Consider the following 109,564-nt stretch of genomic DNA (forward strand, 5'->3'; position numbering starts at 1 on the left):
CCCTCCGCGGGCGCATGGTTAGGGGCAGGGAGTGGGCTACCCCCGGCGTCGAAGCGGCCCTTCGGCGGGCTTTGGCAGGTATCGATACCGGCCTGGAAGCAGCGTCACCACGCTTGCAGGCGAGCCTGCGGATCATTGCAGATGAGCTGGCCGGGAAAGTGGAAGCAACAACGCCCCGGCTTCACGAGCGGATCGCGAGGCTGATCCCCGCGGCTGAGCTCCGGCCGCAAGCGATCCCAGCAGGAAGGAAGCCCAGGACGATCTGGTGGCTTGCAGCGGCGATAGTGGCTATTGCCGGGGGCGTCGTCCTGTGGCGGGCAGTGCGCCCGGTTCCCGAACCGGAAGTCGCACCTGAGGGTGAAACGGCCGGGGATCGGCCGCCTCAAGTGCAACCTGACGTATAAGACAACTAGCCCCGCCGCATGCGCAAATCCGCTGTCGGTAGCGTCGGGCCGGTTGGCATCCAGCCAACCTTACTGGCGGGTAAGGCTTATGTTCGACGGATGCAGCGGCTAGCCTTGCGACGGTGGCCCGGGACAACCATCTTGGGCAAGAAACTTGCGGAGGACCGGACTTATGGCAAGGGCAGTGGCGTTTTCCATGACGGCTATGCCCAAAAACGGTGCACAGGGCAGCTTCCGCAACACCGTGTTGAGCCTGAAGACAGATGACCTTCAGGACTGCATCCTGTCCGTGTTTCATATCGGCGACTCGTACGCACTGTTCAGTGGCGAAGCCCTCCCCGCCCCGCACACGACCACCAACGCCGACCTCCGGGAGTACCTGCTCCGCCGGCTCGCCGGAGACGACACCGGCTTGGACCTCGAGGTAAAGATCGCCCGGGTTTCAGAATCCGTCCGCTCCCGGTCGTGACCTCAACCACCGACCGTTGGATCGGGGTGTATGGCTCCTGGGGCAGAAGCTGTGACGCGGTGAAAGTCAGCCAGCAGATGGTGCACGTAATGCCGACACGTGAAAGGGTGCCCAGACGCGGTGCACCCTTTCACTTGTGTTCGGGTCAGTCCTTCTTGAAGGCGTCCTTGACCTTCTCGCCGGCCTGCTTCAAATCACCCTTGGCCTGATCGGCCTGGCCTTCTGCGCGCAGGCTTTCATCGCCGGATGCGGCGCCTGCCGCTTCCTTGCCCTTGCCGCTGGCCTTCTCAGCGGCGTTCTCGATCTTGTCGCCTAGTCCCATGGTGTTTCCTCCTCTGGTTGGCGGCCGTTCGATGCGGCCATACAGACAAGCCAAGCATGCTTAGCATTCCGTTTCAAACCCTGGAGCGTACTGGCGGCAGGAAGATGGATCCCACTGTTGCCCGCATAATCGCTGAAGGAGATCGGCAGGCGCGGGGTGAGCACGCTATCAGCCGCCGAGCTTCCTGACGCCGGATTTTTGGCGTGCGAATGATTTGACTATTTGTATGCCAGGCTGAGCAGCAGGGCCTTGAGCTGGCGGAACTTCGTGGTTGCCATCCACGCTTTGGCCGCGTCGGGGGTTGCGAAGGCGGGCTTCTTCTCATCGTCGAAGACCACGAAGGCAGACGTGACCCCGTTGGGCAGGAGAACCTGGTTGGTTCCGGAATTGTCCTGGGAGGGCAGAAACTCGTGGGCGAGCCTGACGTCCATGAAATAGTGCAGGCTGCCGGCGATGACGTCGTAACCGAACCCGAACTCGGTGGTTTTGCCGGCCTTATCAGTGATCCCGGGCACAGGCGTGTGTTCCAGGACGGTCCGCTTGGCGGGGCCGGCGGCGGCATCGCCGTACATGCCGCTGAGGACGCGGGCCACTTCGGACCCAGAGCTGTCCGCCACGACGGCCACCACGGAACCGGCCTTGTCCTTCTCAGTCAAGTACGGGCCCTGCTCGGTCCTGACTTTCCAGTCGGCTGGGTAAGTGAATGAGATGTGCCCGTCAGGGAAGGTGAAACTTTGCGTTTGCTGGGACGTTTCCGCGCCGGGAGCAGTTGCGGACGGGGTTGTTGCCGGCGCCGGTTCAGCCGTGGATGTTGGAGTAACCACTGTGGTTGTGACGGGCTGCTGCGGACTGCCCTGCTGAGCGGTACAGGCAGTGCTGGAGAGCACCATGCCTGCCAGAGTGGCTGCCGCCAACGAATGGTGCATGCTGCGTGTCTTCAATTTGTCTCCAAAGGAAGTGCGCGGACAGGGCGTACAGAGAATACCGCTCCCGCCTGCTCCTGGACATGCCCCGACCGTTAGCGCAAGGCAGGGGCTGCATGGTTCTTAAACAGAGCGCAGGGCCGGCGGAGAACCGCCGGCCCTGCACTTTTGCAACCACCACATCACCAGTGATCTGCACTCACCCGCACGCCATGCGTGACGGAGTCTTTAGAAGTGGAGCCTCTAGGACCGCAGGAAGAACGTGGCCGCAGCCCGCTCGTTCTTGCCCACCTTCGCCAATACGAGGGCACCGTCCCGGAGCACCAGGTAGGAACCAGGCACGTCGACTGACTCGAAGGAGGCGCCCGCGGCGTCCGAGAGGCCACCCCGCTGAAGGAAGGCCGACGACGATCCCTCCGTGGAGGCGATCGAAACCGCTGACCCCTGCACCCGGAGATAACGGCCCTTGGTCAGGACAGGTTCGATGACCACCGAGTTCTTCTTGGCGTACCCCGGGGCGAGCCGGAACTGGGACGCACCCAGCGCCGGGGAGGAAGCGGCGGTGACGGTGACGCCGTCGTGCGCCAGGAAAGTACCCGAAGCAGAGGCGGGTTCCAAGCGGACCGGCAGTTCGCCGTCGCCTACCGGTACACCGAAGTTCGGTGTGCCGTCCGCGTTCCAGTACAGCCGCTGCACCCGGGCGTGCCGGTTGGGGTCGTACAGCGGATCGCCCACGATGTTGCGGTAAGACCGGGCGTGGTACACGAGCACGTCCTTGCCGGCCTCGTCAACGGTGAAGGAGTTGTGGCCGGGGCCGTACTGCTTCGATCCCTCGTTGGTGGTGAACACCGGAGTGGGTGTCTTGGTCCAGGATGCCGCGTTGAGCAGGTCGGCGCCGGCATCCGCCGTCAGGAGGCCCATGCAGTAGTTGGCGTCCGTGGCGCTCGCGGAGAAGGTGACGAAGATCCGGCCGTTCCGCTTGATCACCGCGGCGCCTTCGTTGACCTTGTAGCCGCGGGTCTCCCAGTCCAGCGTCGGAACGGCAATGCGCACCGGGGTGCTGGAGAGCGTCGACGGCGACGACATGGAGGCAATGTACAGGCTGGAGTTCACGCCGGTGTCGCTCTGCGCCCATAGCAGATACCGAGTCCCGGCGTGCTCGAACGTGGTGGCATCCAGCGAGAACGTGTCGGCGTGCGTGTGCACCCGGACCGGTGCGCCCCAGACGGCGTTGGTCGGGTCCGCCGCGTCCGTGGAAATCACGTAGATCCGCACCCGGAAGACGTCGCTGCTGTCGCCGGCGGCGAAGTAGATGTGCCACTGGCCATCGAAGTGGTGTAGCTCGGGTGCCCAGATGTGGCCGCCCATGGTTCCGGAGGCGGGCCGCGTCCAGACGACCGCTTCCGACGCGCTGCCGAGCCCAGCGATGGTGGGGGAGGAGCGGACGACGATGCGGTTGTACTCGGGCACGGAGCCGGTGAAGTAGTACTTGCCGTCCGTGTGCTTCATGAGCCACGGGTCCGCACGCTGCGGCACCACGGGGTTGATCAGCGGAGCTGAATCGACGGCGGCGGCAGCGGCGGGCGCCGCCAGCAAGGCTCCGCCTCCGGCTCCCGCAACAGCGAAGGCTGCTGCTGCGGCGGTCCCGGAGCCGAGGAAGAGCCGGCGGGAGAACTGGCGGTTGACGGAATCATTCATGCTGAAAAAGTCCTTTCGACGTGCGGGAGTGACGTGCGGGAGTGACGTGCGGAGATGACGCGTGGGAGGGGCGGGAGGGGTCAGGCAGTCAGCCGGCCTTCCGGGCGAAGAGCCGCTGCAGCAGGATGAAGACGAGGAGCAGGCCGCCGATGACGATCTTGGTCCACCAGGAGCTGAGCGTTCCGTCGTAGGCGATGAAGGTCTGCACAATCCCCAGCACCAGAACGCCGACGACGGATCCCAGGACGTAGCCGGTGCCGCCCGTCAGCAGGGTGCCGCCGATGACCACGGCCGCGATAGCGTCGAGCTCCATGCCCTGGGCCGCGAGGCTGTAGCCGGAGAGGCTGTAGAAGGAGAACAGGATCCCCGCGATGGCCGAGCACAGGCCGCTCAGGGCGTAGACCAGGACCTTGGTGGCCTTCACGGGAAGGCCCATCAGCATTGCGGAGTGTTCGTTGCCGCCGATCGCGTAGACCGTCCGGCCGAAGCGGGTGTGGTGCAGGACGAAGAAGGCCGCGGCCACAATGCCCAGCGCCAGGAGGACGCCCGGCGAGACGAAGAGGTCCCCGGGCAGCGGGATCTGCGCCTGCGCCATGCCGGTGAAGAAGCCTTCGGTAACCGGGATCGAGTCGAGGCTGATGACGTAGCAGAGGCCGCGGGCCAGGAACATGCCCGCCAGCGTCACGATGAAGGGCTGGATGTCGAAGTACTGGATGATCAGCCCCATCAGGAGCCCCAGCCCGCCGCCGATGAGCAGCACCAGGACGATGACGGCCCCAGCGTTCCAGCCCTGCTGCAGCAGCGTGGCGCTCACCATCATGGACAGCGCGACGACGGCCCCCACCGACAGGTCGATGCCGCCGGTAAGGATCACGAAGGTCATGCCGACGGCGAGCACAATGAGGAAGGTGTTGTCGATGAACAGGTTCAGGAACACCTGGCCGGAGAGGAAGCTCGGGTACATCCCCGCTCCCACCGCGAACATGGCGATGAACAGGCCCACAGTGGCAAGCGTCGGCGCGTAGCGCGCGCCCCCGCGGAGGCGGCTGCGCGCCGGTGACGGCTTCTTGACGGTCAGGGGCGTAAGCGTGGACAGAGGGGACATTAGATGGCGACCTTTTCCTTTACGGCTTCCTGAGCGGCGGGCTTGGGTGCCGCCTTGAGGCGGGTGAACAGGTTCCGCGCCTTCGGCGCCTGCAGGAGGCATACGGTGATGACCACGAGCGCCTTGAACACCAGAGTCACCTCCGGCGGGATGCCCAGGGTGTAGACGGTGGTGGTCAGCGTCTGGATGATGAAGGCCCCGACGACGGTTCCCACCAGGGTGTACCGCCCGCCTGCCAGCGAGGTGCCGCCAATGACCACGGCCAGGATGGCGTCCATTTCGATGTACAGGCCGGCGTTGTTGGCGTCGGCCGCCGTGACGTTGGAGCTGATCATCAGGCCGGCGATTGCGGCGCAGACGGCGCTGAAGACGTAGACGATCCAGATGATGTTGCGGGCGCGGAGCCCGGCCAGGCGGCTGGCGACGGGGTTGATGCCGACGGCCTCGATCAGGGTTCCCAGTGCGGTGCGCCGGGTAAGGACGGCGGCCAGGGCAAAAACGGCCGCGGTGATCAGGATGGAGATCGGCAGAGTGAACAGGTACCCGGCGCCGATCGACTTGTAGGAGTCGTTCGACACGGAGACGATCTGCCCGCCCGTGATGAGCTGGGCCACGCCGCGGCCCGCCGTCATCAGCACCAGGGTGGCGATGATCGGCTGGACGCCGATGGTGGACACCAGGAAGCCGTTCCACACACCAAGGGCAAGGCCGGCGACGACGGCGATGAGGACCGCCGTCGCGGCCGTCACCGGGGAGCCGGGCTCGGGGGATGCGGCGATGTAAGCACACGAGGCCGCGCCGGCGATCGCCACCACTGCCCCCACTGAAAGGTCGATACCGCGGGTGGCGATGACCAGGGTCATGCCCAGGGCAATGAGGATGGTGGGCGCGCCGTTGCGCATGATGTCGATCAGGCTGCCGTAGAGGTGCCCGTCCTGCATCCGGAGGCTCATGAAGTCGGGCCTGAAGACCTGGTTCAGCAGCAGCAGCGCTGCGAGGGCAATCACCGGCCACGCAAGGCGGTGTTTCGAAAGGGATTTCACTGGGCACCTCCGGCGATGACCGTCATGACGTCTTCCACGGAGACGCCGTCGTTGTTGATTTCGGCGACCATCGCCCTGTCCTTGATAACCGCAACGCGGTCGCTCACGCGCAGCACTTCCTCGAGTTCGGAGGAGATGAAGAGGATGGACATGCCGTCGGCCGCGAGTTTGTTGACGAGCTTCTGGATCTGGGTCTTGGCCCCGATGTCGATGCCGCGGGTGGGCTCGTCGAGGATCAGGAGTTCGGGATGGGTCACCAGCCACCGGGCCAAAAGGACCTTCTGCTGGTTTCCGCCGCTGAGGTTGCGGATGAGTGCGTCGGGGTTGGCCGGCCGGATGTCGAGGGCCTCGATGTATTCGGCCACCAGCTCGTCCTGGACCCTGCGCGGGATGCGGCGCGCCCAGCCCTTGCTGGCCTGCATGGCCAGGACCAGGTTGTCGCGGAGCGTCAGGTCCCCGATGAGGCCTTCCTCTTTACGGTCCTCCGAGCAGAATCCAATGCGCTTGTCGATCGCTGCACGCGGGGAACGGATCTTCTGGCCCGTCCCCTTGACCTTGATGGTGCCTTCGTCGGCCTTGTCGGCGCCGAAAAAGAGCCGGGCAATCTCGGTCCGGCCGGCACCGAGCAGGCCGGCCAGGCCCACCACCTCACCCGGATAGATGGACAGGTCCACATTGGACACCGATCCCTTCCGGCCGAGGCCCCGGGCCTCGACGAACGGCGTGAGGCCGGCGCCGTTGCTGGCACGGGTCCGGGCGGGCGCCTGGTCCAGTTCGGCGAGGGCCTCCAGGTCCTTGCCGATCATCTTGGAGATGAGGCTCATCCGGGACAGGTCCCGGGTCAGGTATTCGCCCACGAGTTTGCCGTTCCGCAGGACGGTCATGCGGTCGGAGATCTCATAGACCTGCTCCAGGAAGTGGGAGACAAACAGGATGGCGACGCCGCGGTCGCGCAGGTCCCTGATGACGCGGAAAAGCTGGCTCACCTCGTCGGCATCAAGGCTCGACGTCGGCTCGTCCAGGATGAGGACCTTGGCGTTGATCTCCACCGAGCGGGCGATGGCGATCAGCTGCTGGACGGCGATGGAATGGGTGGACAGCAGCGATCCGGGATCGATGTGGTCCAGCTGCAGTTCGGCGAGGACCTCCCGGGTCCGGGACCGCACGCCTTTCCAGTCGATGGAACCCCGACGGCGGGGCTCGCGGCCCAGCAGGACGTTTTCCTCAACGGTGAGGTTGGGGCAGAGGTTGACTTCCTGGTAAACGGTGCTGATGCCGGCCGCCTGGGATTCTCCCGGCGTCGAGAACCGCTTCGGTTCGCCGAGTACCGTGACGGTGCCGGAATCAATGGTGTACACGCCCGTCAGGGCCTTGATCAGTGTGGACTTGCCGGCGCCGTTCTCACCCATCAGTGCGTGGACTTCACCCTGGAAGAGGCGGAAGTCGACGCCGTCGAGCGCCTTAACTCCTGGGAACCCAATAGCTATGTCGGTCATCTCGACGACCGGAACGATTTCGTTCATCCTCATGTCTTTTCTGTGCTGGGACTGCCGTGCTGCGGGCTGCCGCGCTGTGTCGGCCGTGCGGCTGGTATGCCGTGCGGCGGCGGGGATCCGCCGCCGCACGGACGAACAGGTGCGCCGCGGCTTAGTAGGGGCGGCTGGCAAGAACCTGCTTGGCCTGCTCCTGCGTGAAGGTGGTCTCCTCGGTGACCACACGCTCAGGCACGCTCTCGCCGGCTATGACCTTCTTGGCCAGATCCATGAGCTGGTCGCCGAGCATGGGGCTGCACTCGACGATGTAGTTGATCTTGCCGGTGCTCAGGGCGGTCATGCCGTCCTTCACGGCGTCGATCGTGATGATCTTGATGTCCTTGCCGGGAACCTTGCCGGCGGCTTCGATCGCCTCAATGGCGCCGAGGCCCTCGTCGTCGTTGTGCGCAAACACGACGTCGATGTCGGCGTTGTTCTTCAGGAAGGCCTCCATGACCTGCTTGCCGCCGCTGCGGGTGAAGTCGCCGCTCTGCGAGGCGACGATCTTCAGCTTCGGGTCAGCCTTGATGGCCTCCGCGAAGCCTTCCTTGCGGTCGTTCGCCGGTGCCGATCCGGTGGTGCCCTGGATTTCCACGATGTTGACGGTGTCCGTGGCAGACGCGGAGTCCTTGACCAGCCAGTCCCCGGCCTTCTTGCCTTCCTCCACGAAGTCAGAACCAAGGAAGGTCTTGTACAGGGTCTTGTCCGAGGAGTCCACGGCGCGGTCAGTCAGGATGACCGGAATTTTCGCGGTCTTGGCTTCCTTCAGCACCGTGTCCCAGCCCGATTCCACCACGGGGGAGAAGGCAATGACATCGACCTTCTGCTGGATGTAGGAGCGGATTGCCTTGATCTGGTTCTCCTGCTTCTGCTGGGCGTCGGAGAACTTCAGGTCCACTCCGGCCTTCTTCGCCGAATCCTGGACCGACTTGGTGTTGGCGGTGCGCCAGCCGCTTTCGGCGCCCACCTGGGCGAAGCCCATGGTGATCTTGTCATCACCGGAGTTGCCGGCAGCACTGCCGGCACCTGCGGTTCCGCCGCACGCAGTGAGGGTAAGCATTGATGCGGCGGCCACCGCAAGCAGGGATTTCTTAAACACAACATCCTCCCGGAAGCGTTAGTTACATGCAGGCGGGAGACTTCGAACACCGCCGTTGCTGCAAGTGAGCTGATGAGCTCTGCGACCCATTGTGAACGCTAACAATCTGGAACGTCAAGTAGCCCGGGTCACAATTTCGAGCACACATGCAAAGCCTGCCGATTTTCGAGAATGCCCTTTACAAGAGCTGAAAGATGTCGAATACTCGACTGCGGCCGGCGATTTGTTAGCGTTCACAAAAACTGCTGTTCATCACAGCCTGTTCAAACCAGTGCCGGCGAACCGTTCAATGGAGAAAGGCCTTCCCTTCCATGCCATCCAAACCATCAAGACCCGCCAGACGGACCTGCACCATGGTGCTTGCCGGGTCCCTGACGGCCGCGCTGCTGTCAATGACGCCGGCCCTCGGCGCGAATGCCGAGTCTGCCCAGAACCGGACCATCAGCATCGACGCCGCCGGCTCCGGGCCTTCGATCGATTCGACCATGTACGGAGCCTTTTACGAGGACATCAACCAGGGCGCCGACGGCGGCATCTACGCGGAACTTGTCCAGAACCGGTCCTTTGAATTCAACTCCGGGGACAACCGCACCTACACCCCGATGACCGCCTGGGAAACCCTGAAGCGGGGCAGCGACGGAACAATCGCCGTCGTCAATGACAACAACCGGCTGAATGAAAACAACCGGAATTACCTGCAGATCAACGCCACCTCCGCCGGCGCGGGAAGCGGCGCCGGAGTGGGGGTGCGCAACAGCGGCTGGAACGCCGGACAGAAGCTCGAGGCGCACAAGAAGTACAACTACTCGGTATGGGCACGCACCTCCAACCCCGCCGGATCCACGCTCGCCGTGACCCTGGAAACCCCGGAAGGCACCCGGCTGGACATCGCCACGGTCAAGGTCAAGGGCGACAGCTGGGCCAAGTACGAGGTGACCTTGTCACCCAAGTCCTCCACGGGCGCCGGCCGGCTCGCCACCCTTGTCCAGGGAACCGGCACCGTCCGCCTCGACATGGTTTCCCTGTTCCCCAAGGACACCTGGAACGGCAGGGAAAACGGCCTCCGCAAGGACCTCGCCGAGAAGATCAATGACCTGCACCCCGGGTTCCTGCGCTTCCCCGGCGGCTGCATCGTCAACACCGGCAGCTACGACACCTACTCGGCGCCCAACTACACGCGGGCCCGCACCTACCAGTGGAAAGACACCATCGGTCCGGTGGAACAGCGCCCGGCCAACCGGAACTTCTGGGGCTACAACCAGACGTACGGCCTGGGCTACATGGAGTACTTCCAGTGGGCCGAGGACATGGGGGCTGCCCCCGTGCCTGTGGTCCCGGTGGGCGTGACCGGCTGCGGCGACACCAACCAGGCCCCGGACCAGGCAACGCTTGACCGCTACATCCAGGACACCCTGGACCTGATCGAGTTTGCCAACGGCGACGCCAGCACCGAGTGGGGCGCCAAGCGCATCGCGTACGGCCACCCCGCACCGTACAAACTGGACCGCATCAGCCTCGGCAACGAGGAGTACAAGCCTGCGTTCAAGCAGTACTTCACCCAGTTCTACAACGCCGTCCGGAAGGCCCACCCCGAGATCAAGATCATCGGAAACACGGGGCCCTCCAGCCAGGGGCCCGAGTTCGAGGACCTCGCCAACTTCAACGCCACAACGGGCGTGGACCTCGTTGACGAGCACTACTACAACACGCCCTCATGGTTCCTGAACAACAACCACCGCTACGACTCCTACGACCGCAACAGCTACAAGGTCTTCCTCGGCGAGTACGCGTCGCAGGGCAACAAGCCGGCGAACGCCCTGGCCGAAGCCTCGTACATGACCGGCCTGGAGCGGAACGCTGACGTGGTCAAGATGGCGTCCTACGCGCCGCTGATCGCGAACGAGGCCAACACGCAGTGGAGCCCGGACATGATGTTCTTCAACGGAACGTCCGTGCGGACCACCCCCAACTACGAGGTCCAGAAGCTGTTCATGAACAACGTGGGCAACCAGGTGGTTCCGAGCACGCAGGACAACCCGGCCTCCACCGTGGTGCCGATTTCCGGCAAGATCGGCCTGTCCACGTGGGCCACCTCCGCCCGGTACGACGACGTCAAGGTCACCGGGGCGGACGGCGCCAACCTGTTCAGCGACGACTTCTCCGGAACGGCGGCTGCATGGACCGGCAACGACACCGGATCCTGGTCCATCCAGGACGGCGCCTATGTCCAGTCCAGCACCACCGCCCAGAACACCATGGTGACCGCCGGAAACGCCGACTGGAGCAACTACACGCTCAGCACCAAGGCAACCAAGCTCGCCGGATCTGAAGGCTTCCTGGTCTCCTTCGGCGTCAAGGACACCGGAAACTACTTCTGGTGGAACCTGGGCGGCTGGAACAACACGAAGTCCGTAGTCGAAAAGGCCGTCAACGGCGGCAAGACGAACGTCATCGAAAAGAACACCGTGATCCAGACCGGGCACGAATACGACATCCGGATCGAGGTCTCCGGGCGCACGGCCAAGCTCTACCTGGACAACGTCCTGTGGGGCACCGTGGACGACACGCAGGCCGATCCCGTCTACTCCGTGGTCACGAAGGACGCCAAGTCTGGCGACACCATCGTGAAGGTGGTCAACACGAAGGCTGAAAAGACGCCGGTGGACATCAAGGTGGCGGGTGCGTCCAGCCTCAGCTCCACGGCCGCGGTGACCACCCTGACCCAGACCGCCGACGGGCAGAACCTGGCTCCGGCGTCGAGCACCTTCAACGGAGCCGGAGCGGCATTCACCTACGAGTTCGAGCCCAGCTCGGTGACCTTCATCCGGCTCGCCGCAGCCGGCAAGTAAGCGGCACACCAAAGCCACGGCTTTGACCGGGAAGGCCCGGCTGGATTGCACAGCCGGGCCTTCCCCATTAATCCGGCCAGTCCGACGTCGTCCCTTCCCGATTGCTTTCTTCCCGCCATTTCAACAGCGTTCCCATTCCAAGCAGCGGCCTTCGGGCCGCCCGAACGAAAGTGTCTCAATGCTCCCTACCCGCTCACGGGCCCGCACGGGCCCGGCATTGATTACCGCCGCAGCGCTGGCGCTCGGCGGGCTCATCGCCGCAGCCCCGGCCCATGCCGCCGTCGACGGCGGCCTGGTCCTTAAATACAACCTGACGGAAACCGCCGGCACTGTGGCGGAGGACAGCTCCGGCAACGGCCGCAACGGCGTGATCAGCGGTGACGCCACCACGCTGGGCAGTGAAGGGCTGCAGCTCGGCGGGACCAACGCCCACGTCCGCCTCCCGAACGACGTCATGCGCGGGCTCGATTCCATCACCGTCTCCACGGACGTGAAGATCGCGGCTGACCAGGGCGCTCCCTACTTCATCTGGGGGATGGGCAACACCACCAGCGGCAGCGGCAACGGCTACCTCTTCACCACCGGCAACGCGTACCGGTCCTCCATCGCCAGCGGCAACTGGTCTACAGAGCAGACCCTCAGCGCCAACCGGGACCTGGCGCGCGGGGCCTGGAAAACCATCACTTACACGCTCAGCGGCGGCACCGCCGTCCTCTACGAGGACGGCACCGAGGTCGCCCGGAAAACCGGCGTCACCATCACCCCGGGAAGCATTGGCGGAGGAACGACGACGGCGAACTACCTCGGGCGGTCCGTCTACAGCGGAGACAAGTACCTCAAGGGCCAGGTCCGCGACTTCCGCATCTACAACCGTGCACTCCGGGCCGACGAGGTGCGGGAGCTCGGATACGTTTCGCCCGAGCAGCGGGTTGCCCTCGACCTGCAGGACCTCTCGCCGGGGGACACCTCCGCGGTGACCGCCAACCTTAAGCTGCCCGCCACCGGGCCGAACGGCTCGGCCTACGCCTGGTCCTCCTCGGATCCGGCCATCGTGTCCGCACAGGGAGCAGTGACCCGGCCGGCCCACGGAACAGGAGATGCGACGGTGACGCTGACCGCCACTGCCACCTCAGGTGGGGCATCGGCGTCGAAATCCTTCACCGTCACGGTCCCGGAAGACATCAGCGACGACCAGAAGGTCGCTGAGGCCGCCACAGCCCTGAACGTGTGGGACGCGGATGCGATCCGCGGGAACATCAGCCTGCCGACGGCGGGGCTGTACGGCACCAAGGTGGCGTGGGAGTCGAGCGATACCGCGGCGATCACGGCCACCGGCGAGGTGACGCGGCCGGGCTACGGCAGCGAGCCGGTGAAGCTTAACCTGCACGCCACAGTGTCCCTCGGCAAGACCAAGGACAGGAAGAAGTTCCGGGTCACGGTGCTGCCGCTGCCCAAGGCCGAGCCCAAGGAGGGCTACGCCTTCGCTTACTTCACCGGCAACGACCTCGCCGGCGAGAACATCTACATGGCCGCCAGCCGCGGCAACGACGCACTCAAGTGGGACGAACTGAACGGCGGCAAGCCGGTCCTCAAGTCGGGCCTCGGCACCAAGGGCCTGCGCGATCCGTTCATCATCCGCTCCCCGGAAGGCGACAAGTTCTACATGATCGCCACGGACCTCTCCATCGGAAGCGGCACCAGCTGGGACTCCTCACAGCGCCAGGGCAGCCAGTCCATCGAGGTGTGGGAGTCGACTGACCTGGTGAACTGGTCCGAACAGCGCCATGTGAAGGTTTCGCCGGATAGCGCAGGGAACACGTGGGCGCCGGAAGCGCACTACGACGAGAAGATCGGCGCCTACGTGGTCTACTGGGCCTCCAAGATTTACGCCGACAACGACCCCAACCACACCGGGGGCACGCACAACAAGATGATGTACTCCACCACCCGGGACTTCAGGACCTTCACCGAGGCCAAGGTGTGGAACGACCCAGGCAACTCGGTGATCGATTCCACGGTCATCAAGGAGGGCGACTCGTACTACCGGTTCACCAAGGACGAGGGCCAGGTCTCCGGCTGCCTGGACATCATGCAGGAAAAGTCGAGCGACCTGCTGGCCGTTGACCTGCCGGCCACGAACCCGCGCAACTGGACGCTGATGGGCAACTGCATCGGCAAGAAGGCCGGAACCGGCGGCGTGGAAGGGCCCACCATCTTCAAGTCGAACACCGAGGAGAAGTACTACCTGTTCGTTGATGAATTCGGCGGCCGCGGCTACATCCCGCTGGAAAGCACCAGCCTCGAAAACCCGAACTGGAAGCTCTCCACCAACTATGAACTGCCCCGGGCACCGCGCCACGGCACGGTCCTGCCGGTCACCAAGGCGGAGCTGGAACGGCTGCACGCGCAGCTGTGATGTATTTCTGGATAGCTGAAACCGAGGGGTTCCGTCCGCACCGGCGGAACCCCTCGGTTTATTTCTTGCCGTACTTCTTGTGGACAGCCTGCTTGCTGACGCCGAGGGCGTTCGCAATCGCCTCCCAGGACAGGCCAGCGAGGCGGGCCCGCCGGACGAGGGCAGCTTCCGCCCGCCCGATTTCACGGTGCAGCTCAGCAACGGCCTGCAGCCCATTCACCGGATTATTGCCGTCCATGGATCCCACCAGGGTTTTCAACCGGTCCACCTCCATGGCGTCAACCATAGTTGACGACACGTGCTGCGTCAATGAAAGTTGACGCCCCTGTGGCCAGGCCTACAATCCTTTGTAGTGATTTTCGCCCGCTCTCACAGGAGTTTCTATGATCCGGAAGGCCGTTGCCGGCGACGCCGCTGCCCTGGCTGACTTGGCCGCGGCCACTTTCCCGCTCGCTTGCCCGCCCGGATCCTCGCCGGAGGACATCCGGCTCCACCTGAAGCGGACGCTCAGTGCGGACAAATTCGCGGAGTACCTCGCCGACAGCAAGATTGCCATCCTGGTGCTTGAGCAGGGCGGCCGGCTTGATGGTTACACCCTGCTGGTCGACCGGCGGTCAACGGACCCCGATGTGCTCCGCGCCCTGGGCACACACCCGTCCGTCGAGCTGAGCAAGTGCTATGTGCACCCGGACCACCACGGACGGGGCGCGGCCTCCACGCTCATGCGGACCTCGCTGGACTGGGCCGCGGACCAGGGGGCGGCAAGCGTCTGGCTGGGGGTCAACAGCCAGAACGCCAAGGCCATCCGCTTCTACGAGAAATCAGGCTTCACCAAGGTGGGGACGAAGTCATTCACTTTGGGCGACTCGGTGGAGATCGACTTCATCCTGGAGTGCCCCCTTCCGGGGAAGGGCTGACGGCTGCGCTCCCGCGAGGCGCCCGCCTCCTCGGAAAGGAGGCGAGTAGCTGCTGCCGCAAAGTCAGCCGGCTGCTCCGGACCACCACGATCACTGCGAGCAATCCGGTCAGCAGGACGACGGCGCCGCCGGCGGCCACCGACCAGCGGGCGCCGAAGGTGCTGCCAAGCCAGCCCATGAGCGGGGCCCCCAAGGCAGTCCCGCCCTGCAGGGTCGCCAGATAAAGGGCAAGCACTCGTCCCCGGAACTGCGGCTCCACTGAGAGCTGGATGCTTGTATTGCAGCTGTTCAGGAAGGTAATCGATGCGAGGCCGACCGGCACCAGAATGGCGGCGTACAGCCAGAACGACGGCGAGACGCTGCCGATCAGGGTAAAGAGGCCCAGCCCCAGCGCTCCGCCGAGCAGGAAACGCAGCCGGGGGCGGGACCTGCGTGCGGCGAGCAGTGCTCCGGCCAGTGTCCCGACAGCCATGATGGAGCCCAGAAGTCCGAATTCACCGGGCCCCATGCCGAATTCCGCCGTGGCCATCAGGGCGTTGGTGATGGGAAAGTTCATGCCGAAGGCCCCCAGGACGCCGACCAGGACGAGGATCAGCACCAGATCCGGACGGCGGCGGACATAGCCCAGCCCCTCGGCCACCTGGTGTTTGCTGCGGGCGGCCGGCGCAGCCGGGACCAGCTCCGATGCGCGGATCCGGGCCAGCGAGATCAGCACTGCGGCGAAACTGGCGGCGTTGAGCAGGAAAACGGGGCCGGTGCCAACCCACGCAATGAGCACGCCTGCGATCGCGGGCCCTGTGAGCCGGGCGGTGTTGAAGGAGGCGGAGTTGAGGGACACTGCGTTGGCGATATGGTCCTGCCCCACGAGTTCGGAGACGAAGGACTGGCGTGCCGGCCCGTCAATGGCGCTGGCCAGCCCAAGGCAGAGAGCGGCCGCATACACCTGCCACAGTTGCGCCGCGCCGGTCACCACCAGGAGCCCCACAACCAGCCCGCACAGGCCCATGGCCGTCTGCGTCCACAGCAGGATCACGCGTTTCCGGTACCGGTCTGCGAGCACTCCTGCGTAGGGGCCAAGCAGCAGCATGGGAAGGAACTGCAGGGCCGTGGTGATGCCGACGGCGGTGCCGGAATGGTCCGTGAGGACGGTCAGGACCAGCCAGTCCTGGGCGACCCTCTGCATCCAGGTGCCGATGTTGGAGACGAGCGCCCCGCCCGCCCACAGCCGGTAGTTGGGGTTCTGCAATGCCCGGAAGGTGGCGCTCACAGGGCGCTCATTTCCTGCATGATGTGCGCCGCGCGGCTCAGTGTCAGCCGGTCCTCCGGGCTCAAACCGGCCACCCGCTTGGCCAGCCAGGCGGTCCGCTGTTCCCGCGCCTCTTCCAGGACGTCCACCCCCGCAGGGGTGATGCCTACCTGAATTTGGCGGCCGTCCTCCGGGTGCGCTGACCGGGACACAAAGCCCTGCTCTGCAAGGGCGTTGACGATCCGGGTCATCGAAGGTGCTTGCACATGCTCCCGCGCCGCCAGCTCCCGGGGCGTGCGCGGGCCGTCACTGTGAAGCTGGGCCAGCACCGTGTACTGGCCCGGCGTGATGATGTCTCCGGTCGCTTCTACCCGAAGCCGGCGGGAGGTCCGCATCACGGCGGTCCGAAGGTCGATTGCCAGGATGTCCGGCCTGATTGATTGTGGGGTTTCTTGGTGTGCCGCTTCGGTCGCAGGCATTGAGGAAGTGCGCCTCCTTTTCGTTGGCGAATTAGTTAGCAACGCTAATTAGCGTCTCTAACCATCATCCGCCGACTGTTCCCGCGAGGCAACCCATACGTAGGCGAATGTGAGCTATTTCGCCTTCGGTGCCGCCGTGCTTGCGCGGATCACGAGTTCGGTGGGCACCAGGGTTACGCCGGGTTCGGTGGTGTTGGTGCGGATCTGCTGCAGGACGTTGTCCACGCACCGGTTGCCGACGTCGGCGAAGTTCTGGTGGACCGTGGTGAGCGGGGGAGCGTAGGAGGAGGCTTCGGGGACGTCGTCGAAGCCGACCAGGCTGATGTCCTCGGGAACTGATTTTCCCTTTTCCCGCAAGGCCCGCAGCAGGCCCAGGGCCATGTGGTCGTTCGCCGCGAACACCGCGGTGCAGCCCGGTTCGTCGGCGAGCCGGAGCCCCGCTGCATAGCCGGAGTCCGCTGACCAGTCGCCGCGGAGCACGGGCGGGACGGCCCTGCCGGCGGCGGTGAGGGTGCTGCGCCAGGCGGCGGCGCGCCGTTCGGCGGCGAAGGATTCTTCGGGCCCGGCGACGTGCCAGACCGTCTCGTGGCCCAAATCCAAAAGGTGCCGGACCGCTTTGTGGGCGCCGTCGGCCTGGTCGGTGTCCACCACGCTGTACTGCTCGCCGGCGTCGGAATCGACGACGACGACCTTCACTCCCGGGGGCAGCGTAACTGTCGCTGCATCCAGGAGGTGGACCTCCATGATGGCGATCACTGCGTCGACGGCGAGTTCGCCCATTCGGGAGAACGCACCCTGGATCCCGGCCTGGGTTGGGGCTGTAACCGGGATCAGTGTGATGGCGAAGTCCTGCCGCGCCGCGTGCAGCGCGATGGCCTCCAGGGTGCGCATGTTCCCGAGCGAAGACAGTGAGAACGTGATCACGCCGATGGTCCGGAAGCTGCCGCGCTTGAGCGCCCGGGCCGCGCTGTTCGGCCGGTATCCGAGCTCGTTCATCGCCGCAATGACCTGGCGCCGCGTGCTTTCGATGACGTCCGGGCTCCCGTTGGACACCCGCGAAACCGTTTGGGAGGAGACGCCGGCGAGCTTGGCGACGTCGGCCATGGACACCTGCGGCTTTCGCCGCAGTGCGGCGCCTGCCGCGCCCCCTGCAGCGGACAGATTGTGGACCGGGGCTTGACCGGGTTCGTGCTCCATGTCACCATCGTACCAATCATGTTTGCGCAAACACTAACAAAAGATCACACCGATGTTTACGCAAACAGAACACCTTCCGTCACCCGCCCGGTGACGCAGCCCTACAGAGGACCTTTCATGACAATGACGTCCCCGCAAGTCGCAGCGCGAGCCGGAGCGGGCGCCCCTGCAGGCCAATCGAGCCGCCGCGCCAGCCGGCGTTCCTGGGCAGGCTGGTGGTTCATCGGCCCGTTCATGGCCGTGTTCGCCCTGGTTTTCCTTGCCCCGATCGCTTACTCCATCTACCTGAGCGTTTTCCGCAACCAGCTCATCGGCGGTACGGCGTTCGTGGGCCTGGACAACTACGCCCGGGCCCTGGGCGACGCTCAATTCTGGTCCGCATTGGGGAGGGTTTCCCTGTTCCTGGCAGTCCAGGTTCCGGTCATGCTGTTCATCGCCCTCGTTGTGGCCCTCGCCCTGGACAGCGGCCGGCTTTACGGAAGGTCGTTCTTCCGGATCTCGATCTTCCTTCCCTATGCTGTGCCGGCGGTCGTCGCCACGCTCATGTGGGGCTTCATGTACGGCACCCGCTTCGGCCTGGTGGGAAACATCAACCAGGCCTTCGGCCTGAACCTGCCCAGCCCGCTCTCCTCTGAACTGGTGCTGGCCTCCATTGGAAACATCGTCACCTGGGAATTCATCGGCTACAACATGCTGATCTTCTACTCCGCCCTGACCGTCATTCCCAAGTCGCTCTATGAGGCCGCCGAGATCGACGGCGCCGGCCAGCTGAGGGTCATCACCGCCATCAAGCTGCCGGCCATCCGCGGCGCCATCGTGGTGGCCAGCATCTTCTCCGTGATCGGCAGCTTCCAGCTCTTCAACGAGCCCAGCATCCTCAAGAGCCTCTCACCCAACACCATCTCGACCTACTTCACACCCAACCTGTACGCCTTCTCCCTGTCGTTCTCCGGGCAGCAGTACAACTACTCCGCCACGGTGGCGATCATCATGGGGCTGATCACCATGGCCATTGCCTATGCCGTCCAGGTCCGCGGCATGCGAAAGGAGCGCTGACCATGAGCGTTCAGACAGCCGCCCGTCCCGGCAGCGCCGGCGCATCATCCCCGGCCAAATTCCGCACCACGCGTCTGCGGCCCGCACGGATAGGACGGCGCTCGCGCCGCAGCCTGGCACTGACTCTGCTGATGGGACTTGTCCTGCTGTACAGCCTGGCCCCGCTGTTCTGGCTGCTGGTCAACGCCACCAAAACCCAGGACGGCCTCCTCAACTCCTTCGGCCTGTGGTTCGACGGCGATTTTGCCCTCTGGGACAACATCGCCCGGACAGCAACTTACGACGGCGGGATCTTCCTGCGCTGGTTCGCCAACACGGTCCTTTACGTCGTCCTCGGCGCCGGCGGTGCCACGTTCCTCGCCGTCCTCGGCGGCTACGCGCTGGCGAAGTTCGACTTCCCCGGCCGGAAGGCGGTGTTCGCCGTCGTGATCGGCGCGGTGGCCATCCCGGGCACGGCCCTCGCCGTTCCCACCTTCCTCATGTTCAGCCAGATGGGCCTCACCAACACTCCGTGGGCCGTGATCATCCCCTCGCTCATCTCGCCCTTCGGCCTGTACCTCATGTGGACCTTCGCCTCCGAGGCCATCCCCACCGAGATCATGGAGTCCGCCCGGATCGACGGCGCCAGCGAGGCACGCACGTTCTTCCAGGTCTGCCTGCCGCTGCTGACCCCGGGCATCGTCACCGTGCTGCTCTTCACCATGGTGGCCACGTGGAACAACTACTTCCTGCCGCTGATCATGCTGAAGAACCCGGACTGGTACCCCCTTACCCTGGGCCTGAATGCCTGGAACGCGCAGGCCGCCACCGCTGGCGGAGAAGCCATCTTCAACCTCGTCATCACAGGATCCCTGCTCACCATCCTGCCGCTGATCGCAGCGTTCCTGCTGCTCCAGCGCTACTGGCAGTCCGGCCTTTCCGCCGGAAGCGTCAAAGAATAACGCCCCGTCCACCCTCATCAACAACGCAGTTAGAAGGAAGACCATGATCAAGACCCTGACCCGCCGCGGCCTGCTGCAGAGCTCCGCCGTCGCCGCCGCGCTCGCACTGGGGCTCACCGCCTGCGGAGGCGGCGGCAACGCGGCGCCGCAGCAAACGGTCAACAGCGACGCCGTCGAGCAAGCCCTCCAGAAGGGCGGCAAGCTGACGGTGTGGGCCTGGGACCAGTCGCTGAAGAAGGTCGCTGAAGGCTTCGAGGCCAAGTACCCCAACGTGGACGTCAACCTGGTCAACGCGGGCACCGGCAACGACCAGTACACCGCCCTGCAGAACGCGATCTCCGCCGGCTCCGGCGTGCCGGACGTCGCGCAGATCGAGTACTACGCACTTCCGCAGTTTGCCCTCAGCAAATCACTGGCAGACCTCGGCCAGTTCGGCGCCGCCGACCTCGACGGCACTTTCACGGCCGGTCCTTGGTCCTCGGTGCAGGCGCAGGGCGGCGTTTACGGCCTTCCCATGGACTCCGGCCCCATGGCCCTGTTCTACAACAAGGAACTGTTCGACAAGCACGGCATCGCAGTGCCCACCACCTGGGACGAATTCCTCGAGGCCGGACGCGCGCTGAAGAAGGCGGACCCCAAGGCCTACATCGCCAACGACACCGGCGACGCCGGCTTCACCACCAGCATGATCTGGCAGGCCGGTGGTAAGCCCTACCAGGTGGACGGCACCAACGTCGGCGTGAACTTCTCCGACGCCGGGTCCACCAAGTTCGCCGAGACCTGGCAAAAGCTCATCGACGAGGACCTCCTGGCACCCATCAGCTCCTGGAGCGACGAGTGGTACAAGGGCCTCGGCAACGGAACCATCGCCACCCTGTCCACCGGTGCCTGGATGCCGGGGAACCTCGTCTCCGGCGTCGCCGACGGGGCCGGCAAATGGCGCGTCGCCCCTCTGCCGCAGTGGGAAAAGGGTGCCACCAGCAGCTCCGAAAACGGCGGCAGTTCCCTGGCCATCCCCGCCGCCAGCAGCCAGGCCGCGCTGGCCTACGGCTTCCTGAAGTACTCCAACGTGGAGGAAGGCGTCCAAACCCGGATCGACGGCGGGGCGTTCCCCGCCACCGCAAAGGACCTCGCGTCCGAGAAGTTCCAGAACACCGAGTTCAAGTACTTTGGCGGCCAGAAGGCCAACCAGATCTTCGCCGAATCAGCGAAGAACGTTCCCGCCGGCTGGTCCTACCTGCCCTTCCAGGTCTACGCCAACAGCATCTTCAACGACACCGCCGGCCAGGCCTACGTCTCCGGCACCAAGCTCAAGGACGGCCTGACCGCCTGGCAGAAGGCCTCGGTCAAGTACGGCACCGAGCAGGGCTTCACGGTCAAGGAATAACAGGCCTCACCTAAACCGCCCCACCTCGGCGGACGCGCCCGCCCGGCGCGTCCGCCGCCATCCCAGCACACAGCCACCAAGCACACGGCCACCCAACTTCGCGGCCGCTTAGCCGCGCCCAAAATAGGAGATCCATGTCCCTCGCCACCAACCACCGCTGGCTGCGCTGGCCGTCCCCGGACACCAAGCGGCTGGCCTTCGGCGCCGACTACAACCCCGAGCAGTGGCCCCGCGAGGTCTGGGCCGAGGACGTGCGCCTCATGCAGGAGGCCGGAGTCAACATCGTCTCCCTCGCCATCTTCTCCTGGGCCCGGCTCCAGCCCGCGCGGGATACCTGGGACTTTTCCTGGCTCGACGACATCATCGACCTGCTCCACGCCAACGGCATCGCCGTGGACCTCGCCACCGCCACCGCCTCCCCGCCGCCGTGGCTCGCAGCCGAACACCCGGAAATCCTGCCGGTCACCCACAACGGCGAAACCCTCTGGCCGGGCGGCCGGCAGCACTGGCGGCCCACATCCCCGGTCTTCCGCGAGCACGCGCTGGCGCTCGTGCGAACCATGGCGGAGCGGTACAGGGACCACCCCGCCGTCTGCGCCTGGCACGTTTCCAACGAACTCGGCTGCCACAATATCTATGACTATTCCGACGACGCCGCGGCCGCCTTCCGCGTCTGGCTTCAAAACCGCTACGGCACCCTTGAGGAGCTGAACACCGCCTGGGGGACCGACTTCTGGTCCCAGCGCTACGCGGACTGGAACCACATCTTCCCGCCGCGCAAGGCAGCGTCCTACCCGAACCCCACGCAGCAGCTGGACTTCAAGCGGTTCTCTTCGGACTCGCTGCGGGACTACCTCCGCGGCGAACGCGACATCCTCAACAGCATCACCCCGGACATCCCCGTCACCACCAACTTCATGGTGATGGGGGAGACGAAGGGAATGGATTACGCGGCCTGGGCCGCCGACGTCGACTTCGTCTCGAATGACCACTACGTGGTCCCGGGTCCGCAGGACCACGACGAGCTCTCCTTCTCCGCGAACCTGACCGGCAACATCGCCGGCGGCAACCCCTGGTTCCTGATGGAGCACTCCACCAGCGCCGTCAACTGGCAGCCCGTGAACACGCCCAAGAAGCCCGGGGCCCTCGCCAGGGACTCGCTCACCCATGTGGCGCACGGGGCAGATGCGGTCTGCTTCTTCCAGTGGCGGCAGTCGCGCGCCGGGGCGGAAAAGTACCACTCCGCGATGGTGTCGCATGCCGGCAGCAACAGCAGGCTCTTCCGCGACGTCACCGTCCTGGGCCGGACGCTTGGCGAACTCTCGGCGATCACGGGCAGCCGCCGTGAGCCCGCAAAGGCCGCAATCCTGTTCGACTGGGACTCCTGGTGGGCCAGCGAGCTGGACTCCCATCCGAGCGACCGGCTCCGCTACCGGCAGGAGGCCCTCGACTGGTACTCCGCGTTCCTGGCCAACGGCATCCGCGCCGACGTCCTCCCGGCGGCGGCCTCGCTTGAGGGGTACCAGCTGGTCATCGCGCCGGTCCTGCACGTGGTGCCGGCGGAGCTGCGTTCGCGCCTGAATAGCTTCGTCGAAGCAGGCGGCCACCTCGTGACCACGTACTTCTCGGGCATCGTGGACCAGAACGACCACGTGTGGCTAGGTGGATACCCCGGCGCCCTCAGCGATCTGCTGGGAATCCGGGTGGAAGAGTTCGGACCGCTGGCCCCCGGGGAAGAGGCCACGCTCGACGACGGGTCAACCGGAACGCTGTGGGCCGACTCGGTGGCCACCACCTCGGGCGACACGAAGGTCCTGCGCCGGTTCACCTCCGGTGACCATGCCGGCGAACCTGCCGTTACCCGGCGCCGCGTGGGCAACGGATCCGCCGGCTACGTGGCGACGCGACTCGGACCCGACGGCCTGGTCCCGGTCCTGCGGGAATTCGCCCACCTGGCCGGCGTCGGGTCTGAACTGCCCGCGGAACTCCGGGGCGCCGTCGAACTCGCCGTCCGCACGGGGGAGGACGGGCGCTTCCTTTTCCTGATCAACCGCATGGACCAGGCCGTCGACATCTCGGCAGTGCCCGGAACCGCCCTCACGGGCGAACGCACCGCCGAACGTACCGCCAAGCTTGCCGCCCGCGGCGTGGCCGTCCTCCACAACCCCCGATAAACCAAAGCGCCAAATAAAGCAGCAGTCCCCAGAGAACAGCAGCATCACCGCACCGAAGGGAATTCAATGACGAACAGATCCAGACGGCCCTGGGCCGTGACCGCCGCCGGCGTCACCGCGGCGGTCTTCTCCGCAGGGCTCGTGGCCGGGCCCGCGCTCGCCGCGCCGGCCCCGGCCAAGGCAGCCGACGAAACCGTGCCTGCCGGCGCCGTGACCGTACGGCCGGACCCGTCCTACCAGGGCGAGGCCTTCGAAGGGTGGGGTACCAGCCTGGTCTGGTTCGCCAACGCCACCGGTGACTACCCGGACGAAGTCCGCAACAAGCTCGCGGACATGGTCTTCGGCGACGACGGGCTGAACCTCAACATCGCGCGGTACAACGTCGGCGGCGGCAACGCCCCCGACGTGAAGGACTACCTCCGTGCCGGCGGCGCGGTGGAAGGCTGGTGGAAGGCGCCCGCCGGTACCACGCGGGAGGACAAGGACTGGTGGGATCCGGCGAACCCGGAGCACTGGAACCTCGATGCCGACCAGACACAGCGTTGGTGGGTTGACCGGATCAAGAACGACGTCACGCACTGGGAAGCCTTCAGCAACTCCCCGCCGTGGTTCCAGACGGTCAGCGGCTACGTTTCGGGCGGCTTCAACTCCTCGCAGGACCAGCTGCGGACCGAGAGCGTTGACGGTTTTTCCTCCTATCTGGTCGGCGTAGTCAAGCAGCTTGAAAAGGCCCACGGCATCAAGATCGACACGATCGATCCCATGAACGAACCGAACACGCCGTATTGGGGAACCAGCCTGAATGCGGCGGGCCAGCCCGTTGGCGGACGGCAGGAGGGCGCCCACATGGGTCCCGAACTGCAGCAGAAGGTGGTCCGGTCGCTGGCCAAGGCCCTCGCCGGCGCGGACACTGGCGCCGTCATCAGCGCCATGGATGAGACCAACCCCTCGACGTTCGCCAACAACTGGAACAGCTATTCCGCGGATGCAAAGGAGAGCGTCGCGCAGCTCAACGTCCACACCTACGGGACCGGGCAGCGGACAGCCGTCCGGGACATCGCCAAGGGCGAGGACAAGCCGCTCTGGATGAGCGAGACCGGCGGCTCATGGATGGACGGCCAGAACTTCACGAGCATGCAGCCGGGCCTTGGCCTGGCCCAGCACATGGTCAACGACCTCCGCGAGCTGGAGCCCGAGGCCTGGGTGTTCTGGCAGCCCGTTGAGGACTACAACAACATGAAGCCGGGCGGCGAGAGCGCCATCGGCTCCAACTGGGGCGAGATCCAGCTGCCCTTCGACTGTGCTGCCGGGGACACCCTCGAAAGCTGCCCGATCTACACGAACACCAAGTACAACACCGCGCGGAACTTCACGCACTACATCAAGCCCGGGGACCGGCTGGTAACAGTGAACGACCTGAACAGCGCGGCCGCGGTCTCGGACTCCGGAGCCACTGTGGTGCACGTCAACGACAGCAAGCAGCAGCGCCCGGTGGCCCTGGACCTTTCCGGATTCGGAGCCGTCCAGGGAAACGCCACCGTGACTCCGGTGACCAGCGACGCGTCCGGTGCGCTCGTGCAGGGTGAGCCGGTCGCCGTCGGAAAGGACCGCACTGCGGTCCTCACGGTGCCGGCCGAGTCCGTCACGACATTCCTGGTCAACGGTGTGCACGGCGTGGCCAAGGACGCCGCCCTCGTGCAGGCGGACCACGTCTACAGCCTCAAGGGCGTGGAAAGCGGCAAGTCCCTCACCCAGGGAATCGGCAGCGCAGCCGTCATCCGTTCCGGAGCCGGCGCCGACCAACAGTGGAACATCCGCCGCCTCAGCGGCGAAAACAGCAGCCGTGCCCGCTACGCCATTGAAACGCCCGACGGCGGGCGGCAGCTCGCCGTCGTCGACGGAACGCCCCAGCTGGTGCCTTCGGAGGCAACGCCGGCCGGCGCCGCGCAGTGGACCATGTCCACCACCGGCGACGGCACGTACACGTTCGTCAACGCCGCCACCGGCCGGCTCCTCGAAGTGGGCGGCCATGCCACCGCGGACGGGTCGCCGGTGACGCTGTGGACCGCCAACTCCGGTGAGAACCAGCGCTGGCGGGTCATCGACGAAACTGTCCAGGGATTCCAGAACGTTACGGCCTTCACGGTGCCCGGGACCACGCCGCAGCTGCCCAACACGGTGGTGCCCGTCTACCGCGACGGCGCCCGCGGCGAGCTGCCGGTGACCTGGACGATGCCGCCGGAGAGCCGGTGGAGCAAGCCGGGCACCGTCGAGGTGCGCGGAACGGCGACGGACGTCCTGGGCACTGCCCATGCGGTGACGGCCAAGGTCACCGTCGACACACTGGTGGCGACTCTTCCTGCGAGGGCCAAGACCTACGTTGGCGGAACGCCGGTGCTTCCTGCCACCGTGACAGCGGTGACTGCCGGCGGCAGCAAGGTGGAGCGGCCGGTGGTCTGGGACGCGGCTCCCGCGTTCACCCAGACCGGCGTGGTCACGGTTGCGGGCATGGCCGACGCCGCCGACGGCCGGACGCTACCGGCCACCGTGCGGGTGCAGGTCACGGCGGGAACGGCCCGCAACGTGGCCGACGACGGTGGTGCCACGTTCAGCGCTTCGTTCACGGAGCCGGGCTACGCCACGGCCGGCCTCGGCAACGGCAACCTGACGGACAAGGCGTGGTCCAACTGGAAATCGGGCACCAAGAACACCACGGATACCCTTACTGTCTCCCTGGCCCAGCTGAAGACGGTGACCGGAGTGAAGGTCCACTTCTACCGCGACGGATCAACCGACAGCTACGCCCAGAGCCTGCAGGTTCAGACCAAGGCGGCCGACGGCACGTGGAAGTACGCGGGTGCGGCGGTACAGGTTCCCGGCGGCAGCCCCGCTCCTGTCGTCACGGTTCCGGTGGCCAACGTGGACACCAAGGACGTGCGCGTGGTGCTCGCTGCCCGCACGAACACCCACATGACGGTCAGTGAAGTCCAGGTTCTGGCCTCGGCTCCGGGCCAGTCCTCCGACGCCGCCGCGGCCGGGATCTCCGTCAACGGCCAGCCGCTCGCCGGCTTCGACCCGGACGTCACTGCCTACCGGGCTGACGCTCAAGGAGGGCGGCAGGAGGTCACGGCCACAGCAGCTGACCCGTACGCGACGGTTACCGTGCAGCCGGCTGACAAGCAGTCCGGCACCGCCGTGGTCACCGTCAAGAGCGAAGACGGAAGCCAGACCCGGACCTACGAGGTGGTGTTGGGCCGGTAGGAAGCTGGGTTCCGCCGCTATTCCGCGGCGGAACCCAGCCCGGTTGTCCCAAATCCCGTGGGGTCCGCCAGGAAGCGGGCGAAGCCGAGTTCCGCCGCACCGATCATCATCAGGTTGGAGCCGAGCGCCGCGGGGTGCACCTTGGCCTGGGTGGCAGGCCCGTCCATCGCCTGGGACAGCAGCAGGTCATCGAGGGTAGCCGGCGCCAGCGCGTAGAGCACCCCCAGGAAGCCGTCGAGGATGATCACCTCCGGGTTGAAGGTGTTGACGGCGTTCCGCAGCGCGATGGCCAGGAAGCCGAGCTGCCGGGAAACCTCCTCGGCGACGGCAGCGCTGCTTGACGCGCCGAGGGCCTGTTCCAGCTGTGGGGTGTCGCCGCCGCTGAGGCCAAGCAGATCGAAGAGCCGTCCCTGGGAGACCTCGGTCTCCAGGCAGCCGGTGGCGCCGCAATGGCACTGTTCGCCGGAGGTGCGGACGAAGGTGTGGCCCAGTTCCCCGGCGTAGCCGGACGCCCCGCGCAGCAGCCTGCCGTTGGAAATGATCCCGCCGCCGATGCCGCTGGCCCCGCCATTGAGGTACACGAGGTTGTCCCGCCCGGCGCCGGCCCCGAAGATCAGCTCCGCTTCGGCGGCGAGCGAGGCGTCGTTGGCAGCTTGGCAGGCATAACCGGTCGCCTCAGTTAGCATCCGGGCCACAGGCTCGTCCCGCCAACCCAGATGCGGCGCGTGGCGCACCGTCCCGTCGTCGGGGTTTACCAGCCCCGGTACCGCCACGCCGATCCCGGTGATCCGGTAGGAGTGCTCCAGCTCCGTGCGCATCCCCTCAATCACGGCAGCGGCGATGTTGACTGCCTCCCGTGCGCTGGGAATCCGTTCGGTGGCGAACCGGATCTTCTTCTGGACAATGCCGCCGAGGTTGACCAGGCCAATGGTGACCGCGTCGATCTCCGGGTAGACGGCGAGCGCCGCGATGGAGGGGCTCGGGCGCACTTCGGGGCTCGGCCGGCCCACCTGGGCTTCGCCAGTGGGCGCCGTTTCATAGACGAGGCCGAGCGCAGCCAGCTGTCCGATCAGGGTTCCGACCGTTGACCTGTTGAGCCCGGTCCTTTTCGTCAGCTGCGCACGGCTGAGGACACGGTGATGGTGGACCAGGGACGTGATTAGGGCCAGGTTGTTCCGCCGGGAGGGGTCCAGCTCGCTGGGCGGGGCGGTCGGGGCGGCCCGTTGGCGAGGGGAAGACATCATCGGAACAATATCAGCTGCCGAAAACCTTGGTGTCGAGGAAGTTGTTGCGGAACTTCCCCTCCGGATCGAGGCGGTCCGCGAGCGCCTTGAAATCTGGGAAGCGGGGGTAGAGCGGCGCGAGCCGGGAAGCATCGCCGTCGAACAGTTTGCCCCAGTGGGGGCGGGCGCCGAACGGCGCCAGCTCGGCCTCGATCACGGGGAGCACGGCCTCGACGGCGGGCTGGTCCTGCCGCCAGGTGAGGTGCAGGCCGATGCTGTCGGTGCCGTAGTTCGGGCTCAGCCAGAGGCTGTCCGCGGCCACGGTACGGATCTCCGAAACCAGCAGCAGCGGAGTCACCAGGTGGGACAGCCGGCGCATGACCTGGATGGCGTCCACGGCGTGCTCGCGGGGGATCAGGTACTCGCTCTGCAGCTCGTCGCCCTTGCTGGGAGTGAATTCCATCCGGAAGTGGGCCAGCCTGTCGGACCAGGGACCGGGCACGCCCAACTGCTGCGTGCAGGTGGTTCCGGGCACTCCGGCGATGGGATGCCTCGGTTCTTTTGCCGGGCTGCCGCCGAAAAAGCCGGTCCGCTGGGATGCTGATTCTCCCTCTGTCCGGGACTTCAGCCACGCCTGGCCGATCCGGTCCCCGCTCCAGTCGGTGAACAGGCTGACGCTGTACGCGGAGGAGGTGACGCCGTCGAGATTCTCCAGCACCTGGTCCCACTCAAGGTCCTCGAACACCGACTGCGAGACCGGGAACGTGGGTTCGACGTCCAGGGTCAGGCTGCTGACGATGCCCAGTGCGCCGAGGCCCACCACCATGCCGTCAAAGTCGGGTTCCCCGCGGCGGGCGGTGAGGATCCCGCCGTCGGCGGTCACCAACTCAAGGCCGGCGACGGCGGTGGCCAGGTTTCCGTTGCGGTCGCCGGAGCCGTGGGTGGCGGTGGCGACGGCCCCGGCCACGGAGATGTGGGGGAGGGACGCCAGGTTGTGCAGGGCATAGCCCTGCCGCTGCAGCTCGGCGGCGAGGGTCCCGTAGCGGGTGCCGCCGCTCACGGTCACTGTCAGGTTGGCGGGGTCCACCTCGATGGCCGGCTCGAGGTGCTCGAGCGAGACCAGGGTGCCGGCGGTGTCGGCGATGCGGTTGAAGGAATGCCGGGAACCGAGCGCACGAAGCTTGGTCGCACCGGCTACCAGGTCCTGGAGCTGCGCCACTGTCGCCGGTTCCCGCACCTCGGCGGCGGCGTACCTGAGGTTGCCGGCCCAGTTGTGCCCCGCGGTGTGCAGCTCAGTTCCTGCTTCGCTAACCATTGTCCGCCCTTCGTTTGGTGTTTCAGAGAACATAACACCCGGCGCCGGGCTGAAGATAGGGGTTTTCGCGCATCGAGACCAGCTGATCGGCCCTGGAGAATGGTTGACAGCCCGGGAAAATCCAATATGTTTGTTTATGGAACATATTCGGGATCTTCCCGCGGGCAGGTCCCTCCAAACCAAACGGGAGCACTCAATGGCGATTCAGCCCACGCGCGACGACAAGTTTTCCTTCGGCCTATGGACCGTGGGTTGGGAGGCGCAGGACCAGTTCGGCTCCGCGACCCGCCCGCCCCTGGACACCGTGGAGGCCATCAACCGGCTCAGCGATCTGGGCGCCTATGGCGTCACCTTCCACGACAACGACCTGTTCCCGTTCGGCTGCTCCGCGGCTGACCGGCAGCAGGAAATCGACCGCCTCACCGGCGCGCTGAAGTCCACCGGCATGGTGGTTCCCATGGTCACCACCAACCTGTTCAGCCACCCCGTCTTCAAGGACGGCGGCTTCACCAGCAACGACCGCGGTGTGCGCCGCTTCGCCCTCCGCAAGGTGCTGGAAAACATCGACCTCGCCGCCGAACTGGGCGCTGAGACGTTCGTGATGTGGGGAGGACGCGAAGGCAGCGAGTACGACGCCGCCAAGGACATCCGCGGTGCCCTCGAACGCTACCGCGAAGCCGTGAACCTGCTGGGCGACTACGTGACGGACAAGGGCTACAACATCCGCTTCGCGATCGAGCCCAAGCCCAACGAGCCGCGTGGCGACATCCTCCTGCCTACGCTGGGCCACGCCCTGGCGTTCATCGAGACCCTCGAGCGCCCGGAGCTTGTGGGCATCAACCCCGAAACCGGCCACGAGCAAATGGCCGGGCTGAACTTCACCCACGGCATCGCCCAGGCGCTGTACCAGGGCAAGCTCTTCCACATCGACCTCAACGGCCAGCGCAGCATCAAGTTCGACCAGGACCTGGTCTTCGGCCACGGGGACCTGCAGAACGCCTTCTCCCTGGTTGACCTGCTGGAAAACGGCGGTCCGCAGGGCGGTCCTGCCTATCACGGCCCGCGCCACTTCGACTACAAGCCCAGCCGGACCGAGGACATCAACGGCGTCTGGGACTCCGCGGCAGCCAACATGCAGACCTACCTGCTGCTCAAGGAGCGCGCCAAGGCCTTCCGCTCCGACCCCGAGGTGCAGGCTGCCCTGGAGGCGTCGCGGGTTTCCGAGATCAACGTCCCCACCCTGAACCCGGGCGAAGGCTACGAGCAGCTCCTCGCCGATCGCTCGTCCTACGAGGATTTCGACGCCGACGCCTACTTCGGCGGCAAGGGCTTCGGTTTCGTGAAGCTCCAGCAGCTCTTCATCGAGCACCTGCTCGGCGCCCGCTGACGCTGTGACGGCTGCTCCCATGTCAACGGCTGTTCCCATGTCATTGGTTGCCGGGGTCGATTCCTCGACCCAAAGCTGCAAGGTGGTGGTGCTGGACGCGGACACCGGCGCCCTGGTCCGCGAAGGCCGTGGCAGCCATCCGGACGGCACTGAGATCCACCCGGACCACTGGTGGCAGGCTCTGTCCGAAGCGCTCGACGACGCCGGGGGACTTGCCGGGGTCAGCGCGCTTTCCGTCGGGGGCCAGCAGCACGGCATGGTGCTGCTGGACCGTGACGGCAACGTGCTGCGGCCGGCGCTGCTCTGGAACGACACCCGCTCGGCAGGAGCGGCCGCAGCCCTCACGGAAGAAGTGGGCGCCGAGGACTATGCCAAGCGGACCGGGCTGGTTCCCGTGGCTTCGTTCACTGTCACCAAGGTCCGCTGGGTCCGCGACCATGAGCCGGACATCGCCGGCCGGGTGGCCGCCGTCGCGCTGCCGCATGACTGGCTGACCTGGCGTCTGCGCGGCTACGGCCCCGTCGGCGCCAGCCCGCTGGGACCCGACCTGGGGCAACTCACCACCGACCGCTCCGACGCCAGCGGCACGGGCTACTGGAACCCCGCTACTGGTGCGTATGACCTGGAGCTGTTCCGTCTCGCCTTCGGGCGGGCTGCTGTTGAAGCCGGGGGCGGTAGTCTCGGTAACGCCGTGATCCTGCCCCGGGTCCTGGCCCCCGGCGCGTCACCCGGCCAGGTCCACGCTGAAATTGCGGGGCTGCCTATAAAACTCGGTGCCGGTGCGGGGGACAACGCCGCCGCGGCACTGGGCCTGGGCGCCCGGGCGGGTGACGTCGTCGTATCCGTGGGCACCAGCGGGACGGTGTTCGCCGTCTCCGATGAGCCCATCGGCGACCCGAGCGGGACGGTGGCGGGCTTCGCGGATGCGAGTGGCCTGTTCCTGCCGATTGCCGTGACGCTCAATGCAGCGCGGGTGCTGACGTCGGTCGCCGGGCTGCTGGGGGTGGACTTCGACGAGCTGTCCAGGCTGGCGCTGGAGGCTGAACCGGGTGCGGGCGGCGTGGTGCTGGTCCCGTATTTCGAGGGGGAGCGGACGCCCAACCTGCCGCACGCCACGGCCAGCTTCTCCGGGCTGACCATCGCCTCGACCACGCGCAGCAATTTCGCGCGGGCCGCCGTCGAAGGGATGCTGTGCGGGCTGGCCGGAGGACTGGATGCCCTCCGCGCCCTGGGCCATCCGGCCGAGCGGCTTCTGCTGATCGGCGGCGCAGTGCAGAATCCTGCGGTCCAGCTGATCGCCGCCCAGGTTTTCGACCTGCCTGTGGTGGTTCCCAGCCCCGGCGAGTACGTGGCCCGCGGAGCTGCCGTGCAGGCGGCCTGGGCACTGACGGGGGAGCGGCCGGCATGGAACGTGGCGCTGGACGGCCACCCCGAGCCGGATTTCCGGCCCACCATCGCGCAACAGTACCGGGCGGAGCAACGCAAAGTGGAGATGGCCGCGGGCTGAGTCTTCCTCCGTTGGGTGAGCTTGTCGAAACCTCTTCCTGTCCTCCCAACTAGGTAGCACGTCAGGGTGTTCTCAAGGCCGGGAACCCCCTGACGTGCTACCGGGTTTCGTTCTCAGGTGTATTCGAAAAAAATTTTTGGATCCCGCCCAAATCTGGTGCCGGATCGGCCCTTAAATTGTCGTACCCCCTTGGCAGACTGTGTTTATGGACGGCTTCGGGAATTCAGCACTGAGAGCAGAGGCTCCGCACGGCGACGTCCTGCATGCTGCCGCGTTCTCCAACGCCAACCTCGCTGATCCCGGTTTTCCCTTCAACGCGTTCTCCGACAACAGGTTTACCGACGACGGGTTTCCGTATGACGATGACCTCGACGCAGCGTATCCGGCGTCCTTCCCTGAGGACCCGCTTCCCGAGGCGCTGTTTGCCGACGTGCTGTTCGCCGACGCCACCTCCTCCAATGCCGTTAGTTCGCGGCCGGGATTGCAGGACCGGATCGCGGCGGCGCTTGAGCTCCTGAAGGCTGACCTTAATGCCGACACTGCCGGGCTGATCGACCAGATCCGCGCCTCCGAAACCGTCAAAAGCATGCTCGCCGGGCAACAGGCGAGGCTGTCCGTCACTTTCAACGCGCGGCTTGGTCAGGAATCCACCGATCGGGTGCCCCGGGCTGCGGAGGACCTTGGCAAGGACCGCGGCAAAGACCGGGGCTTGGGCGCTGCTGAGCAGATCGCATTGGCGCGGGGCGAGTCCCCGTACCGCGGAGGGCGGCTCCTCGGCGTGGCCAAGGCCCTGGTCACCGAGATGCCGCACGCTTTGGGCGCCTTGGACGCCGGCCAGCTGAATGAAGAGCGCGCCATGTATTTCGTGAAGGAAACAGCGTGCCTGACCGTGGAAGACCGGACCGCCGTCGACGAGGAGTTGGCTGCGGATATGGGGACCTTCACCGGGGTCGGGACCCGCGGCGTCATCGCCGCGGTAAAGGCCGCCGCCACCCGACGCGACCCGCGCTCCGTCACCCAGCGCGCCAGCCACGCCGCCACGGAGCGGTCCGTGAGCCTGCGCCCGGCCTCCGATTGCATGACCTATTTCACCGCGCTCCTGCCCGCCCACCAGGGCGTCGCCGTCTACACGGCACTGACAAGGCGCGCCGAAGCCCTCCATTCCGCCGGCGACCCCCGCGCGCTAAATCAGATCAAGGCCGACACCCTGGTCGAGTGGACCACAGGCACACCCGGCGGCATCACCGGCATCGAACTCAACCTCGTCATGACCGACCGCACCCTCCTCCAGAGCGACTCCGAACCCGCCCGCCTCACCGGCTACGGCATCGTCCCCGGAGGGTGGGCCAGGGACCTCATTGCGCAGGGTGAAGAACAAGGAGAAGGGCAGCCCTTGGCTCAGGGCGCGGCGGGCAGCTCAGCCGACAACCACAAGGACCCGGCAAAGGAACTCAAGATGTGGCTCCGCCGGCTCTACACCGCCCCGGAGACGGGTGACTTAGTCGCCATGGACTCCCGACGGCGGCTCTTCCCGGCACCGCTGCGCCGCTTCATCCAAGTCCGGGACGACACCTGCCGCACGCCCTATTGCGACGCTCCGATCCGCCACCACGACCACATCATCCCCTGGCACAATGACGGCCCCACGTCACTGAGTAATGGCGCGGGACTGTGCGAAGCCTGCAACCACACCAAAGAACTCCCCGGCTGGAAAGTGAAACCTCCGCCCGGACCGAGACACACCATCGAAGTCACGACACCCACCGGCCACATCTACCGCTCCACCGCACCGCCACTTCCGGGAACCGGGCCAGCTGGACTCAGTGGGGGAGAAACCAAGCTGCCCGGAGTCAGCCACGCGGAACGGTAGAACCGACCCCGCAACCGGTGAAGCGGCGGCTGATATACCGCCGCCGCGGAACCCGGCCAAGGGAGGAGTTAGCTCCTAGGAGCTGACCTCCGCGACCTGCGCGGCCAAGGTGGTCAGTTTCACCGGCTCCGGACGTGCGGCAGTGCTGGTGATCTGCACTGCGGAACTCGTCCGGGCCGAAGCCAGCATCGACTCCATAACTTCGAGGACGTGGTAGGCCAGTTGGCCGCCGGCGCGCGGTTCGGAGCCCTGCGGCGTTGCGGCGAGGTCGGCGATCCCGAAACCGCGTCCGGAGTCGACGTAGCCAGCAGAGACTGGCAGGGTCTGCCAGTCGTCCGCGCCAAGCGGGAAGACCTGGACATCGCCGTCGAAATGGTTCGGGTCGGGTACCGCCAAGGAGCCGCGTTCACCGTGGATTTCGATGTTGGGCGACTTGGACTTCACGGCGTCGAAGCTCATGAGCAGCGTGGACAGTGCACCGGAAGCGTGCACCAGCACCCCGGTGACATGTGAGTCGACGGCCACCGGCACCGTCTCACCGGCGCGCGGCCCCGATCCAATGGTCCGCTCGTTGCGGGTGTGGCTGGCGGCACCGACCACGGAGACCACCGGGCCCAGCAGCGTGACCAGCGCACTCACGTAGTAAGGACCCATATCCAGCAGGGGTCCGCCGCCGGGCTGATAGTAGAAGTCCGGGTTCGGATGCCAGCGCTCATGGCCGGGCGTCACCATGGTGGCTGTTGCGCTGATCGGCGCGCCGATCAAGCCGTCGTCGATCGCCTTACGGGCGGTCTGAATTCCAGTGCCGAGCACCGTGTCGGGGGCGCAGCCGACGACGACGCCGGCCTCGCGTGCCGCCTCCAGCACCTGCCGCGCCTCGGCGGTGGTCACCGCAAGCGGCTTCTCCCCGTAAACGCTCTTTCCGGCGGCAATGGCCTTCAGGGCAACGTTGGCGTGGGCCGCGGGGATGGTCAGGTTGAGGACGAGGTCGACGTCTTCCGCGGCCAGGAGTTCGTCAACGGAAACCGCGCGGACGCCGTCGTAGTCATCCGCAACAGCCTGGGCACGCGCGGCGTCCAGGTCGGCCACCGCCACGAGTTCGAGCTGGTCCAGCCTGCGGAAATTCGCGAGGTACTGGGCGATGATGGCGCCGCAGCCAATGATTCCTACTCTTGTGCGCTCTCCTGGGTCTAGCGACTTGCCCACAGCAGGCCCCTTTCGATGATGGTGCGGACAATGGTGTCCTGGAGGATGTCGACGTGATGGCCGGGGGTAGTGACGAAGATCCGACCCTTGCCCCACTGGCGGGTCCAGATGGCCGGTGAGGTCACCTCGCGGTGCCAGGGGTCCCACTCGCGGACCTTCTGCGTGGTGGTGGCGAGGACATCGATGTAGTCGTCTGCCAGGACCCAGTACTGTTCGGTGACAAGTTCGAAGTCCGGGATGCCTTCGGTGATGGGGTGCCCGGCGGCGGCCGGGAGCATGTTGACGGTGTACGGCACGTAGTTGTCGGATTGCTCCCCGAGGCGTTCATCAGGGTGCTTGCCGGGGTGGCAGGCGAACTGGCCGCCGATCAGATGCAGGTAGTCCGAATTGTTGCGGTAGGAATCCGCGATCCCGCCGTGCCAGCCGGCCAGGCCGGTGCCGTTTTCGACGGCGGCGCGCAGTCCCTCGAACTCGTCCTTTTCAATCGTGGTCATGGTCATGCACTGCATGATCAGGTCCACTCCAGCCATGTAGCCGGCGTCGGCGTAGACCTTGGGCGATTCCTCGACCCGGACGTCGTAGCCGTTGTTTTTCAAATGCGGAATGAAGAGCTCGGTGGCTTCGAAGGGCTGGTGGCCGTCCCAGCCGCCGCGCACCACCAGGGCGGATTTTCGTTCGGTCATGTCAGGGGTTTCCTTTGGTTTTCAGCGGTTGGCTGGTGTCAACGGGTCGCGAAGGCGGCGTCGAATGCAGCGGCGGGCGGGGCAATGGCTGCGAGGTTCTTGACCAGGGCGAGTGCCTGCGGCGCACCGGTCAGCCGGTCCATCCCGGCGTCTTCCCATTCGATGCTGGTGGGGCCGGCGTATCCGATGGCGTTCAGGGTGCGGAAGATCCTGTTCCACTGCACATCTCCGTGCCCCGCTGTGACGAAGTCCCAACCACGGCGCGGATCGGCCCAGGCGAGGTGCGAGCCGAGCCGCCCGTTGCGCCCGTCCAGCTGGCGCACGGACTCCTTCACATGCACGTGCAGGATGTGCTCAGCGAAGTCCTGCAGGAACATCACCGGGTCCAGGTCCTGCCAGATGAAGTGGGACGGGTCGAAGTTCAGGCCGAAGGCGGCCCGGTGCCCGATGGCTTCCAGGGTGCGCTCGGTGGTCCAGTAGTCGTAGGCGATCTCGGAGGGATGCACCTCAAGGGCGAAGCGGACCCCCACCTCGTCAAAAACGTCGAGGATGGGGTTCCACCGGTCCGCGAAGTCCCGGTACCCGGCGTCGATCATGGCCTCAGAAGCGGGCGGAAACATCGCCACGGCCTTCCAGATGGAGGAGCCGGTAAACCCGGTCACGGTCTTCACGCCAAGCCTGGCCGCGGCCCGGGCGGTGTCCATCATGGACTGCGCCGCCCTGGTGCGGACGCCCTCCGGATCGCCGTCGCCCCAGAGCGCAGGCGTCAGGATGCCCTGGTGGCGCTCGTCGATCGGGTCATCGCAAACAGCCTGTCCGGTGAGGTGGTTGGCGATGGCGAAGACCTTGAGGTTGTTCTTCTCCAGGATGTCCAGCCGTCCCTGGAGATAGGAATCGTCCTCTGCGGCGCGGCGCGGATCAAGGTGATCGCCCCAGCAGGCGATCTCCAGCCCGTTAAAGCCCCATTCTCCGGCGAGCCGGGCCACCTCCTCGAAGGGCAGATCTGCCCACTGGCCGGTGAAGAGTGTTATGGGTCGTGTCATCGGGTTTCTCTGTTCTGCAGTCATGGGTCTCAGACTTTCTGCCATTGGCTGGAGTTGGCCGCGCTGGCCTCCACGGCGGCCAGTACGCGCTGGACCTGCAGGGCATTCGCGAAGGACGGTTCCGGCTGCGTGCCCTGTGCAAGCGCGTGAACGAGGTCCACCACCTGGTGGGTGAAGCCGTGTTCGTACCCGAGGCCGTGTCCGGTGGGCCACCAGTTGCCAACGTAGGGATGCTCAGGTTCGGTGACGAAGATCCGGCGGAAGCCGGCATCGGGCGATTCGGCTGCATCGTAGAAGGAGAGGGCGTTCATGTCCTCGAAGTCGAAGGCGAGGGAGGCCTTGGTGCCGTTCAGTTCCAGCCGCATCGCGTTCTTCCGCCCCAGTGCGTAGCGGGTCGCCTCGAAGACGCCGACGGCGCCCACCGCGGCAGCGCCGCCGGCGAACCTTGCACTGAAGATTGCGGCGTCATCAACGGTGACGGCCCCGCGGGGGGTGTCCTGGCCGACGTCGCCGTGACCGCCCAGGCCCACCAGGTCCCCGGCCAGGGGCCGCTCCGGTACGAACGTTTCCAGGAGCGCGGAGACGCCGGTGATCTTCTGCCCGGCGATCCACTGGGCCGCGTCGATGCTGTGCGCTCCGATGTCCCCCAGGGATCCGGATCCTGACTTGCTCCTGTCCAGCCGCCATGTCATGGGGGCGTTCTCATCGGACAGCCAGTCCTGCAGGTATTGCGCGCGGACATGGCGGATGGCCCCCAGCCGGCCTTCGTCCACCATGCGCTTGGCCAGTGCCAGCGCCGGCGTGCGGCGGTAGCTGAACCCGCACATCGCAAAGACACCCCGCTTCGCTGCCGCCTCTGCTGTAACGGTCATCCGCTCCGCCTCCTCGACGGAGTTAGCCAGCGGTTTTTCGCACAGCACGTGTTTGCCGGCCTCGAGGGCGGCGGCCGCGATCTCGGCGTGGGTGTTGCCGGGCGTACAGATATCGATCAGATCGATGTCGTCGCGTTCGATCAGCCGGCGCCAGTCTGTTTCGGCCGACTCCCAGCCGAGCTTGTCCGCGGCTGCCCTGACGCCGCTGGCATTTCGGCCGGCGACGGCGGTGAGCTGTGGCTGCAGGGGCAGGTCGAAGAACCGGGGCGCTGTTCGCCAGGCGTGTGAGTGGGCGGCGCCCATGAAGGCGTAGCCCACCATGCCGACCCGCAGCGGCTTTGCGGTTGTCATCCAATGTCCTTTCGGTTGTTCGCTGGTTGGGCTTGTCGAAACCGGGCCCCGACAAGCTCGACCAGCAGCGTAGTTATTTGCTGAAACCGGCAGTCAGGCCGCTGATCAGCTGGCGCCGGGCCACGATGTACAGCACCAGCAGTGGCAGCGTGGCCAGCACTACCGAGGCGAGCACCGCGGGGATGTTGACGCTGAATTCGCCCTGGAACGTCCACAGCGAGAGCGGCAGCACCCGTGTGGCGGGGCTCTGGGTGAGGATCAGCGGGAACAGGAAGCCGTTCCAGACGTGCAGGGCGTTGTAGATACCCACGGTGATCACTGCCGGCTTGGTCATCGGCAGGGCCAGCCGCCACAGCATGGCCCAGTCCGAGCAGCCGTCCAGCCGCATCGACTCGAACAGCTCGTTGGGCACGTCCCGCATGAAGTTCGACAGGATGAGGACGGACACCGGAATGGCGAAGGCGATGGACGGCAGGATCAGGGCCAGCAGTGTGTCGTAGAGGTGGGCGCGGGTGATCATCCAGTAGATCGGGATGATGGTGGCGTGGAGCGGAATGGCCAGGCCCAGGAGGAACAGGTTGTTGGTCCAGTTCACGAACCGGCCTTTGCCCCGGACGATCGCGTACGCAGCCATGAACGAGACGAACAGTGCCGGAATGACCGTGCCCAGCGTGACCACGACGCTGTTCAGGAAGTACCGGGCAAAGTCGTTTTCCAGCACCAGCCTGTAGTTGTCCAGTGTTGGTTCGGCAGGCGGAAGCATGGGGTTAGTGGCAAAGAATCCGGCCTGGTTCTTCAGGCTGGTGATCACCACGTAGTAGATGGGCAGGACGATCACCGCGAGCCAGAGCCAGCCGCCGAGGCCGCCGGGCAGGTTTGGCCGACGGCGGCCGGCGCGCCTGGAGTTCTGGCGCGGTGCGCCGTGGGTAAGGACCGGTGCCTCCGGAGCCGCGGGGAGCTGAGTTGTGGAAGCCATCAGGCTCCTTCCAATTGGCTGTCGTTCCGGTTCTTGCCGCCGAGGCGCTGCAGCAGCAGGGCCAGGCCCAGTCCGATGACGATCAGGATCACGCCCAGGGCGCTCGCCGCACCCATGTCGTTGGCCTTGAAACCGGTCAGGTACATGTGCAGCGGCAGCAGTCGGGTGCTGTAGCCCGGGCCTCCGCCGGTGAGAACGAAAATCAGGTCAAAGTAAGCCAGGCTGCCCACCACCATGAGGGTGGAGGAGGTGATGATGGTGTACTTCAGCTGGGGCAGGGTGATGTTCAGGAACTGCCTGACCCGCCCCGCGCCGTCGATCTCCGCGGCCTCATACAGCGAGGTGGGGATCTGCCGCACGCCGCCTTGGTAGATGAGGGTGTGGAACGGGACGAACTGCCACGCGATGACGAAGACCACCACGAACAGGACGAGGTCGGAGTTACCCAGCCAGTCCTGGATCAGGAGGGGCACCTGGAGGCCCGGACCGAGACCGAAGTTCGGGTCCAGCAGCGCTTTGAAGGCAATGGCGACGGCGGCCGAGGAGAGCAGGAGCGGCAGGAAGTACAGGACGGCGAGCGCTGCCCGGTACTTCTGGCCTCCGGCAGTGAAGACACCGAGCAGCAGGCTGATCGGAGCCTGCACGATGAACGAGAAGAACAGGATCTTGGCGGTCACCATCAGGGCGTTGCCGGTGACGGGGTCGGTGAGTACCGTGGTCCAGCTGGCCAGACCCTCAAGCCGGATCTCACGCAGGCCGTCCCAGCTGGTGAAACTGAGGAAAACGACGCCGGCCAGCGGGACGACGGCGAACACCAGGAAGAAGACAAGGGCAGGTGCTGCCAGCCACCCCGACGGGCCCGTGTCGCGGACCCGTCGGCGGTCGGGACTCGTGATGGTCACGCTGTTACTTCCCGATCGTGGCGTTCATCGTGGTGACGAACTGCTCCGGGGTGATCTTCTTGAGGAAGATCTGGTCAAGGTTGGACAGCATCGCATCGCCTTGCGCGGGGCTCAACGCCTGGTCCCAGGAGAGTGTGAAGCTCGGCGCCTTCTTGGCCACGCCGTAGACGAAGGTGAGGAAGTCCTTGTCGGGTGAAGCCTCGAGCTTGCTGTCGATGCCGTTGACTACCGGGACGGCGCCGGAGGCAATGAGGGCGTCGGTGTCGGCGTCAGTGAACATTCCATCCTTGACGTAGTTAAGGGCGGCCTTCTTCTGCTCGTCGGTGGCCTTGGCGGAGATGGACCAGAAGTTGGAGGGATTGCCCACCACGTTGGCGGGGTCGCCCTTGCCGCCTTCGACAGTGGGGAAGGTAGTGAAGCCGAGCTTGCCGCCGGTGACGAAGCTGCCTGCGTCCTTCTTCATGCCCTGGTAGATCCAGCCGCCCTGCAGGACCATGGCCGCCTTGCCTGTGTAGAGCAGAGCCTGGTCCGCGTTGCTGTCCGCGGCAATGGAGGAGAAGCCGTTCACGAAGCCGCCGGCGTCCACCAGCTGCTGGATCTTGGTCAGCGCCTCGGTCACCGCGGGGTCCGACCAGGCGTTGGGCTTGTCTGCGGCGATGTTCGCGAAGACCTCGGGACCGCCGATGCGCTCAACGAGGTACTCCAGCCACATCAGGTCAGGCCACTTGGACTGGCCGCCCAGGGAGAAGGGGGCGACGCCGGCCTCCTTGAATTTCGGCACGAGCGCCATCAGTTCGTCCCAGGTCTTTGGTGGCTGTACGCCGACCTTGTCGAAGACTTCCTTGTTGTAGTACAGAACCACGGGCTGGACATTGTTGTTCGGCAGGGCGTAGGTCTTGCCGTCGATCTCGCCGTTCTTCAGGACGGAAGGAAGGTAGCGCTCCTTCACCTCGGGGTTCTCCTTGACGAAGGATGAGAGGTCCTCCACCTGGCCCGCATCAACGTAGGACTTCAGGACACCGCCGCCCCAGCCGTAGATAAAAGTGGGGCCTTCGCCGGCGCCGACGGCGGTGCGGACCTTGGTCTTGTAGGCATCGTTGGCGAAGAAGTCCAGTTTGATGGACTGGTCGGAGTGTGCGCTGTTCCAAGCCTCGACGGATTTCTGCAGTACAGGCTGGTTTCCACCCGTCAGGCCCCACATGGAGGCAGAACCGTCACCTGCCGCGGTGGATCCCGCAGGGCCACTGGAGCCGCAGGCGACCAGGCTCACCGAGAGGGCGGCTGCTGAGATTGCCATCGCGACTGAGCGCAACTTTCGAGTTGTCATCTAAACATTTCCATTCATCCATCGGGCTCGACGCTGATCGCCCGGCTTTGCGTAGGGGAGCCCGTCTGGAATCAGGCGGCACCGCCCATGAACTGTTTGCTGAGACCTTCACCGCGTTCGAAATATTTCGATAAAACTTGCGGTGTGAGATAAAACATAACGGTGGGGCAGGGGTGCGTCAAGGCTTTTCTTTACCCTCTGGAGCGTGATGGGGCGTTGACCAAACCACGGCAAGCCTGCAGACTGAAGTCTCGAAATCTTTCGAAAAGGGAACGGATGTCCAGGATCGAATCTCAAGGCAAGCTGACGTTGGCGGCCGTGGCGCGGGAGGCGGGTGTCTCCACTCCCACCGTCTCCAAGGTGATCAACGGGAGGGACGACGTCTCAGCAGACACGCGTGCCAAAGTGCTGACCGCGCTGGCGCGGACCGGGTACAAGTCTCCGCTGCAGAACCGCCGGAACGCCTCGGGGCGGCAAATGGTCGAGGTGGTCATCGACAACCTGGAATCCGGCTATGCCGTAGAGGTGCTCAACGGCGTGCTGGAGTCCGCGGCCGTCTCGGACATCGAGGTCCTGCTGAACGTCACCGGCAAGCAGGGCGCATCAACCCTGACCCCGGAGCAGCGCGCCCAGCGGATCGTGGATGAGGGCCGGTGCGGCATGATTGTCGTGACGTCAGCCTTCGGGGACGCCCAGTTGGATGCCTTTCACCGGCGGAAAATCCCGGTGGTGGTCATTGACCCCCTGAATCCGCCTCCGGGCGACGTGGTCAGCGTCGGTGCAAGCAATTGGGCGGGAGGAAAGGCCGCGACCTCCCACTTGCTGGAGCTTGGCCACCGCCGGATTGCCTACCTCGGCGGCCCTGATACAGCCGAATGCAACCAGGCGAGGCTGCACGGCTACATGGCGGCCATGAGGTCCGCCGGTGTGGGCGTCGAGGACGAGTATGTCCTATCGGGGCAGTTCCGGTCGGAACACGGCGCCAAGGGCATGAAGCACCTGCTTGGACTGGACCAGCCTCCCACGGCCATCTTCGCAGGCAGCGACAGCATTGCCCTGGGTGTGCTCGCCGAAGCGCGCCGGCAGGGGATCCGGGTGCCCGAGGACATGAGTCTGGTCGGCTTCGACGGCACATACCAGGCCGAGGAGTCGGTGCCGCCGCTAACGTCGGTTTCCCAGCCGCTGCAGGAGATGGGTGCCACCGCCCTGCGGTTCGTCCTGCGCCAGATGCGCGGCGAGCTGCTGGATTCGCGAAGGGTGGAGCTTGCCACTCAACTGGTGATAAGGGAATCCACCGCGCCGCCGCGGGAAGATGAGCCGCGGAAAAATCGGCCTCGTAAAGATGGGATTATCTCGGGCTAGCTTCCGCCGGGCCGCCTCTTGCGGGTTAGGCTGTGACCAGTGCCTTCAAGCAGCCGGAGGAACTTGCTTCATTCTGCTCCGGGGGGAAGAGACTGATGAGCCGTGTAGGTGAACCCGATGTCCAGCCGGAGCTTCGGTCTGGCGGTGGCTCCGGCTCTGCCGTTGCCGACGAGGTCGACGCATTCTTTGGCAGCCTGGGCGACCGCGGCCGCGTGGTGATGAGTCAGCTGCCCCTCTCCGTCACAGTGCTGCTGGTGGTTGCCGCCGCAGCGGTCTTCCACCCCGAGACCCTCGCCGGCGCACCCTTCCAACTGGCCTTGCTGGCGCATACGGCGCTTTTTGTCCTTAGCGTGGCCGTTCCCTGGGGCCAGCTCCCCGCCGGCGCATACGCCCTGATTCCGGCGCTGGACTGCGTGGCCATCGGCTTCACGCGGGAGGCCGGCGGTCCCAACTTCAACGTCCTGAGCCTCCTGCTGGTCTTTCCGGTGGTCTGGCTGTCCGTCGACCGCAACCGGGCCGGCGTCGTCCTCGCCGTGGTTGGTGCCCTGCTCAGCACCGTGCTGCCGGCTGCGGCCCTAGGCACGCCGGCGACGCAGGGCTCCATGATCCGGACGATTTTCCTGCCCCTTGTCATGGCTGCGATCGCCGTCACGGCCCACGTGGTGGCGGGCACGCTCTATCGCCAGCGCGAGACCCTGGTCAGGAAGGACGAGGTGCTCGCGGACACCGCCGCCGAGACTGTCCGCCGGCAGCAACTCCTGGACGCCGTACTTTCCACGGTCGATGTGGGAGTCTGGGTTGTCGACCAGGACGGACAGGACGTGCTGACAAACAGGGCGCTGCGGACCGACGCGGCGCTGGCCGGCCCGGCGCCCTCAGCCAACTGGCCGCCGCTGTTCGAGGCTGACCGTATCACCGCGGTGCCCCCGGAACGCTTCCCGGCGGCGCGCGCGGCCGGCGGCGAGACGTTCACCGACGAGCTGTACTGGGCGGGCGAGGGTGCGGAGATGCGCGCCTACTCCGTTACGGCCCGCACCATGAGTTCCACCAATGGAAAGCATGCAGGCGCGGTGATCACCTTCGCCGAAGTCACGGCACTGATCCGTGCCCTGTCGGCCAAGGATAACTTCGTCGCCACCGTCTCCCATGAGCTCCGCACCCCGCTGACATCCATCCTCGGCTACCTCGAACTGGTCCTCGACGAGCCCGGCCACGAGGACATCGAGGAGGAACTGCGGATCGTGCAGCGCAACGCCAACCATCTGCTCGGCCTCGTGAACGATCTGATTGCGATTGCCTCCGAACGGATCGAACTGACCCTGCAGGAGGCCGACGTGGCCAGCCTGCTGGCGGGCGTCGTGACATCCTCCCATGCCAAGGCCGCGGACAGCGGTGTGGAACTCGTCCTCGACGTCGAGGAGCCCCTGACCGCCCGCGTCGATCCCGGGCGGATCCGCCAGGTTTTCGGCAATCTGGTGTCCAATGCAATCAAGTTCTCGCCGGACGGGGGAAGGGTCATTGCCCGCGCCCACCGGGCGGACAGCCACGTTGTCTGTTCGATCACGGACACCGGCATTGGCATGGACGGGCAGGAGCAGGAGCAGGCGTTCACCAAGTTCTTCCGGTCCGCTCGCTCCCGCGAAACCGCCATCCCGGGCGCAGGCCTGGGACTGCCGATCAGCAAGACCATCGTCGAGGGCCACGGCGGCTCGATCAGTCTCCGCAGTGCGCCGGGCAAGGGAACCACGGTGACGGTGAGCCTCCCCATCTCCTGAGCATCCGGACCGCCCACGTAAACTGGCAGCATGCGGTTGGTAGCGAGTGACATAGACGGAACGATCCTTGGGCACGACGGAAAAATCAGTGACCGCACCATCCGGGCCTTCCACGCCTGCCGGAGGGCCGGCGTCGAACTCGTCTTTGTCACCGGCCGCCCGCCGCGCTGGCTGCACCCGCTCGAGGAGCAGCTGGGCCACACCGGCACCGTGATCTGTTCGAACGGCGCCGTGGTGTGGGACCTCGAAGCGGACAAGGTTGTCTCGGCGCAGACCATGGCTATCGACGACATCTTCGAAATCCGGCGGATCATCAAGAAGGTGCGCCCCACCGCCCTCTTCGCCGCCGAAACCCTCACCGGCTTCCACCTCGAGCCCGGCTTCATCGAAAACGGCTCAAGCGAACTGCTTTCCGAATTCACCCCTGCCCCGCTGGCCTCGACGCTCACCGCGGCGGACGCCGTCGTCAAGTTCCTGGCCATCGTCCGCGAAGGCACGGCCGACGAGTTCCTCGCGGAGGTGGGCCCCGCCGTCGGAAGCCTCGCGTCGGTGACGCACTCGGCGCCCACCGTCGCCATGCTGGAGCTCGCCGTGCCGGGGATCAACAAGGCCGTTACCCTGGCCGATTACGCCGCCTCGCTGGGGATTGACGCGGCGGACGTCGTGGCGTTCGGCGACATGCCCAACGACATCGAAATGCTCCGCTGGGCAGGCCACGGCTACGCCATGGCCAGCGGGCACCCGGAAGCGATCCGCGCGGCCGGCCAGCAGGCGCCGCATTTTGACGACGACGGCGTGGCCCAGATTCTCGAGGAAAAGCTCGCCGCACTGGGCCTCCAGCTGCCTTAAGGCTGCCGTCGCCCACCTGCCGCCGAACTCCCGGCTGGCGGTCAACTTGCGTTCATGTCCGCACCGTAGGGTGTGGCCTGTTGGGTGAGTGACCGATAGGGGACATCGTGGCCAGGAAAACGACCAAAAATACTGCCGAGGTTCCGTTGCGTCCCGTGGAGCCGGGACCGCACTGGTCGGCCCTGCGTGAGGGGGACCGGGTCAGCGTGCGGCTTGCGCCGGGATTTGAAACCGGCGGCCGTGTTTCGGCCGTCACGCCGGACCGCACCGTGGTGTGGGTGGATCTCGACGGCGGCCGCGGCCGGACACTGCTCCACTGCAGCGACCGCGTGGAGATTCTGCCCGCCTGAGGCTGGTCTAAGCTTCGGGGATGACGGGAACCCTGCCTTACTTCTCCGCTGCCGGGCCTGAACCCGGGTCGGCTTTTGGGCCCGGTTTGAGCCGGCCGGTGGCACTGGCCCACCGCGGATTCTCGCTGGCAGGGCTGGAAAACACGCTGACGGCGTTCCGGGCCGCCGTCGAGCTTGGCTATTCCCATCTGGAGACGGACGTCCACACGACGTCCGACGGCGAGCTGCTCCTCTTCCACGACCGCACCCTGGACCGGGTCACGGACGGCCACGGCAGGATCCATGACCTCACGGCGGACGAAGTGCGGCGCGTGCGGATCGGCGGGACGGAACCCGTGCCAACGTTCGACGAGCTGGTGGCGGCGTTTCCGGACGCGCGCTTCAACCTGGACGTCAAGGACTGGCACTCCGTCCCCAGCATCGTGGCCGCGATCGAGCGCCACCAGATCCACGACCGCGTGCTGATCGCCAGTTTCTCCGACCGCCGGCGCCGCGCGGTCCTGAAACAGCTCAGCCGCAGGACCGCATCGTCGGCCGGGACCTTTGCGAACGCCCTCCTCCTGGTGCTGGGGCCGCTGCTGTCCGTTCGCGCGCTGGTGTCCCCGGTGCGGGCGGTGCTGCGGCGGGCGCTGCACGACGTCGATGCCCTGCAGGTGCCGGTCCGCTACCGGGCTATTCCTGTCGTAACTCCGGGATTCGTGCGCCGGGCGCATGAGTTCGGGCTGTATGTGCACGTCTGGACCATCAACGATCCCGCCGAGATGCACCGGCTGCTTGACCTCGGCGTGGACGGGATCGTCTCCGACCGCGCCGACCTGCTGAAGGAAGCCCTGCAGGCGCGCGGGCAGTGGGGCTAGCCGCGTCCCAGACCCGTGCCCGGGTCCTGGTCCCCCTCGGAAGGATCTGCCCGCAGTTCCTCCGGATCCGGGTCTGGAAGCCCCGCCGGGCCAGGGACGCCGCGCGCTGCTTCGGGCGCGTCCGTGGCGCCTGCCGCGCCTATGCCGCCGGATGTGGCGGTTCCGGCTGACTCGTCGGCTGACTCGTCCGTGCCGGACGCGCCGGTGGCGCCTGCCGTGCCTTGGCCCCCGCTCGCCTCCGTGCCCGGGCCCTGCGGCGTGTAGGTCGTGTGCACACCTGACCGCGGACCGTCGTCGCCATCCCTGGCGTTGGAGCCTTCGCTGATGGAGGAGTGCACTTGGATGTCCTCGTCGGACGCTCCGGGCTCGGGCGCGTGGGCGTCGTCGGTCGGGTCGGACGTCTGCCCCAGGTCCTCCATCGCGTTTTCCGCTGCTTTGCCAATGCTGTCGCCGATTCCCATCAGTTTGCTCCTTCGAAACGTTCCGGCCGGGCCGGACTGTGCGGCATCTGACTGTTCCAGAATTATCAGCATGCTTACAATTAGTCCAGTGTTGCCGGGCCCCGGCAACCTGAGTCCGTAACCGAAGTCCGTCGCCACGCCGGCGCACCTGTTCCAAGGAGGACCGCAGGACCATGAGCACCTACCATCCCGAAAATGACCCGGCCAATCCCGACCGCGACGCCGCCAGGACAGGCGAAGCCGGAACCGACGACGCCACCCGCGGGGACTCGGCCGCCACGCCCAACCCCGATCCGCTGAACGGCAACGTCACGGGCCTTGAGCCGGGCGGGGGAGTGCCGCCCGGCGAGACGCCGCCCGCCGAAGACCAGATGAGCGGCGACCAGGGGCACGACGAATAATCAGGACGACTATCAGAAGGAGTGTGCGATGGCTGACCGGCTGGTTGCCGACGTAATGGTGGAGCGCCTCAAAGCCTGGGGCGTCAACAGGGTCTTCGGCTACAGCGGGGACGGCATTAACGGTTTCATGGGCGCGCTGCGCCGTAGCATGCAGGGCGGCGGAGCCGGCAGCAGTGAAAGCGCCGACAGCAGTAACAGCGGAGCCGGCGTCGAATTCGTGCAGGCCCGGCATGAGGAAACCGCGGCGTTCATGGCCGTCGGGCACGCCAAGTACACGGGCCAGGTGGGCGTGGTGACGTCCACCCAGGGGCCGGGCGCGGTGCACCTCCTCAATGGGCTCTATGACGCCAAACTGGATGGCGTCCCCGTGGTGGCCATCATCGGCCAGCAGGGCCGCAGTGTGCTGGGGTCGGCCTACATGCAGGAAATCGACCTGCTGACGCTCTTCAAGGACGTGGCGGCGCAGTTCGCGCAGATGGTCAGCACCCCGGAGCAGCTTCCCATGGTGCTGGACCGCGCCTTCCGCACAGCCCTCGAAACCCGCACCCCGTGTGTCGTGATTGTCCCGCACGACATCCAGAAGGCCCCGGCCCCCGAGCTCGACCAGGAGCACGGCATCATCGTCACCGCGCCCGAATGGCAGCCTGCGCGGGTGCTGCCCCACGATGACGACCTGGCCAGGGCTGCCGAGGTGCTGGGAGCCGGCAGCAAGGTGGCGTTCCTGGTGGGGCAGGGCGCCAAGAACGCCCAGGCCGAGGTGCTGGCCCTGGCGCAACAGCTTGATGCCGGCATCACCACAAGCCTCCTGGGCAAGCCATACATGGATGAAACGCTGCCGTTTGCGGCGGGCACCATGGGACACCTCGGTTCCACCGCCAGCGCCCACCTGATGGGGAACTGCGACACCCTCCTGATCATCGGCTCCAACGACCCGTGGACCGAGTTCTATCCGAAACCCGGGGCTGCCCGGGCCGTCCAGGTGGACATCGACGGGCGGAAGGTCGGTAACCGCTACCCCGTCGAAGTTGGTCTCGTTGGCGATGCGGCCGAAACCCTTGCCAGGCTGACGGAGCTGCTGAAGGGTGCCGGCGCGCAAAAACAGGGCCGCAAGCAATGGCGGGCGGACGTGGAGGAGCAGGTCCGCAGTTGGCACGCCCTCGCCGAGGAGCGCTCCCGCGTTCCGGCCAAGCCCGTCAACCCGGAGCTCGTGGTCCGCGAACTCAGCGGCCGGCTGCCGCGCAACGCCCAGGTGAGTGTCGACGTCGGGAGTTGCGTTTACTGGTATGCCCGCCAGCTGACCCTTCCGGAGGGAGTGCCGGCGCACCTTTCAGGGACGCTGGCCAGCATGGGCTGCTCGGTTCCGTACGGGATCGCGGCCAAGCTGGCCCGGCCGGACAGGCCCGTCGTGGCCCTGGCCGGCGACGGCGCCATGCAGATGGCAGGCATCGCCGAGCTGGTCACCGTGGCGCACCGCTGGCGGCAGTGGTCCGACCCGCGCTTCGTGGTGTGCGTGTTCAACAACAGGGATCTGGCCGAGGTCACTTGGGAGCAACGGGAAACCGAATCCGAGCCGCGGTTCCCGGACAGCCAGGAAATCCCCGACTTTCCCTATGCCGGATACGCGGAGCTGCTGGGGCTGACCGGCATCCGCGTTGATTCCCCGGAGCAGCTCGCCGATGCCTGGGACCAGGCGCTCGCCGCGGAACGCCCGGTAGTGATCGAGGTCCTGACCGACCCGGATGTGCCCCTCCTGCCGCCGTTCCCGGCGGGCGCCGAAAAGCTGGACGACATGCGCTCGGCGCTCTCCGAGGAAGGCGAAGCCGGGAAGGGTGCGGCGGCACTGCTGGACACCTACGCCGGCCAGGAGGAGTCCCGCAGCTGACCGCATGACGGAATGGGTAAGCGCGTTCCCCGATAGGGGTGGCAGGATAGGGGCATGCGCATCCTCATTGCCCCGGACAAGTTCAAGGGATCACTCACCGCCGTCGAAGCCGCCGCCGCCATCGCTGAGGGCGCACTCCGGGTCTACCCGGACGCCGTTACCACGCAGTGCCCAGTGGCCGACGGCGGCGAGGGAACCCTGGAAGCCGCCGTCGCCGCCGGCTATGAGGAGCGGATCAACGCCGTCGTTGGTCCCATCCTGGCGCCGATCGGCGCCGCCTGGGCCCTCCGAAAGGACGGGTCCGGCGCCACCACCGCAGTTATCGAAACGGCGCAAGCCTCTGGCCTGGCCCACATGGAGCCGACGCCGGAGAACTCCCTGCGGGCACACAGCTACGGCTGCGGGCAGCTCATCGCCGCCGCCCTCGACGCCGGCGCCACCGAAATTGTGCTGGGCGTCGGCGGCTCGGCCATGACCGACGGCGGCAGCGGCGCCTTGCGTGCACTGGGCCTCAAACCACTCGACGCGGCCGGGAACGTGGTGCCGCTGGGCGGCGGCTAACTGGCCGACGCCGTCTCCCTGGATGTCGCCGGGCTCGATCCGCGGCTGTCCGCCGTCAAGTTCAGGATCGCCGTCGATGTCCAGAGCCCGCTCTACGGCACCGCCGGTGCCGCGCACGTCTTCGGCCGCCAGAAGGGCGCCGATGACGACGCCATTGAAAAGCTCGACGCCGGCCTGCGCAACTGGGCATCCCTCCTCCGGGAGGCGACGGGCCGGGACGTCAACGTCCCGGGCGCCGGAGCGGCCGGCGGCTTCCCGGCGTCCTTCCTTGCCTTTACCCAGGCAACGCTGGAAGGCGGCTTCGCGCTGGTGGCTGCGTTGACGGGCTTGGCCGAGAAGCTCGCCGACGCCGACCTGGTGATCACCGGCGAGGGCTCCATGGACTCCCAGTCGCTCACCGGGAAGGCGCCGATCGCCCTCGCGGAGGCCGCCCGGGATCGCGGCATCCCGGTCGTAGCCGTGGCGGGACGCATTCTGGTCACGCCGGAGGAGCTGGCCGGGCACGGCGTGGTGGCCGCGGCGCAACTGCTGGACGTCGCGCCCAGCCCGCAGGACGCCATGTCCGACGCCGGCAAATACCTCGCGTGGGCGACGCGCCAAGTGCTGGAAGGAGCCTAGCCGCCCTCTTTCTTGGCCCTCCGGTGCAGATGCACGGGAACGTAGGCCAGGAGGATCGCCAGCACACCCAACAGCACGCCGCCGGCGATGAGGCCCACTGTGCGGCCTGCCGTAACGTCGAACACCAGCGCGGCGGTGCCCACGCTGAGGGCGGCCACCCCGCCGAGGGCGATCTTGGTGATGTTGTCCGCGCTGGCCACCAGGGTTGCCTTGAGCCGCTTCCGGAACAGCCGGCGGTGGACGCTGACCGGCAGGAGGATGAACGCGGTGGTCAGCGCGGCGAGGGCCACGTTCACGAGGTAGAGCGTGACCTGGAAGTCATCGAGGGTCTCAAAGCGCTGCTGGAACGGCAGGGTCAGCAGGAAGCCGGCAAGGATCTGGACGCCCGTCTGCAGGACTCGCAGTTCCTGGATCAGTTCCATCCAGTTCCGGTCCAGCTGCTCCTCGCGGGTCTCGTTCCGGCCGCTGCCAGCCGGGGCGTCCGGATCGGTCATGAACCCTCCTCTTTCTGGCCTCTGTCCGGCCAACGGCGCGTGCGCCTGCTCCAAACCTAGGCTCAAGTATGCCCTAATTCAACAAATGCTAAGTTTGCTGACTAGTGTTGCGTCAGGTGGTGGACTTGCTCCTCAAACCTGCGTTAGGTTCGAACAACCGGCAGCCCAGACAATGTAAGCAGGTGGAGAATGAGCGACCCAGCCAAGCAGTCCGACCAGCCCGGTGATCCCCGGGGGACATACCACTCAGGGCCCTTTCCCGAGCAGGAGCAGAAGCAGCCGGGCCTGACCGCACCCATGGATCCGCAGCCGGACCATGGCGAGCTGAGTTACGAGGGAAGCGGGGCGCTGGAGGGCAAAGCGGCGCTCATCACGGGCGGCGACTCCGGAATCGGCAAGGCGGTGGCCATCGCCTTCGCACGCGAGGGGGCCGACGTCGCCATTTCCTATCTTCCCGAAGAGGAGGACGACGCGCAGGACACCGCCGAATGGATCCGCAAGACCGGCCGACGGGCACTGCTCCTCGCCGGTGACGGCAGGAACGAGGACTTCAGCACATCGATAGTCGAGGACGCCGTTGCAGAGTTTGGCCGGCTCGACGTGCTGGTGCTGAATGCGGCGTACCAGAAAAACCGCGACAGCCTTGAGTCCCTGCCCACCGAGGAGTTCGACCGCGTCTTCAAGACCAACCTGTACTCCCTGCTGTGGACAGCCCGTGCCGCCGTGCCGCACCTGAAGGCCGGTGCTTCGATCATCACCACGGCCTCCATCCAGGCATTCAATCCGTCTCCCGGGCTCATTGACTACGCCATGACCAAGGCGGCCCAGGTGGCCTTCACCAAGGCCCTCGCCCAGGAACTGGGACCCAAGGGAATCCGGGTCAACGCCGTGGCGCCCGGGCCCATCTGGACCCCGCTCATCCCGGCCACCGAATGGCCGGACAAGCTGCCCAAGTTCGGCCAGGACACTCCCCTGCAGCGCGCGGGACAGCCCGCCGAGCTCGCCCCTGCCTACGTTCTGCTGGCATCCGACGCCGGTTCGTACATGTCCGGGGCGGTGGTTCCCGTCACCGGCGGCAAAGGCCTTTGAGTTTCCAGTAATTCCCAGCCAAGCAATTCCCCACCAAGCAGGAGGAACAGATGAGCCAGGACAACCAGCACGCAGCCCCTGAAGAGGAAGCGGGAGGCTACGGCACGCCCACCGCGGAGCAGGAAGCCGGCGGCCAGCAGTTTGCCCAGCCCCGCGAAGAAGAAGACTTCGACGCCGCGGGCCTGAACCAGAACAGCCCCGAGGGAGAGACCTTCCAGACCGGAACGCCGAACCTCAGCCACTTCGCCGAGGAGGACCAGGACAGCTCGGGCGAACCCGGGGCCGGTCGCTTCGGCGGAACCGACGACCAGCTCCACGCCGAGGGTGAAAGCAACGTGGCAGGCTTTGACCCGGTCCCCGGCGAGTCACCGCTGCCGCGCGATCCGGACGCCTCGCCCGGGGCCGGCGCCGAGGACGGGGACACGGCCGTGCCCTCGGCAGACGCCGAGATCGACGAGGGCAACGCTGACGAATCCGGCGCCGAGCAGTTCTCCTCGGAGCCCGGGCAGGAGGCGGCGGGCATTCCGGACGGCAGCGGCAACGACCTGCCCAAGGAAAAGTCACCCAACGACGACGATGAAACGTTCGACGCCGGATAGCCCGCACCCCGCGCGGGACTCATCTACGCAGGACTCCTGCCGCGGGACTGTTTTCGGAGGCAGCCCGGGAAGCCCTAACGCTTCTTGGGCTGCCTCTTTGCTGCGGCGTTGATTGCTGCCTTGGCGGCTGGCGGCAGGCCCTGCTGCTCGGTCTCGGGCTCGGCGGCGGTGCCGCGGGCCTTCGCGATGGCCTTCATGCCGTGGTAGATCACCAGGGCCGCGGCGGATCCGAGCGCGATGCCCGTGAACTTCAGGTCCCCCACGGCCCAGGTGTAGTCCGCGATGCCGATGATGAGGGAAACTGCGGCCGTGGTCAGGTTGACCGGGTTCGAAAAGTTGACCTTGTTTTGGACCCAGATCTTCACGCCGAGGATACCGATCATGCCGTACAGCATGGTGGCGGCGCCGCCCAGCACGCCCGGCGGGACCGTGGCGATCAGTTCGCCGAACTTCGGCGAAAAGCTCAGCAGGATGGCGAAGACGCCGGCCACCCAGTAGGCGGCAGTGGAGTAGACCTTGGTGGCCGCCATGACGCCGATGTTTTCTGCATACGTCGTTGTGCCGGAGCCGCCGCCGAACCCGGCAAGCACCGTGGCGGCACCGTCGGCCATCAGGGCACGGCCGGAGACGCCGTCCAGGTTCTGGCCGGTCATGGCGGACACCGACTTCACGTGGCCGATGTTCTCGGCCACCAGCACCAGGACCACCGGCACGAACAGGCCCAGTACGCCGATGTGGAACTCGGGCGTCTGGAAGTGGGGGAGTCCTACCCAGGCGGCGGCGTCCATCTTCTCGTAGCTCACCTCGCCGCGGAGCATTGCCACCAGGTAGCCCACCAGCACGCCCACCAGGATGCTGAGGCGGCCGATGATTCCGCGGAACAGGACGCTCACCACGATGATGGTGGCCAGCGTGATCAGTGCGGTCACGGGGGCGGCGTCGAAGTTGTTCTTGGCGGCAGGAGCCAGGTTGAGCCCGATCAGGGCCACGATGGCGCCTGTGACAATCGGCGGCATCAGCCGGTTGATCCAACCGGCGCCGAACTTCTGCACGATCGCGCCGATCACGGCGAGGCCGGCGCCGGCCAGCACCACGCCGCCCAGCGCCCCGGGGATACCGAACTGCTGCTGGGACGCCGTGATGGGCGCGATGAACGCAAAGCTTGAGCCAAGGTAGCTGGGAACGCGGCCCTGGGTGATCACGAGGAACAGGAGTGTGCCGATGCCGGAGAAGAAGAGCGTGGTGGCCGGCGGCATTCCGGTGATGATCGGCACCAGGAAGGTGGCGCCGAACATGGCCACAACGTGCTGCATGCCTACACCGATGGTGATGGGCCACGCGAGCCGTTCGCCGGGAGCCACCACTTCGCCCGGACGTACGGCCTTGCCGTTGCCGTGCAGCTTCCATTTGATTCCGAGCATGCTCATTGGCGGGGCCTTTCGGAGGGGAGTTTGCCCGCTCGCCGGGCTGGATCTTCAGGAGCAAGAATACCCCGCCGGACGCGGGCGCGAGAGGGCTTCCGGCCGTCAGCCGGTGCAGCCAGGATTGGCCGCCGCAGTGTGTGGAACGTCACGCGCTTATTTGGCTGTTCCGGGAAGAGCGCGCTTCTGAATCCGGTTGAACCCAACGAAAGCAAGCAGGACTGCCCGACGCCGCCCGCAGGCGTATGTCGGCCTAGTGAAAGGGGCGCGAATGACAATCGCCCATGAAGAAGCAGTGATCGATTCCGCCGCCGTGGATGCCATCTTCGCCGAAGCCCGCACCGCCAACGCGTTCACCGGCGAGGTTAGCGAGCAGCAGGCCCGCGCCATCTACGAACTGACCAAGTTCGGCCCCACCGCCTTCAACTCCCAGCCGCTGCGCGTCACCTACGTGCGCTCGGAGGAGGCCCGCGCCAAGCTCGTGGCCACCCTGTCTTCGGGCAACCGGGCCAAGACGGCCTCCGCGCCCCTGGTGGCAATCCTCAGCTACGACACGGCCTGGCAGGAGCAGTGGGACAACTTCCTCCCCGGCTACAACGCCCCCAAGGCCATGTACGACGCCGCACCGGACCTGGCCACCTCCACGGGCAATAACAACGCCCACCTGCAGGCCGGTTACTTCATCCTGGCCGTCCGCTCGCTCGGCTTCGCCGCCGGCCCGATGACCGGCGCGGACTTCCCCGCCATCGACGCAGAGTTCTTCCCGGCAGGCGACCAGAAAAGCTTCCTGGTGGTGAACATCGGCCAGCCCGGCCCCGAGGCCTGGGGCGAAGCGAAGCCCAAGTTCGCCTACGAGGACGTGGTCCGCACGGTCTAAAGGCCGGGTTGCGGACAGCCTCCGAACACGGAATGCCTCCGGCAATATGGGGGACATTCCGGAGGCATCCTGGACAGTATTTCTGCAGTCAAAAACTGCAAGGCATGCATCCGGGCCACTTCCAATGGTAGTCCTGTTTGGACTTCTTGAGCATAAGCAAAGCGCCGGATGGTCAACAGCCATCCGGCGCTTTCTTGTTCCTGGGAACCGAGTAATTTCCTAGGAAATGACCCCGTCCACCAGAGCCTTGGCCTCGGCCTGAACCTGCTTGAGGTGGTCGGCGCCCTTGAAGGACTCCGCGTAGATTTTGTAGACGTCCTCGGTGCCGGAGGGGCGGGCCGCGAACCACGCGTTCTCGGTGACCACTTTCAGTCCGCCGATAGACGCGCCGTTGCCCGGCGCCTCGGTCAGTTTGGCCGTGATTGCCTCGCCTGCCAGTTCCGTCGCAGTGACGTCCGACGACGACAGCTTGCCCAGCGCCGCCTTCTGGTCCCGCGTCGCGGCGGCGTCGATCCGTGCATACACCGGCGCACCGAACTGGTCCGTGAGGCCCTTGTAAAGCTGGGATGGCGACTTGCCGGTGACGGCGGTGATCTCCGAAGCCAGCAGCGCCAGCAGGATGCCGTCCTTGTCCGTGGTCCAGACGCTGCCGTCGCGCTTGTTGAAGGAAGCGCCGGCGGATTCTTCGCCGCCGAATGCACCTTCGCCGGAGAGCAGGCCGGGGACGAACCACTTGAAGCCCACGGGCACCTCCACGAGCTTGCGGCCCAGGCCGTCCGCCACGCGGTCGATGATCGAGGAGGACACGAGGGTCTTGCCCACAACGGAGTTCGGGTTCCAGCCGCTGCGGTTGCGGTACAGGTAGTCGATGGCCACCGCGAGGTAGTGGTTGGGGTTCATCAGTCCGCCGTCAGGGGTAACGATGCCGTGCCGGTCGGCGTCGGCGTCATTCCCGGTGGCGACATCGAAGGCGGTAGACCCGTCCGCACCAACAGTCATCCGGTTGATGAGGGAGGCCATGGCCGACGGCGAAGAGCAGTCCATCCGGATCTTCTCGTCCCAGTCCAGGGTCATGAAAGCCCATTGCGGGTCCACCGTGGGGTTGACCACCGTGAGGTTCAGCTGGTGGCGTTCGCCGATCTCACCCCAGTAATCCACGGACGCGCCGCCCATGGGGTCGGCCCCGATCCGGACGCCGGCATTACGGATGGCATCCAAGTCCAGGACAGAGGGCAGATCGTCCACATAGCTGCTCAGGAAATCGAACTTTCCGGTGGTCTCGGCCTCGAGGGCCTGGGCCAGCGGAATCCGCTTCACGCCGCGGAGCCCGTTCTCCAGCAGTTCGTTGGCGCGGTTGGCGATCCAGCCCGTCGCGTCGGTGTCGGCCGGGCCGCCGTGCGGAGGGTTGTACTTGAAGCCGCCGTCGGCCGGCGGGTTGTGGCTGGGAGTGACAACAATGCCGTCAGCCTGCGGTGCTCCGGCCGGGGCGTTGCGGTTGTACGTGAGGATGGCGTGGCTCAGGGCCGGGGTGGGGGTGTAGCCGTGCCGCGCGTCGATGAGGACGTTCACGCCGTTTGCGGCAAGCACCTCAAGGGCGGAGTTCTGCGCCGGTTCGCTCAGCGCGTGGGTGTCCTTGGCCAGGAACAGCGGGCCGGTGATGCCCTGCCCGGCGCGGTACTCCACGATCGCCTGCGTGATCGCCACGATGTGACCCTCGTTGAAGGACGCTTTCAGGCTCGAGCCGCGGTGCCCGGAGGTTCCGAAGGCCACGCGCTGGCCGGGATCCCCCAGGTCAGGCTTGACGTCGTAGTACGCGTCGAGCAGTGCGGTCAGATCGACAAGGTCTTGGGGTTGGGCAACTGTGCCCGCTCGGCTAGCCATGGCACCAGCATGCCAGACGACGGCGAAGGTCAACACGGAGTGTCCGGAATCCGGCCCCTGTGACGCAGAATGTCACGAATTTTCCGCGCTACTTGCATTTCTCCGGAACAAAAAACTGAGTAGTGCGGAAAAAGTACTTATATACCCGCCCCTGAGGGGGCTGTTACGTTCAAACGGCAGGAACCTCCGGAGTCACGTACGACGCCGGGCGTCCGGACCAGCGGAAACGTCCCGGAAGCCTGTGGCTGAATTTCAGCCGTGCCATCCGCGGGAGGGTAATTCCGGCGGTTGGAGCCGGCAATTCGTCCGGCTTTTGGGCCGGGAAAATTTACGGCCGGGTGATTGGGGTCGGTTGAATTGGGCCGGTCATTTGGAACACGAGCGAGCATTGCAGAGGTGAACAATGGGGGCTGGAGATGCAGCATCCGAACGGACGAGGCTCGCCAGCGAACGGATCGCGCGGCTGAAGCGCGACCCCGGCCCTGTTGGTGCCGGTTCTGTGGGTGCGGAGCAAAGCAGCCACCTGGCGGCCGAAAGGCTTGCCGGGCTGGGGTCCCACGGCTGGTTCCTGCTGCACGATGTCCATTGGCCGGGCCGCCCGCTGGCGCGGCTGGAGCATGTCCTGGTGGGGCCAGGCGGCGTGGTGGTTGTCAGCGTCAAGAACTGGTCCGGCCACGTCGACGTCGTGGATGGCGCGCTCCTCCAGAACGGTCATGACCGGTTCCCGGCGGTGGAGACGTCGCTGGCGCAGGCAGCCGCGGTGGCCGCGGTCCTGCCGGCGCCGTGGCGGAGGCTGGTCCGCTCGCTGATCTGCCTGACAGCCCAGCCGGAACTGCGGGGCACCACCGGTTCGGGCATCGAGGTGCGGGGGATCGACTGCATCCCGGAGGCCGTAACCGGCCTGCCGGACGTGCTGGATGCACCTTCGGCCCTGTTGCTCTACGCACAGCTAGGGCAACTCCTCACCCGTCCGCAGGTGCCGGAAGCCGGCACCGTCCGGAACCCCGCCTACCGCCCAGCCACGGGCAGCCCGGGCGCAGGCCGCCCTGGCACCGAGGGAACGGACGACGCGAACACGTCCAGGGCAGCGCTCCGGCGTCCGGCGCACCGGCGTCCGTCCGACAGGCGTCCGGCCCCACCGCACTATCGGTATGCCCGGGATCGCCGGCCGGGTACCGTGCTGCGGATGGTGGGACGGTCACTCGTCGCGGGTCTCGTTTCAGCGGCACTGCTGGCGCCGCCCCTGTGGCTGTTGTGGGAGCTGCTCCCTAAGTAAGGCCAGCCGGTGCCCGGTCAGATGTCCCCGGCATAAATGTCCGGGGACGGCGGTAATGTTCTGTTGAGGACAGAATGAGGGGATTCCCATGACAGAGCAGCGTCCCGGAACCGGCGACGAGCCGAAACCGGACACCCACCAGCAACCGCACCACGGCCAACAGCAGGGTTCGGACATTCCGGCCCCGCCGTTGTACAACCCGCCGCTGTACACCCCGCCCGGCGAGCAGTTTGGCGGGCAGCACGGTGACGCGGGCGCCGGCGGTGCCTACGGCCAGCCGGTGAGCCCCTACAGCCAGCAGTATGGCCAGCAGTACGGGCAACAATATGGCCAGCAATACAATCAGCAGTACTCCAGCCCGTACGGCCAGCCGTCGTACTACGGTGCAGCGCCCCAGCCGAAGAGCCTCAGCATCGCCAGCCTGTGCTGTGGGATCGCCGTCTACCTGGGCTTCGGGGTCTTCATCCTGCCGCAGCTGGCCGCCGTGATCCTGGGCCACATGGCGTTGCGCCGTGAACCGTCAGGCCGCGGCTTCGCCATTGCCGGCCTTGTAATGGGGTATCTCGGCCTCGCCCTGACAGTCCTCGCGATTGTGGGGCTGGCCATCCTGGCGAGCCTCGCGAGCACGTCCAGCACTATCTGAAGCCCAGCGCTATCTGAAGCAAGGCTAGCGTGTCAGTGCTGCCGTCAGCCGTGCCTCGTTGTCCTCGAGCCACTGCCGGCGGCGGCTGATCACTTCGCCAACTCCGTCGTGCCACATGCGTGCCCAGCCTCCTCCGAGGTTCAGGGCGTTATGCTCCATGCGTTCGAGCGAGAGCTCCGCGGCCTCCGCTCCGAACTGCGGAAGCCGCCGTCGTTCTTCCGGTGTCCAGCCGTAGGCGTCAGCGAAGATCCTGAGCCGCCGGAAGGGATCCACCGTTTCCCAGCCGGCCCACGCATCAGCCGGGTCCCGCAGCGGAACCCAGTGCATGGCAGTGTTGTAGGAATCCTTGAAGGCGGTGCTCAGTCCGGCGAGGTCGAAGTCGATGAGTCCTGCGGCGAGGCCCCCGCGGACCACAACGTTCTGCGGGGTTACATCCAGGTGGCAGACCAGCCTGCCCGGGTCCTGCCTGACCGGCCGTGGCGGGAACGGATGCCTGGACGGGGTAAATCCCGCCGACGCCGCGTGCAGCCGGCGGAGCAGGCGGGCCACGGAGCGTAGCAGATCCTCGGACCGCACCCACTGTTCGGGCACGGCACCGGCACATGTGCCCGGAAGGAACGTGAGCACATCACGGCCCGCGCTGTCCTGGCCGAGGAACCTGGGGGAGCCCTCGAAGCCGGCGTCCTCCAGCCAGTCCAGGTAGTCCGCCACGGCGTAGCTTTGCGGCTGGTGCGGGCGGCGCACCGTCCCGCCAACCCGCACCACGCCGTCGGTGACGTCGCCTGCCGGCAGGAGTTCGACGTCGGTCTCCTCGCCGGGGGCAGGGATGTAGATGCGGTTCTCGACAGGGAGGCGCGTTCCAGGATCCACCCGGCAAGCGTACGCCCGGGCGATGGGAGCCCGAGGCTGCACTCAGAACCCCAACTGGGCTGCCACCTGCAGGAGCAGCGACTCCGAGCCGGGCCGGCCGATCAGCTGGATGCCCATCGGCAGTCCTGCTCCCGGGCTGCCCCCGGTCCAGTGGACCGGGATACTGACGGCCGGAAGGCCGCAAACGTTGACCATGGATGACCATGGTGCGAACTCGCACTGCCTGCGGTAGTCGCCGTCGGCGTCGCCCGCCCATTCCGGGGACGGCCAGCGGCCGTCCCCGTGGCCGGACCCGGTGAACCAGCCCACCGGGCGCGGTGTCTGGGCCAGCGCGGGCGTCAGGATCAGGTCCCAGGCTGAGTACTGCGCCAGGGTATCGCGCTCGAATTGCCGGAGGAACGCCAGGCATTCGTTGAGTTTGGCCGCGCTCCGCTGCTGAGCGCGCCGCCGGAATGTGCGCGTCAGCGGCGTCAGCAGGGCCTCGCGGTGCGGGGCGATCCGGGCCGCGCCCACTCCCGCCGTCCAGGCGGTGGTGAACGCATCGGGGTACCGGTTATCGTACCGAATCTCAGCCTCGGCGACGTCGTGCCCGGCCGCGGTGAGCAGCCGGACGCCGGCGTCCAGCGCGTCCAGTGCCTCCGGGTCCGGAGTGAACGGGAAGATTCCGGCCCAGGGGCTGTCCAGGCTGACGCCGATCCGCAGCGAAGCAGGCGCGCGGCCCACGGCATTTAGGTAGCTGGCGCCGTTGGAGGCCAGGACATCCAGCAGCAGTGCGGCGTCGGCCACGGAACGGGCCAGCGGTCCGGCCACCACCAGGCCGGCGCGGTCCCCGCTGCTTTCGCCCGCCGGAACCACGCCCCGGCCGGGCTTCAGGCCCAGCAGGCCGCATGCCGCCGCCGGGATCCGGATCGACCCGCCGCCGTCGGTTCCGGGTGCGAACGGCACCAGTCCCGCCGCCACGGCAGCGGCGCTGCCGCCGGAGGAACCACCCGAGCTCCTGCTCAGGGCATGGGGATTGCGCGACGGCGGTGCGATGCGGTTTTCGCTGTAGGCCGTCAACCCGAATTCGGGAACCTGCGTCTTGCCGAGGGAGATGGCACCGGCGCCCCTGAGGGCTGCGGCGAGGGCGCCGTCCGCCGGTGCCGGACGGCGGTCCAGCGCTGCGCTGCCGTGGGTGGTGACCACGCCGGCAACATCGGTGAGGTCCTTGAAGGCGACCGGCATCCCGTGCAGCGGCGGGAGTGGCTGATCCGGGTGACGCCGGGCGAACAGAGCGTCTGCGGCGGCTGCCTCGGCCATCGCCCTCGGCCCGGTGACGGTGATAAAGGCCCCCATCTTCGGGTTCGATTCCTCGATTCGCGCCAGGAAATGCGCCGTGACTTCGCGGGCGGAGAGCTCGCCGGAACGCAGCGCTGACCTCAGCTGCACTGCCGACAGGCGGTGGATGTCAGCGCTGCGGTGTGGGGCGGACAATGTGCTCCTTTGCGGCGGCTCGCGGGCTTCGGACCAGCGTAACCTGTACCGGCCGAGGGGTACGGGGTGCTGCGCTGGCGATACGCTGGAGCTGAGAGCTTGAGGCCAAGGAGAGGACTCCCATGAGCGACTTCGATACCGTCACCGTGAAGGACGTCCCCGCGGACGCCACCATCCTGGACGTGCGGGAGGATTACGAATGGGCGGCCGGGCACGCTGAGGGCGCCGTGCACATCCCCTTGGACCAGCTGCCCGGCAAGCTGGACGACCTCGACCCGGACGAGGACCTGTACGTCATCTGCCGGACCGGCGGGCGTTCCTTCCGCGCAGCCCAGTGGCTGGTGGGCCAGGGGTATACGGCGGTCAACGTGGCCGGCGGGATGGACCAGTGGTTGGAATCCGGCAAGCCGCTGGTGTCTGACAACGGACTCAAGCCCGTGGTTCTGTAGACCGGGCCGCCGTCGCCTACACAACCCCCGTCCCATACCCGCAAAGGAATACCCATGCCCGCCGCCCGCCGCACCTACACCTTCCTCGGCCCCGAGGGCACGTTCACGGAGGCGGCGCTCCTGCAGGTTCCGGATGCGGCCGAAGCCGTGCGCATCCCGTCCTCGAACGTCAACGCGGCGCTGGACCGGGTGCGGGACGGATCGGCCGATGCTGCGATGGTGCCCATCGAGAACTCGGTGGAGGGCGGCGTCACGGCCACTCTCGACGCCATTGCCACAGGTCAGGAACTGAGGATCATCCGGGAGGTCCTCGTGCCCATCAGTTTCGTGCTGGTGGCTAGGCCCGGCATCGAGCTTTCCCGGATCCGCCGGATCTCCACTCACGGGCATGCATGGGCTCAGTGCCGGCTATGGGTGGACGAACATATTCCCGGCGTCGAATACGTTCCCGGTTCCTCCACGGCCGCTGCTGCAATGGGCCTGCTGGAGGACGACGCGCACTACGACGCCGCCATCTGCGCGCCCATTGTCGCCGCCGAGCAGCCCGGACTGCAGGTGCTGGCCGAGAACATCGGTGACAATCCGGGCGCGGTGACCCGGTTCATCCTGGTCAGCCGTCCGGGCATTCTGCCGGCCCGGACGGGCGCGGACAAGACCACGGTCGTGGTGCCCCTTCCCGAGGACCGGCCGGGCGCGCTGATGGAAATCCTGGACCAGTTCGCCACCCGCGGCGTCAACCTGAGCCGCATCGAGTCCCGGCCCACCGGGCAGTACCTGGGGCATTACTTCTTCAGCATCGACGCCGACGGCCACGTGGGCGATGCGCGGGTGGCCGACGCCTTAGCCGGCCTCCACCGCATCAGCTCGGCCACGCGATTCCTTGGTTCCTACGGCCGCGCCGATGCGCAGGCTCCCGTAGTGCCGGAGCACACGTCGGACGAGGCATTCCAGGCGGCGCATGCATGGGTCAATGGGATCCTCGCCGGCGACTCCGCGGCCACGGAGACTCCGGTGGAAGCTTCGCCGTCAGCGTAGATAAATACCCCGCGGGGCACTTCCCTGCAAATGTTGCTGTGCGTATGCTTGCATGATCAACAAAGGGATGGCCCCAGCGAAAGGAGCGGGTCATGTCGGACAAGAATGACAATGACGGCCAGGGAATGATCGTCAATCCCAAGCCCACAGGTGAGAACCAGGACTGGGACGGGGATGAGGCCGACCGTGCGGACCGCCTGCGCTTCGAAGAGGAGCAGGCCATGATCCGCGAACAGTCCGAGGCCCGGGCAGCCGCTAAGGCCGCTGCCGAGTCCGCCAAGCACGCCGACACCGCGCAGTCAGCCTAGGGCGCCGCCAGCCTGGTGGACAGTCAGCCTAGGCGCTTTCCTAAGCGCGCGCGGCTTCTTCCCTGACCCGCACCAGCAAAGATCCCGGCTCCACCTGGACCGTCACCTTCGTGGCGTCCCCCGACGTGTCGCCGTCGAGCTGGGTGGGCATGGGTTCCGGGCACCTGATGACCACCTTGCCCGAGCGGTACACGCTCATGACGGGCAGATGCCGCTTGTGCTTGAACAGGATCTTGGCGTACATCGCCAGCCAGCCCACGGCGCTGCGGGGGCTCATGACCACCACGTCCAGCATCCCGTCGTCGATCATGGCCTGCGGGATGAAATCGATGCCACCCGGCACCAGGCCGCAGTTGGCAAACAGGACGCTGCGGATCTTCCGGGACTGGTCCGGCTGGTCATCCAGCGAGATGGCCACTTTCTTCCTGCGCCCGGGAAGGTGGCGGACTCCCGCCTCCGTGTAGGCCAGCCATCCGACGGCGCGCTTCAGCCCATCGTTCGTGTCACCCACCACCTCGGCGTCCATGCCGATGCCGGCCATGACGAGGAACGAGTGGCTTGAGGAGTGGCCCGTGAGCGAGTTCTCGATTTCCATCCGCGCCGTGTCGATGAACCGCTGGTGGCCGAAGAGCGCCGTCTGGATATTGCCGTACAGGTCGTAGACGTTCAGATCCACGTTGCGGGCCAGCAGGTTGCCCGTGCCGAGGGGGACCAGGCCCATCGCCACCCCGCTGTGCGCGAGGGCCTCAGCCGCCACCCGCACCGTGCCGTCGCCGCCCCCCACAAGCACGACGTCGGCTCCGTACTCCAGCGCCGCCCGGACCTGCGAGTGGCCCGGGTCCTCCGGCGTCGTTTCGAAGAAGCGGGGCTCCTCCCAGCCGGCAGTCAGACAGGCGCGCTGGATGGTGGCGCGGGCTTCATCGGCCTTGGCCTTGATGGGGTTGAGGATGACGGCGACGCGCTGGCGTTCCAGGCCGTGTTCGTGGGCCTCTTCGCGCACGGCGCTGCGGACATGCAGGGCCTTCAGCTTGCGCACACCCCACCAGCTGGAGACGGCGAAGGCCAGGGCTGCAGCGATCAGGACGTAAAGAAGCAGGTCGCTCATGGTGCTCCAACACTATCCCGCCCGGAGTGTCCCGCGGATTCGATACCCTTGTCTGGTGATCGACGTAAAAGACCTCAGCGAAAATCCGGACAAGTTCCGCGCCAGCCAGCGCGCCCGCGGTGCGGACGAAACCCTGGTGGACGCGATCATCGACGCAGATGCCGCGCGCCGCACAGCGCTGATCAGCTTCGAGAACCTCCGCGCCGAACAGAACGTGTTCGGCAAGAAGGTAGCTCAGGCCAAGGGCGAGGAAAAGCAGGCGCTGCTCGCCGAGGTCCGCGAACTTGCGGGCGCGGTGAAGGCTGCCTCGGCCGAGGCCGACGCAGCGCAGGCCAAGCAGGAAGAACTGCTGCGCACCATCCCCAACCTCATTGAAGGCGGCGTGCCGGCCGGTGGCGAGGATGACTACGTTGTGGTCAAGACTGTGGGCACGCCGCGCGAATTCCCTGACTTCGAGCCCCGCGACCACCTCGAAATCGGCGAGCTGATCGGCGCGATCGACATGGAGCGCGGCGCGAAGGTCTCCGGGGCACGCTTCTACTTCCTCCGCGGCGTGGGTGCCCGGCTGGAAATGGCCTTGCTGCAGATGGCCATGGAACAGGCCATCGAGGCCGGTTTCATCCCCATGATCACCCCCACGCTCGTCCGCCCCGAGACCATGCAGGGCACCGGATTCGACGTAAAGCACGACGCCGAGATCTACCGTCTCGCCGAGGACGACCTTTACTTGGTGGGCACCTCCGAGGTGCCCCTCGCCGGGTACCACGCGGACGAGATCCTGGACCTCTCCGCCGGCCCCATCCGCTTCGCCGGCCAAAGCTCCTGCTACCGCCGCGAGGCCGGCTCGCACGGCAAGGACACCCGCGGGATCATCCGCGTCCACCAGTTCAACAAGGTGGAGATGTTCATCTACACCACGGCGGAAGACGCCGCGGCCGAACATGAGCGCCTGCTGGCCTGGGAAGAGCAGATGCTGGCCAAGTGCGAGCTGCCCTACCGTGTGATCGACACTGCCGCCGGCGACCTCGGCATGTCTGCAGCCCGCAAGTTCGACTGCGAAGCCTGGGTCCCCACCCAGGGCGCGTACCGCGAGCTGACCTCCACGTCCAACTGCACCACATTCCAGGCGCGTCGCCTCAACATCCGCGAGCGTGTGTTCACCGAGGACGGCAGCCCCAAGGGCACCCGTGCTGTGGCCACGCTCAACGGCACGCTGGCAACCACGCGCTGGATCGTGGCCCTCCTGGAGCACCACCAGAACGCCGACGGCTCGGTCAACGTGCCCGCGGCCCTGCAGAAGTACCTCGGCGGCCTCGAGGTTCTCCCCGTTCTTTAGGAACCGGTTCGCCAAGCGGAACTCCGCCTGGCGGCGCTTGAGGGGAGTATTTACCCGCCGTTCACGCGTTGCTGTGCGCTGCGTCCTAGCTGGTGTCAGGGGTGTCTGCTCTACTAGGAAGCATGACTACATTGAGTGAATTCTCAGCCGCCGGCACCGAAGACCGGCGAGAAGCACAACAGAAACTCATGATCGCCCTGGACGTGGACGGCACCCTCGTAGACCACGACGGCCATATGTCCGCTCCGGTCCGCGACGCCGCACAGGCTGTGGTGGCGGCAGGGCACGAGGTACTGATCGCCACCGGACGTTCGCTCAACGCGACGCTGCCCATCATCGAACAGATCGGCCTGGACCGCGGTTACGCCGTATGCTGCAACGGTGGCGTGACTCTGCGCCTGGATCCCGGGTTGCCCAACGGCTACGACATCATCCACAAGGCCACGTTCGATCCCGGCCCGGCGCTCCGTGCCCTCCGCAAGCGCCTGCCGGCAGCGAAGTATGCGCTGGAGGACGAAGACGGGAACTTCCTCTCCACCGAGCGCTTCCAGGACGCGAGCTTCGGTGTCGAGGCCATCGGCGTTGACTTCCAGACCATGCTCGAGGCCACGGCCGTCCGCGTCGTCGTCTTCAGCGCGGAGAACACGCCCGAGGAGTTCAACGAAGCCATCGAACACATCGGCCTTGCCGGCGTGACCTATTCCGTCGGCTGGACTGCGTGGCTGGATATCGCCGCGGCCGGCGTCACCAAGGCCAGCGCACTGGAGAACCTCCGCAGCCGCCTCGGCGTTGATCCGGCCGCCACGGTTGCCATCGGCGACGGCCGCAACGACATCGAGATGCTCACTTGGGCGGCCCGGGGGGTGGCCATGGGACAGGCTCCGGAGGAAGTGGTAGCCGCCGCGGACGAGGTCACCAAGTCGGTATACGACGACGGGGCCGCCCACGTGCTGCGCGGCCTTTTGTAAGGGGCGGCGCTAGTTGTAACAGGCGGCTCTAGCGCACGTCGAGGATCATCGAGAGGAGCCTGGCCGCTGCCGGCCGGGCTGCGTGCTCCTCGTTCCACTGCGACCTCGCCACTGCCTTGCTGACAGCCTGGGAGGTAATGCCGAGCTCGGCGGCCACGGTCTTCTGCTGGCCGCGCACCCCCGGGGTCATCAGGTCAAGCACGCGCCACTCGGCCTCGCTCCTGTCCCGGACGATGTGGCCCAGCAGGCGGAGCACCGACTCGGATTCGGCCGCGACCTCCGTCAGGGGGCCCTCCACAGCCACAGGGATGCGCTCTTTGCTGTTGCGGAGGCGGTCCACCGCACGGCGGGCGTAGATGAGGCCGTGCCCGCTGGCGTCCTTGATCTGGTTCGGCAGTGGCTCGTTTACCGGGCCCGCGCCGATCCCCACGTACCAACTCCCGCAGCGGAGCGCGATCAGGGCGGCATCCACCGCCTGGTGCGGGCAATCGACGATGCCCTGCACCTCGTCCTCCACGGAGCGGTCAAAGTCCAGTCGCGCCGGGATATGCCTTAGGTCCTTGAGGAGATGCGGGACCCGGTCGCCGTCGCGCCGGCTGTCTGTTTGATTGATAGTCAGCGTGAACATGGTGGACATCAGACTACCGGGTGCCCACGCCGAGGCAAGCTGGGAGCTGACGGGACGTTACGGATCTCACGGCGGGCACGAAACATGGGTGGCCGCGGAGGGCGAACGGACACTTCAGCTCCACCACACTGTTAACAACGACGGCGGCCGGTGCCGTTCGTAGGGAACGGTACCGACCGCCGTCGGAAGTTATTCGCTAGTGTGCTGCGGGCACGTAACGCTTGATGGAAGCCTCAAGTTCGGCTTCGGCAGCGGCGCGGTCGGCCCAGCCCTCGGCCTTGACCCACTTGCCGGGCTCCAGGTCCTTGTAGCGGGTGAAGAAGTGCTCGATTTCCTTGATCAGGAATTCGTTGACATCGCTGACTTCCTGGATGTGGTCGAACCGCGGGTCGGCCGGAACGCAGAGGACCTTGGCATCCCCGCCGCCGTCGTCGGTCATGTTGAAGACGCCGATCGGACGGGCTTCGACGATGACGCCCGGGTGCAGATCGAAGTCCTGCAGGAGCACCAGTGCGTCCAGCGGGTCGCCGTCTTCGCCGAGGGTGTTCTCGAAGAAGCCATAGTGGGTGGGGTACTGCATGGAAGTGAAGAGGACACGGTCGAGACGGACTCGGCCGGTCTCGTGGTCGACTTCGTACTTGACGCGCGATCCCTTGGGGATCTCGATGGTCACGTCATGCTTCATGGAATGCTCCTCGGCGATTGCTTGGTGTTCGCGGCACACGCGATGATCAACCAAAAATGGACTGCCGGTGCCGCCGACTACTATTGAGGATATAGCGAAAGGCCCAGGTTTCAGGAACTAATGGGGTAATTTCAGGACTTTGAGGACCAGCAGCATGAGCGGCACCAGGGGCACGGCGAGCGGCCGTGGCAGGCTTTCCACAGTGGTCCGGAGTTGGCCCACCTTCCTGGTCACGGTACTCCTCCTGGTGCTGGCCCTTCCCGCCGGGCTGCTCATTTCGCCCGCGTTGACCGGCCCGGCCGGTTCCACGGCCCAGCCTGCCCAGACCCCCGCCTGGCAGCTGGTCCCGGAACGCCTGTCCGTGCCGCAGGGCATCGATCCGCTCAGCAACGCGGCGCGGGTGCCGGTTCCCGCCGGCGTGGCGGCCCGGCTGGATCCCGTCCTCAAGACCGACGGCGGCGGCTCGTTCACGGCCGTGGTCCAGGACGCCGCCACCGGCAAGGTCCTCTATGACCGGGACGGCGCCGCCAACAGGATCCCGGCCTCCAACATGAAGCTCCTCACCGCCGTGGCCGCTTTGCGGGGGATCGGCCCCGAGGAACGGTTCAGCACCAAGGTGGTCGCCGAACCGGCTGCGGCGGCAACACCGGGTGCTGCTGCCGCCGCAAGGTCCGTGGTGCTGGTGGGCGGCGGCGACGTCCTGCTCGGCGCCGGCGAATCCGCCGAGGACAAAGTCCTGGGCCACGCCGGGCTTGCCACGCTGGCCAAGCAGACAGTGGAGTCACTCCGGAAAAGCGGCTTTAAGGGTCAGGTCCAGGTGCTTGTGGATGATTCCCTTTTCACGGGTCCGGCGCTGAACCCCTCCTGGAACCCGGATGACGTTGCCGCCGGCGAGACAGCCCCGCTGTTCCCGCTGGCCCTGAACTCGGCACGGTTTGATCCTGCAGACACCACGGCACCGCGGCCCCAGGATTCAGCCATCGCTGCGGGGGAGGCGTTCGCCGCCGGCCTCAAAGCGGCCAGTGCGGCCGCGGGCCTCACGGTGGCACCCGCCGTCGTACGTCTTGACGGGAAGCCGACGGCGGACGCCAAAGTCCTCGCCGCGGTGCAGTCCGCGACGGTCAGCCAGCAGGTGGACCTCATGCTCCAGACCTCTGACAACTACCTCGCCGAAACCCTGGGCCGCATGATTGCGGTGGCGGGCGGCCAGCCGGCGACCAACGAGTCGGCCAGGGCCGCCGTGCTGGGGCAGCTCGCCGGCCTGGGCATTCCCACGGATGGGATGGTTGCCGCGGATGTTTCCGGCCTGGCCCTGGCCAACCAGGTGTCCGCCCGCCAGTTCTCGGAAGTGGTGCGCGCCATCACCAACGGCAAGGACACCCGGCTCAGGGCCGCGCTGGCGGGGTTCCCGGTGGCGGGGCTGACGGGCACGCTCGGCGACAGATATATCGACGAGTCCACGGCCGAAGGCGCCGGCCTGGTGCGGGCCAAAACGGGAACCCTTAACACCGTCATCGCCCTGAGCGGGTACGTGGTGGACGCCGACGGCCGGCTCCTGGTGTTCTCCTTCATCGGCAACGGCCTGACGCCGGGAGCCGAGGGCAACAAACCGGCACTGGACACGGCGGCCACGGCGCTGGCAGGCTGCGGCTGCCGCTAGGGCTGCCTCCGGCTTCCGGGTCAGCCCCGTGCCGGTTCGCCGGTCAGCGAACTTAAGGCGCGCTGACGGGCGTGTATGTTCTGATGGACCGTATGGAGTCCACTGCAAGCCAGTCATCCGCCCCTGCCCAGGCCCTCATCAACTGGGACATTGCCGCGTCCGCCGCAGCACGGCTGGCTCCGCCGGGTCCGTCGCTGACTGCCGCCGAGATCGGGGACGCCGTCTCCCAGCTGCGCGAGCTGGCGGATGCCTCCGTTCCGCACGTTCACCAGATCACCGGGCTGGAGGCTGCGCGCGACCTCCGTGACTCATCAGTCCTGGTGGTGGACCGTGCCTCCTGGGCGAAGGCCAACACGCAGAGCTTCGCGGTGATGCTGAAGCCCGCCATCGAAAAGATGCTGGAGAGCCGCCGCGGCACCATCAGCCCAGGAGCCGCCACCGTCAGCGGCGCCATCACCGGCAGCCAACTGGGCGCTGTGCTGGCATTCCTCTCCAGCAAGGTCCTGGGCCAATACGATCCTTTCGCCGCCCTCGCCGAAGGATCACAGGCGCCGTCGGGCGGCCGCCTGCTGCTCGTCGCGCCCAACATCGTCGCCGTCGAGCGGGAGCTCAATGTGAATCCCGCGGACTTCCGGCTCTGGGTGTGCCTGCACGAGCAGACCCACAGGGTGCAGTTCGCCGCGGCACCCTGGCTCCGGCACCACATGCTGAACGAGATCGACAATCTCAGCGGGCACCTGCTGGGCAACATGGACTCCCTGATGGAACGTGCTTCAGCAGCCGCACGCTCGCTCAAGGACCGTGCCGGCTCGGGTGCCACTCCGGGCCGCGGCGCCATCCTTGATCTCCTGCAGGACCCCGAGGAGAAGGCCTCGCTGTCCCACCTCACGGCGGTCATGAGCCTGCTCGAAGGCCACGCCAACGTGGTGATGGACGCCGTGGACGCCAGCATCGTCCCGTCCGTGAAGACCATCCGGCAGCGGTTCAACGCCCGCGGCAAGGACAGGGGCATCGTCGAGAAGTTCATCCGCAGCCTGCTGGGACTCGACGCCAAGATGAAGCAGTACAGCGACGGCGCCAAATTTGTCCGGGCTGTGGTGGACGTGGCCGGGATGGACGGCTTCAACCGGGTCTGGGAGGCTCCAGCGAACCTGCCCACCGAAGAGGAAATCCACAACGCCCGGATTTGGCTCGACAGGATGGGTTTCTAGATTTTCGTGCAGCACGTCCCCAACACTTCAGACGGCCCGGTTCCCAGCGGCCGGCGGCGGCCGGGCCGGCTGGCTCCGGTTCTCGGCACGGCACGGAAAATGCTGCAGGCTGCCTTGGCCGAAGCGGGGTACCCGGAACGGGTCCTGGTTGCCTGCAGCGGGGGCCCCGACTCCCTGGCCCTGGCCGCTGTGGCCGCCTACTTCGCCCGGCGCGGCCACGTGGATGGCCGGCCGGTTGCCGTGGGCGCGGTGGTGGTGGACCACCAGCTGCAGGCCGGTTCCTCCGGCGTTGCCGCGAGAACCGCCGAGACCCTGCGGGAGCTCGGCCTGGATCCGGTGCAGATCCGCACGGTCGATGTCGCCTCGACCGGTTTCGGACCGGAGGCCGCAGCCCGGGATGCCCGCCACGCCGCACTCGACGCGGCGGCGGGGGAGTGGGGAGCCGGCGCCGTCCTGCTGGGGCACACGCTCGACGACCAGGCGGAACAGGTGCTGCTGGGCCTGGCGCGCGGCTCGGGGACACGGTCCCTGGCCGGAATGCGGCCCGCGCGGGGGAAGCTGCTCCGGCCGTTCCTTGGCCTGCGCAGGGCAGACACCCTGGAAATTTGCCGTGCCGAGGAGCTGGACGCTTGGCATGACCCCAGCAACGCCGATCCCGCCTTCGCCCGCTCGCGGACCAGGGTGGAGGTCATGCCGGTGCTGGAGGAAAAACTCGGCCCGGGAGTGGCAGAATCCCTGGCGCGCACGGCTGCCATCCTGCAGCTGGATGCCGACTACCTGGAAGACGTGGCCAACAGCACTTACACCTCGCTCGTTGAGCACGACGGCCCGGACGCCAGCCTCCCGGAGGCTGCCCTGACTGAACTGGCCCCGGCCATCAGGTTCCGGGTGATCGCGAAGGCGGCTGCCGGCGTCGGCGGTCAACAGCCCAGTTATCAGCGCCTTTTGGCGGCGGAAGCACTGCTGCGGCGGAAGGGCTCGGCCGGTCCGGTGGAACTGCCCGGCGGGGTCAGCGTATACCGTCTTTCGCTTGCCGAGCTGCAGGACCGGGAGGGTGCCCAGGGGAATGGCGGGGCCGAAGGCGTTCCCCGCGAGGCCGCCCGCTGTGGGAAGCTTGTATTCCGGCTTCATAAACCGTCCCGCAAATAGTCGCACCCGCATCTACACAGGAGCAATTGGTGGATTCATCCGACGTCCAGGCAGACCTCAAGCACGTTCTCTACACCAAGGAACAGATCCAGCAACGCATCACTGAACTCGCGGCGCAGATCGACAAGGACTACGAAGGCCGTGAAATCCTCATCGTGGGCGTGCTCAAGGGTGCGGTCATGGTCATGGCTGACCTAGCGCGTGCACTGCACAGCCACATCTCCATGGACTGGATGGCAGTCTCCTCCTACGGTTCCGGCACCCAGTCCTCGGGCGTGGTGCGAATCCTCAAGGACCTCGACACGGACCTGATGGGCAAGGACGTGCTCATCGTCGAGGACATCATCGACTCCGGCCTCACCCTGTCCTGGCTGAAGACCAACCTCGAATCCCGCGGCACCGCATCGGTGGAAATCTGCACCGCGTTCCGCAAGCCGACCGCCGCCAAGGTGGAAATCGACGTCAAGTACGTCGGCTACGACATCCCCAACGAGTTCGTGGTGGGCTACGGCCTGGACTACGCCGAGAAGTACCGCAACCTGGACTTCGTGGGCACCCTCGCCCCGCACGTCTACGAGTAAACGCCTCCGCCGAACAGCATTCCTGCACCGCTTCCGCCGGCCGCGCCGCCCTCGAGCCCTGACAACACGGGTTCGACGGCGGCGCTGCCGCTTAAGACATGTGCCGCTTGAACAGGCACGGCGCGAACGGACACTTGAGGCCCTCGGGGAAGGGGCCGCAAGTGTCCGTTCGCGCTCCCGACCAGCCACTACGCCCAGAGGGAACTTTTGTATTACACCGTGCGTGAATTACTCCTGACGGTGTATAGCTAGAAGCGACGCAGCACCACACGCGCGCAGTCCTCGCGCCGTGCAGCACTACCAGGAGGGACGGGGCCAGCCCCCGAACAGATGAAAGCTAAGAGTTTCTTCAAGGGCCCGGGCATTTGGATCATTGTGGTGGTCGGCATGCTCCTGCTGGCCTTTGCAACGTTGGCTCCGGGCGGCTCGACGCGCATCGACACGCAGCCGGGCCTCGAGCTTCTCGCCCAGAGCGGCAAGGTTGAACAGGCCAAGATCTTCGACGGCGAAAACCGCGTCGACCTGGTGCTGAAGGACAACCTCGTCATCGACGGCCAGGACAAGGGCAAGAACGTCCAGTTCTTCTTCGTCAATGACCGCGGCCCGGACGTCGTCAAGGCAGTGACTGCCGCCAACCCCTCCAAGGGCTACACGGACCAGCCGATCGAGAGCAACTGGCTCTCGGGGCTCTTCTCGCTGCTGGTGCCGGTGCTGCTGCTCGGCGTCCTGTTCTGGTTCCTGCTGTCCCGCATGCAGGGCGGCGGCTCCAAGGTGATGCAGTTCGGCAAGTCCAAGGCCAAGATGGTCAGCAAGGACATGCCGCAGGTAACCTTCGCGGACGTCGCCGGCGCTGACGAAGCCGTCGAGGAGCTCCAGGAGATCAAGGAATTCCTTGCAGAGCCGGCAAAGTTCCAGGCCGTAGGCGCCAAGATCCCCAAGGGCGTGCTGCTCTATGGCCCTCCGGGCACCGGCAAGACCCTTCTGGCGCGCGCCGTCGCAGGCGAGGCCGGCGTCCCGTTCTTCTCCATCTCGGGCTCGGACTTCGTGGAAATGTTCGTCGGTGTGGGCGCCTCCCGTGTCCGTGACCTGTTCGAGCAGGCCAAGTCCAACGCGCCCGCCATCATCTTCGTCGACGAAATCGACGCCGTCGGCCGCCACCGCGGTGCCGGCATCGGAGGCGGCAACGACGAACGCGAACAGACCCTCAACCAGCTCCTGGTTGAGATGGACGGCTTCGACGTCAAGACCAACGTCATCCTGATCGCGGCCACCAACCGGCCCGACGTGCTGGACCCGGCGCTGCTGCGCCCAGGGCGCTTCGACCGCCAGGTTTCCGTGGAAGCCCCGGACCTGATCGGTCGCGACCAGATCCTCCAGGTCCACGCCAAGGGCAAGCCGATCGCGCAGGGCGTGGACCTCAAGGCCGTGGCCAAGAAGACCCCCGGCTACACGGGTGCCGACTTGGCCAACGTGCTCAACGAGGCCGCACTGCTGACAGCCCGCTCCAACGCCAACCTGATCGACGACCGCGCACTGGACGAAGCCATTGACCGCGTCATGGCCGGCCCGCAGAAGCGCAGCCGCGTCATGAAGGAGCACGAGCGCAAGATCACGGCCTACCACGAAGGCGGGCACGCCCTGGTTGCCGCGGCGCTGCGTAACTCCGCCCCGGTCACCAAGATCACCATCCTGCCCCGCGGCCGCGCCCTGGGCTACACCATGGTGGTCCCGGAGAACGACAAGTACTCCGTGACCCGCAACGAACTGCTGGACCAGATGGCCTACGCCATGGGCGGCCGCGTTGCCGAGGAGATCGTCTTCCACGATCCGTCCACAGGCGCCTCGAACGACATCGAAAAGGCCACCGCCACCGCCCGTCAGATGGTCACCCAGTACGGCATGAGCGAGCGCGTGGGTGCGGTCCGCCTGGGCCAAGGCGGCGGCGAGCCGTTCCTCGGCCGGGATGCCAGCCACGAGCGGAACTACTCCGACCAGATCGCCTACATCGTGGATGAGGAGGTCCGCCGCCTGATCGACCAAGCCCACGACGAGGCCTACGCCATCCTCACCGAAAACCGGGACGTCCTGGACCGGCTGGCCCTGGAACTCCTGGAACGGGAAACGCTGAACCAGTCGGAAATCGCCGACATCTTCCGCGACATCCGCAAGCGCGACTTCCGCGAGGTATGGCTGTCCAAGGAAACCCGCCCGGTGCAGACTGCCGGTCCGGTGGAGTCCCGTCAGGAGCGCGCCGAACGCGAGGCCCAGGAAGAAGCCAAAGAAGCGCGCCTCGAGGAACCGCTGGACGCTATTCCGCCGCACCCCCAGGGAGTTCCGGAGGATGCCTCCTTTCAGGGCGGAGTAACGGAAGCGGGACCAGACGGCCACCGCGGCTAAGCTCTTTGGTGTGACTCACTTCGACGACGACGACCTCACCCCCACCGCCGACCATTCGGCGGTGGGCGGATCAGGCCACCACCACAAGGTGGACAGGCCCCGGATTGAAGCAGCCGTGCGGGAAATCCTGCTGGCCATAGGCGAGGACCCGGACCGCGGCGGGCTGCAGGACACGCCCAAGCGCGTGGCCAAGGCTTATGCCGAGGTGTTTGCCGGCCTGCACCAGGACCCGGGCAGCGTGCTCGGCACCACGTTCGAGCTCGACCACGAGGAACTCGTGCTGGTGAAGGACATCCCGTTCTACTCCACCTGCGAGCACCATCTGGTTCCGTTCCACGGCGTGGCGCACGTAGGGTACATCCCCTCGCACGACGGCAGGGTGACGGGCCTGAGCAAGCTTGCACGCCTGGTGGACATCTACGCCCGCCGCCCGCAGGTGCAGGAGCGCCTCACCACCCAGATCGTCGAAGCGCTGGTCACATTCCTCAAGCCGCGCGGAGCCATTGTGGTGGTGGAATGCGAACACATGTGCATGTCCATGCGCGGCATCCGCAAGCCCGGAGCCAAAACCGTGACAAGCGCGGTTCGCGGGCAACTTCATGACCCGGCCACCCGTGCCGAAGCCATGAGCCTCATACTCGGAAGGTAAAAAACAGACTATGGATTCCCTAGCTGCAGCACCTGGAACCGGACCCGCAACTTCACCCCTGCCCATCCTGCGCAAACCGCGGCCGGCAGCCAAGTTCGACGACCTGCCCACCGACCGCACGCTCGTCATGGGCATCCTCAACGTCACCCCGGACTCGTTCAGCGACGGCGGCAAGCACGCGACGGCGGACACCGCCATCGCCGCGGGCCTCCGGATGTTCTACGCGGGTGCCGACATCATCGACGTCGGCGGCGAATCCACCCGCCCCGGCGCGGAGGAAGTCAGCCCGGAGGAGGAGCAGCGGCGCGTGGTGCCTGTCATCGAAGCCCTCGTGAAGGCGGGCGCGCTGGTCAGCATCGACACCACCCACGTCTCCACCGCCGAGGCCGCGCTGAATGCCGGTGCGGCGATCGTCAACGACATCTCCGGCCTTACCATCGAGCCCGGCATGGCCGAGCTCGTGGCGAAGACCAAGGCGCCGTATGTCCTGACCCACCGCCGCGGCGATGCCAAGACCATGACGTCCCTGACGGAGTACGACGACGTTGCGGACGACGTCGTCTCCGAACTGAGCGGCGTCCGCGACAAGCTGTATGCGGCCGGCGTCCTGCCCGAGCAGATCATCGTGGACCCGGGCATCGGGTTCTCGAAGACGGACGTGCAGAACTGGGAACTGCTGCGGAACCTGGACCGGCTGGATGCCATGGGCCACAAGGTGCTGGTGGGCGCGTCCCGCAAGCGCTTCCTGGGCACGCTCCTGACGGTCGCCGGCAAGGCCGCGCTCCCGGAAGAGCGCGACGCCGCCACGGCCGCCATCACCGCCATCAGCGCCGCCCGCGGCGCCTGGGCCGTGCGCGTGCACGACGTCGGACCCAGCCTTGACGCCGTCAAGGTGGCCGCCCGCATGGCGGCCCCGGACCACGGCCGCTGACCAGAAAGGCCGAGCAGAACCGCCATGGACAGGATCTCGCTGACCGGTGTCACCGCCACCGGCTACCACGGGGTGTTCGATTTTGAGCGCCGCGAGGGCCAGCCGTTTGTTGTGGACGCCGTGCTGCATCTGGATTTCAGCCAGGCTGCGGCGTCGGACGACGTGCGCGACACCGCCCACTACGGCGAGGTGGCCGGCCGGATCACCGACTGGATCACCGGCGAGCCCCTGAACCTGATAGAAGGACTGGCGGTGCGGATGGCCGAGGGCCTGCTCCAGGAATTCAAGATCCAGGCCGTGGAAATCACGGTGCACAAACCGAAGGCGCCCATTGAGGTTCCCTTCGGCGACGTCGCCGTCAGCGTCTACCGGGAGCGGACATGAATCCGGCACCCGCACTGCATGGGAAGCCGGCGCACGGGAAGGCCGCGGCGAAGACCAGCTATTCCCGCGCGGTACTGGCGCTGGGCAGCAACCTCGGGGCGCGCAACGAGACGCTGTCCGAGGCCGTGGCGGACCTTGTGGACCGCCCGGAGGTGCGGCTCCTGGCCGTCTCGCCGATAGTGCAGACCAAGGCCGTCGGCGGCCCCGCCGGGCAGCCGGACTTCCTCAACATGGTGATTTCGGTCGAAACATCGCTGGAACCGCTCGAACTGCTCAAGCACTGCCAGGCGGTGGAGAACAAGCACCACCGGGTTCGTGAGGTCCACTGGGGTCCGCGCACGCTCGACGTCGATGTGATCGTCTACGGGGACATCGAAAGTTCCGATCCTGTGCTGACCCTGCCTCACCCGTTCGCCGCAGTGCGCGCTTTCGTGCTCTATCCCTGGTCCCAGATGGACCCCTCGGCCACCCTGAACGGGCAGCCGGTGGGGGAGCTGGCCGCCAGGGCCGCCGACTTCCCGGACCTGTTGCCGTTCGACGGCTTCGGAGACTTCGACGGCGTGCCCGACGTCGGGGCGGTGGAGCAGCCGTGAAACCCGTGAGCCCGCTGCTCCTCGCAGTCGTGGGCCTTGCCCTTGCCATCGCCGGCTGGTCCGCCGCCGTCCTGACCGTCCGCTACGGCATGGCCACGCCGGTCCTGCCGGCCGCTGCGCTGGTCAGCATGGGCGTCATCGTGGCCCTGACCCTGGTGCTGGGCATCCGCGTACTCCGGTGGCGGAACGGCAAAAAGAAGAAAATGCTGAATCCCATCCTGGCGGCCTGGACGCTGGTCCTCGCCCAGGCCTGTGCCTACACCGGCGCGATGCTGCTGGGCTGGCACGCCGGGATCTTCCTGGACCAGCTGCGGTTCTGGAGCATCCGCAGCGGGCTCGACGTCACCTGGCTCGCCCTCGGCATGGCCGGCGGCGGTCTGGTCATGATCGTGGTGGGGCTCGTCGTCGAACGTTTCTGCAAGATCCCGCCGGAGGACGGCGAGACGGACGCCGCAGAGGGCTTGCCGGGCCATGGCCGGGGCAAGGCCAAGGGGGAAGGCGAGTATGCCTACCGCGGCGATTGATCCCCCCGGGATCAGCTGGCTGCGTGTGTCCCCGAAGTACATCACGGTCCGGCTCGTGGAGTGGGCCCTCGGCAACCTGGTGATGGTGGCCGTGCTGAGCCTGCCGCTGGTGTTTGTCCGGCTCGGCTGGTGGCGGTGGCCGCCGCTCTGGCTGGCCATCGGCCTTCCGGCTTTCATGCTGCTGCTGGCGCTGTGGCGCCTGGTCCTGATCCCGCGGCAGGTACGGGCCATCGGCTACGCCGAGCGCGAGGACGACCTCCTCATCCGCGGCGGCATCTTTTTCCAGCGCGTCATGGTGGTGCCATACGGCCGCATGCAGTACGTGGACATCAGCGCCGGCCCGGTGGAACGCGGGCTGGGCCTGTGCAGCCTGAAGCTGCATACGGCATCGGCCGGCACCAACGCCGGCATCCCCGGCCTTCCCGCCGAGGAAGGCGCCCGGCTCAGGGAACAGCTCTCGGCGCGCGGCGAAGCCAGGCTGGCCGGGCTGTGAGCGCCGGCGGCCTCGCTTCCGGAAAGCCCGACGGCGAGTGGCTGCGCGTGCACCCGGCCACACCTTTCGTACGTGGCTGGGTTGCGCTGGCCGCCATCGGCTACTTCTTCGGCCGTGACAGCTTCGAACGGATGCTCCAGGGCCAGCCGCTGATCGATGACCGCATCGCCGGGCGTGCCCCGTGGCTCCTGGGCGCCGGGGCATTGATGCTGGTGCTGGCGGTCCTGAGCTTCATCCTGTCCTGGTACTTCACCCGGTACCAGGTGGCGGAGGGCTACGTCCGCGTCAACACCGGCTTCCTGTTCAAGCAGCAGCGGCAGGCGAGGCTGGACCGGGTCCAGGCCATCGACATCGTCCAGCCGCTGCTCGCCAGGATCTTCGGCCTCGCGGAACTGAAGTTCGAAGTGGCCGACGCCGGCGAGTCGGCCGTCCGCCTGGCTTACCTGCGCATTGGCGATGCCCGCCAGCTGCGCGCCACCATCCTCGCCCGCGCCTCGGGCGTCCGGCTGGATCCCGCACAGCCCGAAGCAGCCGCTCCCGAGGCGCCGGAGCAGCACGTCCTCCAGGTCCCGCCGTCGCGCCTCTTTGGCTCGCTCCTGCTCAGCGAGCAGACGGTGTTCATTGTCCTGGGTGCCGCGGCGTCCGTGGTGCTGTCTGCGCTGACCGAGAACAGGGCTTTCTTCCTTTACCTGATTCCCGCGGCGCTGGGTTTCGTCGCCGCATACTGGAGCTCATTCAACAAGGGCTACAACTTCACGGCGGCCATCTCCCCGGACGGCATCCGGCTCCGGTACGGGCTGCTCGACACGCAGGCGCAGACACTGCCGCCGGGCCGGATCCAGGCGCTGAAGGTGGCACAGCCGCCGCTGTGGCGCCTCTTCGGCTGGTACCGGATGCAGGTTAACGCCGCCGGTTACGGGGCCGGGGCGAACAACGGCGAGGGGGGCTCCCGCACCACGCTGCTGCCGGTGGGAAGGATGGATGACGTCCTGAACATGATGGCCCTCGTGCTGCCGGACCCCGGAACGGCTGATCCGCTGCGCGTTTTCCAGCAGGGTGTGAACGGAATGGATTCCGACGGCGGCTTCGTCACCACGCCGCGCCGGGCGCGGCTGCTCGCGCCGTTGGGCTGGCGGCGCAACGCCTTCGCTGCCACGGACACTGCGCTGCTCATGCGGTCGGGCCGCTGGTGGAGGCAGCTTGTGGTGGTCCCGCACCAGCGGACGCAGTCGATCGCGCTGCAGCAGGGACCCCTGGCGCGCAGGTTCGGGCTGGCCGACGTCGTGCTGCACACCACTGCAGGGCCTGTCGCCCCACGGGTGATCCAGGCGGACCTCCGGGAGGCGCAGGCGCTCTTCGACGCCCAGGCGGCCCGTGCCAGGGCGGCCCGGCGGCGGCAGACGAGCGAACAGTGGCTGGCCCAGCTCGATCAACGACCAACTCCAGCATCCCAACAGGAAGGCCAGCAACGTGGTTAAGCCAGGACGCCTCGGCGTCGGAATCATCGGTGCCGGCAAAGTGGGCGCTGTCCTCGGTGCGGCGCTCCGCGCGGCCGAGCACGCCGTCGTCGGGGTTTCCGCCGTCTCCGAGGCGAGCCGTGAACGGGCCGAAACCCTGCTGCCCGGCGTTCCCGTCCTGGAGATCCAGGACATCGTGGAGCGCGCGGAACTGGTGCTGCTGTCCGTTCCGGATGATGCCCTCGGCGGGCTGGTGGAGGGCCTCGCCAAGCTCGGTGCGTGGCAGCCCGGCCAGCTCGTGGCGCACACATCGGGCCGGTTCGGCGTCGGCGTGCTGCATCCGGTCCGGGCGGCGGGTGCCGTGCCGCTGGCGCTGCACCCGGCCATGACCTTCACCGGCATGAGCCTCGACCTGACCCGGCTGCTGGACTGCACGTTCGGTGTCACGGCGGACGCCGCCATGCTTCCCATCGCACAGGCGCTCGTCGTCGAGATGGGGGCCGAACCCGTGGTGATCGCCGAGGGCGACCGCACCATCTACCACGCGGCCCTGGCCCACGGTTCGAACCACCTGGTCACGCTCGTGGCGCAGGCGTCGCAGCTGCTGGCCGAGGTGGGCGTCGAGGCGCCGGACCGCATGCTCGGGCCGCTGCTCCGGGCGACGCTCGAGAACGCTCTCGCCTCCGGCGAATCGGCCCTGACGGGCCCGGTGGCGCGGGGGGACGCCGGAACGGTGAAGGCGCACGCCCGCGCGCTGCGGGAGCACGACGGCGGGACCGGCGGCGACGTCCTCGCGGCGTACCTCGCCATGGCGCAGGCCACCGCCAGGCGCGCTGAAGGACGGGGCCTCCTGAAGCCGGACCAGGCGGACAATATTCGCACCGCACTTGAGGGCACAGACGACGCCGGCCAGGATGACGGCCGTGCATGAAACCGGCCACGGGGCCAAGGGAGGACACTGACATGGCAATCCGACTCGTAACGACGGCGGATTCCCTCCGTGCGCAAAGCCGGCTGCTGCTGACGCAAAAGAACGGCTCGTCCCTGGGCCTAGTTCCCACCATGGGCGCCCTGCATGCGGGCCACGGGCGGCTGGCGCGGGCCGCCGCCGAGCAGAATGACGTTGTGGTGGCGTCCATCTTTGTTAACCCGCTGCAGTTCGGCGAGGCACAGGACCTGGACCGGTATCCGCGGACCCTCGAGGCGGACGTGGCGCTGCTGGAGGAGCAGGGCGTGGATCTGGTCTTCGCGCCGTCAGTGGAGGAGATGTACCCCGGCGGGCAGCCGATGGTCAGGATCACTTCCGGCCCGCTGGGGGAGAAATGGGAGGGCGCATCCAGGCCCGGCCACTTCGACGGCGCGCTCACCGTGGTGGCCAAGCTGCTGCACCTGGGCATCCCCGGCACCGGCCTGCCCGGCGGCCGCGCCTTCGTTGCCGGCTCCGGCGGCGGGCTGCCGGCGTACCGCGCCTACTTCGGCCAGAAGGACGCCCAGCAGCTGGCCCTGGTCCGCCGCATGGTGGCCGACCTGAACTTTCCCGTGGAGATCGTTGCCGTGCCAACCGCCCGCGACGCCGACGGGCTGGCGCTGTCCAGCCGGAACCGCTTCCTTTCCGGCGAGGAGCGCGAGGCAGCGCTGGTCTTGTCCCGCGCGCTGCGCCTCATTGAGGAGCGGGCGAACGCGAACGAGCCGCTGGATGTCGGTTCGGCCAGGGCCCTGATAGAGTCCCAGCCCCTGGTCCGGCTCGACTACCTCGACGTCGTCGATCCCGTCGCGCTGGAGCCGCTCGCCGAGAACTGCCACGAGACACCCTTCCGCGGTGAAGGGCTGGCACTGGTTGCCGCGAAGGTGGGTGCCGTGCGGCTGATCGACAACGTGCCGCTCAGCTCCTGACGGATAAAGGGCCCGGCGCTCCATTCCCGGGTGACCTGAATCTCGGCTGGTTAAATCCCATATACGGGAATGGGTCCGGCCACTACACTGTTGGAGTCTGCAGCGGCGCTGATCGCCAGCCATCAATTCCAACACCCTGAGGGCCTCGCCATGTCTACCAAAGTCACGTCCAATTCGTCTGGCGAACCTGCCCGGGAGCCGGCCGCTCCCGTTGCAGCCCCGGCCGCAGCGCCGGCCCCGGCCGCAGCAACTACCTCGGACAGGATGTCCCGCGAGTCCGTGACGGTTATCGTCACGCTCCTGGTGGCCACCTTCGTGGTGATCCTGAACGAAACCATCATGAACGTTGCACTGCAGCGGCTCATGGTGGACCTGCGCGTCGATGCCCCCACGGTGCAGTGGCTCTCCACCGGGTTCATGCTGACCATGGCGGTGGTGATTCCGACTACCGGCTTCATCCTCCAGCGGCTGTCCACGCGGTCCGTCTTCCTCCTGGCCATGGGCCTGTTCGCCGGCGGTACGGCGCTTGCCGCAGCGGCGCCCGGCTACGGGATCCTCCTGCTGGCACGGATCATTCAGGCCGGCGGCACCGCCATCATGCTTCCGCTGCTGATGACCACCATCCTCACGCTGGTGCCGCTGGCCCGCCGCGGCGCCGTGATGGGCAACGTCAGCATCGCCATCTCCGTTGCACCGGCCATGGGGCCCACCGTCTCCGGGTTCATCCTGCAGCACTTCTCGTGGCGCTTCATGTTCATCTTCGTTCTGCCCATCGCACTGGCCGCGCTGGCCATCGGTGCAAAGTTCCTGACCAACGTCGGCGAGACCGAAAAGTCCAGGCTCGACTTCCTCTCCGTGGTGCTGACCGTCCCGGCCTTCGGCGGCCTCGTCTACGGCCTCAGCCAGATCGGCGGCGGCCACGGCGGCAGCAGCGGCCCGAGCACGCTGGCCGTCGTGGCGCTGGTTCTTGGCGTCGCCGGCCTTGCCGCGTTCACGTTCCGCCAGCTCCGGCTGCAGAAGTCCGAGGCCCCGCTGCTGGACCTGCGGGCCTTCAACTTCCGGATGTTCACCGTCTCCGTGCTGCTGATGGTGGTGTCCATGGTGGCCCTGTTCGGCGCCGTGATCCTGCTGCCGCTGTACCTGCAGGAAATCCGCGGCCTGCAGTCCCTCGAGACCGGGCTGGCCCTGCTGCCCGGCGGCCTCGCCATGGGCCTGCTCGGCCCGGTGATCGGCCGCCTGTTCGACAAGGTGGGGCCGCTGCCGCTCACGGTCACCGGATCCTCTTTGATGGTCCTGACGCTGTGGCAGTTCTCGATGCTCGACGCCGGCACTCCGGTCTGGTGGATCGTCACCCTGCACGTCGGGCTCAGCTTCGGGCTGGCGCTGCTCTTCACGCCCGCGTTCACCACCGGCCTGAACCCGCTGCCGCCGCACCTGTACTCGCACGGCTCGGCCATCATGAGTACCCTGCAGCAGGTGGCCGGCGCGGCGGGCACGGCGCTGCTCGTGTCCATCTTCGCCGTCGTTTCGGCGGGCTCCGGCCTCGTTGCGGGCATGAACGCAGCATTCCTGACGGCAACCGTCATAGCCGTTGCCGCCGTCGTCCTCTCCTCGATGATGCGGAAGACAGCAGGCGCCGAAGGCGCACCCGCGGCCCACTAAGCGCACATTAAAAGCAACGCGGGGTCAGTTCGCGCCCAATCCGGAGGCTCAAAGGGCGCGAAGTGACCCCGCGTTGCTTTGATTAGCCGGCGAAGAAGTCGCTGAGCTCGGTGATGAGCCTGTCCGGGGCGCGGTTGACGCCGTCGTGCCCGAAGCCGGGCAGGATGGTGTAGCTGGAGCCGGAGAGGACGTCGTGGATCTGGCCGCAGGCCACGCCGAAGTAGGCCGGGCTCTTCTCGCCGACGATGATGAGCGTCTCCAGCGGCAGCGCCAGGAACGGTTCGGCCGGCATGTCCGCGGCGATGATTGCCTTGATCTCCCGGACGCCGGTGCGCATCATTTCGCGCATCTGCTTGCCCACCGTGGTTCCCGCCGTGAGCTTATTGGCGAGGGTCATCATGGACAGCGGCATGCGGGAGGAGAAGGCGCTTTCAGCCTCGAGCCCGCGGAGCAGGACGGCGAGGGCGCGGTCGTCGTCTCCGGTCGCCGTCGCCCGTTCGTATTCGGTGGTCCAGCCCGCCGTGACACTGTGGTTGACGGAGACCGCGGGGTCGTACACGGCGAGCCGCTCCACTGGCAGGGTCCTGGCCGCGTGCAGGGCCACGGCCCCGCCAAAGCTGTGCCCGAAGACGTCGGTGCTGTCCGTGTGCTTCATGACCGTATCGAGGTCGCGGATGTCAACGTCCAGGGTGTAGTCGCCGGCCTGCTCTGAGGAGGCGCCCCGGCCGCGGCGGTTGAACGTGTGCACCGGCCGGCCGAGGGCGGCGCTGAGCTTCTGCGCGAAGCGGGTGTAGTCCGCCGCCGTCACCATGGAGGCCGTAACCACAACCACGCCGGAGCCGGCAGGGGCCAGTTCCTCGCCCGTGCTGAACAGCTCGAGCTTGCCGCCGTCGGGTGTGCTGATGATCTCGCGAGTCATGTTCCGAGCCTATCGGAGGCCGGCGTGTGCCGACAGCCAGCCGCTGGTGACAGCCGGCGGCTACCCGTGCCGGCGCTTCCTGCTCTGGGGACTAATGGTCCCGTCGGTGCCATTAAGGAAGCGGGCAATCCGAATGGCCAGGCGTTTGCCCGGCCGGATCGGCCCCTCGTGCAGCTGGCCCGGAACCACCGCGAAGTCGATCGCCGGCACCGCCGACGCCAGCTGCCGGCCGGTGTCGGCGAAGTATCCCGGGCTCCAGCCGCCGCTGAGCATGAGCGTGGGGGTGGCCAGTTCCGTGAAATCCGCGAGCTCCGCGTCGGCGTCGAGCACGGCCCGCATTTCCTTAACGGCCGTGGGCAGCAGCTCCCGCATTTCCGCGCCCACGTTGGTCCGGGCTGACATGATGCTGAGCATCCGCAGCGCGCCGAGGGGCAGGTAAGACAGCGGGCCGGCCGTGGCCAGCCCCTGCACCAGATGCGCCCAGGCATGGTTGAGCTGCCCGTCCGTCACGGCCTGCTCCAGTTCCGGCCGCCAGCGGTGGTGCAGGTTGCCGGAAAGGGACACCGCGGCGTCGTACGTGACCAGCCTGCGCAGCGGCATGTCGCGTGCCGCTTGGAGTGCCACGAAGCCGCCGAAGCTGTGCGCCACCACGTCCTCAGAACCCGTCGCCTTCATCACGGCGGCGAGGTCCCGGATCTCGGTCGCGACCGAATAGTCGTCCGGCTGCGGAGCGGAACCGGCGCGGCCGCGGCGGTTGTAGCAGTGCACCGGCCGGCTCAGCAGGAGGCTTAGGTTCCGGGCGAACGGCCGGTACAGCGCGTCGGTCACCAGTGTTCCGTGGATGACGACGACGCCGGGCGCCGTCACCGGGGCCGGGTCACCCTGGGCGGCGGTGCTGGCGGCGGAGCCGTCGGAATTGCCGCCGTCGGCAGTGGTGAGCATGGCGGGCCTGAAGGAGTGCACCTCAAGCCGGTTGCCGTCGTCGTCCGTCTCAACTGTCCAGGTCTCCACAGCCCGAGTCTATGCCCCACCCCCTCTTGAGTTTTTGTGCAGATATCGTGCCCAAATGGCCCCGGAAGTCCGAATATCTGGACAAAAACTCCAAGGTGGGAAGTCCCGAACTCCTGGGCGGGAAGTCCCGGTAAACTTGATGACTGTGACTTCCCAAAACACCCCCGCCCCCAAGAACGCCCCAGAACCGCTCGACGCCAGCGAACAGATGCGCATCCGCATGGAGAAGCGCGCCAAGCTGATCGAACGCGGGTCGGAGGCGTACCCGGTGGGTGTTGAGCGCACGCACTCGCTCAGTGAGATCCGCGAAAAGTACGCCCACCTGCAGGCCGACGAGACCACCGGCGACGTCGTCGGCGTCACCGGACGCGTGGTGTTTGTCCGGAACACCGGCAAGCTGTGCTTCGCAACGCTGCAGGAAGGCGGCACGGACGGCAAGGGCACCCGGCTGCAGGCCATGCTCAGCCTGGCGAACGTGGGCGAAGAGGCCCTCGCGGACTGGAAGGCCCTGGTTGACCTGGGCGACCACGTTTTCATCAGGGGCGAAGTCATCTCGTCGCGCCGCGGTGAACTCTCCGTCATGGCCGAGTCCTGGTCCATGGCCTCCAAGGCGCTCCGCCCGCTGCCGGTGCTGCACGCCGAACTCAATGAGGAAACCCGCGTCCGCCAGCGCTACGTGGACCTGATGGTCCGCGACGAGGCGCGCGAGATGGTTTACACCCGCGCCGCCATCACCCGCTCCATCCGCGAGACCCTGTTCCGCCACACCTACGTTGAGGTGGAAACGCCCATCCTGCAGCTGGTCCACGGCGGCGCCCTGGCCCGGCCGTTCGAAACGCACATGAACGCGTTCGACCAGAAGATGACGCTGCGCATCGCCACCGAGCTGTACCTCAAGCGCGCCGTCGTGGGCGGCATCGACCGCGTCTACGACATGGGCCGCGTGTTCCGGAACGAGGGCGTGGACTCGACCCACAGCCCGGAGTTCACCACGCTTGAGTGCTACGAGGCCTGGGCAGACCAGTTCGTCATGGCCGAGCGCATCAAGGAGATCATCCTGGACGCCGCGGACGCCGTGGGTGCGGGACGCGTGCTCCAGACCGAAGCCGGGGAGATTAACCTCGACGGCGACTGGGCCTGGGTTGCCGTGTACCCGGGGCTTTCCGAGGCAGTGGGCCAGGAGATCACCCCGGACACCACGCTTGAGGAGCTGCGCGCCGTGGCCGCGAAGCACGATGTCAAGGTCGATCCCAAGTGGGACGCCGAGAAGCTGGCCGTGGAACTCTTCGGCGAAATCGTGGAACCCACCCTGCTGAACCCCACGTACGTCTACGACTACCCGCCGTCCGCCCAGCCGCTGGCGCGCCCGCACCGGGAAGACGGCCGCCTGATCGAGGCCTGGGACCTGATCATCGGCGGCATGGAACGCGGAACCGCGTTCTCCGAGCTCATTGACCCGGTCATCCAGCGCGAACGTCTCACCCAGCAGTCCAGGCACGCCGCCGCCGGTGACGTCGAGGCCATGCAGCTGGACGAGGACTTCCTCCGCGCGCTGGAATACGGTGCGCCGCCCATGGGCGGAATCGGCCTGGGCATCGACCGCCTGGTCATGCTGTTTACCGGCGCCGGCATCCGCGAAACAATTCTCTTCCCGCTCCTCAAGCCCGAAGGCCACTGATGATGGACTATGTCGCCGTGCTGCTGCCCTCGCTGGTGGTTGGCCTGATCTTCTGGTTCGCCATGAAGTCCATCTTTAACGCGGACAAGGCCGAACGCCAGGCCGAAGCCCGCGCACAGGCTGAAGCTGACGCACAGGCGGCAGCCGGAGATGATTCTCCCGAGTTGCCGACTGAATCAGACAAATAACAGGCGACTTTTAATACCGCCAGTTATCCCCAAGGAACCATTGCGTGTTTTGACGCGTTGCCTTATTGGGGGAGATACTTCACGTGGATACATCCTGCTTATCTGATTACACGTCCTTTCCAAAAGAGAGATTTTTGATGGCACAGAAAGTCAATATCGTCCTTGTGGACGATCTGGATGGGGGATCTGCGGACGAAACCGTTCGCTTCGGCCTGGATGGCGTCGGTTATGAAATTGACCTGTCCTCGGCCAATGCTTCAGAACTGCGGTCATCACTGGAACGTTTTGTTTCAGCGGGCCGCAAAACGTCCGGCGGCCGGCCTGCCCGCGTCAAGGCATCGGGCGGACGCAACCAGGACTCTGCCCAGATACGCCAGTGGGCGCGGGATCACGGTTACACCGTAAACGCGCGCGGCCGTATTCAGGCGGAAATCCAGGAAGCCTACCAAAAGGCCAATTCCTAGCCCGGTGCCCTGGCAGCCAGTTAGTGCACAAAACGTTCTGAATATATGCGTGGCGCCCCCGGTTGACGGGGGCGCTGCGCTTTAACCCGCCGTTGCCAGTCGCATTAATCAGAACCACTGTTAATCGGAGCCGCCGGCCGAACGGGTAATCCGGTCCGCCGGACAGCGGAATCCGACAATGCTCTCCAACCGGAAAACCTGCACCGCGGCAATCCGGGCGCTTTTACGCCGGCGGTGGGCAAGATGATCCGGGCCCTATGGAACATTCCAGGCGGTTGATTTCGGACACCCTGCCCAGCGAAACAATAAATGGCGCCTTGGTGGCACCCGGATGCTATCCAGGCCTACTCCGGCATTGCGCCGCAAGGCTGGTACGGCAGCTGAGGAGACCCCCGCAAGGCCCCCCGGTTTCCCCTGTGGCGAACAAGCTCCCCAAGTCAGGCTTCCCCCACGTAGCATCAAAGTACGTCGTAGCTAGGAGTGTGGCGAAATGTTTGAGCGATTTACGGACCGTGCCCGTCGCGTAGTTGTGCTTGCCCAAGAAGAGGCACGCATGCTGAACCACAATTACATTGGTACCGAACACATCCTCTTGGGTCTGATCCATGAGGGTGAGGGCGTTGCCGCCAAAGCTCTTGAGTCCTTGAGCATTTCGCTCGACGGCGTCCGCGAGCAGGTGCAGGAGATCATCGGCCAGGGCCAGCAGGCTCCTTCCGGCCACATCCCGTTCACGCCGCGTGCAAAGAAGGTGCTGGAGCTTTCGCTGCGCGAAGCCCTGCAGCTCGGCCACAACTACATCGGCACGGAGCACATCCTGCTGGGACTCATCCGCGAGGGTGAGGGCGTGGCAGCCCAGGTGCTGGTGAAGCTCGGCGCCGACCTGAACCGGGTCCGCCAGCAGGTCATCCAGCTGCTCTCCGGCTACCAGGGCAAAGAGACCACCGGCGCCGGCGTCGGCCAAAGCCAGGCAGAGGGTACCCCCGCCGGCTCCGTTGTGCTGGACCAGTTCGGCCGGAACCTGACGCAGGCTGCCCGCGAGAACAAGCTGGACCCTGTGATCGGACGCGAGCAGGAAATGGAACGCGTCATGCAGGTCCTTTCCCGCCGCACCAAGAACAACCCCGTACTGATCGGCGAGCCCGGCGTCGGCAAGACCGCCGTCGTCGAGGGCCTGGCCCAGGCGATCGTGCGCGGCGACGTGCCGGAGACCATCAAGGACAAGCAGCTGTACACGCTGGACCTTGGCTCCCTCGTGGCCGGCTCCCGCTACCGCGGTGACTTCGAAGAGCGCCTGAAGAAGGTCCTCAAGGAGATCCGCACCCGCGGCGACATCATCCTCTTCATCGACGAGATCCACACCCTCGTGGGTGCCGGTGCCGCTGAAGGTGCCATCGACGCGGCCTCCATCCTGAAGCCCATGCTGGCCCGCGGCGAGCTGCAGACCATCGGTGCCACCACCTTGGACGAGTACCGGAAGCACATCGAGAAGGATGCCGCCCTCGAGCGCCGCTTCCAGCCCATCCAGGTCAAGGAGCCCTCGGTTGCGCACGCGATCGAGATCCTCAAGGGCCTGCGGGACCGCTACGAGGCGCACCACCGCGTCACCATCACCGACGGCGCCCTCGCCTCGGCCGCGAACCTCTCCGAACGCTACATCTCGGACCGGTTCCTGCCGGACAAGGCGATCGACCTCATCGATGAAGCCGGTGCCCGGCTCCGCATCCGCCGCATGACCGCTCCGCCGGAGCTCAAGGAGATGGACGAGCGCATCTCCGAGCTGAAGATGGAGAAGGAGTCCGCGATTGATGCGCAGGACTTTGAAGGTGCAGCGTCGCTGCGCGACAAGGAGCAGAAGCTCATCACCGAGCGCTCCGAGAAGGAACGCCACTGGAAGACCGGCGGCATGGACGACATCTCCGAGGTGGACGAGGACCTGATCGCCGAAGTCCTCGCGAACTCCACGGGCATTCCGGTGTTCAAGCTGACCGAGGAAGAATCCTCGCGACTGCTGAAGATGGAAGACGAGCTGCACAAGCGCGTTGTCGGCCAGAACGAGGCCATCAGGTCCCTGTCCCAGGCTATCCGCCGCACCCGTGCAGGCCTGAAGGACCCCAAGCGTCCGGGTGGCTCGTTCATCTTCGCCGGCCCCACAGGCGTCGGCAAGACCGAACTCGCCAAGGCCCTCGCGGAGTTCCTGTTCGGTGAAGAGGACGCCCTGATCACCCTGGACATGTCCGAGTACTCCGAGAAGCACACGGTATCGCGGCTCTTCGGTGCACCTCCGGGCTACGTCGGCTACGAAGAAGGCGGACAGCTGACCGAAAAGGTCCGCCGCCGTCCGTTCTCCGTGGTCCTGTTCGACGAAGTTGAGAAGGCCCACGCCGACCTCTTCAACTCACTGCTGCAGATCCTGGAAGACGGCCGCCTGACCGACTCCCAGGGCCGTGTGGTGGACTTCAAGAACACTGTAATCATCATGACCACCAACCTCGGTACCCGGGACATTTCGAAGAGCGTTGCCACTGGCTTCCAGTCCGGCACGGACACCACCACCGGCTACAACCGGATGCGCGCCCGGGTCACCGAGGAGCTGAAGCAGCACTTCCGCCCCGAGTTCCTCAACCGTGTTGACGACGTTGTGGTGTTCCCGCAGCTGACCCAGGACGAGATCATCGAGATCGTGGACATGTTCGTGACCCGCCTGGAGAAGCGCCTCAAGGACAAGGACATGGGCATCGAGCTGACCAAGGCGGCCAAGGTGCTCCTGGCCACCCGCGGCTACGATCCCGCCATGGGTGCCCGGCCGCTGCGCCGCACCATCCAGCGCGAGATCGAGGACCAGCTCTCCGAGAAGATCCTCTTCGGAGAATTGCACCCCGGCGACATCGTGGTGGTGGATGTGGACGGCGAAGGCGACGACGCGAAGTTCACCTTCGCCGGCAACGCCAAGCCGCGCATCCCGGAAATCGCCCCGAGCGCCTAGCACTGGGCGCTTGGCACCCAGCCGCACTCCAGCGCCAAGAGGCCCCGTCAGCCCCCGAAAGGGAGCAGGCGGGGCCTTTTGCTTGCGCTCCCGCCGGCAAAAGAGGTCTGAAAGTACTGTTTCACTAATAGTGAACCCTTCTGTGATCCAGTGCACAGGAGGTGTTGAATCGGCACATGTCAACTGAAGATGCAGCGATCCTGCGTGAGCAACCGGCGACCCCTTTCCACGACCTCGACCACTACCTGGCGATCCCGCGCGTCAGTGGCCTGGCCCTCAGCCCTGACGGCCAGCGGCTGGTAACGACGGTCGCCACGCTCAACAGCAAGGGCACCGAATACGGAACGGCGCTGTGGGAGCTGGACCCGGCGGGCGGGAAGCAGGCCCGCCGTATCACCCGCAGCGCCAAGGGCGAAGCCGGCGCCACGTTCGCGGCCAACGGCGACGTCTACTTCACGTCCGCCCGGCCGGATCCGGACAGGGAGGCCGACGGTGATCCCGTCAGTGCCCTCTGGGTTCTCCCCGCAGATGGCGGCGAGGCCCGCGTGGTGCTGTCGCGGGCTGGCGGCGTGGACAAGGTCATGGCGGCCAGGGACGCCAACGCGGCCTTCGTCACCGCGTCCGTTCTTGCCGGCTCCGGCGACGAGGAGGCCGACGCCGAGCGCCGCAAGAGCCGCAAGGACAACAAGGTGGCGGCCATCCTGCACAGCGAGTATCCGGTGCGGTACTGGGACGCGGACCTCGGCCCTGCCCAGCCGCGGCTCTTCGCGGTGGAGCCGGGGCCCGAGCCGGAACCCGGCAAGCCCGCCACCGTGGACAGGACCGCGCCCCTCACCCTGCGCAACCTCACCCCGGAGGCGGGCTCCCGCCTCCGCGAGGCCGTCTCGGTGGTCAGCCCGGACGGAAAGACCATCTACACGAGCCTGTTGAGGCCGCTGCCAAAGGCGGACCTGCGCTCGGTCCTCGCCGCCGTTGACGTCGCCACCGGCACTCAGCGGGTCCTCCTCGACGAGGAGGGCGTGAACTACTTCCCCGGGCCGGTCAGCCCCGACGGCGGCCTGCTCGCCGTCCTCAGCGTCAGCGACACCACGCCCCAGCGGGCCCCGCAGGTCAAGCTGCATCTCCTCGATGTCTCCGGCGAAGCCGGCCGGGAGGACCTGGAGCCTCTCGCGCACGGGTGGGACCGGTGGCCCCACCCGGAGGCGTGGCTCCCGGACGGATCCGCCCTCCTGGTCACGGCGGACGACGACGGCGCGTCGCCGGTTTTCAGTGTCAGCGTCGCGGCGGGTGCCGCCCGGGGGAGTGTCACCCGGGTGACGCCGGACGCGGCAGCCTACACCGACGTCGTCGTTTCACCCGACGGACGCAGCGCCTACGCGCTGCGGAGCTCGTACGAGTTCCCCGCCGAGCCTGTCCGGATCGACCTTGCCACCGGAAACGTGACGCGGCTGCCGTCCCCGGCGGAGCGGCCGCAAACCGAAGGGGCGCTGGAGCGCGTGGAGACGACGGCGGCCGACGGCTCGCGGGTGCCTGCTTACCTGGCCCTGCCCGCCGGGGCCTCCGCCGAGAGCCCCGCGCCGCTGCTGCTGTGGATCCATGGCGGCCCGCTGGGATCCTGGAACGCCTGGACCTGGCGCTGGAACCCGTGGCTGCTCACGGCCCGCGGCTACGCTGTCCTGCTCCCGGATCCCGCTTTGTCCACGGGCTACGGCCAGGAATATATCCAGCGGGGCTGGGGCGGCTGGGGCAAGGCGCCGTATACGGACCTGATGGCCATCACGGATTCGGTGGTGCAGCGGCCGGACATCGACGAGAGCCGCACGGCCGCGATGGGCGGCTCCTTCGGCGGGTACATGGCCAACTGGGTGGCCGGGCAGACCGACCGCTTTAACGCGATCGTGACCCATGCCAGCCTGTGGGCGCTGGACCAATTCGGACCCACCACCGATGCGTCCAGTTACTGGCTCAAGGAAATGACGGCGGACATGGCGCTGGAGAACTCCCCGCACCTGCACGTCGAGAAGATCCGGACGCCCATGCTGGTCATCCATGGCGACAAGGACTACCGGGTGCCCATCGGGGAAGGCCTGCGGCTCTGGTACGAACTGCTCTCCAAGTCTCAGCTCGCGTCCGACGAGAACGGGCAGACGAGCCACCGGTTCCTGTTCTACCCTGACGAGAACCACTGGATCCTGCAGCCGCAGCACGCCAAGGTCTGGTACGGCGTGGTTGAACACTTCCTGGCCAGGAACGTCCTCGGCAGGGACATCGAGCTGCCGGCGGATCTGGGCCTCTGACTTCCGGGCCGGAGGTGACCGCGGCCGTCGCCGTAAGATGGGGGCTGTGACTGACTCCTTCACCGTTCGCCCTGCCCGGACCAGCGATGTTGCTGCCATCAAGAAACTGGTGGCACCGCTGGCGGAAGAGCGAATACTGATGGCCAAGGAGACGGTGGCCTACTACGAGAGCCTGCAGGAGTTCCTGATAGCTGAGTCGGCGGCCGGCGAGGTCATCGGCTGCGGCGCCCTGCACGTCATGTGGGAGGATCTCGCAGAAGTCCGGACCCTTGCCGCCTCGGATGCCTGGCGCGGCAGGGGAGTGGGGCACGTCCTCGTTGAGAGTCTCCTGAAGCAGGCCGCGGCGCTGGGCGTTTCGCGGGTGTTCTGCCTGACCTTCGAGGTGGACTTCTTCAAGCGGCACGGCTTCGAGGTCATGGCGGACCAGTCGGCAGTGGATCCGCAGGTGTACTCCGAGCTGCTGCGCTCGCATGACGAAGGCGTGGCGGAGTTCCTGGACCTTGCTCGCGTGAAGCCCAACACACTGGGCAACACGCGGATGATCAAGGCTCTCTAGAGCCTGCCCCAATCTCGGCCTGGCTCTGGCAGGGATCAAAATCCGCCCACGGCTGCCGCGTAACACTCCTTTCCTTTTATAAATTTGCTGGATAAACTCGTGGGGACCGGAAGGGACAGCATTGGGGGCTGTCCCTTCCGCCGTTTCCGAACTACCGCGCAGCGGGTGCCGGTAGTAGGGTCAAAGCACATCCTGACCGATGTCAATGAAGCACCGAGAGCCCAGGAGCCGGCCGTGAAAAAGCTCATCAATGACCCCCGCGCTGTTGTGGACGAATCCGTCGAGGGATTCGGGCTAGCCCATGCAGACCTTGTGACCGTCAGCGCCGATCCAAAGTACGTCACCCGCAAGGATGCCCCCGTTGCCGGCAAGGTCGGCCTGGTGTCCGGCGGCGGCAGCGGGCATGAACCGCTTCACGCCGGATTTGTGGGGCGCGGGATGCTCGATGCCGCTGTGCCCGGCGCCGTCTTCACCTCACCGACTCCCGACCAGATCCTTCCGGCCACGCTCGCGGTGAACTCCGGTGCAGGGGTGGTCCATATCGTGAAGAACTACACCGGCGACGTCCTGAACTTCGAAACGGCGGCCGAGATGGCCCAGGCCGAGGGCGTGGAAGTCCGCACGGTGCTCGTCAACGACGACGTCGCGGTGGAGGATTCGCTGTACACGGCCGGCCGCAGGGGAGTGGGCGGTACGGTCCTGGTCGAGAAGATCGCCGGAGCCGCCGCCGAGCGCGGCGACGACCTCGACGCGGTGGCGGCCATCGGCGACCGCGTGAACCAAAACGTGCGGACCATGGGTGTTGCGCTCTCGGCCTGCACGGTACCGCACGCCGGCACACCGAGCTTCGACCTCGAGGACAACGAGATCGAAATCGGCATCGGGATCCACGGCGAGCCGGGCCGGCACAAGATCGCCATGGAAAATGCCGACGGCATCACCAGCCGCCTGCTGGAACCGATCCTCAGCGACCTCGGAACGGCGTCGGGGGAGAAGGTGCTGCTGTTCGTCAACGGCATGGGCGGAACGCCACTGAGCGAGCTGTACATCGTCTACCGCCGGGCCGCCCAGATCCTGGCGGAGCGGGGCCTCACGGTGGAGCGTTCCCTGGTGGGGAACTACATCACGTCCCTCGAGATGCAGGGCTGTTCCATCTCGGTACTGCGGCTTGACGACGAGATGACGGCCCTCTGGGACGCGCCCGTGCACACGCCGGCCCTTCGATGGGGCGTGTAGCAGTGGTGCTGGACGTGACCTGGGCCGTCAAATGGCTGACGCTGTCGGCCCAGGCAATGGCGGAGCACAGGGTGGAGCTCATCGAGCTGGACAGGGCCATCGGCGACTCTGACCACGGCGAAAACATGGACCGCGGCTTCCAGGCGGTGCTCGACAAGCTCGCCGAAAGTCCTCCCGAGACCCCCGGCGCAGCACTCAAGCTGACGGCCATGGCTTTGATGTCGAAGGTCGGCGGGGCTGCGGGACCGCTCTACGGCACGGCATTCCTGCGGGCCGCAACCACGCTGGGGGACGCTGCACACATCGACGCCGCTGTGCTCGCTGCAGCGCTCGCAGCGGCGCGGGACGGCATCGTGGCCAGGGGAAAGGCCGAGACGGGCGACAAGACAATGGTTGATGCCTGGACCCCTGCCGTTGACGCGGCCGCAGCGGCAGCGGCCGACGGCGATACGCTGGCAGTCCTGATCGCCGCGGCGGAGGCTGCCGAGGCCGGCGCCGTGGCCACTGATCCGCTGGTGGCGCGCAAGGGCAGGGCCAGCTACCTCGGGGAGCGAAGCGCCGGCCACCGGGACCCCGGAGCCGCCTCAAGTGCCCTCATCCTCCGCGCCGCTGCGGGAGCCGCCGCATGACGGTGCGGATCGTGGTGGTTTCGCACAGTGACAAGATTGCCGATGGCGCCGTGGAACTCGCGGCCCAGATGGCGCCGGACGTAATGATGGTGCCGGCCGGCGGAACGTCGGACGGCCGGATCGGCACCAGCATGGAAAAGGTGACGGCGGCGCTGGAAACCGCTGCCGGGGGCGACGGCGTGGTGGTGCTGACCGATCTGGGCTCGGCCGTGATGACCGCGGAATCGGCAATGGAATTCGCCGAAGGCAGCGGCCCCGTGCTCCTCGCCGACGCCCCCATTGTGGAGGGTCTCGTGGCGGCCGCGGTGGCGGCGCAGGGAGGAGCCAGTGTTCATGCTGTCCGGCGTGCAGCCGAAGCCACCCATGGGTATCCCGCGCCGCGGCCCAAGGCAGAGGATTACCCGGCCGCTGCCACTGCCGGAAAGGAGCCCGCTGCCCATGACCCGGCCGCGGGTGAGCCGGAAGCCCCGGCACCTGATGCCAGCGGCGACTTCGAGCTCGTAAACCTGGCAGGCATGCATGCCCGGCCGGCCGCCAAGATAGCCGGTGGCCTGTCGGCGCTGGATGCGGACGTGACCGTGAACGGAATGGACGGCGCCTCCATGACGGGACTGATGACACTGGCTGCCGGCAAGGGATCGGTACTGCACGTGGAAGCGTACGGACCCGACGCAGAGCGCGCCGTGGAGTATGTGGCGGGGCTGGTACGGGACGGTTTCGGGGAACCCTGAGAGGATTCAGGCAGGCCGGGTTCAGGCCCGGGCTACCTGTCCTGCCTGAGGCCTGCCGCATCCAGCACCACGGAAGCCGAGACAAACCGTCCGCACTGCTCGCCGAACGGGTAGCTGGCCCTGGGGGCGAAGGTCAGCGTGCGCGCGGGCAACGGCTTGCCGTTGGTGTACCGCCCAGTGGCGGTGACGTCGAGCGGGGACTCGCCCAGCGTGTCCAGATTCAGCATTCCCCGCTGCGTGCCGTCCGGTTTGGCGGTCGCCGCGCACACGGCATCGGGCCTGGAATCGTCGGCGCAGCCCAGGTCAACAGGTACGGAGCCCGCTACGAGCTCGAGCGTGTCCTCTTTGCATTTGCCGTCCTGGCAGGCCTTCACATGAAGCGTCTTCACTGCGGGCGCGTAGCCGGCGGCCACCGTGACCGCGACCCCTGACGCTTGGGCCATGGCCGGGCACGCCACCTCGAAGGCATGGCACCCCGAAAGGAGTGCCGTCGTCGTGATTGTGGCCAAAAGTACCCCTGTCTTGCCCATACTTCAGGGTAGATCCGCCCTTCGGCGGTGGAACCGGGGCGGCACAAACTGGCGCCCTCATCGTTACCCGCGCCCGTGCCGTAGGTGCCTAATTGAGACCAAAACCCGTGCGGCGGGTGCCAGGCGGACCGGGGCGACGCGGTCAGGCCGGCAACCGGTACCCGCCCTGGTGCAGCTCGGCCAGGCCGTCCGCCAGGAGGCCCGCCAGCGCCCGTTCCAGCTGCTCCGGCGCGCAGTTCAGCCGGTGCAAAGCGGCCAGCGGTACGCCGATGCCGGCGGCCTCGAACCCGAGGTCGGCAGGGGCCTGCTGGAACATCTCCGCCGGCACCGGCGCGGCCGCCAGCCGGAGGACCGCCATCACGCCGCCGCGGACCTGGCGGTCTGTGCCCTGCCACGCCTGGCCCTTGGGCGTGTACGACGGCGGCGGCTCACCGGCGGCGAGCCACGCGCACCGGTCGCGTACGGGGCACTCGGCGCATTTGGGTGCCCGGGCCGTGCACACCAGCGCCCCCAGCTCCATGACCGAAGCGTTCCAGCGGACGGAACTTCCGGCGTCGGACGGCAGCAGTTCGGCCGCAAGCCGCATCTCCGCGGCTGTCAGGGCCGGGGCGGGCAGGGCGGAGCCGGAAAAGAGCCGTGCGTGGACGCGGCGGATGTTGGTATCCACCACCGTCTCGCGGCGCCCAAAGGCGAAAGCGGCGACGGCGGCCGCCGTGTAGCTGCCCACCCCCGGCAGTCCGAGCAACTCGGGGTAGTCCTGCGGGACCCTGCCGCCGTGGTCTCGTTCGATGGCTATTGCAGCAGCATGCAGCCTGAGCGCGCGCCGCGGATAGCCCAGCCGGCCCCAGGCGCGGACCGCTTCACCGGCGGGTTCCCGTGCCAGTGCGGCGGGCTCCGGCCACCGACGCAGCCATTCTTCCCAGACCGGCAGCACGCGCACCACGGGGGTCTGCTGCAGCATGATCTCACTGACCAGCACGCCCCAGGGCGAGCAGTCGGCCGCACGCCACGGCAAATCCCGGGCTTCGGCGTCGAACCAGTCCTCCAGTGAGGAATGGACGTCAGTCAGGTCTGGGTAATCGGTTGTGGTTTTGATGCCAACACTCTAGTTGAAAACCCCGACGGCGGTTCCCGGCCCGGCGCCGTCAGCTGGCCTCCTGCTCCGCCGAAGGCAGTTCCTCCCGCCGCGCGGGCAGCCGCCTCACATGGCCGTGCAGGGTTTCACCGCCGCGCCCGTTGGACGCCGGAACAGCAAGGGCCACCACGAAGCTGGCACTGTTCGGGTCCCCGGAGCGGATGGTAAGGCTGCGCGTTCCTTCCGGTATTGAGGGCGCAAAGAACTGCAGCTGGCGGGCGCCGACAGTGGCCACCTCATCCAACCTGTACTCGGTGCCAAAGTGGTCATGGACAACGATTGCGGGGGTTTGCGGCTCGTCCTCATTGACTGATGCGAGGTGCAGGTTCACCACTATGCCGGTGTCCCAGATCTCAACCGCAAGCACCGTGAACTCGATCCCCTGGCTCTGATGTTTGCCAAACGTCAGCGGCAGCAGGACGCGTTCGAGGTGACCGCCAAACAAGTGATCTACCATCAGTAGTCCTCTCCCAACTCGGCCCGGTAAGTGGTATCCGGGATTCAATTTTAGTAAGTGTGCTGACAGTTGTCACCCGAATTTGAGTCACGAATCGGACATGGTGGGGCGGTGTCGGCGTGGTGGTGCAGCAGAAACCCGGCCGTTCCTTAGCCTAGAAGGATGGGCAGGCAAGACACTCCGAACTCCGGCGCGGGCCGGAACCGGTCACCGAAACCGGCGGCACAGAAAACGGCACCCGCGAAAACGGTGTCCCGCGCGGGCCGTAAGCCGAGCCCCGCCGTGTACCGCCGCCGCCGGCTCTTTGCCGGAGTGGCGCTGCTGCTGGTCCTGGGCCTGATCGCCGGCGGTGTCGCCACGGTTACCAGCCTCCTCGGCGGCGCCGAGCGGGCCGTCTCCGCGCAGGACTCCTCGCAGGCTTCGTCGGCGCAGGGCAGCACGGCGCAGCCGGGGGCAACGCCGTCGGCCAGCCCTTCTGCCACCCCCTCCGCCTCGCCCACGTGCGAACAGAAGCTCGTGACCGTCAAGGCGGCCACCAACAAGACGTCCTACGCCGCAGATGAGAAGCCGGTGCTGAGCCTCACGGTCACCAACGGCGGAAAGCTTCCCTGTAAGGTGAACATCGGCACATCGCAGATGGACTTCCTGGTCACCAGCGGCTCGGATCGCGTGTTCTCATCCGCCGACTGCCAGGCTGCCAGCACTGACCTGGTCAAGACCATTGCGCCCGGCAAGAGCGAAACGGCGAACTTCCCGTGGCCGCGCAACCGTTCGGTGCAGGGCTGCGAGAAGGTGCCGGACGGTTCGGTTGCCGGCAGCGGGTACTACGTGTTCATCGCGAAGCTTGGCGCCAAGGTCAGCCCGCCGACGGTCTTCCAGCTCAGCTGACGCTGCGATGGAAATCAGAGGAAACGGTCCAGCAGGCTGGCCTCGGCCATCCGGCTGAGGCCCTCGCGGACCGTGCGGGCACGCTGGTCGCCGATGCCGTCCACGGTCATCAGGTCGTCAATGGTCGCAGCCATGAGGAACTGCAGGCCGCCGAAGTGGTCCACCAGCCTGTCCGCAACAGCTTTCGGCACGGCCTTGAGCCCGGACAGGAGCCGGTAGCCCCGCGGCTGCACCACGGCGTCGAGGGTCTCCACGCCGCCGGCGAAGCCGATGATTCCGGCGATTTTGCTGAGGTCGATCAGTTCGGTGGGGCCGAGGTTGAGGAGCGCGCTGACCGCGCCCTCGATGTCCTCCGGAGATGCGTTCGGCCCGGCGTAGTCACGGATGATGATGTCGCTGCCGGGGCCGCGGCCCACCGTGAGCTCATCCAGCTGGAGGGACAGGAGCCTGCCGTCCTCGCCGAGCTCCAGAACATACTGCGAGATCTCCTCGGAGATCCGGCGCACCATTTCCTGGCGCTGCAGGGTCACGGCCACATCGCGCACGGTGACCATGGCCTCAATCTCCAGGGCGGAGAGCGAGCTGGTCACCTGGTCCAGCCGCGAACGGTAGCGTTCCAGTGTCGCCAGGGCCTGGTTGGCGCGGGCCAGGACCTTTTCGGAGCCCTCGAGGACATGCCGCAGCCCGTTGACGTAGAGGGCAATGATCTGCATGGACTGGCTCACCGAGATCACCGGCACGCCGGTCTGGATGGCCACGCGCTCGGCGGTCCGGTGGCGGGTGCCGGATTCCTGGGTTTCGATGCTCGAGTCCGGGACGAGCTGAACTGCCGCGCGCAGGATGTTGCTGGCATCCTTGTCGCAAACAATGGCACCGTCCATCTTGGCCAGTTCGCGGAGCCTCGTTGGTGAGAAGTCGATGCCGATGTCGAAGCCGCCGGAACAGATCGAGTCGATGGTCCGGTCCGAGCCCAACACGATTAGCGCGCCGGTGCGTCCGCGGAGAATGCGTTCCAGGCCGTCCCGCAACGCGGTCCCCGGGGCCACCCTCCCCAAAGTCGCCTTGAGCGATTCTTCAGGGCTGCGAGCCATAGATATTCCCTTCAAAGGTGCAGGCGGGCCTGCAGGTTTGCCGGTTTTCGATAGTCCGCCGGCAGGATCAAAAGTACTCGGTTTCCCGCATGCACCATCCTAGAGGTAGGTTACCCCAGCAACCGCACGGGCAAGCCTTAAAGTGCCCCGTCGGGGGCCTGCGGAACACACATCCGGAGTGCGTCCGACGGCGGCCGGCTGAGGGGCACTTTTGGCCTGCCTTCGGTGCGGATTCCGGCCCTGCGATAAACTTGAAGCCTTGGCTGGCAGGTTCCGCCGCCACCTTTTCCAATCAGATCCCCCGCGGATCGCAGTGAAAGTAGCACCGTGTCCCAAGAAGTGCAGAGCCCCGCCCGAGTGCACGAGATCCACAAGCAGGCCTCCCGCCGCCGCACGTTCGCCGTTATCTCCCACCCGGACGCCGGCAAGTCGACGCTCACCGAGGCCCTGGCCCTCCACGCCAAGGTGATCGGCACCGCGGGTGCTTCCAGCGGCAAGGCCAACCGCAAGGAGACGGTCTCGGACTGGATGCAGATGGAGAAGGACCGCGGCATTTCCATCAGCTCGGCCGCCCTGCAGTTCTCCTACCGGGACACCGTGATCAACCTGCTGGACACCCCCGGCCACGCGGACTTCTCCGAGGACACCTACCGCGTGCTCGCCGCGGTGGACTGCGCCGTGATGCTCGTGGATGCGGCCAAGGGCCTTGAGACGCAGACCATGAAGCTGTTCGAGGTCTGCAAGCAGCGGAACCTCCCCATCATCACGGTCATCAACAAGTGGGACCGCCCGGGCCTGGACGCCCTGGCCCTCATGGACGAGATCACCGAGCGCACCGGGCTGCAGCCCATGCCCCTGACCTGGGCTGTGGGCATCTCCGGCGATTTCCGCGGCGTCTGGGACCTGCGCAACGACAGGTTCGCGCGCTTCCAGCGGAACAACGCAGGCGCCAGCATCGCCCTCACCGAATACTTCACTCCGGAAGAGGCCGCTGAAAGCCAGGGCGGCAACTGGACGGACGCCGTCGACGAGGCTGGCTTGGTTATCGAGTCCAACCTCGCCTTCGACGTCGAGAGCTTCCACGCCGGCAAGGCCACCCCCATCCTGTTCAGCTCCGCGGCGCTGAACTTCGGCGTCAAGGAACTTCTGGACGCCCTGGTGGACTTCGCCCCGCCGGCTGCGCCCCGGCCTGACATCGAGGGCACCCCGCGTGCCGTCGAGTCGCCGTTCTCCGGCTTCGTCTTTAAGGTCCAGGCAGGCATGAACAAGGCCCACCGCGACCACGTTGCCTTTATCCGCGTCTGCTCCGGCGTGTTCGAGCGCGGCATGGTGGTCACCCAGACCCGCACCGGAAAGTCGTTCGCCACGAAGTACGCGCAGCAGGTTTTCGGCCGGGAACGCGAGGTCATCGACGAGGCCTACCCGGGCGACGTCGTGGGCCTGGTCAACGCGTCCTCGCTGCGCGTGGGCGACAGCCTGTTCCTCGAGGAGCCCGTGGAGTTCCCGGCCATCCCGCTGTTCGCCCCCGAGCACTTCCAAGTTGCCCGGTCCAAGGACCCCAGCCGCTTCAAACAGTTCCGCCGCGGCATCGAGCAGCTCGAGCACGAGGGAGTCATCCAGGTGCTGCGCTCCGACGTGCGAGGCGACCAGGCGCCCGTGCTTGCCGCCGTCGGGCCCATGCAGTTCGAAGTGGTGGAGGACCGCATGGCGCACGACTTCAGCGCGCCCATGCGGCTGGAACGCCTTCCGTACTCCATGGCCAGGATTTCGACGGCGGACGCCATGCCGGCGCTGGCCAACGTGCCGGGCGCCGAGGTGCTGCTGCGGTCCGACGGCGAATACCTGGCCCTCTTCAACGATGTCTGGGCCCTGCGCCGCATCGAGAAGAACCATCCCGACCTCACGCTGCTGCCTATCGGGACGCACAACCCCGCAAAATAACCGCGCCAACGCGGGGCTCCGGCTCCGGAACGGTCTCCCAACCAACGAAGCAAGGTATCGCCGTGTCCACTAACCAGCCGTCTGCAGCAGCACCTGTTACAGGAGCAACCAGTGTCGTCGTGACCGGAATGGGTTCCATGAACCCGCTCGGGGCCACCGTGGCCGAGACCTGGGAGGCCATGCTGGCCGGGCGCTCGGGCATCGCGGCGCTGGAGGACGGCTGGGCTGAAGCCCTGCCGGTGCGCATCGCCGGCCGGGTCACCGCGGACCTGGGCGCGTTCCTGAGCACCCGCGAGCTGAAGCGGATGGACCGGTGCGGGCAGCTGGCGCTCGTTGCCTCCCGCGAAGCCTGGGAGCAGGCGGGGAAGCCGGGCGTCGAACCGGAGCGGTTCGCCGTCGTGATCGGATCGGCCTACGGCGGCATGGACACCGTTCTCGCGCAGGTCAGGGAACTGGACAACGGCGGCCCGCGCAAGGTTTCGCCGCACACCCTGACCCGGCTCATGGTGAACGGGCCGTCCGCGTGGGTTTCCATCGACCTCGGCGCCAAGGGCGGGGCACGCACTCCCGTCAGCGCCTGTGCGTCCGGGGCTGAGGCGATTGCCCAGGGTGCCGAAATGATCAGGTCCGGGGCGGCCGACGTCGTAATTGCCGGCGGCGTTGATGCCTGCGTCAACGACCTGATCATCAGCGGTTTCTCCCAGATCCGGGCGCTCTCCACCCGCAACGACGATCCGGCGCGGGCTTCGCGGCCGTTCGACCGGGACCGCGACGGGTTCGTGCTGTCCGAGGGGGCAGGGATCGTGGTGCTGGAAAGCGAAGACCACGCTCGTGCCCGGGGTGCGGAAGTGCTGGGCGGCATAGCCGGGGCAGCCGTGACCTCGGACGCGAACGACATCGTGGCAGCCGATCCGGACATGCAGGTGCGGGTCATGGAGAAGGCCCTCGCCTCCGCCGGCCTGCACGGGACGGACATCGGCTTCGTGCACGCGCACGCCACCTCGACTCCCGTGGGCGACCGGCTGGAGGCGCAGGCCATCAAGACCATTGCCGGTGACCAGGTCCCGGTGACCTCCACGAAGTCGCTCACCGGGCACCTGCTCGGCGGAGCGGGTGCGCTGGCCGCCATCGCCACGCTGCAGGCCCTCCGGACCGGCGACCTGCCCGGCACCTACAACGTGGCTGCCCTTGATCCCGAGGTGGACCTCAACGTCATCACCGGCACCGTCAGCGGCAGCACCGCGGCGGCGGGACTCGTCAATGCCTTCGGGTTCGGCGGGCACAGCGCGGCGCTCGTGGTCACGCGCGCCTGACGCTCAACGCTTCCTTGTCCGAACCAGGGCAGCGGTCCCGGCGGCGAGGCCGAGCAGGCCTGCGCCGAGGCCGACGATGCCGAATGTGTTGTCGGGCGCGGCGGCGACCGGGGTGGTCGACGCTGCCGCAGCCGTGTCCGCAGTTGCTGTGTCTGCAGTCGTGCTGCCTGCGGCGGGAGCCGCTGCGGCGGCCGGTGCCGCATGGGAATGCTCGTCCGCGGCCGCAGTGGTGACGAACGAGGGGACCGGGTGCTCGGGCTCGGGCTGGCCGGCGGTTTCGGGCTGGTTCCAGTTCACCACCGTTCCGTCGGAGTAGGTCTGTGCGGCAGGCAGGGCCACTGTGGTCCCGGCCTCCGGAAGCCGCCCGACGGAGATGGAGAACGTCTGGTACTCATGCTGGCCAAGCTGATGGGCGGCGTCCGCGGTCCAGGTGACCGTGGCGGGGGCCTTGGTGATCTTGGCCCCTTCCACGGTGACCGGCGCGGGCAGGGCCGCCTCGGCGATTTTGGCCGTCCAGCCGTCCATGGGCTTGACCGAAACGGAGGTGAACGGCGTTGCCGTGGGCAGCGTGACGGTGACTTTGGTGGTCTTGGCGGCAGCGGACTCGTTGGGAACCCGGAAGGTCAGCTGCGAGAAGCCGCCGGCGGCGGTTGAGGCGGGATCCACGTGGACGTGGGCGGATGCTGAGCCCACGCCCAGGACCATGAGGCCAGCCGCCGCCGTGATAACTGTGGCGGTTTTAAGGGCAGAAGTTTTCAGTTCGGAGGCTTTCGAGGCAGAAGTTTTCGGTGTCCGGTACTTCATTGCACGGGTGTTTGAGGTAGCCATGACAGGGCCTTTCGCGGGTGCTGCCGCGCTCGTGTCGAGGGGCAGCAGGGGGATGGATGGTCAGGCAGCGTCCCGGCACCCCTCCGCAGGCTGGTTGGCCATACGCAGGTATGTTACTGAATGGTGCGCGGGAGGGCAGCCAAGGGCGGGCCGCGAAGAGTGTCATGCCTCAGGTTGCGGCGCTCAGCAGCGACGAAGACCGTTGGCCAGGCCGCAGGACGGTGGCTGGCGGGTGTGAGCCCGGCGGGCCGGGGGAGCCGCACCAGCGGCCGGAGCCATGCCAGGAGCTGCCACAGTGCGGCCTCGCCCTTCCGCAACAGCCAGGCGGTTGCCAGGGTGGCGAGGAGGTGGCCTGCCAGCATGGCGGGCGAATCGGCGCCGTGGTCCATGGCAACGGTTTCCATTGCCGCCGTGCAGTTCAGCCCCGCGTGCCCGTAGTGCATCAGTGGGGCAAGTGACAGCTGGGGCAGGCAGGAAGCACCGGGGGAGAAAGCTGCGAAGGCCGTGTGCAGCGTCAGCTGGCCGGCGCCAAGAACGCCGAACAGGACAGCGAACGACAGCTGCCGCCGTGCGAGCCAGGCGGCCGGGGCCAACAGGACTGCTGCCGTCACGGCAACAGTCCCGATGCCCGGAAGCTGCCCACCACCCAGCACGTGGCCGGCCACGGCAAGGGAGACCGCCAGTGAAGTGACCAGGGCTGCGCGGAAGAGGCGCAGGGGACCTCGGAGTTCCATCGGTGCCTCCCTCCATCAGGCCCGGAGCTGCTGTGACACCCCGACCGTAAACACGGCAGCGTGGGAAAACCTTGGGCCCCGCCCCGGTTTGTTACAGCTCTGGGCGGCCCGGAATGGTGGTCCGGAAGCAGCAGCGGCAGGGGCTGCCCCGTAGAATTGCTGTGACCTCCGCTCTGCCCGCCGATCTTGTGGAAAGGACCGCTGATGACGCCCCGTGCCTCGTTCCGGCTTTTCCGTACTGGGCTGATCGGCTCGCTCATTATCGGCTTTGCCGCTGGCGGGCACCTTGCGGGCGGCGGCCAGCTTCCCTCAGCGGCCATCCTGGCGGCGCTGTTCGCCGTGACACTGGTTCCCGTCGCCGCACTGACGCGGTTCCGCCTCTCCGGCCCTGCCTTGGTGTCATTGCTGGGTGCCGGCCAATTGTGGCTGCACTGGGCCCTCGATGCGCTGGGCGGCGCGGGTCCGGCCGCACCGGAGTCCGCTGCGCTGATGCGCGACCATGCCGGCCACGCGGGTGCTTTGCATCCGGGTGCCATAACTCCAGACGCGCTGGCCGCCGCAGGCTCGGCAGCCGCCGGAAGCGTCCATTCCGCGGCATCCGACGGCATCATGTTCGCCGCGCACGCCGTGGCCACCCTCTGCACCGCCGTCCTGCTGGCGCGCGGGGAACGCGTGCTGTCAGCCCTTGCTTCCTGGCTGCAGCCGCTTATCCGCCTGCCCATACCGGCAGTTATCCTTCCCGCCCGCGTCCCCGCGCCATTTCCAGCCCCGGCGCTCCTCCCGCGGACGCGCCTGGGCGTCCGGCTGCCAACCCGGCGTGGGCCGCCGGTGCCTTTGGCCGCCTAGACGGGTTCCTTTCAGAACGGGCTGGTCCTTCACGGACGGTTCCGCTTTTCAGGCAGGGCCCGACGGCGGCGTGCAGCTACCTGCCCGTGTCGCCTTGATGGCGCATTGATGGTGCACGGGCCCCTGACTGATTTTTTCTTTGAAAGGCATTGCCCCCATGAACACCTCCATTCGCCGTACCCTCAAGACCGCCGCCGCCGCCTCCCTCACCGCCGGCCTCCTGGCCGCCGGTGCCGCCGCCGCCTCCGCGCACGTCACGGTCGACCCCTCCGCAACCGCCGAGGGCGGCTTCACCAAGCTGACGTTCAGCGTTCCGAACGAATCGGAGACGGCCAAGACCAACCGGCTGGAGGTCAAGCTCCCCACCGACACCCCGCTGACCTCGGTCTCCGTGAAGCCGATGGACGGCTGGAAGGCGCAGGTGGTCACCACCACCCTGCCGAAGCCGGTGGAAATTGCGGGCGCAACGGTTACCAAGGCCCCCACCAGCGTGATCTGGACCGCCGATGCGGACCACCAGATCGGGCAAAAGGAATTCCAGACCTTCACTCTGTCCGTGGGCCGGCTCCCGGCAGCGGGGACCACCCTGATGCTGCCCGCGGCCCAGGGCTACACTGACGGCACCACCGTCAACTGGGCCGACGCGGCCGAGTCCGAACACGACCACGCGTCCGTAACCTCCTCCGCCGCAGCTTCTGCTCCGGCCTCTGAAGCGAAGGAGCACCACCCCGCGCCCTCGTTCGTCGTCACGGCAGCGGAAGCCGCTGATGGTTCCGCAACGGCCACGCCGGAGGCCGCGCCGGCGTCGGAAACGCAGGCTACAGATTCCAACGGCGGCCAGGCCGCGGGCTGGATCGGGCTGGTAGCCGGTCTTCTTGGCCTCGCCGCGGGCGCCACGGCCCTGGTCCGCACCCGGGCGGTCAAGAAGTAGCCAGGGCTGTATCAACGAGGGCTGCATCAAACAGCAGCGGCCCGCGCCATCTCCTGGAGCTGCCAGGGACGGCGCGGGCCGCTTTCGGCTGAACGGCGAACAGATGCGCCGGCCTAGCTGATGCTCACGGCTTGGTGATGAGCAGTTCGAGGACCTCGGTCAGGTGGCCCACTTCCTTCACGGTGAAGCCTGCCGGGACCGGGCCAGGACCGGTGGGGCTGGCGGGGACCACGGCGTGCGTGAACCCCAGCCGGTGGGCCTCATGGATGCGCTGGTTGATGCCTGGGACCGGGCGGACCTCGCCGGCCAGGCCCACCTCACCGAAGGCGATCAGGCGCTGCGGCAGGGGTTTCTTGTGCTTCGCGGACGCCACTGCCAGGGCTACAGCGAGGTCGGTGGCCGGCTCGCCGAGCTTCACGCCGCCCACCGTGGCCACGTAGGAATCGTCCTTCTGCAGCTGGCACCCGGCACGCTGCTGCAGCACTGCCAGGAGCATGGCCACCCGGGAACTGTCCAGGCCGCTGGTTGCCCGGCGCGGCTGTGAGTTCTGGGTCTCGGCGAGCAGGGACTGCACCTCGGCAAGCAGCGGCCTGCGGCCCTCCATGGTGACGGTGATGCAGGTGCCGGATACCGGGTCCTTGGTGCGGGTGACGAACAGCCCGCTCGGATCGGCGAGGCCCAGGATGCCGTCCTCGGTGAGGTCGAAGCAGCCCACGTCGTCGGTGGGCCCGTAGCGGTTCTTGACCGCCCGGAGCAGGCGGAGGCGGGAGTGGCGCTCGCCCTCGAACTGGCACACGACGTCCACCAGGTGCTCCAGCAGGCGGGGCCCGGCGATGGAGCCATCCTTGGTCACATGTCCCACCAGCAGCGTGGTCATGTTCCGGCGCTTAGCCGCCGAGATGATGGAGGCGGCAACCTCACGGACCTGGGAGACGCCACCGGAACTGCCCTCCACGTCCGCGCTGCTGAGCGTCTGCACGGAGTCCACCACCAGCAGCTTCGGTTCCACCTTCTCCACCTGGCCGAGGGCCTGGCCAAGGTCGGTCTCCGCTGAGAGGTAGAGGGTGTCTGCGATCGCGCTGATCCGCTCCGCCCGCAGCTTCACCTGGGCAGCCGATTCCTCGCCTGTCACATACAGGACGCTCTGCCCGGTCCGGGCGAACTTGGCAGCCACGTCCAGCAGCAGCGTGGACTTTCCCACGCCGGGCTCGCCCGCGAGCAGGATGACGGCACCGGGAACCACGCCGCCGCCGAGCACGCGGTCCAGTTCGTCCACGCCGGTGGGCAGGTAGGCTGCCGTGGTGGCGTCAATCTCGGCAATGGGGCGGGCTGGCTCCAGAACTGTTGTGGCCGCCGTCGTACGTGCCACCGCGGCGCCGGTTTCCTCAACGGTGCCCCACGCTTGGCACTCACCGCAGCGGCCCACCCACTTGACCGCAGTCCAGCCGCATTCCGCGCATTTATAGCCCGGCGCCTTGGAAACCCGGGAAGTCTTTGTAGCCATTGCTCCACACTAACCGGGGGCTGTGACAATCCCCGACCGCACCCTAACCTCGCAAGCTCGGCCAGGGAACCCGGCGGCCGTGGGCCCACCACCGCACCCTAACCTCGCAAGCTCGGCCAGGGAACCCGGCGGCCGTGGGCCCACCACCGCACCCTACAGCGGCGGCAGGAGGTCGCGCGCCTCGCGGGAATCGATGCCGGTGGCTTCCAGCAGGTCCACCATTAGCGGCCGGAACAGCATCACCACGGTTTCGCCCTCGAGCTTCTGCACCTTCAGCATCCTCGGATGCAGCCGCCCGGCGATCTCGCCCAGGTCCTGCCGCGCGCTGCGCAGGTGGGCATCGCGGGCACCCTCCTGCACCTCAGCGAGGCCGAGCGAGAGCTCATCCACCGCCGCCCCTGTCTCCAGCAGCACCTCGGCAATGTTCTCGGTGGCTTCGTCCGACAGTGCGGCGTGGTTGATGGAACTCGTGAGCCGGCGTGCGAAGACGCGGCTGTTGCGCAGGGCAAGGTCGATGTACTCAAGCGACTGCTCCAGCCGGTCCAGTTCATCCCGGTGCCGCCGGTAGGCGGGCGCCAGCGTTGCCACCTCGCCGGATGCCCGCAGCGAGTGCCGCATGGCATCCACCAGCGGCTGGCTGTTCCGGCCCCGGACCAGGGCGTGCCAGGCCCGGGTGGAATCGCTCTCAACCAGTGCCGCAGCGCATTCCCGCAGCACTTCCGCGAGTTCATGAAGCAGCTTCTGGACGTCCTTTCGCGGCTCCCGGCGGGGATCCTTGGGCGCCAGGATGGTGACAAGCAGCGCGACCACGCCGCCCACAACGGCGTCGATGCTGCGGGTGAAGGGGCCGCCGGCAGGCGCCGGCAACAGCACCACCAGCAGCGACTGCAACGCCAGCTGGGTGGTGAAGATGTTGCCGCTGTCCAGGAAGCGGGCCAGCAGGATGGAGGTCAAAAGCACGACGGCGGCCTGCCAGATCCCGGCCCCGAGCCAGTGGAGCAGCATGTCGCCCACGGCGATGCCGATGGTGCAACCCAGGCCCACCTCCATCACCCTCCGCATGCGCAGGTCGCGGGAGAAACCGAGGGCGATCAGGGCAGACGTGGCGGCGAACAACGGTCCGGTGTGGCCCAGGACGTACTCGGCAAACGCGTAGGCTCCCACGGCGCCGAAGGTCATCTGGATCCCGGGGACCAGTGAGTTCCGGCTCCGGACCATCCCAGTCCTGATCCGGCCGCGAAGGAAACGTCTGCTGGCGGAGAGTCCGGTCTGGGGCATGGCTTCAGTCTATTGCGGGAGCTGCCACGGACCGGGAACCAACGGACCGGTTGCAGTCCGTCGGATGACCGGCCCCGGAACCGCAAAAGAAAGGGCCGCCGTCGCGGTGCAGCGACGGCGGCCCTGACATTCAGGTGGTCCGGTTAGCCGTTGATGATTTGGGGGACGCCAAGGTGCTTGAGGCCTTCGACGCCGAATTCGAGGCCGTAGCCGGACTGCTTGGCTCCGCCGAAGGGGACACGGGGGTCCACGGCGCCGTGTTTGTTGATCCAGACGGTACCTGCTTCGATGCGGGCAGCGACTTCGCGGGCGGCCGTGAGATCCGGGGACCAGACCGAGGCGCCGAGTCCGACGTCGAGCGCGTTGGCGTATTCGATGG

Annotated in this window: 98 protein-coding genes and 2 pseudogenes; 59 read left to right on the forward strand and 41 right to left on the reverse strand. The window is 66.9% G+C overall.

Annotated features, from left to right (window positions below; genetic code table 11):
• Positions 1-600: 600 nt before the first annotated feature.
• The gene (locus CXZ05_RS14810) at positions 601-873 is read left to right on the forward strand and encodes a hypothetical protein (RefSeq protein ID WP_146033099.1); all 273 of its coding nucleotides are present in this window, start codon (positions 601-603) and stop codon (positions 871-873) included.
• A gap of 145 nt (positions 874-1,018) precedes the next feature.
• On the opposite strand, the gene CXZ05_RS14815 is transcribed toward CXZ05_RS14810, so the two are convergent.
• The 7 genes from CXZ05_RS14815 to CXZ05_RS14845 all read right to left on the reverse strand — a co-directional run bounded on the left by CXZ05_RS14815 (position 1,019) and on the right by CXZ05_RS14845 (position 8,595).
• On the reverse strand, positions 1,019-1,195 hold the full coding sequence (locus CXZ05_RS14815) for a CsbD family protein (RefSeq protein ID WP_102973314.1): 177 nt from the start codon (positions 1,193-1,195) through the stop codon (positions 1,019-1,021).
• 218 nt (positions 1,196-1,413) lie between these two features.
• Positions 1,414-1,851, reverse strand: a complete 438-nt coding sequence (locus CXZ05_RS22865; protein ID WP_146033100.1) for a hypothetical protein — start codon at positions 1,849-1,851, stop codon at positions 1,414-1,416.
• Between the two features lie 510 nt (positions 1,852-2,361).
• Entirely contained in the window at positions 2,362-3,816 is a 1,455-nt protein-coding gene (locus tag CXZ05_RS14825) for a family 43 glycosylhydrolase (RefSeq protein ID WP_102973316.1), read from the reverse strand.
• An 88-nt stretch (positions 3,817-3,904) separates the two neighbouring features.
• Positions 3,905-4,921 (reverse strand): galactofuranose ABC transporter, permease protein YjfF, encoded by a 1,017-nt coding sequence (gene yjfF / locus CXZ05_RS14830; protein ID WP_180987402.1) that lies wholly within the window; start codon positions 4,919-4,921, stop codon positions 3,905-3,907.
• Positions 4,921-5,964 (reverse strand): ABC transporter permease, encoded by a 1,044-nt coding sequence (locus CXZ05_RS14835; protein ID WP_102973317.1) that lies wholly within the window; start codon positions 5,962-5,964, stop codon positions 4,921-4,923. Before CXZ05_RS14835 ends, yjfF begins: the two co-directional genes overlap by 1 nt.
• On the reverse strand, positions 5,961-7,487 hold the full coding sequence (locus CXZ05_RS14840) for a sugar ABC transporter ATP-binding protein (protein WP_102973318.1): 1,527 nt from the start codon (positions 7,485-7,487) through the stop codon (positions 5,961-5,963). The genes CXZ05_RS14835 and CXZ05_RS14840 overlap by 4 nt, the downstream gene beginning before the upstream one ends.
• Before the next feature lie 124 nt (positions 7,488-7,611).
• Complete coding sequence (locus CXZ05_RS14845; protein ID WP_102973319.1) at positions 7,612-8,595, reverse strand: ABC transporter substrate-binding protein; 984 nt, start codon at positions 8,593-8,595, stop codon at positions 7,612-7,614.
• A gap of 353 nt (positions 8,596-8,948) precedes the next feature.
• Here CXZ05_RS14845 and CXZ05_RS14850 point away from each other — a divergent pair, with 353 nt between their 5' ends.
• The gene (locus tag CXZ05_RS14850) at positions 8,949-11,444 is read left to right on the forward strand and encodes an alpha-L-arabinofuranosidase C-terminal domain-containing protein (RefSeq protein ID WP_258006597.1); all 2,496 of its coding nucleotides are present in this window, start codon (positions 8,949-8,951) and stop codon (positions 11,442-11,444) included.
• Positions 11,445-11,622: 178 nt separating this feature from the next.
• Entirely contained in the window at positions 11,623-13,860 is a 2,238-nt protein-coding gene (locus CXZ05_RS14855) for an immunoglobulin-like domain-containing protein (RefSeq protein WP_102973321.1), read from the forward strand.
• A 58-nt stretch (positions 13,861-13,918) separates the two neighbouring features.
• Here the strand turns inward: CXZ05_RS14855 and CXZ05_RS14860 are convergent, their stop codons facing one another.
• Positions 13,919-14,134: a transcriptional regulator gene (locus CXZ05_RS14860; protein WP_102973399.1), complete on the reverse strand. Its 216-nt coding sequence runs from the start codon at positions 14,132-14,134 to the stop codon at positions 13,919-13,921.
• Positions 14,135-14,243: 109 nt separating this feature from the next.
• Between CXZ05_RS14860 and CXZ05_RS14865 the strand changes: the two genes are divergently transcribed.
• Positions 14,244-14,777 carry a GNAT family N-acetyltransferase gene (locus CXZ05_RS14865; protein WP_102973322.1) on the forward strand — a complete coding sequence of 178 codons (534 nt, stop codon included), beginning with the start codon at positions 14,244-14,246 and terminating at the stop codon, positions 14,775-14,777.
• On the opposite strand, the gene CXZ05_RS14870 is transcribed toward CXZ05_RS14865, so the two are convergent.
• The 3 genes from CXZ05_RS14870 to CXZ05_RS14880 all read right to left on the reverse strand — a co-directional run bounded on the left by CXZ05_RS14870 (position 14,743) and on the right by CXZ05_RS14880 (position 17,699).
• Positions 14,743-16,044 (reverse strand): MFS transporter, encoded by a 1,302-nt coding sequence (locus tag CXZ05_RS14870; protein ID WP_102973323.1) that lies wholly within the window; start codon positions 16,042-16,044, stop codon positions 14,743-14,745. The two genes, CXZ05_RS14865 and CXZ05_RS14870, sit on opposite strands and share 35 nt — an antisense overlap.
• Entirely contained in the window at positions 16,041-16,502 is a 462-nt protein-coding gene (locus tag CXZ05_RS14875; protein ID WP_102973324.1) for a MarR family winged helix-turn-helix transcriptional regulator, read from the reverse strand. Before CXZ05_RS14875 ends, CXZ05_RS14870 begins: the two co-directional genes overlap by 4 nt.
• A 114-nt stretch (positions 16,503-16,616) precedes the next feature.
• Positions 16,617-17,699: a LacI family DNA-binding transcriptional regulator gene (locus CXZ05_RS14880; RefSeq protein ID WP_308411005.1), complete on the reverse strand. Its 1,083-nt coding sequence runs from the start codon at positions 17,697-17,699 to the stop codon at positions 16,617-16,619.
• A 123-nt stretch (positions 17,700-17,822) separates the two neighbouring features.
• On the opposite strand from CXZ05_RS14880, the gene CXZ05_RS14885 reads away from it, so the two are divergent.
• The 5 genes from CXZ05_RS14885 (at position 17,823) to CXZ05_RS14905 (ending at position 26,518) form a co-directional block, all read left to right on the forward strand.
• On the forward strand, positions 17,823-18,755 hold the full coding sequence (locus tag CXZ05_RS14885) for a carbohydrate ABC transporter permease (RefSeq protein WP_102973325.1): 933 nt from the start codon (positions 17,823-17,825) through the stop codon (positions 18,753-18,755).
• Between the two features lie 2 nt (positions 18,756-18,757).
• On the forward strand, positions 18,758-19,696 hold the full coding sequence (locus CXZ05_RS14890; RefSeq protein ID WP_102973326.1) for a carbohydrate ABC transporter permease: 939 nt from the start codon (positions 18,758-18,760) through the stop codon (positions 19,694-19,696).
• A 43-nt stretch (positions 19,697-19,739) separates the two neighbouring features.
• Positions 19,740-21,083 carry a sugar ABC transporter substrate-binding protein gene (locus CXZ05_RS14895; RefSeq protein WP_102973327.1) on the forward strand — a complete coding sequence of 448 codons (1,344 nt, stop codon included), beginning with the start codon at positions 19,740-19,742 and terminating at the stop codon, positions 21,081-21,083.
• A 134-nt stretch (positions 21,084-21,217) separates the two neighbouring features.
• Positions 21,218-23,257 (forward strand): beta-galactosidase, encoded by a 2,040-nt coding sequence (locus CXZ05_RS14900; RefSeq protein ID WP_102973328.1) that lies wholly within the window; start codon positions 21,218-21,220, stop codon positions 23,255-23,257.
• Between the two features lie 66 nt (positions 23,258-23,323).
• On the forward strand, positions 23,324-26,518 hold the full coding sequence (locus CXZ05_RS14905) for an Ig-like domain-containing protein (protein WP_180987403.1): 3,195 nt from the start codon (positions 23,324-23,326) through the stop codon (positions 26,516-26,518).
• 17 nt (positions 26,519-26,535) lie between these two features.
• Here CXZ05_RS14905 and CXZ05_RS14910 read toward each other — a convergent pair whose 3' ends face one another.
• Positions 26,536-27,762 carry an ROK family protein gene (locus CXZ05_RS14910; protein ID WP_102973329.1) on the reverse strand — a complete coding sequence of 409 codons (1,227 nt, stop codon included), beginning with the start codon at positions 27,760-27,762 and terminating at the stop codon, positions 26,536-26,538.
• A 10-nt stretch (positions 27,763-27,772) separates the two neighbouring features.
• The gene (locus CXZ05_RS14915) at positions 27,773-29,056 is read right to left on the reverse strand and encodes an FAD-binding protein (protein ID WP_102973330.1); all 1,284 of its coding nucleotides are present in this window, start codon (positions 29,054-29,056) and stop codon (positions 27,773-27,775) included.
• Positions 29,057-29,252: 196 nt separating this feature from the next.
• Here CXZ05_RS14915 and xylA point away from each other — a divergent pair, with 196 nt between their 5' ends.
• The 3 genes from xylA (at position 29,253) to CXZ05_RS14930 (ending at position 33,820) form a co-directional block, all read left to right on the forward strand.
• Positions 29,253-30,443 carry a xylose isomerase gene (gene xylA, locus CXZ05_RS14920; protein ID WP_102973331.1) on the forward strand — a complete coding sequence of 397 codons (1,191 nt, stop codon included), beginning with the start codon at positions 29,253-29,255 and terminating at the stop codon, positions 30,441-30,443.
• A 37-nt stretch (positions 30,444-30,480) separates the two neighbouring features.
• Positions 30,481-31,950 (forward strand): xylulokinase, encoded by a 1,470-nt coding sequence (gene xylB / locus CXZ05_RS14925; protein WP_102973332.1) that lies wholly within the window; start codon positions 30,481-30,483, stop codon positions 31,948-31,950.
• A 205-nt stretch (positions 31,951-32,155) separates the two neighbouring features.
• Positions 32,156-33,820: an HNH endonuclease signature motif containing protein gene (locus CXZ05_RS14930; RefSeq protein ID WP_102973333.1), complete on the forward strand. Its 1,665-nt coding sequence runs from the start codon at positions 32,156-32,158 to the stop codon at positions 33,818-33,820.
• Positions 33,821-33,895: 75 nt separating this feature from the next.
• Here CXZ05_RS14930 and CXZ05_RS14935 read toward each other — a convergent pair whose 3' ends face one another.
• The 7 genes from CXZ05_RS14935 to CXZ05_RS14965 form a co-directional block, all read right to left on the reverse strand.
• Positions 33,896-35,026, reverse strand: coding sequence for a Gfo/Idh/MocA family protein (locus CXZ05_RS14935; protein ID WP_102973334.1), 1,131 nt, complete (start codon positions 35,024-35,026; stop codon positions 33,896-33,898).
• Positions 35,011-35,709, reverse strand: a complete 699-nt coding sequence (locus tag CXZ05_RS14940) for a ThuA domain-containing protein (RefSeq protein WP_102973335.1) — start codon at positions 35,707-35,709, stop codon at positions 35,011-35,013. The genes CXZ05_RS14935 and CXZ05_RS14940 overlap by 16 nt, the downstream gene beginning before the upstream one ends.
• 38 nt (positions 35,710-35,747) lie before the next feature.
• Complete coding sequence (locus CXZ05_RS14945) at positions 35,748-36,752, reverse strand: sugar phosphate isomerase/epimerase (RefSeq protein ID WP_102973336.1); 1,005 nt, start codon at positions 36,750-36,752, stop codon at positions 35,748-35,750.
• Positions 36,753-36,781: 29 nt separating this feature from the next.
• Positions 36,782-37,975 carry a Gfo/Idh/MocA family protein gene (locus tag CXZ05_RS14950; RefSeq protein WP_102973337.1) on the reverse strand — a complete coding sequence of 398 codons (1,194 nt, stop codon included), beginning with the start codon at positions 37,973-37,975 and terminating at the stop codon, positions 36,782-36,784.
• 73 nt (positions 37,976-38,048) lie between these two features.
• Positions 38,049-38,951 carry a carbohydrate ABC transporter permease gene (locus CXZ05_RS14955; RefSeq protein WP_102973338.1) on the reverse strand — a complete coding sequence of 301 codons (903 nt, stop codon included), beginning with the start codon at positions 38,949-38,951 and terminating at the stop codon, positions 38,049-38,051.
• The gene (locus CXZ05_RS14960; RefSeq protein ID WP_102973339.1) at positions 38,951-39,853 is read right to left on the reverse strand and encodes a carbohydrate ABC transporter permease; all 903 of its coding nucleotides are present in this window, start codon (positions 39,851-39,853) and stop codon (positions 38,951-38,953) included. Before CXZ05_RS14960 ends, CXZ05_RS14955 begins: the two co-directional genes overlap by 1 nt.
• Before the next feature lie 4 nt (positions 39,854-39,857).
• Entirely contained in the window at positions 39,858-41,150 is a 1,293-nt protein-coding gene (locus tag CXZ05_RS14965) for an extracellular solute-binding protein (RefSeq protein ID WP_258006598.1), read from the reverse strand.
• A gap of 306 nt (positions 41,151-41,456) precedes the next feature.
• Here CXZ05_RS14965 and CXZ05_RS14970 point away from each other — a divergent pair, with 306 nt between their 5' ends.
• The 5 genes from CXZ05_RS14970 (at position 41,457) to CXZ05_RS14990 (ending at position 46,373) form a co-directional block, all read left to right on the forward strand.
• Complete coding sequence (locus tag CXZ05_RS14970; RefSeq protein WP_102973341.1) at positions 41,457-42,542, forward strand: LacI family DNA-binding transcriptional regulator; 1,086 nt, start codon at positions 41,457-41,459, stop codon at positions 42,540-42,542.
• Positions 42,543-42,637: 95 nt separating this feature from the next.
• A complete protein-coding gene (locus CXZ05_RS14975) occupies positions 42,638-44,317 on the forward strand; it encodes a cell wall metabolism sensor histidine kinase WalK (protein WP_258006599.1) in 1,680 nt (559 codons plus the stop codon).
• Between the two features lie 30 nt (positions 44,318-44,347).
• A complete protein-coding gene (locus tag CXZ05_RS14980) occupies positions 44,348-45,166 on the forward strand; it encodes an HAD family hydrolase (protein ID WP_102973343.1) in 819 nt (272 codons plus the stop codon).
• A 107-nt stretch (positions 45,167-45,273) separates the two neighbouring features.
• Entirely contained in the window at positions 45,274-45,516 is a 243-nt protein-coding gene (locus tag CXZ05_RS14985) for a hypothetical protein (RefSeq protein ID WP_102973344.1), read from the forward strand.
• 20 nt (positions 45,517-45,536) lie between these two features.
• On the forward strand, positions 45,537-46,373 hold the full coding sequence (locus tag CXZ05_RS14990) for a glycerophosphodiester phosphodiesterase (RefSeq protein WP_180987404.1): 837 nt from the start codon (positions 45,537-45,539) through the stop codon (positions 46,371-46,373).
• Here the strand turns inward: CXZ05_RS14990 and CXZ05_RS23465 are convergent.
• Entirely contained in the window at positions 46,370-46,834 is a 465-nt protein-coding gene (locus CXZ05_RS23465; protein WP_258006600.1) for a hypothetical protein, read from the reverse strand. The two genes, CXZ05_RS14990 and CXZ05_RS23465, sit on opposite strands and share 4 nt — an antisense overlap.
• 173 nt (positions 46,835-47,007) lie before the next feature.
• Here CXZ05_RS23465 and CXZ05_RS15000 point away from each other — a divergent pair, with 173 nt between their 5' ends.
• The 3 genes and pseudogenes from CXZ05_RS15000 to CXZ05_RS15010 all read left to right on the forward strand — a co-directional run bounded on the left by CXZ05_RS15000 (position 47,008) and on the right by CXZ05_RS15010 (position 50,296).
• Positions 47,008-47,235 (forward strand): DUF6480 family protein, encoded by a 228-nt coding sequence (locus CXZ05_RS15000; RefSeq protein ID WP_102973346.1) that lies wholly within the window; start codon positions 47,008-47,010, stop codon positions 47,233-47,235.
• 28 nt (positions 47,236-47,263) lie between these two features.
• Positions 47,264-49,117, forward strand: coding sequence for a thiamine pyrophosphate-requiring protein (locus tag CXZ05_RS15005; protein ID WP_102973347.1), 1,854 nt, complete (start codon positions 47,264-47,266; stop codon positions 49,115-49,117).
• Positions 49,118-49,171: 54 nt separating this feature from the next.
• Positions 49,172-50,296: pseudogene (locus CXZ05_RS15010) on the forward strand (glycerate kinase).
• Here CXZ05_RS15010 and CXZ05_RS15015 read toward each other — a convergent pair.
• Positions 50,293-50,790 carry a DUF6328 family protein gene (locus tag CXZ05_RS15015; RefSeq protein ID WP_102973348.1) on the reverse strand — a complete coding sequence of 166 codons (498 nt, stop codon included), beginning with the start codon at positions 50,788-50,790 and terminating at the stop codon, positions 50,293-50,295. The pseudogene CXZ05_RS15010 and the gene CXZ05_RS15015 sit on opposite strands and share 4 nt — an antisense overlap.
• A gap of 189 nt (positions 50,791-50,979) precedes the next feature.
• On the opposite strand from CXZ05_RS15015, the gene CXZ05_RS15020 reads away from it, so the two are divergent.
• Together CXZ05_RS15020 and CXZ05_RS15025 are read left to right on the forward strand one after the other, a co-directional pair.
• A complete protein-coding gene (locus CXZ05_RS15020) occupies positions 50,980-51,879 on the forward strand; it encodes an SDR family oxidoreductase (protein ID WP_102973349.1) in 900 nt (299 codons plus the stop codon).
• Between the two features lie 50 nt (positions 51,880-51,929).
• Positions 51,930-52,478, forward strand: a complete 549-nt coding sequence (locus CXZ05_RS15025; RefSeq protein WP_102973350.1) for a hypothetical protein — start codon at positions 51,930-51,932, stop codon at positions 52,476-52,478.
• Between the two features lie 74 nt (positions 52,479-52,552).
• Here the strand turns inward: CXZ05_RS15025 and CXZ05_RS15030 are convergent, their stop codons facing one another.
• The gene (locus CXZ05_RS15030; RefSeq protein WP_102973351.1) at positions 52,553-53,905 is read right to left on the reverse strand and encodes a uracil-xanthine permease family protein; all 1,353 of its coding nucleotides are present in this window, start codon (positions 53,903-53,905) and stop codon (positions 52,553-52,555) included.
• 265 nt (positions 53,906-54,170) lie between these two features.
• On the opposite strand from CXZ05_RS15030, the gene CXZ05_RS15035 reads away from it, so the two are divergent.
• On the forward strand, positions 54,171-54,776 hold the full coding sequence (locus CXZ05_RS15035; protein WP_102973352.1) for a malonic semialdehyde reductase: 606 nt from the start codon (positions 54,171-54,173) through the stop codon (positions 54,774-54,776).
• A 219-nt stretch (positions 54,777-54,995) separates the two neighbouring features.
• On the opposite strand, the gene pgm is transcribed toward CXZ05_RS15035, so the two are convergent.
• Positions 54,996-56,657: a phosphoglucomutase (alpha-D-glucose-1,6-bisphosphate-dependent) gene (gene pgm, locus CXZ05_RS15040; RefSeq protein WP_102973402.1), complete on the reverse strand. Its 1,662-nt coding sequence runs from the start codon at positions 56,655-56,657 to the stop codon at positions 54,996-54,998.
• 403 nt (positions 56,658-57,060) lie between these two features.
• Between pgm and CXZ05_RS15045 the strand changes: the two genes are divergently transcribed.
• Together CXZ05_RS15045 and CXZ05_RS15050 are read left to right on the forward strand one after the other, a co-directional pair.
• Positions 57,061-57,933 carry an NERD domain-containing protein gene (locus tag CXZ05_RS15045; protein WP_102973353.1) on the forward strand — a complete coding sequence of 291 codons (873 nt, stop codon included), beginning with the start codon at positions 57,061-57,063 and terminating at the stop codon, positions 57,931-57,933.
• A gap of 88 nt (positions 57,934-58,021) precedes the next feature.
• Positions 58,022-58,576, forward strand: coding sequence for a DUF4190 domain-containing protein (locus tag CXZ05_RS15050; protein ID WP_102973354.1), 555 nt, complete (start codon positions 58,022-58,024; stop codon positions 58,574-58,576).
• Between the two features lie 24 nt (positions 58,577-58,600).
• Here CXZ05_RS15050 and CXZ05_RS15055 read toward each other — a convergent pair whose 3' ends face one another.
• Together CXZ05_RS15055 and CXZ05_RS15060 are read right to left on the reverse strand one after the other, a co-directional pair.
• Positions 58,601-59,446: a phosphotransferase gene (locus tag CXZ05_RS15055; RefSeq protein WP_146033101.1), complete on the reverse strand. Its 846-nt coding sequence runs from the start codon at positions 59,444-59,446 to the stop codon at positions 58,601-58,603.
• Between the two features lie 42 nt (positions 59,447-59,488).
• Positions 59,489-60,919, reverse strand: a complete 1,431-nt coding sequence (locus CXZ05_RS15060) for an amidase (RefSeq protein WP_102973355.1) — start codon at positions 60,917-60,919, stop codon at positions 59,489-59,491.
• Positions 60,920-61,041: 122 nt separating this feature from the next.
• Here CXZ05_RS15060 and CXZ05_RS15065 point away from each other — a divergent pair, with 122 nt between their 5' ends.
• The 3 genes from CXZ05_RS15065 to CXZ05_RS15075 all read left to right on the forward strand — a co-directional run bounded on the left by CXZ05_RS15065 (position 61,042) and on the right by CXZ05_RS15075 (position 62,711).
• On the forward strand, positions 61,042-61,368 hold the full coding sequence (locus CXZ05_RS15065) for a rhodanese-like domain-containing protein (RefSeq protein WP_102973356.1): 327 nt from the start codon (positions 61,042-61,044) through the stop codon (positions 61,366-61,368).
• Positions 61,369-61,422: 54 nt separating this feature from the next.
• Positions 61,423-62,403: a prephenate dehydratase gene (gene pheA / locus CXZ05_RS15070; protein WP_102973357.1), complete on the forward strand. Its 981-nt coding sequence runs from the start codon at positions 61,423-61,425 to the stop codon at positions 62,401-62,403.
• Positions 62,404-62,495: 92 nt separating this feature from the next.
• Positions 62,496-62,711, forward strand: coding sequence for a hypothetical protein (locus tag CXZ05_RS15075; protein WP_102973358.1), 216 nt, complete (start codon positions 62,496-62,498; stop codon positions 62,709-62,711).
• On the opposite strand, the pseudogene CXZ05_RS23705 reads toward CXZ05_RS15075, so the two are convergent.
• Together CXZ05_RS23705 and CXZ05_RS15080 are read right to left on the reverse strand one after the other, a co-directional pair.
• Positions 62,703-62,783 (reverse strand): annotated as a pseudogene (locus CXZ05_RS23705) (hypothetical protein); the annotation flags it as partial. The gene CXZ05_RS15075 and the pseudogene CXZ05_RS23705 sit on opposite strands and share 9 nt — an antisense overlap.
• Positions 62,752-63,816: a diacylglycerol kinase family protein gene (locus CXZ05_RS15080; protein WP_102973359.1), complete on the reverse strand. Its 1,065-nt coding sequence runs from the start codon at positions 63,814-63,816 to the stop codon at positions 62,752-62,754. The pseudogene CXZ05_RS23705 and the gene CXZ05_RS15080, both read right to left, overlap by 32 nt.
• A 55-nt stretch (positions 63,817-63,871) precedes the next feature.
• Here CXZ05_RS15080 and serS point away from each other — a divergent pair, with 55 nt between their 5' ends.
• Both serS and CXZ05_RS15090 read left to right on the forward strand, forming a co-directional pair.
• Positions 63,872-65,152 carry a serine--tRNA ligase gene (serS, locus tag CXZ05_RS15085; RefSeq protein WP_102973360.1) on the forward strand — a complete coding sequence of 427 codons (1,281 nt, stop codon included), beginning with the start codon at positions 63,872-63,874 and terminating at the stop codon, positions 65,150-65,152.
• Positions 65,153-65,274: 122 nt separating this feature from the next.
• On the forward strand, positions 65,275-66,120 hold the full coding sequence (locus CXZ05_RS15090; RefSeq protein ID WP_102973361.1) for an HAD family hydrolase: 846 nt from the start codon (positions 65,275-65,277) through the stop codon (positions 66,118-66,120).
• Positions 66,121-66,148: 28 nt separating this feature from the next.
• On the opposite strand, the gene CXZ05_RS15095 is transcribed toward CXZ05_RS15090, so the two are convergent.
• Both CXZ05_RS15095 and CXZ05_RS15100 read right to left on the reverse strand, forming a co-directional pair.
• Complete coding sequence (locus CXZ05_RS15095) at positions 66,149-66,748, reverse strand: hypothetical protein (RefSeq protein WP_102973404.1); 600 nt, start codon at positions 66,746-66,748, stop codon at positions 66,149-66,151.
• A gap of 196 nt (positions 66,749-66,944) precedes the next feature.
• Positions 66,945-67,433 (reverse strand): inorganic diphosphatase, encoded by a 489-nt coding sequence (locus CXZ05_RS15100; protein ID WP_003799714.1) that lies wholly within the window; start codon positions 67,431-67,433, stop codon positions 66,945-66,947.
• Positions 67,434-67,587: 154 nt separating this feature from the next.
• On the opposite strand from CXZ05_RS15100, the gene dacB reads away from it, so the two are divergent.
• The 15 genes from dacB to CXZ05_RS15175 all read left to right on the forward strand — a co-directional run bounded on the left by dacB (position 67,588) and on the right by CXZ05_RS15175 (position 83,017).
• Positions 67,588-69,093, forward strand: coding sequence for a D-alanyl-D-alanine carboxypeptidase/D-alanyl-D-alanine-endopeptidase (gene dacB / locus CXZ05_RS15105; RefSeq protein ID WP_102973362.1), 1,506 nt, complete (start codon positions 67,588-67,590; stop codon positions 69,091-69,093).
• Positions 69,094-69,185: 92 nt separating this feature from the next.
• On the forward strand, positions 69,186-70,304 hold the full coding sequence (locus CXZ05_RS15110) for a zinc-dependent metalloprotease (RefSeq protein WP_102973363.1): 1,119 nt from the start codon (positions 69,186-69,188) through the stop codon (positions 70,302-70,304).
• Between the two features lie 99 nt (positions 70,305-70,403).
• Entirely contained in the window at positions 70,404-71,453 is a 1,050-nt protein-coding gene (tilS, locus tag CXZ05_RS15115) for a tRNA lysidine(34) synthetase TilS (RefSeq protein WP_180987409.1), read from the forward strand.
• Positions 71,454-71,482: 29 nt separating this feature from the next.
• Positions 71,483-72,034 (forward strand): hypoxanthine phosphoribosyltransferase, encoded by a 552-nt coding sequence (gene hpt / locus CXZ05_RS15120; RefSeq protein ID WP_003799723.1) that lies wholly within the window; start codon positions 71,483-71,485, stop codon positions 72,032-72,034.
• Between the two features lie 330 nt (positions 72,035-72,364).
• Positions 72,365-74,431, forward strand: a complete 2,067-nt coding sequence (gene ftsH, locus CXZ05_RS15125; protein ID WP_102973364.1) for an ATP-dependent zinc metalloprotease FtsH — start codon at positions 72,365-72,367, stop codon at positions 74,429-74,431.
• A gap of 10 nt (positions 74,432-74,441) precedes the next feature.
• The gene (gene folE / locus CXZ05_RS15130) at positions 74,442-75,080 is read left to right on the forward strand and encodes a GTP cyclohydrolase I FolE (protein ID WP_102973365.1); all 639 of its coding nucleotides are present in this window, start codon (positions 74,442-74,444) and stop codon (positions 75,078-75,080) included.
• Between the two features lie 10 nt (positions 75,081-75,090).
• Positions 75,091-76,011, forward strand: coding sequence for a dihydropteroate synthase (gene folP / locus CXZ05_RS15135; RefSeq protein WP_102973366.1), 921 nt, complete (start codon positions 75,091-75,093; stop codon positions 76,009-76,011).
• 24 nt (positions 76,012-76,035) lie between these two features.
• Positions 76,036-76,395, forward strand: a complete 360-nt coding sequence (gene folB / locus CXZ05_RS15140) for a dihydroneopterin aldolase (protein ID WP_102973367.1) — start codon at positions 76,036-76,038, stop codon at positions 76,393-76,395.
• On the forward strand, positions 76,392-76,988 hold the full coding sequence (gene folK / locus CXZ05_RS15145) for a 2-amino-4-hydroxy-6-hydroxymethyldihydropteridine diphosphokinase (protein WP_102973368.1): 597 nt from the start codon (positions 76,392-76,394) through the stop codon (positions 76,986-76,988). Before folB ends, folK begins: the two co-directional genes overlap by 4 nt.
• Complete coding sequence (locus CXZ05_RS15150) at positions 76,985-77,512, forward strand: DUF3180 domain-containing protein (protein ID WP_102973369.1); 528 nt, start codon at positions 76,985-76,987, stop codon at positions 77,510-77,512. Before folK ends, CXZ05_RS15150 begins: the two co-directional genes overlap by 4 nt.
• On the forward strand, positions 77,493-78,005 hold the full coding sequence (locus CXZ05_RS15155; protein WP_102973370.1) for a PH domain-containing protein: 513 nt from the start codon (positions 77,493-77,495) through the stop codon (positions 78,003-78,005). The genes CXZ05_RS15150 and CXZ05_RS15155 overlap by 20 nt, the downstream gene beginning before the upstream one ends.
• Positions 78,002-79,483: a PH domain-containing protein gene (locus CXZ05_RS15160; protein ID WP_102973371.1), complete on the forward strand. Its 1,482-nt coding sequence runs from the start codon at positions 78,002-78,004 to the stop codon at positions 79,481-79,483. Before CXZ05_RS15155 ends, CXZ05_RS15160 begins: the two co-directional genes overlap by 4 nt.
• Entirely contained in the window at positions 79,476-80,393 is a 918-nt protein-coding gene (locus CXZ05_RS15165; protein WP_102973372.1) for a Rossmann-like and DUF2520 domain-containing protein, read from the forward strand. Before CXZ05_RS15160 ends, CXZ05_RS15165 begins: the two co-directional genes overlap by 8 nt.
• Positions 80,394-80,425: 32 nt before the next feature.
• Positions 80,426-81,355, forward strand: coding sequence for a pantoate--beta-alanine ligase (locus tag CXZ05_RS15170; protein WP_102973373.1), 930 nt, complete (start codon positions 80,426-80,428; stop codon positions 81,353-81,355).
• Positions 81,356-81,505: 150 nt separating this feature from the next.
• Positions 81,506-83,017, forward strand: coding sequence for a DHA2 family efflux MFS transporter permease subunit (locus CXZ05_RS15175; RefSeq protein ID WP_102973406.1), 1,512 nt, complete (start codon positions 81,506-81,508; stop codon positions 83,015-83,017).
• An 82-nt stretch (positions 83,018-83,099) separates the two neighbouring features.
• Here CXZ05_RS15175 and CXZ05_RS15180 read toward each other — a convergent pair whose 3' ends face one another.
• Together CXZ05_RS15180 and CXZ05_RS15185 are read right to left on the reverse strand one after the other, a co-directional pair.
• A complete protein-coding gene (locus CXZ05_RS15180) occupies positions 83,100-83,936 on the reverse strand; it encodes an alpha/beta fold hydrolase (protein ID WP_102973374.1) in 837 nt (278 codons plus the stop codon).
• A gap of 60 nt (positions 83,937-83,996) precedes the next feature.
• Entirely contained in the window at positions 83,997-84,947 is a 951-nt protein-coding gene (locus tag CXZ05_RS15185) for an alpha/beta fold hydrolase (RefSeq protein WP_102973375.1), read from the reverse strand.
• Between the two features lie 139 nt (positions 84,948-85,086).
• Here CXZ05_RS15185 and lysS point away from each other — a divergent pair, with 139 nt between their 5' ends.
• From lysS to dhaM, 9 genes are all read left to right on the forward strand, one after another.
• Positions 85,087-86,625, forward strand: a complete 1,539-nt coding sequence (gene lysS, locus CXZ05_RS15190; RefSeq protein ID WP_102973376.1) for a lysine--tRNA ligase — start codon at positions 85,087-85,089, stop codon at positions 86,623-86,625.
• Positions 86,626-86,627: 2 nt separating this feature from the next.
• Positions 86,628-86,813, forward strand: coding sequence for a hypothetical protein (locus CXZ05_RS15195; RefSeq protein ID WP_102973407.1), 186 nt, complete (start codon positions 86,628-86,630; stop codon positions 86,811-86,813).
• Between the two features lie 137 nt (positions 86,814-86,950).
• Positions 86,951-87,277, forward strand: a complete 327-nt coding sequence (locus CXZ05_RS15200; RefSeq protein ID WP_102973377.1) for an Lsr2 family protein — start codon at positions 86,951-86,953, stop codon at positions 87,275-87,277.
• Positions 87,278-87,767: 490 nt separating this feature from the next.
• Positions 87,768-90,260, forward strand: a complete 2,493-nt coding sequence (locus tag CXZ05_RS15205) for an ATP-dependent Clp protease ATP-binding subunit (RefSeq protein ID WP_102973378.1) — start codon at positions 87,768-87,770, stop codon at positions 90,258-90,260.
• Between the two features lie 176 nt (positions 90,261-90,436).
• Positions 90,437-92,557, forward strand: coding sequence for a prolyl oligopeptidase family serine peptidase (locus tag CXZ05_RS15210; RefSeq protein ID WP_102973379.1), 2,121 nt, complete (start codon positions 90,437-90,439; stop codon positions 92,555-92,557).
• 37 nt (positions 92,558-92,594) lie between these two features.
• Positions 92,595-93,113 (forward strand): amino-acid N-acetyltransferase, encoded by a 519-nt coding sequence (locus CXZ05_RS15215; RefSeq protein WP_194717972.1) that lies wholly within the window; start codon positions 92,595-92,597, stop codon positions 93,111-93,113.
• A 234-nt stretch (positions 93,114-93,347) separates the two neighbouring features.
• Positions 93,348-94,349, forward strand: a complete 1,002-nt coding sequence (gene dhaK, locus CXZ05_RS15220) for a dihydroxyacetone kinase subunit DhaK (protein ID WP_102973380.1) — start codon at positions 93,348-93,350, stop codon at positions 94,347-94,349.
• 2 nt (positions 94,350-94,351) lie between these two features.
• On the forward strand, positions 94,352-94,978 hold the full coding sequence (dhaL, locus tag CXZ05_RS15225) for a dihydroxyacetone kinase subunit DhaL (protein WP_102973381.1): 627 nt from the start codon (positions 94,352-94,354) through the stop codon (positions 94,976-94,978).
• Positions 94,975-95,709: a dihydroxyacetone kinase phosphoryl donor subunit DhaM gene (gene dhaM / locus CXZ05_RS15230; RefSeq protein ID WP_102973382.1), complete on the forward strand. Its 735-nt coding sequence runs from the start codon at positions 94,975-94,977 to the stop codon at positions 95,707-95,709. The genes dhaL and dhaM overlap by 4 nt, the downstream gene beginning before the upstream one ends.
• 32 nt (positions 95,710-95,741) lie before the next feature.
• On the opposite strand, the gene CXZ05_RS15235 is transcribed toward dhaM, so the two are convergent.
• From CXZ05_RS15235 to CXZ05_RS15245, 3 genes are all read right to left on the reverse strand, one after another.
• Positions 95,742-96,239, reverse strand: coding sequence for a hypothetical protein (locus CXZ05_RS15235; protein ID WP_102973383.1), 498 nt, complete (start codon positions 96,237-96,239; stop codon positions 95,742-95,744).
• Between the two features lie 142 nt (positions 96,240-96,381).
• Entirely contained in the window at positions 96,382-97,200 is an 819-nt protein-coding gene (locus CXZ05_RS15240; RefSeq protein ID WP_258006601.1) for an A/G-specific adenine glycosylase, read from the reverse strand.
• 184 nt (positions 97,201-97,384) lie between these two features.
• Positions 97,385-97,831, reverse strand: a complete 447-nt coding sequence (locus tag CXZ05_RS15245) for a hypothetical protein (protein ID WP_102973385.1) — start codon at positions 97,829-97,831, stop codon at positions 97,385-97,387.
• A 162-nt stretch (positions 97,832-97,993) separates the two neighbouring features.
• Between CXZ05_RS15245 and CXZ05_RS15250 the strand changes: the two genes are divergently transcribed.
• Positions 97,994-98,719 (forward strand): hypothetical protein, encoded by a 726-nt coding sequence (locus CXZ05_RS15250; protein ID WP_102973386.1) that lies wholly within the window; start codon positions 97,994-97,996, stop codon positions 98,717-98,719.
• A 14-nt stretch (positions 98,720-98,733) separates the two neighbouring features.
• On the opposite strand, the gene disA is transcribed toward CXZ05_RS15250, so the two are convergent.
• Positions 98,734-99,810 (reverse strand): DNA integrity scanning diadenylate cyclase DisA, encoded by a 1,077-nt coding sequence (disA, locus tag CXZ05_RS15255; protein ID WP_102973387.1) that lies wholly within the window; start codon positions 99,808-99,810, stop codon positions 98,734-98,736.
• A gap of 327 nt (positions 99,811-100,137) precedes the next feature.
• On the opposite strand from disA, the gene CXZ05_RS15260 reads away from it, so the two are divergent.
• Together CXZ05_RS15260 and CXZ05_RS15265 are read left to right on the forward strand one after the other, a co-directional pair.
• A complete protein-coding gene (locus tag CXZ05_RS15260; protein WP_102973388.1) occupies positions 100,138-101,751 on the forward strand; it encodes a peptide chain release factor 3 in 1,614 nt (537 codons plus the stop codon).
• A gap of 62 nt (positions 101,752-101,813) precedes the next feature.
• Complete coding sequence (locus CXZ05_RS15265) at positions 101,814-103,064, forward strand: beta-ketoacyl synthase (protein WP_258006602.1); 1,251 nt, start codon at positions 101,814-101,816, stop codon at positions 103,062-103,064.
• A 3-nt stretch (positions 103,065-103,067) separates the two neighbouring features.
• On the opposite strand, the gene CXZ05_RS15270 is transcribed toward CXZ05_RS15265, so the two are convergent.
• The gene (locus CXZ05_RS15270; protein WP_102973390.1) at positions 103,068-103,892 is read right to left on the reverse strand and encodes a YcnI family protein; all 825 of its coding nucleotides are present in this window, start codon (positions 103,890-103,892) and stop codon (positions 103,068-103,070) included.
• Positions 103,893-104,005: 113 nt separating this feature from the next.
• Positions 104,006-104,626 (reverse strand): hypothetical protein, encoded by a 621-nt coding sequence (locus tag CXZ05_RS15275; protein ID WP_102973391.1) that lies wholly within the window; start codon positions 104,624-104,626, stop codon positions 104,006-104,008.
• 204 nt (positions 104,627-104,830) lie between these two features.
• On the opposite strand from CXZ05_RS15275, the gene CXZ05_RS15280 reads away from it, so the two are divergent.
• Both CXZ05_RS15280 and CXZ05_RS15285 read left to right on the forward strand, forming a co-directional pair.
• On the forward strand, positions 104,831-105,472 hold the full coding sequence (locus tag CXZ05_RS15280; RefSeq protein ID WP_102973392.1) for a hypothetical protein: 642 nt from the start codon (positions 104,831-104,833) through the stop codon (positions 105,470-105,472).
• A gap of 157 nt (positions 105,473-105,629) precedes the next feature.
• Positions 105,630-106,403, forward strand: coding sequence for a YcnI family protein (locus CXZ05_RS15285; RefSeq protein ID WP_102973393.1), 774 nt, complete (start codon positions 105,630-105,632; stop codon positions 106,401-106,403).
• A gap of 124 nt (positions 106,404-106,527) precedes the next feature.
• Here CXZ05_RS15285 and radA read toward each other — a convergent pair whose 3' ends face one another.
• The 3 genes from radA to CXZ05_RS15300 all read right to left on the reverse strand — a co-directional run.
• Entirely contained in the window at positions 106,528-107,907 is a 1,380-nt protein-coding gene (radA, locus tag CXZ05_RS15290) for a DNA repair protein RadA (protein ID WP_102973394.1), read from the reverse strand.
• A 153-nt stretch (positions 107,908-108,060) separates the two neighbouring features.
• Positions 108,061-109,185 (reverse strand): aromatic acid exporter family protein, encoded by a 1,125-nt coding sequence (locus CXZ05_RS15295; protein ID WP_102973395.1) that lies wholly within the window; start codon positions 109,183-109,185, stop codon positions 108,061-108,063.
• A 143-nt stretch (positions 109,186-109,328) separates the two neighbouring features.
• Positions 109,329-109,564: aldehyde dehydrogenase family protein (locus CXZ05_RS15300; RefSeq protein ID WP_146033102.1), on the reverse strand; the 236-nt coding region annotated here is incomplete at its 5' end.

Source organism: Arthrobacter sp. AFG20 (genome assembly GCF_002892795.1).
Taxonomy (GTDB): domain Bacteria; phylum Actinomycetota; class Actinomycetes; order Actinomycetales; family Micrococcaceae; genus Arthrobacter.

Excerpts from the sequence above, each read along its gene's own strand:
- CXZ05_RS14810 (WP_146033099.1), top strand. The coding sequence starts at position 601 with ATGACGGCTATGCCCAAAAACGGTGCACAGGGCAGCTTCCGCAACACC.
- CXZ05_RS14815 (WP_102973314.1), bottom strand. The coding sequence starts at position 1,195 with ATGGGACTAGGCGACAAGATCGAGAACGCCGCTGAGAAGGCCAGCGGC.
- CXZ05_RS14825 (WP_102973316.1), bottom strand. The coding sequence starts at position 3,816 with ATGAATGATTCCGTCAACCGCCAGTTCTCCCGCCGGCTCTTCCTCGGC.
- yjfF (WP_180987402.1), bottom strand. The coding sequence starts at position 4,921 with ATGTCCCCTCTGTCCACGCTTACGCCCCTGACCGTCAAGAAGCCGTCA.
- CXZ05_RS14840 (WP_102973318.1), bottom strand. The coding sequence starts at position 7,487 with ATGAACGAAATCGTTCCGGTCGTCGAGATGACCGACATAGCTATTGGG.
- CXZ05_RS14850 (WP_258006597.1), top strand. The coding sequence starts at position 8,949 with ATGGTGCTTGCCGGGTCCCTGACGGCCGCGCTGCTGTCAATGACGCCG.
- CXZ05_RS14855 (WP_102973321.1), top strand. The coding sequence starts at position 11,623 with ATGCTCCCTACCCGCTCACGGGCCCGCACGGGCCCGGCATTGATTACC.
- CXZ05_RS14860 (WP_102973399.1), bottom strand. The coding sequence starts at position 14,134 with ATGGAGGTGGACCGGTTGAAAACCCTGGTGGGATCCATGGACGGCAAT.
- CXZ05_RS14865 (WP_102973322.1), top strand. The coding sequence starts at position 14,244 with ATGATCCGGAAGGCCGTTGCCGGCGACGCCGCTGCCCTGGCTGACTTG.
- CXZ05_RS14875 (WP_102973324.1), bottom strand. The coding sequence starts at position 16,502 with ATGCCTGCGACCGAAGCGGCACACCAAGAAACCCCACAATCAATCAGG.
- CXZ05_RS14880 (WP_308411005.1), bottom strand. The coding sequence starts at position 17,699 with ATGGAGCACGAACCCGGTCAAGCCCCGGTCCACAATCTGTCCGCTGCA.
- CXZ05_RS14885 (WP_102973325.1), top strand. The coding sequence starts at position 17,823 with ATGACGTCCCCGCAAGTCGCAGCGCGAGCCGGAGCGGGCGCCCCTGCA.
- CXZ05_RS14890 (WP_102973326.1), top strand. The coding sequence starts at position 18,758 with ATGAGCGTTCAGACAGCCGCCCGTCCCGGCAGCGCCGGCGCATCATCC.
- CXZ05_RS14895 (WP_102973327.1), top strand. The coding sequence starts at position 19,740 with ATGATCAAGACCCTGACCCGCCGCGGCCTGCTGCAGAGCTCCGCCGTC.
- CXZ05_RS14900 (WP_102973328.1), top strand. The coding sequence starts at position 21,218 with ATGTCCCTCGCCACCAACCACCGCTGGCTGCGCTGGCCGTCCCCGGAC.
- CXZ05_RS14905 (WP_180987403.1), top strand. The coding sequence starts at position 23,324 with ATGACGAACAGATCCAGACGGCCCTGGGCCGTGACCGCCGCCGGCGTC.
- CXZ05_RS14910 (WP_102973329.1), bottom strand. The coding sequence starts at position 27,762 with ATGATGTCTTCCCCTCGCCAACGGGCCGCCCCGACCGCCCCGCCCAGC.
- CXZ05_RS14915 (WP_102973330.1), bottom strand. The coding sequence starts at position 29,056 with ATGGTTAGCGAAGCAGGAACTGAGCTGCACACCGCGGGGCACAACTGG.
- xylA (WP_102973331.1), top strand. The coding sequence starts at position 29,253 with ATGGCGATTCAGCCCACGCGCGACGACAAGTTTTCCTTCGGCCTATGG.
- xylB (WP_102973332.1), top strand. The coding sequence starts at position 30,481 with ATGTCATTGGTTGCCGGGGTCGATTCCTCGACCCAAAGCTGCAAGGTG.
- CXZ05_RS14930 (WP_102973333.1), top strand. The coding sequence starts at position 32,156 with ATGGACGGCTTCGGGAATTCAGCACTGAGAGCAGAGGCTCCGCACGGC.
- CXZ05_RS14940 (WP_102973335.1), bottom strand. The coding sequence starts at position 35,709 with ATGACCGAACGAAAATCCGCCCTGGTGGTGCGCGGCGGCTGGGACGGC.
- CXZ05_RS14945 (WP_102973336.1), bottom strand. The coding sequence starts at position 36,752 with ATGACACGACCCATAACACTCTTCACCGGCCAGTGGGCAGATCTGCCC.
- CXZ05_RS14950 (WP_102973337.1), bottom strand. The coding sequence starts at position 37,975 with ATGACAACCGCAAAGCCGCTGCGGGTCGGCATGGTGGGCTACGCCTTC.
- CXZ05_RS14955 (WP_102973338.1), bottom strand. The coding sequence starts at position 38,951 with ATGGCTTCCACAACTCAGCTCCCCGCGGCTCCGGAGGCACCGGTCCTT.
- CXZ05_RS14965 (WP_258006598.1), bottom strand. The coding sequence starts at position 41,150 with ATGGCAATCTCAGCAGCCGCCCTCTCGGTGAGCCTGGTCGCCTGCGGC.
- CXZ05_RS14970 (WP_102973341.1), top strand. The coding sequence starts at position 41,457 with ATGTCCAGGATCGAATCTCAAGGCAAGCTGACGTTGGCGGCCGTGGCG.
- CXZ05_RS14975 (WP_258006599.1), top strand. The coding sequence starts at position 42,638 with ATGAGCCGTGTAGGTGAACCCGATGTCCAGCCGGAGCTTCGGTCTGGC.
- CXZ05_RS14980 (WP_102973343.1), top strand. The coding sequence starts at position 44,348 with ATGCGGTTGGTAGCGAGTGACATAGACGGAACGATCCTTGGGCACGAC.
- CXZ05_RS14990 (WP_180987404.1), top strand. The coding sequence starts at position 45,537 with ATGACGGGAACCCTGCCTTACTTCTCCGCTGCCGGGCCTGAACCCGGG.
- CXZ05_RS23465 (WP_258006600.1), bottom strand. The coding sequence starts at position 46,834 with ATGGGAATCGGCGACAGCATTGGCAAAGCAGCGGAAAACGCGATGGAG.
- CXZ05_RS15000 (WP_102973346.1), top strand. The coding sequence starts at position 47,008 with ATGAGCACCTACCATCCCGAAAATGACCCGGCCAATCCCGACCGCGAC.
- CXZ05_RS15005 (WP_102973347.1), top strand. The coding sequence starts at position 47,264 with ATGGCTGACCGGCTGGTTGCCGACGTAATGGTGGAGCGCCTCAAAGCC.
- CXZ05_RS15015 (WP_102973348.1), bottom strand. The coding sequence starts at position 50,790 with ATGACCGATCCGGACGCCCCGGCTGGCAGCGGCCGGAACGAGACCCGC.
- CXZ05_RS15020 (WP_102973349.1), top strand. The coding sequence starts at position 50,980 with ATGAGCGACCCAGCCAAGCAGTCCGACCAGCCCGGTGATCCCCGGGGG.
- CXZ05_RS15025 (WP_102973350.1), top strand. The coding sequence starts at position 51,930 with ATGAGCCAGGACAACCAGCACGCAGCCCCTGAAGAGGAAGCGGGAGGC.
- CXZ05_RS15030 (WP_102973351.1), bottom strand. The coding sequence starts at position 53,905 with ATGAGCATGCTCGGAATCAAATGGAAGCTGCACGGCAACGGCAAGGCC.
- CXZ05_RS15035 (WP_102973352.1), top strand. The coding sequence starts at position 54,171 with ATGACAATCGCCCATGAAGAAGCAGTGATCGATTCCGCCGCCGTGGAT.
- pgm (WP_102973402.1), bottom strand. The coding sequence starts at position 56,657 with ATGGCTAGCCGAGCGGGCACAGTTGCCCAACCCCAAGACCTTGTCGAT.
- CXZ05_RS15045 (WP_102973353.1), top strand. The coding sequence starts at position 57,061 with ATGGGGGCTGGAGATGCAGCATCCGAACGGACGAGGCTCGCCAGCGAA.
- CXZ05_RS15050 (WP_102973354.1), top strand. The coding sequence starts at position 58,022 with ATGACAGAGCAGCGTCCCGGAACCGGCGACGAGCCGAAACCGGACACC.
- CXZ05_RS15065 (WP_102973356.1), top strand. The coding sequence starts at position 61,042 with ATGAGCGACTTCGATACCGTCACCGTGAAGGACGTCCCCGCGGACGCC.
- pheA (WP_102973357.1), top strand. The coding sequence starts at position 61,423 with ATGCCCGCCGCCCGCCGCACCTACACCTTCCTCGGCCCCGAGGGCACG.
- CXZ05_RS15075 (WP_102973358.1), top strand. The coding sequence starts at position 62,496 with ATGTCGGACAAGAATGACAATGACGGCCAGGGAATGATCGTCAATCCC.
- CXZ05_RS15080 (WP_102973359.1), bottom strand. The coding sequence starts at position 63,816 with ATGAGCGACCTGCTTCTTTACGTCCTGATCGCTGCAGCCCTGGCCTTC.
- CXZ05_RS15090 (WP_102973361.1), top strand. The coding sequence starts at position 65,275 with ATGACTACATTGAGTGAATTCTCAGCCGCCGGCACCGAAGACCGGCGA.
- CXZ05_RS15095 (WP_102973404.1), bottom strand. The coding sequence starts at position 66,748 with ATGTTCACGCTGACTATCAATCAAACAGACAGCCGGCGCGACGGCGAC.
- CXZ05_RS15100 (WP_003799714.1), bottom strand. The coding sequence starts at position 67,433 with ATGAAGCATGACGTGACCATCGAGATCCCCAAGGGATCGCGCGTCAAG.
- dacB (WP_102973362.1), top strand. The coding sequence starts at position 67,588 with ATGAGCGGCACCAGGGGCACGGCGAGCGGCCGTGGCAGGCTTTCCACA.
- CXZ05_RS15110 (WP_102973363.1), top strand. The coding sequence starts at position 69,186 with ATGGAGTCCACTGCAAGCCAGTCATCCGCCCCTGCCCAGGCCCTCATC.
- tilS (WP_180987409.1), top strand. The coding sequence starts at position 70,404 with ATGCTGCAGGCTGCCTTGGCCGAAGCGGGGTACCCGGAACGGGTCCTG.
- ftsH (WP_102973364.1), top strand. The coding sequence starts at position 72,365 with ATGAAAGCTAAGAGTTTCTTCAAGGGCCCGGGCATTTGGATCATTGTG.
- folP (WP_102973366.1), top strand. The coding sequence starts at position 75,091 with ATGGATTCCCTAGCTGCAGCACCTGGAACCGGACCCGCAACTTCACCC.
- folB (WP_102973367.1), top strand. The coding sequence starts at position 76,036 with ATGGACAGGATCTCGCTGACCGGTGTCACCGCCACCGGCTACCACGGG.
- folK (WP_102973368.1), top strand. The coding sequence starts at position 76,392 with ATGAATCCGGCACCCGCACTGCATGGGAAGCCGGCGCACGGGAAGGCC.
- CXZ05_RS15155 (WP_102973370.1), top strand. The coding sequence starts at position 77,493 with ATGCCTACCGCGGCGATTGATCCCCCCGGGATCAGCTGGCTGCGTGTG.
- CXZ05_RS15170 (WP_102973373.1), top strand. The coding sequence starts at position 80,426 with ATGGCAATCCGACTCGTAACGACGGCGGATTCCCTCCGTGCGCAAAGC.
- CXZ05_RS15175 (WP_102973406.1), top strand. The coding sequence starts at position 81,506 with ATGTCTACCAAAGTCACGTCCAATTCGTCTGGCGAACCTGCCCGGGAG.
- CXZ05_RS15180 (WP_102973374.1), bottom strand. The coding sequence starts at position 83,936 with ATGACTCGCGAGATCATCAGCACACCCGACGGCGGCAAGCTCGAGCTG.
- lysS (WP_102973376.1), top strand. The coding sequence starts at position 85,087 with ATGACTGTGACTTCCCAAAACACCCCCGCCCCCAAGAACGCCCCAGAA.
- CXZ05_RS15195 (WP_102973407.1), top strand. The coding sequence starts at position 86,628 with ATGGACTATGTCGCCGTGCTGCTGCCCTCGCTGGTGGTTGGCCTGATC.
- CXZ05_RS15200 (WP_102973377.1), top strand. The coding sequence starts at position 86,951 with ATGGCACAGAAAGTCAATATCGTCCTTGTGGACGATCTGGATGGGGGA.
- CXZ05_RS15205 (WP_102973378.1), top strand. The coding sequence starts at position 87,768 with ATGTTTGAGCGATTTACGGACCGTGCCCGTCGCGTAGTTGTGCTTGCC.
- CXZ05_RS15210 (WP_102973379.1), top strand. The coding sequence starts at position 90,437 with ATGTCAACTGAAGATGCAGCGATCCTGCGTGAGCAACCGGCGACCCCT.
- CXZ05_RS15215 (WP_194717972.1), top strand. The coding sequence starts at position 92,595 with ATGGGGGCTGTGACTGACTCCTTCACCGTTCGCCCTGCCCGGACCAGC.
- dhaM (WP_102973382.1), top strand. The coding sequence starts at position 94,975 with ATGACGGTGCGGATCGTGGTGGTTTCGCACAGTGACAAGATTGCCGAT.
- CXZ05_RS15235 (WP_102973383.1), bottom strand. The coding sequence starts at position 96,239 with ATGGGCAAGACAGGGGTACTTTTGGCCACAATCACGACGACGGCACTC.
- CXZ05_RS15240 (WP_258006601.1), bottom strand. The coding sequence starts at position 97,200 with ATGCTGCAGCAGACCCCCGTGGTGCGCGTGCTGCCGGTCTGGGAAGAA.
- CXZ05_RS15245 (WP_102973385.1), bottom strand. The coding sequence starts at position 97,831 with ATGGTAGATCACTTGTTTGGCGGTCACCTCGAACGCGTCCTGCTGCCG.
- CXZ05_RS15250 (WP_102973386.1), top strand. The coding sequence starts at position 97,994 with ATGGGCAGGCAAGACACTCCGAACTCCGGCGCGGGCCGGAACCGGTCA.
- disA (WP_102973387.1), bottom strand. The coding sequence starts at position 99,810 with ATGGCTCGCAGCCCTGAAGAATCGCTCAAGGCGACTTTGGGGAGGGTG.
- CXZ05_RS15270 (WP_102973390.1), bottom strand. The coding sequence starts at position 103,892 with ATGGCTACCTCAAACACCCGTGCAATGAAGTACCGGACACCGAAAACT.
- CXZ05_RS15275 (WP_102973391.1), bottom strand. The coding sequence starts at position 104,626 with ATGGAACTCCGAGGTCCCCTGCGCCTCTTCCGCGCAGCCCTGGTCACT.
- CXZ05_RS15280 (WP_102973392.1), top strand. The coding sequence starts at position 104,831 with ATGACGCCCCGTGCCTCGTTCCGGCTTTTCCGTACTGGGCTGATCGGC.
- CXZ05_RS15285 (WP_102973393.1), top strand. The coding sequence starts at position 105,630 with ATGAACACCTCCATTCGCCGTACCCTCAAGACCGCCGCCGCCGCCTCC.
- radA (WP_102973394.1), bottom strand. The coding sequence starts at position 107,907 with ATGGCTACAAAGACTTCCCGGGTTTCCAAGGCGCCGGGCTATAAATGC.
- CXZ05_RS15295 (WP_102973395.1), bottom strand. The coding sequence starts at position 109,185 with ATGCCCCAGACCGGACTCTCCGCCAGCAGACGTTTCCTTCGCGGCCGG.